Origin of the sequence: Marinobacterium marinum, from assembly GCF_013868415.1 — a bacterium.
In the GTDB taxonomy this organism is placed as follows: domain Bacteria; phylum Pseudomonadota; class Gammaproteobacteria; order Pseudomonadales; family Balneatricaceae; genus Marinobacterium; species Marinobacterium marinum.
Genome location: NZ_JACEMT010000031.1, coordinates 1 through 94,736, shown reverse-complemented (window position 1 = coordinate 94,736; position 94,736 = coordinate 1). Strand labels below are relative to the sequence as shown.

Annotated in this window: 89 protein-coding genes and 1 pseudogene; 71 read left to right on the top strand and 19 right to left on the bottom strand. The window is 55.6% G+C overall.

Annotated features, from left to right (window positions below):
- Positions 1 to 43: 43 nt before the first annotated feature.
- Together H1S06_RS01645 and H1S06_RS01640 are read right to left on the bottom strand one after the other, a co-directional pair.
- Positions 44 to 1,587, bottom strand: a protein-coding gene (locus H1S06_RS01645; RefSeq protein WP_407658761.1) for an IS3 family transposase whose coding sequence is annotated in 2 segments (ribosomal slippage) — positions 44 to 1,119 and positions 1,119 to 1,587 — 1,545 coding nt in all. Because the reading frame shifts where the segments join, the coding sequence is not laid out codon by codon here.
- A gap of 29 nt (positions 1,588 to 1,616) precedes the next feature.
- Positions 1,617 to 4,100 (bottom strand): PAS-domain containing protein, encoded by a 2,484-nt coding sequence (locus H1S06_RS01640; protein WP_255482857.1) that lies wholly within the window; start codon positions 4,098 to 4,100, stop codon positions 1,617 to 1,619.
- Between the two features lie 303 nt (positions 4,101 to 4,403).
- On the opposite strand from H1S06_RS01640, the gene H1S06_RS01635 reads away from it, so the two are divergent.
- The 33 genes from H1S06_RS01635 to H1S06_RS01475 all read left to right on the top strand — a co-directional run bounded on the left by H1S06_RS01635 (position 4,404) and on the right by H1S06_RS01475 (position 36,775).
- Positions 4,404 to 4,664, top strand: coding sequence for a DUF4212 domain-containing protein (locus H1S06_RS01635; protein WP_181736541.1), 261 nt, complete (start codon positions 4,404 to 4,406; stop codon positions 4,662 to 4,664).
- Between the two features lie 6 nt (positions 4,665 to 4,670).
- Positions 4,671 to 6,449 (top strand): sodium:solute symporter family protein, encoded by a 1,779-nt coding sequence (locus H1S06_RS01630; protein WP_181736539.1) that lies wholly within the window; start codon positions 4,671 to 4,673, stop codon positions 6,447 to 6,449.
- A gap of 94 nt (positions 6,450 to 6,543) precedes the next feature.
- Positions 6,544 to 7,050, top strand: a complete 507-nt coding sequence (locus tag H1S06_RS01625) for a hypothetical protein (protein ID WP_181736537.1) — start codon at positions 6,544 to 6,546, stop codon at positions 7,048 to 7,050.
- Positions 7,051 to 7,164: 114 nt separating this feature from the next.
- Positions 7,165 to 7,425, top strand: a complete 261-nt coding sequence (locus H1S06_RS01620) for a DUF4212 domain-containing protein (RefSeq protein ID WP_181736535.1) — start codon at positions 7,165 to 7,167, stop codon at positions 7,423 to 7,425.
- 27 nt (positions 7,426 to 7,452) lie between these two features.
- Complete coding sequence (locus H1S06_RS01615; protein ID WP_181736533.1) at positions 7,453 to 9,231, top strand: sodium:solute symporter family protein; 1,779 nt, start codon at positions 7,453 to 7,455, stop codon at positions 9,229 to 9,231.
- Positions 9,232 to 9,323: 92 nt separating this feature from the next.
- Positions 9,324 to 11,150, top strand: coding sequence for a putative nucleotidyltransferase substrate binding domain-containing protein (locus H1S06_RS01610; protein ID WP_181736531.1), 1,827 nt, complete (start codon positions 9,324 to 9,326; stop codon positions 11,148 to 11,150).
- Between the two features lie 5 nt (positions 11,151 to 11,155).
- Positions 11,156 to 11,785, top strand: a complete 630-nt coding sequence (locus H1S06_RS01605; protein ID WP_181736529.1) for a 3'-5' exonuclease — start codon at positions 11,156 to 11,158, stop codon at positions 11,783 to 11,785.
- 190 nt (positions 11,786 to 11,975) lie between these two features.
- Entirely contained in the window at positions 11,976 to 12,326 is a 351-nt protein-coding gene (gene fliE / locus H1S06_RS01600) for a flagellar hook-basal body complex protein FliE (protein ID WP_181736527.1), read from the top strand.
- A gap of 22 nt (positions 12,327 to 12,348) precedes the next feature.
- Complete coding sequence (fliF, locus tag H1S06_RS01595) at positions 12,349 to 14,037, top strand: flagellar basal-body MS-ring/collar protein FliF (protein ID WP_181736525.1); 1,689 nt, start codon at positions 12,349 to 12,351, stop codon at positions 14,035 to 14,037.
- Positions 14,027 to 15,031: a flagellar motor switch protein FliG gene (gene fliG / locus H1S06_RS01590; protein ID WP_181736523.1), complete on the top strand. Its 1,005-nt coding sequence runs from the start codon at positions 14,027 to 14,029 to the stop codon at positions 15,029 to 15,031. The genes fliF and fliG overlap by 11 nt, the downstream gene beginning before the upstream one ends.
- Positions 15,031 to 15,780, top strand: a complete 750-nt coding sequence (locus tag H1S06_RS01585) for a flagellar assembly protein FliH (protein WP_181736521.1) — start codon at positions 15,031 to 15,033, stop codon at positions 15,778 to 15,780. Before fliG ends, H1S06_RS01585 begins: the two co-directional genes overlap by 1 nt.
- Before the next feature lie 23 nt (positions 15,781 to 15,803).
- Positions 15,804 to 17,183: a flagellar protein export ATPase FliI gene (fliI, locus tag H1S06_RS01580; RefSeq protein WP_181736519.1), complete on the top strand. Its 1,380-nt coding sequence runs from the start codon at positions 15,804 to 15,806 to the stop codon at positions 17,181 to 17,183.
- 16 nt (positions 17,184 to 17,199) lie between these two features.
- Positions 17,200 to 17,646 carry a flagellar export protein FliJ gene (gene fliJ / locus H1S06_RS01575; RefSeq protein WP_181736517.1) on the top strand — a complete coding sequence of 149 codons (447 nt, stop codon included), beginning with the start codon at positions 17,200 to 17,202 and terminating at the stop codon, positions 17,644 to 17,646.
- 53 nt (positions 17,647 to 17,699) lie between these two features.
- Positions 17,700 to 19,436 (top strand): flagellar hook-length control protein FliK, encoded by a 1,737-nt coding sequence (locus H1S06_RS01570; protein WP_181736516.1) that lies wholly within the window; start codon positions 17,700 to 17,702, stop codon positions 19,434 to 19,436.
- Positions 19,437 to 19,504: 68 nt separating this feature from the next.
- On the top strand, positions 19,505 to 20,029 hold the full coding sequence (locus tag H1S06_RS01565) for a flagellar basal body-associated FliL family protein (protein ID WP_181736515.1): 525 nt from the start codon (positions 19,505 to 19,507) through the stop codon (positions 20,027 to 20,029).
- Positions 20,030 to 20,039: 10 nt separating this feature from the next.
- Positions 20,040 to 21,026, top strand: a complete 987-nt coding sequence (gene fliM, locus H1S06_RS01560; protein WP_181736514.1) for a flagellar motor switch protein FliM — start codon at positions 20,040 to 20,042, stop codon at positions 21,024 to 21,026.
- 21 nt (positions 21,027 to 21,047) lie between these two features.
- Positions 21,048 to 21,497: a flagellar motor switch protein FliN gene (gene fliN / locus H1S06_RS01555; protein ID WP_181736513.1), complete on the top strand. Its 450-nt coding sequence runs from the start codon at positions 21,048 to 21,050 to the stop codon at positions 21,495 to 21,497.
- The gene (fliO, locus tag H1S06_RS01550; RefSeq protein ID WP_181736512.1) at positions 21,494 to 21,922 is read left to right on the top strand and encodes a flagellar biosynthetic protein FliO; all 429 of its coding nucleotides are present in this window, start codon (positions 21,494 to 21,496) and stop codon (positions 21,920 to 21,922) included. Before fliN ends, fliO begins: the two co-directional genes overlap by 4 nt.
- A 5-nt stretch (positions 21,923 to 21,927) precedes the next feature.
- Complete coding sequence (fliP, locus tag H1S06_RS01545) at positions 21,928 to 22,656, top strand: flagellar type III secretion system pore protein FliP (RefSeq protein WP_328515294.1); 729 nt, start codon at positions 21,928 to 21,930, stop codon at positions 22,654 to 22,656.
- A 9-nt stretch (positions 22,657 to 22,665) separates the two neighbouring features.
- Positions 22,666 to 22,935, top strand: a complete 270-nt coding sequence (gene fliQ, locus H1S06_RS01540; RefSeq protein ID WP_181736511.1) for a flagellar biosynthesis protein FliQ — start codon at positions 22,666 to 22,668, stop codon at positions 22,933 to 22,935.
- A 7-nt stretch (positions 22,936 to 22,942) separates the two neighbouring features.
- Positions 22,943 to 23,722, top strand: a complete 780-nt coding sequence (fliR, locus tag H1S06_RS01535; protein WP_181736510.1) for a flagellar biosynthetic protein FliR — start codon at positions 22,943 to 22,945, stop codon at positions 23,720 to 23,722.
- Positions 23,722 to 24,867: a flagellar biosynthesis protein FlhB gene (flhB, locus tag H1S06_RS01530; protein WP_181736509.1), complete on the top strand. Its 1,146-nt coding sequence runs from the start codon at positions 23,722 to 23,724 to the stop codon at positions 24,865 to 24,867. Before fliR ends, flhB begins: the two co-directional genes overlap by 1 nt.
- A 143-nt stretch (positions 24,868 to 25,010) precedes the next feature.
- Entirely contained in the window at positions 25,011 to 27,110 is a 2,100-nt protein-coding gene (flhA, locus tag H1S06_RS01525; protein ID WP_181736508.1) for a flagellar biosynthesis protein FlhA, read from the top strand.
- 33 nt (positions 27,111 to 27,143) lie between these two features.
- Entirely contained in the window at positions 27,144 to 28,637 is a 1,494-nt protein-coding gene (gene flhF, locus H1S06_RS01520; protein WP_181736507.1) for a flagellar biosynthesis protein FlhF, read from the top strand.
- 10 nt (positions 28,638 to 28,647) lie between these two features.
- A complete protein-coding gene (locus H1S06_RS01515; RefSeq protein WP_181736506.1) occupies positions 28,648 to 29,472 on the top strand; it encodes a MinD/ParA family protein in 825 nt (274 codons plus the stop codon).
- 11 nt (positions 29,473 to 29,483) lie between these two features.
- Positions 29,484 to 30,194: an RNA polymerase sigma factor FliA gene (locus H1S06_RS01510; protein ID WP_181736505.1), complete on the top strand. Its 711-nt coding sequence runs from the start codon at positions 29,484 to 29,486 to the stop codon at positions 30,192 to 30,194.
- A gap of 61 nt (positions 30,195 to 30,255) precedes the next feature.
- Positions 30,256 to 30,642, top strand: coding sequence for a chemotaxis response regulator CheY (cheY, locus tag H1S06_RS01505; RefSeq protein WP_181736504.1), 387 nt, complete (start codon positions 30,256 to 30,258; stop codon positions 30,640 to 30,642).
- Between the two features lie 19 nt (positions 30,643 to 30,661).
- Positions 30,662 to 31,507, top strand: a complete 846-nt coding sequence (locus H1S06_RS01500) for a protein phosphatase CheZ (RefSeq protein WP_181736503.1) — start codon at positions 30,662 to 30,664, stop codon at positions 31,505 to 31,507.
- Positions 31,508 to 31,519: 12 nt separating this feature from the next.
- Complete coding sequence (locus H1S06_RS01495; protein WP_181736502.1) at positions 31,520 to 33,601, top strand: chemotaxis protein CheA; 2,082 nt, start codon at positions 31,520 to 31,522, stop codon at positions 33,599 to 33,601.
- Positions 33,602 to 33,628: 27 nt separating this feature from the next.
- Complete coding sequence (locus H1S06_RS01490; RefSeq protein WP_181736501.1) at positions 33,629 to 34,846, top strand: protein-glutamate methylesterase/protein-glutamine glutaminase; 1,218 nt, start codon at positions 33,629 to 33,631, stop codon at positions 34,844 to 34,846.
- A gap of 31 nt (positions 34,847 to 34,877) precedes the next feature.
- A complete protein-coding gene (locus tag H1S06_RS01485) occupies positions 34,878 to 35,654 on the top strand; it encodes a ParA family protein (RefSeq protein ID WP_181736500.1) in 777 nt (258 codons plus the stop codon).
- 3 nt (positions 35,655 to 35,657) lie between these two features.
- Complete coding sequence (locus H1S06_RS01480) at positions 35,658 to 36,272, top strand: chemotaxis protein CheW (RefSeq protein WP_181736499.1); 615 nt, start codon at positions 35,658 to 35,660, stop codon at positions 36,270 to 36,272.
- A gap of 83 nt (positions 36,273 to 36,355) precedes the next feature.
- Positions 36,356 to 36,775, top strand: coding sequence for a DUF2802 domain-containing protein (locus tag H1S06_RS01475; protein ID WP_328515293.1), 420 nt, complete (start codon positions 36,356 to 36,358; stop codon positions 36,773 to 36,775).
- On the opposite strand, the gene H1S06_RS01470 is transcribed toward H1S06_RS01475, so the two are convergent.
- Positions 36,769 to 37,059 carry an EscU/YscU/HrcU family type III secretion system export apparatus switch protein gene (locus H1S06_RS01470; protein WP_181736498.1) on the bottom strand — a complete coding sequence of 97 codons (291 nt, stop codon included), beginning with the start codon at positions 37,057 to 37,059 and terminating at the stop codon, positions 36,769 to 36,771. The genes H1S06_RS01475 and H1S06_RS01470 overlap by 7 nt on opposite strands.
- Positions 37,056 to 38,978 carry a flagellar hook-length control protein FliK gene (locus H1S06_RS15680; RefSeq protein WP_220183718.1) on the bottom strand — a complete coding sequence of 641 codons (1,923 nt, stop codon included), beginning with the start codon at positions 38,976 to 38,978 and terminating at the stop codon, positions 37,056 to 37,058. Before H1S06_RS15680 ends, H1S06_RS01470 begins: the two co-directional genes overlap by 4 nt.
- A 112-nt stretch (positions 38,979 to 39,090) precedes the next feature.
- Between H1S06_RS15680 and ccmA the strand changes: the two genes are divergently transcribed.
- The 13 genes from ccmA to H1S06_RS01395 are packed head-to-tail and all read left to right on the top strand — an operon-like array spanning position 39,091 to position 50,745.
- Positions 39,091 to 39,732 carry a cytochrome c biogenesis heme-transporting ATPase CcmA gene (ccmA, locus tag H1S06_RS01455; RefSeq protein ID WP_328515292.1) on the top strand — a complete coding sequence of 214 codons (642 nt, stop codon included), beginning with the start codon at positions 39,091 to 39,093 and terminating at the stop codon, positions 39,730 to 39,732.
- Positions 39,729 to 40,442, top strand: coding sequence for a heme exporter protein CcmB (gene ccmB, locus H1S06_RS01450; RefSeq protein WP_407658759.1), 714 nt, complete (start codon positions 39,729 to 39,731; stop codon positions 40,440 to 40,442). The genes ccmA and ccmB overlap by 4 nt, the downstream gene beginning before the upstream one ends.
- A 13-nt stretch (positions 40,443 to 40,455) precedes the next feature.
- The gene (locus H1S06_RS01445) at positions 40,456 to 41,211 is read left to right on the top strand and encodes a heme ABC transporter permease (RefSeq protein ID WP_305058169.1); all 756 of its coding nucleotides are present in this window, start codon (positions 40,456 to 40,458) and stop codon (positions 41,209 to 41,211) included.
- A gap of 7 nt (positions 41,212 to 41,218) precedes the next feature.
- Positions 41,219 to 41,398, top strand: coding sequence for a heme exporter protein CcmD (gene ccmD / locus H1S06_RS15460; RefSeq protein ID WP_181736495.1), 180 nt, complete (start codon positions 41,219 to 41,221; stop codon positions 41,396 to 41,398).
- Positions 41,395 to 41,856 (top strand): cytochrome c maturation protein CcmE, encoded by a 462-nt coding sequence (gene ccmE, locus H1S06_RS01435; RefSeq protein ID WP_181736494.1) that lies wholly within the window; start codon positions 41,395 to 41,397, stop codon positions 41,854 to 41,856. Before ccmD ends, ccmE begins: the two co-directional genes overlap by 4 nt.
- Positions 41,856 to 43,805 (top strand): heme lyase CcmF/NrfE family subunit, encoded by a 1,950-nt coding sequence (locus H1S06_RS01430; RefSeq protein ID WP_181736548.1) that lies wholly within the window; start codon positions 41,856 to 41,858, stop codon positions 43,803 to 43,805. Before ccmE ends, H1S06_RS01430 begins: the two co-directional genes overlap by 1 nt.
- Before the next feature lie 15 nt (positions 43,806 to 43,820).
- Positions 43,821 to 44,372, top strand: a complete 552-nt coding sequence (locus H1S06_RS01425; RefSeq protein ID WP_181736493.1) for a DsbE family thiol:disulfide interchange protein — start codon at positions 43,821 to 43,823, stop codon at positions 44,370 to 44,372.
- Complete coding sequence (locus tag H1S06_RS01420; protein ID WP_181736492.1) at positions 44,369 to 44,890, top strand: cytochrome c-type biogenesis protein; 522 nt, start codon at positions 44,369 to 44,371, stop codon at positions 44,888 to 44,890. Before H1S06_RS01425 ends, H1S06_RS01420 begins: the two co-directional genes overlap by 4 nt.
- The gene (ccmI, locus tag H1S06_RS01415; protein ID WP_181736491.1) at positions 44,887 to 46,128 is read left to right on the top strand and encodes a c-type cytochrome biogenesis protein CcmI; all 1,242 of its coding nucleotides are present in this window, start codon (positions 44,887 to 44,889) and stop codon (positions 46,126 to 46,128) included. Before H1S06_RS01420 ends, ccmI begins: the two co-directional genes overlap by 4 nt.
- Before the next feature lie 35 nt (positions 46,129 to 46,163).
- Positions 46,164 to 47,429, top strand: coding sequence for a cell division protein ZipA (zipA, locus tag H1S06_RS01410; RefSeq protein ID WP_181736490.1), 1,266 nt, complete (start codon positions 46,164 to 46,166; stop codon positions 47,427 to 47,429).
- Between the two features lie 37 nt (positions 47,430 to 47,466).
- Entirely contained in the window at positions 47,467 to 49,830 is a 2,364-nt protein-coding gene (ligA, locus tag H1S06_RS01405) for an NAD-dependent DNA ligase LigA (RefSeq protein ID WP_181736489.1), read from the top strand.
- Positions 49,827 to 50,054, top strand: a complete 228-nt coding sequence (locus H1S06_RS01400; RefSeq protein WP_181736488.1) for a YheU family protein — start codon at positions 49,827 to 49,829, stop codon at positions 50,052 to 50,054. The genes ligA and H1S06_RS01400 overlap by 4 nt, the downstream gene beginning before the upstream one ends.
- A gap of 10 nt (positions 50,055 to 50,064) precedes the next feature.
- On the top strand, positions 50,065 to 50,745 hold the full coding sequence (locus tag H1S06_RS01395) for a DUF4126 domain-containing protein (RefSeq protein WP_181736487.1): 681 nt from the start codon (positions 50,065 to 50,067) through the stop codon (positions 50,743 to 50,745).
- A gap of 15 nt (positions 50,746 to 50,760) precedes the next feature.
- Here H1S06_RS01395 and H1S06_RS01390 read toward each other — a convergent pair whose 3' ends face one another.
- The 8 genes from H1S06_RS01390 to H1S06_RS01355 are packed head-to-tail and all read right to left on the bottom strand — an operon-like array spanning position 50,761 to position 59,206.
- A complete protein-coding gene (locus H1S06_RS01390) occupies positions 50,761 to 51,411 on the bottom strand; it encodes a CBS domain-containing protein (protein WP_181736486.1) in 651 nt (216 codons plus the stop codon).
- 35 nt (positions 51,412 to 51,446) lie between these two features.
- The gene (gene mnmC / locus H1S06_RS01385; protein WP_181736485.1) at positions 51,447 to 53,408 is read right to left on the bottom strand and encodes a bifunctional tRNA (5-methylaminomethyl-2-thiouridine)(34)-methyltransferase MnmD/FAD-dependent 5-carboxymethylaminomethyl-2-thiouridine(34) oxidoreductase MnmC; all 1,962 of its coding nucleotides are present in this window, start codon (positions 53,406 to 53,408) and stop codon (positions 51,447 to 51,449) included.
- Positions 53,401 to 53,775, bottom strand: coding sequence for a Na+/H+ antiporter subunit G (locus tag H1S06_RS01380; protein WP_181736484.1), 375 nt, complete (start codon positions 53,773 to 53,775; stop codon positions 53,401 to 53,403). Before H1S06_RS01380 ends, mnmC begins: the two co-directional genes overlap by 8 nt.
- Positions 53,776 to 53,783: 8 nt before the next feature.
- Positions 53,784 to 54,053, bottom strand: coding sequence for a K+/H+ antiporter subunit F (locus H1S06_RS01375; RefSeq protein WP_181736483.1), 270 nt, complete (start codon positions 54,051 to 54,053; stop codon positions 53,784 to 53,786).
- On the bottom strand, positions 54,047 to 54,541 hold the full coding sequence (locus H1S06_RS01370) for a Na+/H+ antiporter subunit E (protein ID WP_181736482.1): 495 nt from the start codon (positions 54,539 to 54,541) through the stop codon (positions 54,047 to 54,049). The genes H1S06_RS01375 and H1S06_RS01370 overlap by 7 nt, the downstream gene beginning before the upstream one ends.
- A complete protein-coding gene (locus tag H1S06_RS01365; RefSeq protein ID WP_181736481.1) occupies positions 54,538 to 56,049 on the bottom strand; it encodes a monovalent cation/H+ antiporter subunit D in 1,512 nt (503 codons plus the stop codon). Before H1S06_RS01365 ends, H1S06_RS01370 begins: the two co-directional genes overlap by 4 nt.
- Complete coding sequence (locus tag H1S06_RS01360; RefSeq protein WP_181736480.1) at positions 56,046 to 56,411, bottom strand: Na+/H+ antiporter subunit C; 366 nt, start codon at positions 56,409 to 56,411, stop codon at positions 56,046 to 56,048. The genes H1S06_RS01365 and H1S06_RS01360 overlap by 4 nt, the downstream gene beginning before the upstream one ends.
- Complete coding sequence (locus H1S06_RS01355; protein ID WP_181736479.1) at positions 56,411 to 59,206, bottom strand: monovalent cation/H+ antiporter subunit A; 2,796 nt, start codon at positions 59,204 to 59,206, stop codon at positions 56,411 to 56,413. Before H1S06_RS01355 ends, H1S06_RS01360 begins: the two co-directional genes overlap by 1 nt.
- Positions 59,207 to 59,477: 271 nt before the next feature.
- Here H1S06_RS01355 and H1S06_RS01350 point away from each other — a divergent pair, with 271 nt between their 5' ends.
- The 21 genes from H1S06_RS01350 to H1S06_RS01250 all read left to right on the top strand — a co-directional run bounded on the left by H1S06_RS01350 (position 59,478) and on the right by H1S06_RS01250 (position 81,812).
- A complete protein-coding gene (locus H1S06_RS01350; protein ID WP_181736478.1) occupies positions 59,478 to 60,620 on the top strand; it encodes an acyltransferase family protein in 1,143 nt (380 codons plus the stop codon).
- Complete coding sequence (locus H1S06_RS01345) at positions 60,617 to 62,299, top strand: GspE/PulE family protein (RefSeq protein ID WP_220183714.1); 1,683 nt, start codon at positions 60,617 to 60,619, stop codon at positions 62,297 to 62,299. Before H1S06_RS01350 ends, H1S06_RS01345 begins: the two co-directional genes overlap by 4 nt.
- A gap of 234 nt (positions 62,300 to 62,533) precedes the next feature.
- Complete coding sequence (locus H1S06_RS01340; protein WP_220183713.1) at positions 62,534 to 63,565, top strand: type II secretion system F family protein; 1,032 nt, start codon at positions 62,534 to 62,536, stop codon at positions 63,563 to 63,565.
- 24 nt (positions 63,566 to 63,589) lie between these two features.
- On the top strand, positions 63,590 to 64,018 hold the full coding sequence (gspG, locus tag H1S06_RS01335) for a type II secretion system major pseudopilin GspG (protein ID WP_181736476.1): 429 nt from the start codon (positions 63,590 to 63,592) through the stop codon (positions 64,016 to 64,018).
- A complete protein-coding gene (locus H1S06_RS01330) occupies positions 63,999 to 64,532 on the top strand; it encodes a pilus assembly FimT family protein (protein ID WP_181736475.1) in 534 nt (177 codons plus the stop codon). The genes gspG and H1S06_RS01330 overlap by 20 nt, the downstream gene beginning before the upstream one ends.
- Entirely contained in the window at positions 64,529 to 64,939 is a 411-nt protein-coding gene (locus H1S06_RS01325; RefSeq protein WP_181736474.1) for a type IV pilus modification PilV family protein, read from the top strand. The genes H1S06_RS01330 and H1S06_RS01325 overlap by 4 nt, the downstream gene beginning before the upstream one ends.
- The gene (locus tag H1S06_RS01320; protein WP_181736473.1) at positions 64,936 to 65,532 is read left to right on the top strand and encodes a prepilin-type N-terminal cleavage/methylation domain-containing protein; all 597 of its coding nucleotides are present in this window, start codon (positions 64,936 to 64,938) and stop codon (positions 65,530 to 65,532) included. Before H1S06_RS01325 ends, H1S06_RS01320 begins: the two co-directional genes overlap by 4 nt.
- Entirely contained in the window at positions 65,532 to 66,431 is a 900-nt protein-coding gene (locus H1S06_RS01315; protein WP_181736472.1) for a type II secretion system protein GspK, read from the top strand. The genes H1S06_RS01320 and H1S06_RS01315 overlap by 1 nt, the downstream gene beginning before the upstream one ends.
- A gap of 11 nt (positions 66,432 to 66,442) precedes the next feature.
- Entirely contained in the window at positions 66,443 to 67,495 is a 1,053-nt protein-coding gene (locus H1S06_RS01310; RefSeq protein WP_181736471.1) for a PilN domain-containing protein, read from the top strand.
- Positions 67,495 to 68,052 (top strand): type II secretion system protein GspM, encoded by a 558-nt coding sequence (gspM, locus tag H1S06_RS01305; protein WP_181736470.1) that lies wholly within the window; start codon positions 67,495 to 67,497, stop codon positions 68,050 to 68,052. Before H1S06_RS01310 ends, gspM begins: the two co-directional genes overlap by 1 nt.
- Positions 68,049 to 68,639, top strand: a complete 591-nt coding sequence (locus H1S06_RS01300) for a hypothetical protein (protein ID WP_181736469.1) — start codon at positions 68,049 to 68,051, stop codon at positions 68,637 to 68,639. The genes gspM and H1S06_RS01300 overlap by 4 nt, the downstream gene beginning before the upstream one ends.
- 4 nt (positions 68,640 to 68,643) lie before the next feature.
- Positions 68,644 to 70,839, top strand: coding sequence for a type II secretion system secretin GspD (gspD, locus tag H1S06_RS01295; protein WP_181736468.1), 2,196 nt, complete (start codon positions 68,644 to 68,646; stop codon positions 70,837 to 70,839).
- A gap of 8 nt (positions 70,840 to 70,847) precedes the next feature.
- Positions 70,848 to 71,291 (top strand): hypothetical protein, encoded by a 444-nt coding sequence (locus tag H1S06_RS01290; RefSeq protein WP_181736467.1) that lies wholly within the window; start codon positions 70,848 to 70,850, stop codon positions 71,289 to 71,291.
- 242 nt (positions 71,292 to 71,533) lie between these two features.
- The gene (locus H1S06_RS01285; protein ID WP_181736466.1) at positions 71,534 to 73,117 is read left to right on the top strand and encodes a hypothetical protein; all 1,584 of its coding nucleotides are present in this window, start codon (positions 71,534 to 71,536) and stop codon (positions 73,115 to 73,117) included.
- Positions 73,118 to 73,225: 108 nt separating this feature from the next.
- A complete protein-coding gene (locus tag H1S06_RS15800) occupies positions 73,226 to 73,957 on the top strand; it encodes a hypothetical protein (protein ID WP_181736465.1) in 732 nt (243 codons plus the stop codon).
- A 144-nt stretch (positions 73,958 to 74,101) separates the two neighbouring features.
- Positions 74,102 to 75,004, top strand: a complete 903-nt coding sequence (locus tag H1S06_RS01275; protein WP_181736464.1) for a peptidylprolyl isomerase — start codon at positions 74,102 to 74,104, stop codon at positions 75,002 to 75,004.
- 62 nt (positions 75,005 to 75,066) lie between these two features.
- Positions 75,067 to 76,437: an ABC transporter ATP-binding protein gene (locus H1S06_RS01270; RefSeq protein WP_181736463.1), complete on the top strand. Its 1,371-nt coding sequence runs from the start codon at positions 75,067 to 75,069 to the stop codon at positions 76,435 to 76,437.
- On the top strand, positions 76,424 to 77,218 hold the full coding sequence (locus H1S06_RS01265) for an ABC transporter permease (RefSeq protein WP_181736462.1): 795 nt from the start codon (positions 76,424 to 76,426) through the stop codon (positions 77,216 to 77,218). The genes H1S06_RS01270 and H1S06_RS01265 overlap by 14 nt, the downstream gene beginning before the upstream one ends.
- Positions 77,215 to 78,426, top strand: a complete 1,212-nt coding sequence (locus H1S06_RS01260; protein ID WP_181736461.1) for a glycosyltransferase — start codon at positions 77,215 to 77,217, stop codon at positions 78,424 to 78,426. The genes H1S06_RS01265 and H1S06_RS01260 overlap by 4 nt, the downstream gene beginning before the upstream one ends.
- Positions 78,427 to 78,505: 79 nt before the next feature.
- The gene (locus H1S06_RS01255; protein WP_181736460.1) at positions 78,506 to 79,630 is read left to right on the top strand and encodes a glycosyl transferase; all 1,125 of its coding nucleotides are present in this window, start codon (positions 78,506 to 78,508) and stop codon (positions 79,628 to 79,630) included.
- A gap of 4 nt (positions 79,631 to 79,634) precedes the next feature.
- Entirely contained in the window at positions 79,635 to 81,812 is a 2,178-nt protein-coding gene (locus H1S06_RS01250; RefSeq protein ID WP_181736459.1) for a glycosyltransferase family 4 protein, read from the top strand.
- A 128-nt stretch (positions 81,813 to 81,940) separates the two neighbouring features.
- Here the strand turns inward: H1S06_RS01250 and H1S06_RS01245 are convergent, their stop codons facing one another.
- On the bottom strand, positions 81,941 to 82,888 hold the full coding sequence (locus H1S06_RS01245) for an IS30 family transposase (protein WP_181736458.1): 948 nt from the start codon (positions 82,886 to 82,888) through the stop codon (positions 81,941 to 81,943).
- A gap of 104 nt (positions 82,889 to 82,992) precedes the next feature.
- Between H1S06_RS01245 and H1S06_RS15770 the strand changes: the two are divergent.
- Positions 82,993 to 83,100 (top strand): annotated as a pseudogene (locus tag H1S06_RS15770) (IS30 family transposase); the annotation flags it as partial.
- 78 nt (positions 83,101 to 83,178) lie between these two features.
- Here the strand turns inward: H1S06_RS15770 and H1S06_RS01240 are convergent.
- From H1S06_RS01240 to H1S06_RS01215, 6 genes are all read right to left on the bottom strand, one after another.
- Positions 83,179 to 84,192, bottom strand: coding sequence for an acyltransferase (locus tag H1S06_RS01240; RefSeq protein ID WP_181736457.1), 1,014 nt, complete (start codon positions 84,190 to 84,192; stop codon positions 83,179 to 83,181).
- Positions 84,193 to 84,307: 115 nt separating this feature from the next.
- Positions 84,308 to 88,189, bottom strand: coding sequence for a hybrid sensor histidine kinase/response regulator (locus tag H1S06_RS15675; protein WP_328515291.1), 3,882 nt, complete (start codon positions 88,187 to 88,189; stop codon positions 84,308 to 84,310).
- Positions 88,190 to 88,192: 3 nt separating this feature from the next.
- Positions 88,193 to 90,001 (bottom strand): methyl-accepting chemotaxis protein, encoded by a 1,809-nt coding sequence (locus H1S06_RS01230; RefSeq protein ID WP_181736456.1) that lies wholly within the window; start codon positions 89,999 to 90,001, stop codon positions 88,193 to 88,195.
- A 37-nt stretch (positions 90,002 to 90,038) separates the two neighbouring features.
- On the bottom strand, positions 90,039 to 90,575 hold the full coding sequence (locus tag H1S06_RS01225; RefSeq protein ID WP_181736455.1) for a chemotaxis protein CheW: 537 nt from the start codon (positions 90,573 to 90,575) through the stop codon (positions 90,039 to 90,041).
- A gap of 14 nt (positions 90,576 to 90,589) precedes the next feature.
- Positions 90,590 to 90,955 carry a response regulator gene (locus H1S06_RS01220; RefSeq protein ID WP_181736454.1) on the bottom strand — a complete coding sequence of 122 codons (366 nt, stop codon included), beginning with the start codon at positions 90,953 to 90,955 and terminating at the stop codon, positions 90,590 to 90,592.
- Between the two features lie 37 nt (positions 90,956 to 90,992).
- A complete protein-coding gene (locus tag H1S06_RS01215) occupies positions 90,993 to 91,940 on the bottom strand; it encodes a response regulator (protein ID WP_255482855.1) in 948 nt (315 codons plus the stop codon).
- A gap of 348 nt (positions 91,941 to 92,288) precedes the next feature.
- Here H1S06_RS01215 and tnpA point away from each other — a divergent pair, with 348 nt between their 5' ends.
- The 3 genes from tnpA to tnpC are packed head-to-tail and all read left to right on the top strand — an operon-like array spanning position 92,289 to position 94,706.
- Positions 92,289 to 92,606 carry an IS66 family insertion sequence element accessory protein TnpA gene (gene tnpA, locus H1S06_RS01210; protein WP_181736330.1) on the top strand — a complete coding sequence of 106 codons (318 nt, stop codon included), beginning with the start codon at positions 92,289 to 92,291 and terminating at the stop codon, positions 92,604 to 92,606.
- A complete protein-coding gene (gene tnpB / locus H1S06_RS01205; protein ID WP_181736331.1) occupies positions 92,606 to 92,974 on the top strand; it encodes an IS66 family insertion sequence element accessory protein TnpB in 369 nt (122 codons plus the stop codon). The genes tnpA and tnpB overlap by 1 nt, the downstream gene beginning before the upstream one ends.
- Positions 92,975 to 93,020: 46 nt before the next feature.
- On the top strand, positions 93,021 to 94,706 hold the full coding sequence (gene tnpC, locus H1S06_RS01200; protein ID WP_181736332.1) for an IS66 family transposase: 1,686 nt from the start codon (positions 93,021 to 93,023) through the stop codon (positions 94,704 to 94,706).
- Positions 94,707 to 94,736: the final 30 nt, after the last annotated feature.

Sequence of the window (94,736 nt, the reverse complement as noted above, 5' to 3'; positions counted from 1 at the left end):
CGGTAACTGTCAACGTAGTTGTCGCGTATAAGTTATCAGCTCTTTAAAAACTCGCCGCCTTTTCCGGGTTCAGTGTGACTGACTCCGGCAAGCTGAAGTCACGGATATCACCTGACCAGCGTTGGGGGTTCTTGGCCTTCTCGACTTCGAGAACCCGTTTGCGTTGCGCCAGGATATACTCGGCCTCGCCGTTATGACGCTGCTCAGGTGTCACGTATTTCAGAGCACTGTGCCGATGCTCGGTGTTGTACCAGCGCACGAACTTCAACACCCAATGCCGTGCCTCTTCGAGCGTCTTGAAGCCATTCACCGGGAACGCCGGTCGGAACTTCAGGGTTTTGAACAGTGACTCCGAGTAGGCGTTGTCGTTGCTGACGCGAGGTCGGCTGTTCGAGGGGGTAATGCCCAGGTCGTACAGCTTTTCCAGGAACGTCGCGGCCTTCATGGGGCTGCCGTTATCAGAGTGCAGCACCAGCGGCTTGGATCGGGCGGCCAGATGTTCCCGCCAGTAGGCCTTTTCGACGAACTCGCTGGCCAGTTCTCCGGTTTCACGCGCGTAGACTTCGTGGCCCACGATCTTACGGCTGTAGACATCCATCATCAGGTACAGGTAAAACCAGGTGCCACGGGCAGGTCCAGGCAACCAGGAGATGTCCCAGCACCAGAGCTGATTAGGCTCGCTGGCTTCATGTGTGGTTGCCTGGCGTTTGCGCTCAGGCGGTTTCTGCCGGCCTCTGGCATGCAGCTGATCGTATTCGTGCAACACCCGGTAGAACGTAGATTCCGACGCCAGATAACGCCCTTGATCCAGCTGATCCGCCACAATAAACGCCGGCGGGGCACTGCGATATCGCGGTTGATTACAGAGCGATACCACGGCTTCACGCTCCTGCTCTGACAGCTTGTTATGCGGTGCAGGTCTGGGCGCGATCGGTCGTTGATCCGCATGGACCAACTGATTCGCCGTCCAGCGCTGGTAGGTGCGCACACTCAGGTTTAGCAAGGCACAGGCCTTGACCAGCGGAGCACCGTTGCTCTGAGCCTCCTGGATCAGACTAACGGCATGCTGGCGATCCGGGAGGCTGGTCATTCGTCCTCGTCTTTGGGGCCCCAGATCGCCTCTGCTTTTTTTGACAGTATTAGCAGCGCGGCCGTCTCCGCGAGCGCCTTCTCCTTGCGGCGTAGATCAGCTTCTAGCTGCTTGATCCGTTTGCGCTCGGCCTTGGTCGCTTGGCGATGCTGTTTGGCTTGCTCATCTGCTTGCGCATTGGCGCCCATACAGGCCGCCTTCCAGGCTTCGATCTGCTCCGGGTACACACCGCGCTGGCGGCAATATTCGCCGATCTCCGCTTCGCTCATCGGAGCGGTCTCCAGCACCATGCGGAATTTTTCTTCGCTGCTCCACTTGTCCGGGGCGGCTGAGTTGGATGGCAAAACGGCACCTCGTTCTCTGGCGGCTTTACGCCAATTGTACAGGGTCGCGGTACTGATGCCTTCCTGACGAGCCAGCTCGGCTACTGTCATGCTGTGAGGCGGCGCCATTTTTTGGAGGATGGCTTCCTTACGTTCCGGTGAATAGTGGGGCATGGTTGTCCTCTGAAATTTTCAGGCGACAACTACGCTGACACATAGGGCAGGGCTTCGCGTGCCGAAACACCGGCAATAGTGTGTCGGTCGAGTTTGAAGGCATCGGCGTAGGCCTTGTTGATGAACAGGAAGCGGCGTTCAGGGTCCAGATAGCCAATCAGAACCGGCACATTGTCAGTGTAGATGCGGATATTCTGTTCGCTTTCGCGCAGGGCTTCCTCGATCCGCTTGTGATCGGTGATGTCCATGTAGGTATTGACGTAGCCGCCATTGGGCATGGGGTTGCCACGTACTTCCAGCACGGTTCCGTTGGGACGGTGACGTTCGTAGGAGTGCGGTGCGCCTGAACTGATCGAATCCAGCCGCATGCGGACCTGATATTCCACATCGCCCAGTCCGTATTCGCCCTTGATGGCGTTGTAGCGGAAAACCTCCTCAATGGGGCGTCCCACGCAGATCAGGCCTTCAGGGTAGTTGAACATTTCAATATAGCGGCGGTTCCAGGCGACCAGTCGCATCTGTTGGTCAACCACGCTGATGCCCAGGCTGATATTCTCGATGGTGGACTGCAGTAATGAGCGGTTGAAACGCAGCGCCTGCGACGCTTCATCGACAATGGTGACGACATCGCCGATCTCCATTTCCTTGCCGCGCAGCGTCGAGTCCATCACGATGCGTGCGGATGAGGCGCCAATGGCACCCGCCAGCAGGCGTTCGGTGTACTGGATCAGGTCCGGGCTGGCCTTTTCGGCAGCCATGGGCGGGCCGTCACCCTGTTTTTGATCAAAGCTGCTGAAGGCCTGACGTGTCCGGTTCATGCCCAGAAAGCGTTCGCTCAGCATCTGCAGATCACCCACGGTGACCTGCCCGAAATGGCGAGAAGGGTCGGCGATGCCCTTGGCTGAGATGTTGACGAAGGCACTGGCCTGAATGCGGTCGACCAGACGCTGGGAGGCAAAGCGGGAGACCAGCACGAACAGCAGCGCGTTGACCCCCAGGCTCCAGATCACCCCGTGAGTCAGCGGATCGAGTCCGGTCAGTCCGAACAGGCTGGTCGGGCTGAACCAGCTGTCGTTGCCGGCCAACTGGGGCAGCCACTGGTAGGGAATCAGCCGAGCCGAATTCAGCGTCGGAAGTACCAGGGTATAGATCCAGAGCAGAAAGCCGGCCGACAGGCCTGCGAGCACTCCGTGTCGGGTGCCGCCCTTCCAGTAAATGCCGCCAACGATGGCGGGCAGGAACTGGATAGCGGCGACAAACGCCAGCAGGCCGAAGGAGGCGAGAGGGCCCTGATCGCCGAGAATGCGGTAGTAGAAGTAGCCCATCAGCAGCAAGCAGAAGATGGTAATGCGGCGTACCCGCAGCAACAGGGCCCCCATGTCTTTTGAACGTGACAGGTGCAGCCAGGAGATGCGGAACAGAAGCGGCATGACAATATCGTTGCAGACCATGGTTGCCAGCGTGATGCTGGCGACGATCACCATACTGGTGGCGGCAGAGAGTCCGCCGATAAAAGCCAGTGTTGCCAGCTTTTCCGAGCCGCCCTCCAATGGCAGCATCAGGACGAAGGTATCGGCATCCACCTGGCCGTCTGTAAAGGTGACCAGTCCGCCGGTGGCGATGGGCAGCACGAACAACGCCATCAGAATCAGATAAAGCGGGAACAGCCAGCGTGCGGTGAACAGGTTGCGGCGGCGGGTGTTTTCCACAATGCTGACGTGGAATTGACGCGGCAGGCAGATGGCAGCGGCACAGGCGAGTACTATTTCAGTGATAAAGCCGGTATTGAGAGTGGTATCGAAATTGGCGTTATAGCGTAGCTGAGCCTGAATCTGGAAGGCCAGATCATCCATGCCCTCGAACAGTCCGAATACCACAAACAGCCCGACCGCTACGAAGGCGGCCAGCTTGACCAGCGATTCAAAGGCTACTGCCAGTACCAGGCCCTCATGGTGCTCGGTGGCGTCGATATGGCGGGTGCCGAACAGGATGGCGAAAACGGCCATTAACAGGGCAACAAACAGCGCGGTATCGCTGCCCTTGCTCAGAGCCTCGGTGGCGCCGGGTGCCAAGGCGTTATAGCTGATCGCGACGGCCTTCAGCTGCAGCGCGATATACGGAATCGTGCCCAGCACAGCAATCAGCGTGACCAGCACTGCCAGGCTTTGGCTTTTGCCGTAGCGGGAGGAGATGAAATCCGAAATTGTGGTGATGTTCTGCTGCTTGCTGACCAGGAAAATCTTTTCAATCACCCGCATGGCGAGCAGGAACACGATGACAGGTCCCAGGTAGGTCGCCAGAAATTCCCAACCGGTGGAGGCAGCACGACCGACAGCGCCGTAAAAGGTCCAGCTGGAACAGTAGACCGCCAGCGACAGGGAGTAGACCACGGGGTTGCTGGCCCACTGCTTGCCGGCACTGCTTTTATCGCCAAAGTAGGCGATGGCAAACAGCAGGCCGAGGTAGGCAAGGGAAATCAGAATGATAGACCAGCCGGACAACATGGAGGGCATCTCTCGTTTCAGGTTTTACCGGTGATTCTAACCCGTGGTTGCGGCGCTGTAATGAAGGAATGGAGCGAGACGGGCTGGCGAGGATAAAACGAGGGCGTTTCGATACTTGACTATTGTCGTATATGGCGGGAAAGATGCCTGTGAGTTTTATCAACAACCCATTGTTTTATATGGGAAAGATTAAAATGTTCCAGTTTTGCAATAAACAGTTCTACTAAAGTCGGGGTTTTTATTGCGCCCCTGTTTTATGCAAGATCAGAGTGTATTTTCTCGGCTCCAATAACAAGAAATCGGAGAAACACCATGGCAGACGATAAATCCAAAGCTGCTCAATACTGGTCGACGAACCTGCGTTTGATTCTGGGAAGCCTGGTCGTGTGGACTTTCGTGTCCTACGGCTGCGGTATCCTGCTCCGCCCCATGCTTTCGGGCATTCCGGTCGGTGGTGCGGACTTGGGCTTTTGGTTCGCCCAGCAGGGTTCAATCCTGAGCTTTATCGGCATCATTTTCTTCTACGCCTGGAGAATGAACAAGCTCGATAAAGAGATGGGTCTTGAGGAGTAAGCCGGTATGAGTCAATTTGCAATCAACATTATCTTTGTCGGTGCGTCCTTTGTGCTCTACTTCGGTATTGCCATTTGGGCGCGTGCCGGCTCGACCAAAGAATTCTACGTTGCCGGCGGGGGGGTTCACCCGGTTGCCAACGGTATGGCCACTGCGGCTGACTGGATGTCGGCGGCATCCTTTATTTCCATGGCGGGGCTGCTGTCGGCCGGTTATATCAACTCCTCCTTCCTGATGGGGTGGACCGGCGGCTACGTGCTGTTGGCCATGCTGCTGGCACCTTATCTGCGCAAGTTCGGCAAGTTCACGGTGCCCGACTTTATCGGCGACCGTTTCTACAGCCGAGGTGCTCGCCTGGTGGCGGTTATCTGCCTGATTGTGGCGTCTGTGACCTACGTTATCGGTCAGATGACCGGAGCCGGTGTTGCCTTCTCGCGTTTCCTTGAAGTAAGCAGCACCGCCGGTATCTGGATTGCGGCGGCGGTAGTGTTTTTCTATGCGGTATTCGGTGGCATGAAAGGGATCACCTATACCCAGGTAGCCCAATACGTAGTACTGATCATTGCCTACACTATTCCGGCGGTATTCATTTCTCTGCAGCTTACCGGTAATCCGATTCCGATGTTCGGCATGTTCGGAGACTACACCGTAGAAGGCGCTGCCAACGCGGTACCGTTGCTGGAAAAACTGGATATGGTGGTACGTGATCTGGGCTTCCGTGACTACACCGCGGATGTGGATAACAAGTTGAACATGGTGCTGTTCACCCTGTCACTGATGATCGGTACGGCGGGTTTGCCGCACGTTATCATCCGCTTCTTCACCGTGCCGAAAGTGGCTGACGCACGCTGGTCTGCCGGCTGGGCACTGGTCTTCATTGCATTGCTGTACCTGACGGCTCCGGCGGTTGGTTCCATGGCGCGCCTGAACCTGATTTCGACTGTTTATCCACAGGGTACGGAACAGCCTGCACTGGCATACTCCGAGCGCCCCGAGTGGGTTAAAACCTGGGAGGAAACCGGACTGGTTCAGTTCGAAGACAAAAACGGCGATGGCCGTATCCAGATGTATAACGATAAAAACGAGACCTTCGCGGCCACGGCTGCAGAGCGCGGCTGGAACGGCAGCGAGCTTAAGGTCAACAACGACATTCTGGTACTGGCAAACCCGGAGATCGCACGTTTGCCCAGCTGGGTTATCGGCCTGATCGCGGCGGGTGGTATCGCGGCTGCACTGTCGACTGCTGCGGGTCTGTTGCTGGCGATTTCATCGGCGGTATCACATGATTTGATCAAAAACATGATCAACCCGAATATCAGCGAGAAAGGTGAGCTGACCGTGGCGCGTATCTCCATGGCGGTTGCGATTCTGGTGGCGACCTGGCTCGGGCTTAACCCACCGGGCTTTGCGGCCCAGACAGTAGCGCTGGCATTCGGTATTGCAGGGGCTTCCATCTTCCCTGCGCTGATGATGGGGATTTTCTCCAAGCGGGTTAACAACCGTGGTGCGGTTGCGGGCATGCTGGCAGGTCTGGTCTCTACACTGGTGTATATTTTCACCTTCCTGGGCTGGTTCTTCATTCCGGAAACCAATACTCTCGCCAATACACCGGACAACTGGATCATGGGGATTTCCCCGCTGTCCTTCGGTGCGATCGGTGCGATGATCAACTTTGTGGTGGCTTTCGCCGTGTCTTACATGACCGCAGAGCCGCCGGTTGAAATCCAGGAACTGGTTGAAAGCGTGCGTTACCCGAAAGGGGCTGGCGCCGCTGTTGACCACTAAGCGGAATGCCTCGGCAGGCATGTGATGTCTGACAAGGCGTGATCCTAATCGGGCTTCCAGACGGAAGCCCGACGTTTTTCAGGACAGAGACACTATGATCTGGAATCTGGTAGCAACGGTATTTGCCGGTTTGGGCGCGGCGGGAATCGCCTTGATTCTGCGACTGCTCAGCCGAAAAAAACTTCCCAAATGGATTATTCCGGCCTGTGCCGGGATCGGTATGTTGTCATACCAGATCTACATTGAGTACACCTGGTTTGATTTCAAGCGCTCACAGCTTCCGGAAACGGCGGAAGTGGTTGCCAGTGAGAGCAGCAGCATGGTCTGGCGGCCCTGGACGTATCTGAAGCCAATGACGGTGAGTTTTTCGGTGGTGGATCGTAACAGTATTCACCAGCGTCTGATTGCCGGTGATTCGGTGGTGGAGTTTGTCCATTACCGTTTTGAAAAAAGTTATGTTGATCAGGTTGAACACCAGCTGCGCCTGTTGAACTGCAACAGCGGCGAAATGCTGGTCCTGAACGAGAGCGGCCAGCCTCTGGCCGGAAGCCTGCAGCTATTGGAACGGGGGGCCCCTTTGCGGCGCTATCTGTGTCGCTGATGCTCGTGTGAATAGGCTCCGACTAAAGTCGGGGCACCTTTAGTTTCCCGGGTTTGCTAGATTCAAGCTTACCCACAGGGCGGTGACCTCAAATAACAACAACAGGATGGTGTCATGTCTGAGCAAAGCGAAAGCGCCCGTTCATACTGGCGTGAAAATATACGGATCATTTCGACCTATATGGTCATCTGGTTCGCAGTCTCCTATGGCTGCGGCATTCTCTTCGTCGATGAGCTGGACCAGATTCAGTTTTTCGGCTTTCCCCTTGGCTTCTGGTTTGCACAACAGGGAGCGATCTATGTGTTCATCGGCCTGATTTGGGCCTATGTGTTCAGCATGAACAAGCTGGATGAAAAGTACGACGTGCACGAATAACAATAATAAGTTAAGGACGGCTTTATTATGAGTCTCGACTTGCTCACCTATATTTTTATTGGTGGCTCCTTTGCACTGTACATCGGCATCGCGATCTGGGCCCGTGCAGGATCAACCAAGGAATTTTACGTGGCTGGAGGCGGGGTTCCGCCAGTGGCCAACGGCATGGCAACGGCTGCAGACTGGATGTCGGCAGCTTCTTTCATATCCCTGGCGGGGATTGTGTCCTTTATCGGTCGTGACGGGGCCGCTTACCTGATGGGCTGGACCGGCGGCTATGTGTTGCTGGCACTGCTGCTGGCACCTTACCTGCGCAAATTCGGCAAATTTACGGTGCCCGATTTCGTGGGGGACCGCTATTATTCGAGCACGGCACGTACCATTGCCGTGATCTGTACCATCGTTATTTCGTTCACCTACGTAGCCGGGCAGATGCGCGGGGTAGGCATCGTGTTCTCGCGCTATTTGCACGTGGATATTGAGACCGGCGTGGTCGTCGGCATGATTATCGTGTTTTTCTATGCGGTTCTGGGGGGCATGAAGGGGATCACCTACACCCAGGTGGCACAATACTGTGTGTTGATTCTGGCTTTCATGGTGCCGGCCATTTTTCTGTCCATGCAGGTTACCGGCCATCTGCTGCCACAAAGTGGTCTGGGTGCGACGCTGGATAGCGGCAAGTCGGTGCTGACCACATTGAACGACCTGTCGATTGAGCTGGGCTTCTCTGAATATACGCAGGGCAACAAGACAACCATCGACATGTTCTTCATGACGGCGGCGTTGATGTGTGGTACTGCCGGCTTGCCGCACGTGATTGTGCGTTTCTTCACGGTACCGCGGGTGAAGGATGCGCGCATTTCTGCTGGTTGGGCACTGATCTTTATCGCCATTCTGTACACCACCGTACCGGCGGTAGCGGGTTTTGGGCGCGTGAATCTGATCGAAACACTGAACGGCAAGGACAATGCCGGCGTCGAGTATGCGCAGATGCCGAGCTGGTTCAAAAACTGGGAAGAGTCGGGGCTGATTGCCTGGGTCGACAAAAACGGCGACGGCAAGGTGCACTATTCGGCGGGTGACGCCTTTGAAGGCGGCAAGCCGCTCTATAATGAAGTGGACGAGCGTGGTGCTCATGGTGAACGACTGACGATCAATCCGTCGGACAACGCCAGTGAAGTTTACGTGGACCGGGACATCATGGTGCTGGCCAACCCGGAAGTGGCCAACCTGCCGGACTGGGTAATAGCGCTGGTTGCGGCCGGTGCGGTGGCTGCGGCGTTGTCAACGGCAGCAGGGTTGCTGTTGGTGATTTCGACATCGATATCACATGACTTGATGAAGAAAACCATTAACCCGAACATTTCCGACAAACAGGAACTGATGTATGCCCGTATGGCTGCGATTGTGGCCATCATCATCGCCGGGTATTTCGGCATCAACCCGCCTGGCTTCGTGGCACAGGTTGTGGCGCTGGCGTTCGGGCTCGCGGCCTCGTCCGTATTCCCGGTCATTATCATGGGTATTTTCAGCACTCGCATGAATACTCAGGGTGCCGTGGCGGGCATGCTGGTGGGTCTGATCAGCACCATCGGCTATATCGTCTATTTCAAGTTCATGGGCGGAACGGCGGATCAGTGGTGGTTCGGTATTTCTCCGGAAGGCTTTGGTACCGTCGGCATGGTGCTGAACTTTGTCGTCGCCATGGTGGTTGCCAGCATGACGCCTGAGCCGCCGCAGGAAATCAGACATATCGTTGAAGATATCCGAATTCCCCGTGGCGCTGAAGGTGCTCAAGTACATTAATCCGGTCCCGCAGTGAATGCGCATGGGGGCATGTCCGTATGGCGGGACATGCCCCCTGTTGGGTCAGGGAGCGGGGAAAGGAGGACAGCTGCATGCCGAATACCTTCAAGATGGATAACATTCCGTTCAGCCTGTTGAACGAGGGTGAAAAGCGCCTGTTGAGCACTCATCTGGATATTGCCTATTACCAGCAGGGAGAGACGGTCATTGCCGCCGGTGATGTACCCGAGGGTGTGTATATCATTCTCAAGGGGCGTGTCAGTGAAAGCGAGGCATCCAGCGAGAATGAAGCCGCGCAGCATATCTTTGTTCATTATGAAAACGAAGACTATTTTGGTGGCTGGTCGGCACTGAGAGGTACGGCGATCCATAACTTCGTGGCGGAAGAAGAGAGCATTTGTCACATACTGCCAACACGTACCCTGTTGGAACTGATGGCATCCAATGCTCAGTTTGCGGATTACTTTCAACAAAACCTGGCGGTCAAGCGCGAAATTGTTGCCCAGCATGGCGGCAATCAGGATATGGCCGAATTCATGCTGGCTAAAATCACGGATGCGGCGGTACGTGACCCTTTGGTGGTGGAGCAGGGAGTCAGCATCAGAGAAGCGACTGAGCTGATGCGGCACAAGAAGGCGGATTGTGTGCTGGCACGCAAGGGCGGGCGGTTGGGAATGGTCACAGGGACCGACCTGCTGGATGCGGTGGTGCTTGAGCAGCGTCCGCTGGAAACGGATGTGTCCGAGATTGCCAGCTACCGCCTGGTGACCATCGACCATGAAGATTATCTTTTCAACGCACTGGTCATGATGACCCAGCAGCAAATTGAGCGCGTGGTCGTGTTGTCCGGGCAGGAGATGGTCGGGGTTGTCGAGCTGACCGATGTACTCAGTTATTTCTCCAGTCACTCTCATGTGATCGGCTTGCGCATTGAGCGGGCTGCCAGTATTGATCAGCTGCGCGAGGCTGCATTGGGGCTGAATGAGCTGATCAAGGCCTTGATCTCCACCGGGGTCAAGATTCGCTTCACCATGGATCTGTTGGCCGCCATGAATGGTCGCATCATTGCCAAACTGTTTGATTTGACCGTGCCGGCCGATATGCAGCCGCATGTATGCCTGATCGTAATGGGGTCGGAAGGGCGAGCGGAACAGATTATGAAAACGGATCAGGATAACGCGCTGCTGTTCCGCGATAATCTGGCCTGGGCCGACAAGCAGGCAACCATGGAGCGCTTCAGTGCCACTTTGATTTCGTTCGGCTTTCCGCCCTGCCCGGGCAATATCATGGTTTCCAATCCCGAGTGGGTCAACTCGGTAGGAGACTGGACCCAAAAAATGAGTGACTGGGCTGACACCTGTGAGGGCAATGCCTTGATGAAGCTGGCGATAGCCGTGGATGCCAAGCCGGTGGCCGGGAACGAAGCCCTGTTCAAGGTGGCACGGAACTGGTTTCTGCGGCACTTGCGTAACAACGACGTGTTTTTCTCCCACTTTGCTCGTGCGGCGGTGGAGTTTGATACTCCGCTGACTTTTTTCGGTAACCTCAAGGATCGTGATCGCCTGGATATCAAGAAGGGAGGGATTTTCCCGATAGTGCACGGGGTTCGTACACTGGCGCTGGAACAGCGCATTATCAAGACCAATACGTTCCAGCGTATCGAGCAGTTAATAGAGCAGGGGGTGGTGCGCGAGCAGCATGGGCGAGACCTGTCCGAAGCCCTGGCACTGTTCATCCAGCTGCGTTTGCGTCAGCAAATCAAGCGTACGGAAGAAGCGGACGATGGTGTTGACCCGACCCCCAACCAGATAGACCTTCAGCAGCTGAACAAGCTGGAGCGTGATTTGCTGCGCGATGCCTTGCATGTGGTGAAGGGATTCAAGAAACACTTGGCACAGCGCTACCATTTGGGAGGCTAGGCAACATGATCATCCCGCGCTCCATTCGGCGGTTGACCGAAAAGCGTCAACACCGGGAAGGCCCCTGGTCCGAGTTGTTCGAGACCTATAAGGGCGACGAAGTTGTTTCGCTGGATTGTGAGACGACCAGTCTGGATGTGAAACAGGCCGAGATTCTGTCGATTGGTGCCGTGCGCATCAAGGGGCGCAAGGTTATCACCAGCGAGCGTCTGGATCTCAAACTGAAGCCGCCGAAAAGTCTGAGTGGCGATTCGATCAAGATCCACAAGATTCGCGCCAGTGATTTGGCGGATGGCATTGAGCTGGATGACGCTCTGGAGCAGTTGCTGGCCTTTATCGGCAACCGTCCGATTCTGGGGTATTACGTCAACTTCGATATTCGTGTACTGGACAAGTTTATCCGCCCTCGTTACGGTTTCGGTTTGCCCAACAAGGCGATAGAGCTGTCTCATGTGTACCATGACATCATCAAGTGGAAGCATGTGGGAGGGGATGTCGATCTGCGCTTTGACACCATCTCCAGCAAGCTGGATATTCCCATGCTGGAACGGCACACTGCACTGGGGGATGCGATTACGGTTGCGTTGATGTATGTGCGTCTGAAATATGGCGTTATCCCCAACACCAGTTATTGAGTGTTTCAACTCGGGCAGGATATAGAAAGCGGGCACTTGGCCCGCTTTTTGCTGCTTTTCTTTCGAAAGGCCTGAATGACGTGGATAAACGTCATATTGCGTCAGTATATTGTCGACTTCATGGCCGCCTTGCTTGATGCACAAGTAACAGTCTCTATAATGTCAAAATATTGCCACAGGGAGTCAGAACATGGTTGAGCGTGCGGATATCAACAGTCTGCTGTCACAGATGCGTTCGATCAGAGCCGAGATGCAGCAGGGCGTGGCCCCGATGGCCCGGCCGGAGCTTGAGACGCCGGCGATCAGTCGTGTCGACAGCAGTGGTTTTGCTGAATTATTGAAAGGGGCCGTGGACAAGGTCAACGAACATCAGCAGGAAGCTTCGCGGCTGCGCAATGCCTATGAAGCGGGAGATCCCTCTGTCGATCTGCCTCAGGTCATGATTCAGGCACAGAAGGCATCGGTCTCTTTTCAGGCGATGACTCAGGTACGGAACCGTCTGGTGACGGCGTATGAAGATGTTATGAAAATGCCGATCTAAGGCAGCCAACGGTTAGGATTGAATGGAAAATTCGGCAACACAGGCGGGCAACAAGGGCAGTTTAATGTCCGGCTTCAACAGTTTGGGCATTTTGCGACAACTGGGTTTGATGGTCGGGCTGGCGGCCAGCATTGCCATCGGTTTCGCGGTAGTGCTCTGGTCGCAAAAGCCGGATTATCGCGTTCTGTTCTCCAACCTCAATTTTGCCGACGCCAACGAGGTGATCGAGCAGCTGAAGCTGTTCAGTGTTCCGTACAAGTTTGATGCTGATGGACGTGCCATCCTGGTGCCTGAAGAGCATGTGCATCAGGCGCGCCTTAAGCTGGCTTCCGAAGGTTTTACTGCCGACAAAACCGTCGGTTTTGAGTTGTTGGACCAGGATCAGGGGCTGGGGACCAGCCAGTTCATGGAAAATGCGCGTTACCGGCGTGGTCTGGAAGGTGAGTTGGCCCGGACGATCAGCAGCATGCTGTCGGTGCGGGCGGCACGAGTGCATCTGGCCTTGCCAAAAGAGTCGGTGTTTGTGCGAGATCAGCGCAAGCCCCGTGCTTCCGTTTTTATCGAGATGTTTTCCGGTCGTACGTTGGCGCGGGACCAGGTGGTGGCCATAGCCAGTCTGGTGGCTTCCAGCATACCCGAGCTGGCGGTCGAGGATGTCACGGTGGTGGACCAGAAGGGCCGTCTGCTCAATACCCGTGATCAGGACGAAGACGTGGTTCTGGCGGCCAAGCAGCTGGAGTACACGCGCAAAATCGAACAAACTCTGGTCAATCGAATCAACAGCATACTGCAGCCGGTGCTGGGACTGGGCAATTTCAGAGCCGAGGTGTCAACCGAGATCGATTTCACTGAAGTCGAGCAGGCCGATGAAATCTACAACCCCGATCTGCCGGCGCTGCGCAGTGAACGCACCCTGGATGAGCGCCGGGCATCCGGTGATCCGGCTCAGGGGGTGCCCGGAGCCCTGTCCAATCAGCCGCCGGGGCCGAATGCCGTTCCGGAAGAAATGGTGGGCGGAGCGGAAGGCGCGGTTGCCTTACAGGCCGCGAAGGGATCCAGCCGTGAACAGGCAGTACGCAATTACGAGCTGGATCGTACGTTGAGTTATACCCGCCACCAGACTGGTGTCGTCAAGCGCATCAGTGTTGCCGTGGTGGTGGATGATCTGCTGGGAATTGACGCTGAAACCGGTGAAAGCCAGCGCCAGCCCTGGTCCGAAAATGAATTGCAGCGCTTGCAGGCGCTGGTGCGCAATGCGGTCGGCTATTCAGCGGTCCGTGGTGACAGCGTGACGGTTATCAACTCGCCGTTCGTGCCGGCAGAACCGATTAATATGGAAGAACCTGCCATTTGGGAGCAGGACTGGTTCTGGGACTTGGCCAAGCAAGTGTTGGCCGGTTTGTTTGTCCTGCTGCTGATTCTGGGCGTGCTGCGACCGATCCTGAGAAGCCTGGCGGATGCCGGCAAGCAGAAGGAGCCGCTGAGCCTGGGGCCGGCCGGTGAAATTTCGGCTGATTTGGAAGGCCTGGAAGGGGGCGGTGTGGCGGACGACAAGGTCACGCTGGGCGGTAGCAGTGGTGGCCGAGGTGTACTGCCGACCCCGAATGAAAGTTTTGATTATCAATTGAATGCCATTCGCAGCATGGTGGCGGAGGATCCGGAAAAAGTGGCACAAGCGGTACGTCAGTGGGTGATCGATCATGACCGATGAAACCGAACTCACGGATATCCAGAAGGCGGCCATTTTGCTGATCAGTTTGGGCGAATCGGATGCGGCCGAAATCCTCAAGCACCTGGGGCCCAAGGAAGTGCAACGCATCGGTGAAGCGATGACGCAGCTGGATAATGTCCCCCAGTCGCGGGTGGAAGCGGTGGTGTCGGACTTCATGAATGTCGTCAGTGATCAAACGGGGATAGGGATCAACAACGATCGCTACATCCGAGCGATGCTGAATCAGGCTCTGGGCGAGGAAAAGGCAAAGACGCTGATCGACCGCATTCTGTTCAGTACCAACACTTCCGGGCTGGATACCATGCGCTGGATGGATCCGCGACAGGTGGCCGAAGCGCTGCGCTATGAGCATCCGCAGATTCAGGCCGTGGTGATTGCGTACCTGGATGCCGATCAGGCGGCAGCGGTGTTGTCCTTCTTTGACGAAAAGGCCCGGCTGGAGGTCCTGATGCGTATCGCTGCGCTGGATCGGATTCAGCCGCAGGCGCTGCAGGAACTGAACGATATGCTCGAAAGTCAGTTCACCGGCAGCAAGGCCAGCCAGTCCCGTACCCTGGGCGGGATTCGTTCAGCCGCCAATATCATGAACTTCATGGAATCTTCGCTGGAAGCGGAGTTGATGGAGGGTATTCGTGACAACGATGAAAGCCTGGCCGGTGAAATTGCTGATCTGATGTTCGTGTTCGAGAACCTGGCGGATGTCGATGATCGAGGCATTCAGGTCATTCTGCGTGAGATCTCCACGGACAGTCTGGTGTTGGCGCTCAAGGGAGCGGATACCTCTTTGCAGGAAAAAATCTTCAAGAACATGTCCAAGCGTGCCGCCGAGTTGCTGCGTGATGATCTGGATGCGAAGGGGCCGGTACGCGTATCCGAAGTGGAAGAGGCACAAAAGGAGATTCTGACAGTCGCACGTCGCCTGGCCGATGAGGGCGAGATCTTGCTGGGCGGCTCCGGTGAGGAAATGATCTGATGAAGGGGGACCCTCCGGCTCGTATACGAGCCGCTGACGCAGGCCCTGTGGAGCGCTGGTTGCCTCCGGATGTGGGGGGGACGGCACCGGTGGTTCAGGCTCTGGCCCGCAAACCGTCACTGCCGCTGGATGAGCTGGACATTGCCGTTGTCGAAGAAGAGGTTTTTGCCGAAAAGCTGACACTCTCGCAATGGGAGGAGTTGTGTGAAACGGCACGGCAGGAGGGCTATGCCGAAGGCTTGAAGCAGGGGCAGGAAGAAGGGCAGCGGCAAGGGCACGAGCAAGGGCTGCAGCAGGGCCTGGAGGCGGGTCAGGCCGAGATCGATGCGCGTACCCGACGGCTGGAAGAGTTGCTGACGCAATTGCAGCAGCCGCTGGAGCTGCAGCGTGAATCGCTTGAATCGACCCTGATCCAGCTGGTGATCGCACTGGCGGAAGCGGCCGTTAAGGCCGAGCTTAGCCTGAATATAGAACATCTGCATGCCAGCGTGCATGAAGCGCTGGCACAGTTGCCGGATGGGTGTGGCGAAATTGTTCTCAGCGTGCACCCGGATCAGCAGCAGGCGCTGGCACCGCTGGTGGATGATCTCAACCTGTCTTTGGTCGCTGATGAGACCCTGTCGATGGGCAGCTGCCGGGTTGACAGTGGCAGCTGTAGTGTCGACTATCAGACGGAGCAGCGTTTTCGCCAGGTAGCGGAGCAGTTGCTGGCTCGTTTAATTCAGACCCCGGACGCCTCGGCATCCTGAACCCGCTTCGTTGGACCCTGCCTGTGCCCGATCTCGACCAGCGTCTCAAACGCTATCTGCAATGTGAATATGAGCTTCCGCGCCCGGACGTGGAGGGACGTGTTACGCGTCTGATCGGCCTGACGCTCGAAGCGGTTGGGCTCAAGGTTGCGTTGGGAGATTACTGTCTGGTGTCGCTGCAGGGGCACAACAGCGTTGAAGCCGAAGTAGTGGGTTTTGCCGGTGATCGTATTTACCTGATGCCGCTGGACAGTGTTGATGGTCTGGCGCCTGGCGCCGCCGTACGCCCTAGAGTTGGTGCCAGTCTGGTACCGGTAGGGTTCGGGTTGTTAGGGCGCGTGATTGACGGCATTGGGCGGCCCCTGGATGGCAAGGGCGCTTTGCGACCGGATGATATGGTGACGCTGCAGGGAGAAAGCATCAATCCGCTGCATCGTCACCCCATCGAGCAGACACTGGATGTCGGGGTCCGGGCGATCAACGGCTTGCTCAGTGTCGGGCGCGGTCAGCGACTGGGACTGTTTGCCGGCAGTGGTGTGGGCAAGTCGGTGCTGCTGGGCATGATGACTCGGTTTACCGAAGCGGAAATCACGGTTGTCGGGCTGATCGGCGAGCGTGGGCGAGAAGTGCGTGAGTTCATCGACCACAGCCTGGGGGCGGAGGGTATGGCCCGGTCGGTCGTCGTCGCGGCCCCTGCCGATGATTCGCCGCTGATGCGCCTGCGCGCGGCGCAACTGACGACCCGTATCGCGGAATACTTCCGTGCTCAGGGCAAGAATGTGTTGCTGTTGATGGATTCTCTGACACGTTATGCACAGGCGCAACGTGAAATCGCGCTGGCGGTAGGAGAGCCCCCGGCAACCAAGGGGTACCCGCCTTCGGTTTTCGCGAAACTTCCGAAACTGGTCGAGCGGGCCGGTAACGGCGCGACGGGAGGCGGTTCCATCACCGCTTTCTATACCGTGCTGACCGAAGGGGATGATCAGCAGGACCCGGTGGCGGATTCGGCTCGAGCGATTCTGGATGGGCATATTGTGCTGTCACGGGGGTTGGCCGAGCAGGGGCATTATCCGGCGATCGATATTGAAGCGTCGATCAGTCGTGCAATGCCGCAGGTGGTGGATGCCAATCAGCTGAATCTGGCGCTGCAGTTCAAACGCCTGTACTCGCGCTATCAGCAGAATGCGGACTTGATTGCCGTTGGTGCCTATTCTCGCGGCAGCGACCCGGAAACCGATCGTGCGATGGATATGCTGCCGGCGATTCGGGCGTACCTGCAGCAGGGCATGAACGAGCCCATGCCGATGCAGCGGTGCATACAGGAGTTGGCGATGGTCATGTCGCCACCGCCTCAGGCGCCGATCGGTGCGCCACAGGGGCCAGCATTGCGGCGTACACCGTAAACGGGGGAGGTAAGGCATGAGCAGACAGCGTTCACAGCGGTTGGAAGTGGTACTGGCGGTTGCCGAGCGTAAGCGGCGTGAGGCCGAGCGTTTTCTGGCCGAAGCGCGGCAGCGGGTCAGTCAGGGCGAGCAGGGCATTGTGCAACTGGAGAACTATCTGGGTGAGTACCAGCAGCAGTTCACGGCTACCGGGCGTCAGGGTGTTGATATCGGAGCGCTGCAGGCGCGCCAGGCCTTTATGCAGAAAATAAGCGACACCATGCAGCAGCAGGAGCAGGCCCTGTTGCAGGCGCGGGAGCAAGTGCAGCAGGTGCAGGCGTACTGGCAGCAGACGTATGCGCGGGAAAAGGGAATCGAGCGCCTGGTCGAAAAGGCACGGATGGACGAAACTCGCGTCAAGGAGCGTAAGCTGCAGCAGGAACTGGATGAGCGTTCCCAGCATGTAAGACCCTCCTATATTTAATCTTTGGCATTCAATTTGCTTGTTCCTGAGTTCCCTCTTTACAGGAATGCGTCATGGCCATTATGAAAACCGGTTCAACGGTATCCCTGCCGCTGGATTTGGGGCTTCCCCAGACCTCGCCTCTGCTGGCTTCGGAGGGAGTTGTCGGTGGCTTTAACCAGTTACTGCAGGGCTCTTTGCAGGCTCGATCCGCAGCGGCGTCGGTCGCGCCAGACGGTAACTCCTTGCCTCCCGCAGGCGAGCCTTTGCCGGACGAGGTATCTGATGGGCTGGTGGCAACTGAGGACAGTGCGTCGATGCCGTCTGTATCCGCTGAACAGGAGACGGACGAACAGGTTCGGCCGCCGGTCGAGCCGGAGGGTGAAGTGCAGGTCAGCGGGACCGAGGTTGATGCGAATCCTGCCGTTGTACCGGCTCCAGCGTCGACCGCGCCTGTAGCGGCAAGCGCTGTGCCTGGTCAGCAGCCGGCAGCGACAGCCGAGCAGGCTGAAGCCTGGATCAGGACGGAAGTGAAGGAGTCAACGCCGGGGCGGCAGGTGTCAATGCCGACAGAAGAGGATGGCAAGAGGCCGTTCGGAGTGCGTCCGTTGACCCCGGGGGCTGTCTCGAATCAAGCGGCGGTGGATGTGAATCAGCCGGCGACGCCGGTTGTGCTGGCGGCGAATGCGACAGGTGGCGCGGTCACGGCGTCACCTTCACCACAGGTTGCACCGACACCGCCAGTCGTGCCCGTGCAGTCACCCTTAGCGCCAGTACAGACTGAGGGCGCTGTTGCCCAAGTGAGTCGAGTCGAGATCGCAGCCATACCGCAGACAGCGGGTGTCATGGGTGGAGCGGAGAGTGACGGTCCGGTTGCGGCGGTTACGCCGCGTGCGGTCAGTGCCGCTCAGATTGAGCCGGAGACGTCAGTCAGTTTGGAGGTGACCCGAGGACAGGTGCTGGCGGCAGAGGGCGGGGGGACGACCGGCGCCAACGCAGCGGTTGCGACTCGTGCCGTCTCTGATGTGGGCATGAGTGCGGGGGAAGAGGTGGTGAACCCGTCACGGCAGCAAAGTGTTCTGGCCGCCACCCTGCCGGTGGCCGAGGGCGGCGACCAGGTCGGCAAGGAGGCTGCGGTGGTATTGACGCCGGGGTCTCGAATTGAAAATACGCGTCCCGTGGGAGAGCTCTTGGCAACGCGCCAGGATATTGCCGCTCAGTCCGCCCAGATGAATGTTGCAGCGGGCAGTGAGGGCGGCGATGCCGGCACCTCGGGACAATCGTCACGGCAGGATGGTCAGGCTGCCGCAACGGCCTCGTTGATGCGTGCGGGCGATACGGCTCCGGCTTCGAGTACCCGGCCGGAATCGACTTTTGAGCAGCGCTTGCAACAGCAGTTGGCGGAACCCCGTTGGGGGCGCCAGATAGGCGAGCGGGCGATCATGATGGCGCAGCACGGGCCAAAGGTTGCACATATTCAGCTGGACCCGCCCGAGCTGGGAGCGATGCAGATTCGGGTTCATTTACAGGGGCAGGATCAGGTCAGTGTCAGCTTCACCAGTGCCAGCCCGGCGGTACGAGATGCGTTGGAGCAGCAGTTGCCGCGCTTGCGGGAGATGTTTGCGGATCAGGGGCTGAACCTGCAGGATTCCTCTGTATCTGATGATGCGCGTCGCCAGCACTCGGATCAGCGTGAACAGGCCGAGGCCTCGGGGCAACAGGCCGGGGGGTACGGAGGGCAGGAAGGAGACGAGCTGGAGGTACAGCCGTTGCACATGCTGGCAGCGGGGCTGGTCGATTATTACGCCTGAGGTTGGCGCTGACAGTATGTTATATTAGACGCCTGATCAGGAGGATGGCCAAACCGGTGGAGGCGTGAATGGCGACCAAAGAAACAGCAGAGAACGGATCGGTCGATAGCGGCCAGGGCTCCAGAAAAAAACTGATTATATTGTTGGTGTTGGGAGCGATTCTGCTGCTGGGTGGTGGTGCCGGGGCCGCTTATGTTTTACTGTCGGACAAGGGTGGAGCCGAGGCGGCAGATACGGCTGTTGAACCGGTTCGTAGCGAGGCCATTTATACCAAGATACGGATGCTGGAAGGGAAACCCTTCTTTGTTGTCATGCTGCAGTCGGTCGACAAAAGGCAGCATTATCTGCAGACATTCATTGAAGCCAAAAGCCGTAACCCGGCAGTGGATGAGGCCTTGAAGCAGCATATGCCTCTGGTGGTGGCGCGGCTGGACGAACTGCTCCGGTCGCAGGCGTTTGAAGATCTGCAAAGTATCGAAGGAAAACGCGCCCTGCGCAGTGAAGCGACGGCGCTGGTGCAATCGATCATGCAGGAAAAGCTCGGCAACCCTGGAGTCGAAACCATTCTTTTTACCAACTTTGTCATGCAGTAGGATGAACTAGATGTCGGTCAAGGATCTGCTCTCCCAGGACGAGATCGATGCGCTGCTTCATGGTGTGGATGATGGTGATGTCGATACCGACGAAGACGCCGATTCGGCATCGGAAGATGGCATCCAGCCCTATGATCTGGCGAGTCACGAGCGCATCGTGCGTGGGCGCATGCCCACGCTGGAGATGATCAACGAGCGCTTTGCCCGCCATACCCGCATTAGCCTGTTCAATCTGCTGCGCCGTACGGCCGATGTGACTGTCGGCGGTATTCAGGTGATGAAGTACGGCGACTATATCCATACCCTTTACGTCCCCACCAGCATGAGTCTGGTCAAGGCACATCCGTTGCGCGGTACGGCACTGTTCATTATGGACGCTCGGCTGGTATTCCGCCTGGTTGACCAGTTTTTCGGGGGAGATGGGCGTCATGCCAAGATTGAAGGGCGCGAGTTTACGCCAACCGAAACCCGTATTGTGCATAAAACGTTGCAGCAGCTGTTCGCGGATCTTGAGGATGCCTGGCGGTCCGTGATGCAGTTGAACTTCGAGCATGTGGGGCATGAGGTCAACCCCGCCATGGCGAATGCGGTGAATCCGACAGAGGTGGTGGTGGTCAGTACCTTTCAGATCGATCTGGAAGGCGGTACCGGCGAGCTGCACATTACCATGCCCTACGCGATGCTGGAGCCGGTGCGTGATCAACTGTTATCCGGCGTCCAGAATACCGAAGAACAGAAGGACGAGCGCTGGCTGAAAGCCCTGCGTCGCGACATCATGATGGCAACGCTGGAGCTGGATCTGAAAGTGGCCGAGCGGGAATTGACCCTGCGTGATGTCATGGAATTTGAGGCCGGTGACATCATACCGGTGGAAATGCCCGACAGCCTGAAGCTGAATGCGAATGGCATTCCGCTGTTCAACTGTCAATTGGGTGTTTCGCGCGGCAACTTGGCTGTCAAAATAAAGGACCCCATCAAGCGGCCGGGCTCTGACTGAGTCGGCCAGCGGAGAAAAATCGTGAGCGACGAGAACAACAATCAGGATCAACAGGCGCTGGCTGACGAGTGGGCTGCCGCGCTGGAAGAGCAAACGGGGCAGGCGGGCGTTGATGCCGATGCGCTGCTGGATGATGTTCAGTCACAGGCGGCGCCCTCGGCGCAGGGTGTCGAGCTGGATGAGTTGCAGGATGACTCGGTGCCGGTAACGGACCCCAAGCTTGATGTTATTCTGGATATTCCGGTCACGCTGACGATGGAAGTCGGTGGAACGGAAATTGCCATCCGCAACCTGCTGCAGCTGAGTCAGGGCTCGGTCATCGAGCTGGATCGGGTGGCCGGGGAGCCGCTGGACGTCAAGGTGAATGGTACGTTGATCGCGCATGGTGAAGTCGTCGTGGTCAATGACCGTTACGGTATTCGGCTGACGGATGTGATCAGCCCTCAGGAACGTATTCGGCGGTTGAAATGAGACCACTGCTCTGTCTGCTGCTGATCGGATTTTCGGTTGGCATCCACGCCGCCGAGCAGAAGGTGCCCAAGGCGCCCGGAGCCGATCTGCCTGACCCCTTGTCCTGGGGCAGTCTGCTGCAGCTTGGCCTGGGGCTGTTGCTGGTGGTGGGTTTGATCATGCTGCTGGGCTGGCTGGTTAAACGGGTCAACGGTGCCGCCGCCAGTGGACAGGGCATGAAGGTACTGGCTGCGTTGCCGATGGGCCCCCGTGAACGGGCGGTGCTGGTACAGGTGGGGCAGGAACAGCTGCTGCTGGGAGTGGCGCCGGGTCGGGTCAGCCTGCTGAAGCATTTCGACGCTCCCGTGGTGGATTCGGAAGCGGTGCGTGGCGCCGCATTTGCGGATCGTCTGCAGCAGGTACTGGGGCGCGGAGGTTCGCAGTGAGTCGGATATGGGTAGCGCTACTGCTGTTGCTGGTACCGACCGGACTGGTGCTGGCGGATACCGGGATACCGGCCGTGACGCTGGTAACCGACGAGGGCGGGACGCGCTACAGCGTGACCATCCAGATCCTGGCTTTGATGACGCTGTTGACCTTCCTGCCGGCGATGTTGATGATGATGACGTCGTTTGCCCGCATCATCATTGTATTCGCGATCTTGCGTCAGGCACTGGGTTTGCAGCAAACGCCCTCCAATCAGATTATTATCGGCCTGTCGCTGTTCCTGACACTGTTTATCATGTCGCCGGTGTTGGAAGAGGTGAATACACGGGCAGTGCAGCCTTACATGGCCGAGGAAATGGCGCCGCTGGAGGCCTTTCAGGCTGCGGGAGTACCCTTTCACGAGTTCATGCTGCGCCAGACACGGGAGAGCGATCTGGGGCTGTTCATGCGCATTTCCGAAACGGCTCCGGTTGCCCGAGCCGAAGACATTCCGTTTACGGTCCTGATCCCGGCTTTTATCATCAGCGAACTGAAAACCGCCTTTCAAATCGGTTTCATGCTGTTTATCCCCTTTCTGGTGATTGATTTGGTCGTTGCCAGTGTTTTGATGGCGATGGGCATGATGATGCTGTCGCCGGTGATCATCTCCCTGCCGTTCAAGATCATGCTGTTTGTGCTGGTGGATGGGTGGGCTATGGTGGTCGGGACGCTGGCGGCCAGTTTCGGCGTATAGGAGGCAGTCATGGATCCGGGAATGACGCTCGATCTGTTTGGCCAGGCGCTCTGGCTGATCGTGGTAATTGTCGCGGTCATCGTCGGCCCTTCTTTGGCCGTGGGACTGGTCATCTCGGTCTTTCAGGCGGCGACCCAGATCAATGAGCAGACCCTGAGCTTTTTGCCGCGCCTGATCGTGACGTTGCTGGCGGTGATGTGGGCAGGCCCGTGGATCGTCAGCCGGATTACGGATCTGTTCAACTACCTGTTCTTCAATATTCCCCATTTGATCTCGTAGGCCGACAATGGAAATTGGCCTGCTGCAGATCGAACACTGGGTAAACGCCTTTCTCTGGCCCCTGTTTCGGGTGATGTCCTTTTTCATGGCGATGCCGATTATCGGCACGCAAATGCTACCCATGCGTTTGCGTCTGGGGCTGGCGCTGGCTGTGACCGTGCTGCTGGTGCCGGTGTTGCCGGCCATGCCGCTGTTTGACGGGTTATCGCTGCACAGCTGGATTCTGGTGGCGCAGCAGGTTCTGATCGGCAGTCTACTGGGGTTTTCCGCCAATATCCTGCTGCAAAGCTTCGTGGCCGGTGGTCAGATGATGGCGATGCAGATGGGGCTTGGCTTTGCCTCGATGACAGACCCGGCCAATGGCGTCAGCGTGGTAATCGTGGCACAGATTTACCTGATGCTGGTGATGATGCTGTTTCTGGGCATGGATGGTCATCTGGTGCTGATCGAAATACTGGCGCAGAGCTTTTATGTGTTGCCGGTTGGGGCGGGTGGGCTCAGCCAGGCGACTTTGTGGCAGATGGCGCTGTCTGGTGGCTGGCTGTTCATGGCCGCGCTGCTGATGGCTTTGCCGGCGGTGACAGCGTTGCTGATCGTCAACTTCGCTTTTGGCATCATGACCAAGGCCGCTCCCCAGTTGAATATATTTGCCATTGGTTTCCCGTTTACCATGTTGATGGGTATTTTCATTATCTGGGCCAGCCTGTCCGGCTTTTTCAGTCATTATCAGGTCTTTGCCATCGAGTGGCTTGAGACCGTATCCGGCTTGCTGGCGGTGGAGGGGTAATGGCAGAAGAGACCGGGCAGGAAAAAAGCGAAGAACCGACGGAAAAAAGGCTGCGAGAAGCGCGCGAGAAAGGCGATATACCGCGCTCGCGAGAACTATCGGCGACGGTGTTGCTGTTGGCTGCCGCTGCATCGGCGCTGCTGTTTGGCGGGCAGGTCGCTGGCAGCATGATCAACATCATGGTGGAAAGCTTCAGTCTGGATCGCCAGGATATTTTCGACCCGGCCCGCATGTTTACGCATCTGGGCGAGGCGCTGTTCGAGGGGTTTCTGAGTCTTTGGGGCTTTTACCTGTTGACTCTGCTGGCGGCGTTGCTGAGCCCCATTGCACTGGGGGGCTGGAACTTCAGCGGTCAGGCCTTGTTGCCCAAGGGGAGCCGGATCAATCCGCTCAGTGGTCTCAAGCGGATGTTCTCGTTGAAAGCGCTGATCGAGCTGCTCAAGGGGCTGGCCAAGTTTTTGCTGGTTGGTGCCTTTGCCGTGATGGTGCTGTGGCTGGATCGGCCTGATCTGGTCGCGCTGGCGAAAGAGGCCGTTGAGCCGGCGATTGCGCATGCGCTACAGATCCTGGGATGGTCCTTCCTGGTAATGAGCCTATCCCTGATTATCATCTCGCTTATTGATGTGCCCTTTCAGCTGTACGACTACAACAAAAAGCTGAAGATGACTCTGCAAGAGGTCAAGGATGAAATGAAAAATACGGAGGGTAAGCCCGAGGTGAAGGGGCGTATCCGCCAGTTGCAGCGTGAAATTGCCCAGCGCAAGATGATGACCGAAGTGCCCGAAGCGGATGTGGTGATTACCAACCCGACCCACTATGCGGTTGCCCTGAAGTATGATCAGCAGGGCGGTGGTGCCCCTCGGGTGGTAGCCAAGGGGGCTGATTTTGTCGCCTTGAAAATCCGCGAAGTTGCGGAGGATCACGATGTGCCGCTGCTGTCGGCGCCGCCACTGGCCCGGGCCCTGTTCCATGCCGCTGAAATCGGTGACGAGATTCCGGCAGGACTGTATCAGTCCGTTGCGCAGGTGTTGGCCTACGTGTTCCAGCTCAAGCGGCACAAGCAGCATCTGGAAGATGCCCCCGAGCCCTTGCGTGACGGAGATTTGGAAATTCCTGAAGAGTATCGTCGCGAGGCCGAGGAATAATTGGCGGATTTCTTGCATGTCTTTTCATATATGCAGGCAGGATGTCAAAAAAACATCATTTGCGCGCTGGAAAATGGCTCTTTAGCTCGCGTTGAGTGGGGTTTATTGGAGTCTGTTGTTTTTTTGACGTTTTTGGAGGACGTGTGGAGCGGGATGCCATCCTGAATAATGTTCGCGGCTTGACTCAGGGCAATCTGGGGATTCCGTTGCTGCTGCTGGTTATTCTGGGCATGGTGACGCTGCCGATGCCGCCGTTCCTGCTGGACGTTTTCTTTACCTTCAATATTGCCCTGTCGATCGTGGTCCTGCTGGTCAGTATCTACGCACTTCGGCCGCTGGATTTTGCCGTTTTTCCCACCATTCTGCTGGCGGCTACGCTGCTTCGTCTGGCCTTGAACGTGGCGTCGACCCGAGTGGTGCTACTGTTCGGGCATGAAGGCGGTGATGCGGCAGGGAAGGTCATTCAGGCTTTTGGGGATGTCGTGGTCGGCGGCAACTATGTGGTGGGCATCGTCGTGTTCCTGATTCTGGTCATCATCAATTTCGTGGTGGTCACCAAGGGGGCGGGGCGTATTTCGGAAGTCAGTGCCCGCTTTACCCTGGATGCGATGCCGGGCAAGCAGATGGCGATTGATGCTGATTTGAATGCCGGCCTGATTAACCAGGATGAGGCCCGTGACCGTCGCCGGGAAGTGACTCAGGAAGCCGATTTTTACGGTGCCATGGACGGTGCGTCCAAATTTGTCCGTGGTGATGCGGTAGCGGGCATTCTGATCCTGGTGATCAACCTCCTCGGCGGGCTGGGAATCGGCATGGTGCAGCATGGCTTGCCGTTTGATATGGCGCTGCAGTATTACTCTCTGTTGACCATCGGCGATGGCCTGGTTGCGCAGATACCCTCCCTGTTGCTGTCGACAGCAGCTGCGGTGATGGTGACGCGAGCCAACTCGTCAGAGGCAATGGGAACACAGGTTTTTCGGCAGATGTTTTCGTCCCCGCGTGCGCTGAGCGTGGCGGCTGCCATACTGTTTATCATGGGTATTGTGCCGGGTATGCCGCACTTTGCGTTTATCGGCCTGGCAGTGGCGGCTGCCGGGGCTGCCTGGTGGATCAATCGGGAGTCGGAGCGCCGTGCTCAGGCTGCGGCAGAAGTGATCGAGACAGCCGAGCCCGAGTCTCAACCTGGTGAGGAGCCAAAAGAGCTGGGCTGGGAAGATGTGATGCCGGTGGATATGATCGGCCTGGAAGTGGGCTATCGGCTGATCCCCATGGTAGACAAAATGCAGGGGGGGCAGTTGTTGGGACGCATCAAGGGGGTGCGCAAAAAACTGTCACAGGATCTGGGTTTTCTGGTGCCTTCGGTGCATATTCGTGACAATCTGGATCTGCTGCCTGGTGCTTATCGTATCACCCTGATGGGCGTGATTGCCGGAGAAGCCGAGATTTATCCGGATCGTGAGCTGGCGATCAACCCGGGGCAGGTATTCGGTGAGCTGAACGGGATAAGCGTCAAGGACCCGGCATTCGGGCTGGATGCGGTGTGGGTCGAGAAAAGCCATAAGGAACATGCGCAGACGCTGGGCTACACGGTCGTGGATGCCAGCACCGTGGTTGCGACCCATATCAACCAGATTCTGCAGAGCCACTCTTACGAACTGCTGGGGCATGAGGAGGTGCAGCAGTTGCTGGATCTGCTGAGCAAGTCTTCACCCAAGCTGGTTGAGGAGCTGGTGCCCAAAAAGCTGTCGATCAGCGCACTGCTCAAGGTGTTGCAGAACCTGCTGATGGAGCAGGTGCCGCTGAAGGATTTTCGTTCCATTGCCGAGGCGTTGGCAGAAGCTGTGCAGCGAACTCAGGATCCGCTGGCCCTGACGGCAGCCGTTCGGGTTGCGTTGTCCCGTCTGATCGTGCAGACCATTAATGGCTCAGAGCCGGAGTTGGCGGTTATTACGCTGGAACCCCAACTGGAGCAAATGCTGTTGGGCTCCATGCAGCAGGGCAACGATGGACTGGTGCTGGAACCGGGGATGGCGGAGCGGCTGCAGCGTTCTCTGGCGGAAACGGCGCAGCGCCAGGAGATGGCGGGCAAGCCGTCGGTTTTACTGGTGGCGGCGCCGGTACGTCCACTCATGGCGAAATTTGTTCGTTATGGGGAACATCAGATTCATGTACTCTCCTATCAGGAGGTTCCTGAAAACAAGAAGGTCACCATCGTAGCTACCGTGGGTGGACAAAATGGCTAGGATTGGGTGGCAGGCGGCCGATAAGGGAAGGATATGAAAGTCAAACGTATCTTTGCACCGGATATGCGTCAAGCCATGCGTCGGGTTCGAGAAGAGATCGGTCCCGATGCGGTCATTATTTCCAACCATCGCGTCGCGGGTGGCGTAGAGGTCGTGGCGGCCCGCGAAGATGAGTATGAGGCGGCGCAGGCCGAACTCAAGCGTAATCGTGCGACGCCCCCGGTGGCCGACCGCCGTGAAGAACAGATCCGTATTCTGACGGGGGCGCACTCGCGCCAGTCAGAGCAGGCCAGCCGGAACGCGCGTCTGGAAGAAGAGCTGAACAAAACCCGCGCCCGGATTGCCGAGGCCGGCAGACGTATTGCCGAGCCGGATGTGCGTGCAGATCGTAATATCAATCGTCAGATTGATGATGAAGAAGATGATGAGGATCTGCGCTCCATTCTGGCATCACTGAAGGCGCGCAATCGTGGTCGTACATCTGTATCCGCACCGGTTGAACCGCCTCGATCCTCCCGGCCGGCACCGAGGCCGGAGCCCGTGGCAGAGCCGCCCGCCGCCGTCCGTCGAGAACCGGTGTTTGAGCCGGAGCCGGTCATGCCGGAAGACGATGGTGTCCTGCGCACCATGCAGCAGGAAATTCAGGAACTGCGCCAAATGCTGCAGCAGCGTTCCGAGCCGACGGTCAGGTCACCGGCGCGGGATGTTTCGCATTCGGAAGTTACTCGGCGCCTGCAGAATCTGGGACTTGGGACCACATTGGTGCGCCAGTTGATGAGTGGGGTGGAAGCGGAGTTGAGCGTGGGCGAAGCCTGGCGCAACGTGCTGGCACGGCTGGCGGATGCCTTGCCGGTGCAGGGTGAAGAGTTGATCGAGCGGGGCGGAATGATTGTGTTTGTCGGACCGACCGGAGTGGGAAAAACAACCACCATTGGCAAGTTGGCCGCACGTCATGTGCTGCAGCACGGCAGCTCGAGCGTGGCGCTGGTTACGACGGACTGCTTTCGTATCGCTGCCCATGAGCAGTTGAAAACCTTTGGTCGTATTCTGGACGTGCCGGTTCGGGTGGTGGATGAAAATCACAGTCTGGAAGAGGTGCTGCAAAGCCTTCGCAACAAGCGTCTGGTATTGATTGATACGGCAGGTATGAGCGCTTCCGATCCCCAGGGCCAGTTACAGATGCAGATGTTGTCCGGTGTCACCCTGCGATTGAAGAAGCTGCTGGTATTATCCTGCTCCAGTCAGCATCAGCTCATGCGCAGTGCTTATGACAATTATGCCGGGCTGGGGCTGAACGGCTGTGTACTGAGCAAGGCCGACGAGTCCGGCAGCCTGGGAGAAGCGCTGAGTCTGGTAGTCGAAAAGCAGCTTCCCATTGCCTATGTGACCGACGGGCAGAAAATTCCGGATGATATCGGCATTGCCCAGCGCAATGATCTGGTGAGCCGGACCGTCGTGATTGCACAGGGCAATGCGCGGATTGAGCAGCGGGCGGCGGATGATGATGCGCTGTTCGGGGTCGGGTAGGGAGTCATTGATGAAGCAGACTCATCCCGTCAAGGTAATAGCAGTCACCGGTGGCAAGGGCGGCGTCGGCAAGACCAGTGTATCGGTCAACCTGTCGGTTGGGCTCAGTGAGATGGGGCGTCGAGTGGTGTTGATGGATGCCGACCTGGGGTTGGCCAATGTTGATGTCATGCTGGGGTTGCGACCGCAGCAAAACATTGCCGACGTTTTGTCGGGGCGCTGTTCCCTGCGTGAGGTGCTGGTACCGGCCGGTGAGGGGCTTTGGATCGTACCGGCGGCATCGGGTACGCAGGCGATGACGACATTAAATGCGCATGAGCATGCCGAGCTGATCCATGCCTTTAATGATATCGCGGATGATCTGGATATCCTGATCATTGATACGGCGGCCGGTATTTCCGATTCTGTCGTCAGTTTTGTCAAGGCAGCTCAGGAGGTGATCGTGGTGGTGTGTGATGAGCCGACATCCATCACTGATGCCTATGCCCTGATCAAGTTGCTCAATCGTGACTATCAGATGACGCGTTTCAGGGTTCTGGCCAACATGGTTCGAAGCGATGGTGAAGGGCGCAGCATGTTCAATAAACTGTTGACAGTTACCGACAGATTTCTGGATGTGACGCTTCAATACGTTGGCTCAATCCCTTATGATGAATCGGTTCGCAAGGCCGTACAAAAACAAAGGGCTGTACTCAAGACCGCGCCCAATGACAAGGCGGCTCTGGCTTATCGGCAGCTGGCCAACAAGGTGGATGGCTGGCCGGTCAGTAGCAGTCCCAGAGGGCATCTGGAATTCTTTGTCGAGCGGCTCGTGCAGGGCGCGCGCCTCCCCTGAAAGAAGCATATATGTACAACGTAGTGGAGTTTAAATCGGGTCAGGAGCTGATCCACGAATACACCCCGCTGGTGCGGCGGATTGCACATCACTTGATGGCGCGCTTGCCGAGCCATGTTGTGCTGGATGATCTGATGCAGGCCGGCATGATGGGGCTGTTGGAAGCGGCCAGGCGCTATGATGCGGGCAAGGGCGCCAGTTTCGAAACCTATGCCGGCATCCGAATCCGGGGTGCCATCATAGATGAGGTGCGCCGGGGAGACTGGACACCGCGTTCGGTACACCGCAACGGGCGTCGCATCAGTGAAGCGATTGCCCTGGTGGAAAACCGAACGGGGCGGGAAGCGAGCGATAGTGAAGTAGCGGCGGAACTGGGCGTCGGGCTGGCGGAATATCAGTCACTGCTGCAGGACTCGGTGGACAGCCGACTGTTCAGCTATGATCAGCTGACGGATGCGACCGAGGACGCGCCCGTCGAGCAGTTTACATCAGCTGAGCCGGATCCGCGGCAAAGGCTCGAGAGCGGGGCCTTCCGGCAGGCTCTGGCGGATGCAATTGGAGGGCTCCCCGAGCGGGAGCGACTGGTTTTATCGTTGTATTATGACGAAGAACTGAATCTCAAGGAGATTGGCCGAGTGCTGGGTGTCAGTGAATCACGGGTCAGTCAGATCCACAGCCAGGCGGCGCTGCGCCTTAGAGGGCGGTTGCGGGAGTGGTGTTGAGGTCGATCAGCGGTTGGCCGGAGTGTCGTTTGGAGATGTTTTCTGAATTGGGAGAAGTGTCTTGAAAAAAGACATCAAAATACTTGTTGTAGATGATTTTTCTACGATGAGGCGCATCATCAAGAACCTGTTGCGTGATCTCGGATTTACCAATGTAGATGAAGCCGATGACGGCAAAACTGCTCTGCCCATCCTCAAGCAGGGGGGCGTGGATTTTCTGATCACCGACTGGAATATGCCGGAAATGACCGGCATTGACCTGCTCAAAGAAGTCAGGGCCGACGCGTCGCTGGCTCATATTCCGGTCTTGATGGTGACGGCGGAAGCCAAGCGCGAACAGATCATTGCGGCGGCTCAGGCCGGCGTCAACGGCTATGTAGTGAAGCCCTTTACCGCTGCTGTGCTGAAAGAAAAGATCGACAAGATCTTTGAGCGTATCGAAGGCTAACGGCATTGGCAGGTGGGTGATGACAGCGCAAACGCAAACAGCCAGTAAAGTGGACTTTAATGGTTTCGATGAATTTCTGCGTGATCGTGCCAGGATGCTGGTTGCGGAGCTGGAGGCCGGTAACCTGCCGGCCGCCATGGGGCTGATTAACGAACTGCAGTTTGCCCGTCATCAGGTGTTTTACAACGAAGTTGGTCATTTGACACGGGGTCTGCACGAGGCGATCAAGGCGTTTTCCAGCGATGTGGGGGATCAAATGCCCCGGCAGGGGGAAGAAAGCCTGCCGGCCATCGGTGATGCGTCGGATCGGCTGAGCTACGTGATCGAGCTGACGGAAAAAAATGCGCATGACACCATGGATCGTGTGGATCGCTCCCTGAGTCTGGTGGACAAGCTGGACCTGCAGAGCGAGCGTTTCAAGGAGCTGTTGCTGCTGGTCGGTCAGCTGGAAGGGGAGTTTTCGGCCCTGAACGGCACCTATGACCGAACCTGTGAACTGAAAAACCAGTCGGAAGCAACCATCGCCGAGCTGCGTGCCACATTAACCGATATTCTGGTGTCCCAGAGCGTGCAGGACATTACCGGTCAATTGATCCGGCGTGTCATCACCCTGGTCACTCAGGTCGAAGGTCAACTGGTCAAATTGATGGATATGGCGGCCAAGGTTGAGCAGTTGAGCAGTCTGGAAACGGCTCCCTTGTCGGCGGACGAGGCGGGAGGCAATCCCGCAGCGGCCGAGCAGACCGCCAGCGCACAGGACCGAGACAGGGTGCAGGCGGAAGGACCGCAGCTGCCAAAGGCCAATCGAGATACGGTGTGTAACCAGGATGATGTTGATGACCTGCTGTCCAGCCTGGGATTTTGATAGGAGCTCGCTATGAGTTTGGGTGTCGATCAGGAAATTCTGGAAGATTTTCTCGTAGAAGCAGGGGAAATCCTGGAGCAACTCTCAGGGCAGCTGGTGGATCTGGAGCAGCGCCCTGATGACAAGGATTTGTTGAACGCCATCTTTCGCGGTTTTCATACCGTCAAGGGTGGTGCCGGCTTTTTGCAGCTGGACGCCATGGTGGAGTGCTGCCACAAGGCCGAAAACCTGTTTGACCTGCTGCGCAATGGCGAGTTGAGCATCAACCCGGCGTTGATGGACGTGGTGTTACAGGCGCTGGATACCATTAATGCCATGTTTGAATCCGTGCGTGCCGGATTCGAGCCGGAGCCGGCACCTGCCGAACTGCTGCAGACGCTGGTGCAGCTTGCCGAGGGTGGCATTGCCTCTGTTGAACCGCCTCCGCCTGCGGCACCCTCGCCGGAACCGGTCGAAAACGGTACGCCGGTAAACCCGAATACACCATTGGACGACTTCGAAATGCTGCTGGGCGACCTGGCGGACAGCCATGCTCAGAGCCCGGTCGTGGCTGATGGCGGCGACGATGACGAAGAGGACCTGATCACTGAAGATGAATTCGAGGCGTTGCTGGATGAATTGCACGGGGCCGGCAAGGGACCTGGCGCAGCGGCAGCTACCGAAACGTCGGCACCCGATGGTGACCTGATTACGGATGATGAGTTCGAGGCCCTGCTGGATGAACTGCAGTCGGCGGGTGAAGGGGCATTTGCCCATCTGCAGGAAGACGACAGTACAAGCGCTCCGGTGATGCCGGCTGCGCCAGCGGTATCGGCACCGACGCCCGTTCCTGCCCCGTCTCCCGTCCCGGCGTCTGCACCAGCTGTTGAGCGGGAGCCGGTGGCACGGGACGCTAAGGCCAAGACGGCGGCAGCCAGCAAGCCTGCCGCCGAGACCAATGTACGCGTGGATACGCGCCTGCTGGACAAGATCATGAACATGGTTGGCGAGCTGGTGCTGGTGCGCAATCGTTTGGTGCGTCTGGGCGGCTCCCGTGAAGACGAAGAGATGGCCAAGGCGCTGGGCACACTGGATATGGTGACAGCGGATCTGCAGACTTCGGTAATGAAGACTCGAATGCAGCCGGTTAAAAAGGTGTTTGGACGCTTCCCGCGCCTGATTCGAGACTTGTCGCGAAACCTGCAGAAGGAAGTGCGCCTGGAACTGCGCGGCGAAGATACCGATCTGGACAAAAATCTGGTGGAAGCGCTGGCTGATCCATTGATCCACCTGGTGCGCAACGCCATTGATCACGGTATTGAAGCACCCGACAAGCGCGAAGCGCTTGGCAAGCCGCGGGAAGGTCATGTGCTGCTGTCGGCTGAGCAGGAAGGTGATCATATCCTGTTGATTATTCAGGACGACGGTGCGGGCATGGACCCGGAAATCCTGAGAAGTCTGGCCGTCAAGCGTGGCATGATGGATATGGAAGCGGCGCGCAGGCTGACCGATCAGGAGTGTTTCAACCTGATCTTTCAGGCGGGCTTTTCAACCAAAACCGAAGTATCGGACGTGTCCGGGCGTGGTGTCGGCATGGACGTGGTCAAAACCAAGATCACCCAGCTCAACGGCACGCTGAGCATTGACTCGCTGCTGGGGCAAGGTACCCGGATTGCGATTCAGGTACCGTTGACGCTGGCAATCATGCCGACTCTGATGGTCATGTTGGAAGGACAAGCCTTTGCCCTGCCGTTGGTGAACGTGAACGAAATATTCAACCTGGACCTGACCAGGACCAATGTGGTTGATGGGCAGCAGGTCATTATCGTTCGAGACCAGGCATTGCCGCTGTTCCACCTCAAGCGTTGGCTGGTACAGGGACAGGCGGATGCCGATCTGCCGGATCAGGGACATGTCGTGATTGTCAGCGTGGGAACAAGCCGAGTGGGCTTTGTTGTGGACCAGCTGGTTGGGCAGGAAGAAGTGGTTATCAAACCGCTGGGAAGCATTCTGCACGGTACGCCGGGCCTGTCCGGAGCAACCATTACCGGTGACGGGCGCATTGCCCTGATTATTGATATACCGAACTTGTTGAAACATTACGCATCGACCTGAAGCGACAGGCGTAAATGAGGGACCTTGATGCCGGTTAATGTGCTGATTGTCGATGACTCGGGTTTTTTCCGTCATCGTATCGAAGAGATGTTGCAGTCGGATGCCAGATTGCGAGTGGTCGGTACGGCGGTCAACGGGAAGGAGGCCGTTGACCTGGTCAAGCGGCTGAAGCCGGACGTCGTGACCATGGATGTGGAAATGCCGCAGATGAACGGTATTGAAGCGGTTCGTATCATCATGCGAGAGGCACCGACCAATGTACTGATGCTGTCCTCGCTCACGCATGAAGGGGCGCGGGTCACGTTGCAGGCACTGGAGGCGGGGGCGGCCGATTACCTGCCCAAGGATATTCGTGCCTGGATGGACAAGAACAGCGGGGTGCGTTCTCAGTTGATCGACCGACTGGTTGCGTTGGGACGCTCCCGGCGCTTCCGGCCGAGCCGTGCCCTGGAGCGCAGCGTTCCCGGACGTGACCGGCAGCCGGGTACGACGATGGTTTTTCGTCCCGAGACTGCGCGTACGCCCCGGCGCTCCGTCGGCGCGCCCTCGGCGGCTGTGCCTACGGCTGCCACGCCATCGGCTACGGCGGTTCGGGAGCGTCAGTCCGCGCTGGCTCCGGTGCGACCGGCCGCGAGCGATCCGGTGACAACGCTGGCCTCTCGCGTTCAGTTCCCCGACTGTAAGTTGGTAGTGATCGGCGCATCGACTGGTGGTCCTGCCGCGCTGCAAAAGGTGCTGATGCAGTTGCCGGCCGATTACCCCTATCCGATTTTGCTGGTGCAGCACATGCCGAAAACCTTTACTCAGGTGTTTGCCGAGCGGTTGAACCAGCAGTGTCGCATCCGGGTCAAGGAGGCGGAAGATGGTGATCTGCTGTCACCGGGGCAGGCCCTGTTGGCTCCGGGTGGCTTGCAGATGATGCTGGACCCGCGACAGAAGGATCGTGTCAGGATTTTGGCGGGTGACGAGCGTTTAACGTACAAGCCCAGTGTGGATGTGACCTATGCCTCTGCGGCCAAGCTTTATGGCAACAAGGTGCTGGGCGTTATCTTGACCGGCATGGGAGCCGACGGGTGTGATGGCGCACGTCTGCTGAAACAGGCAGGCTCGACCATGTGGGCGCAGAATAGGGACAGTTGCACCATTTATGGCATGCCGCAGGCCGTAGTGAATGAGGGGCTGGCGGATGCCGTGCTTGAGCTGGATGATATTGGCCCCTTGCTGGCTCAGCGAGGCGTGCGCTAGATTCTCCCGGCCGTAAAACAGGATCTTACAGATGCAGGTATGGGCAGTCGCCAACCAGAAGGGGGGCGTAGGCAAAACAACGACGGCGATCTCTCTGGCCGGTCTTCTTGCGGAGGTCGGCTATCGGGTATTGCTGGTCGACCTGGACCCGCATGGATCCATGACCAGCTATTTTCGCTACGACCCGGATGAGCTTGGCAATAGTGTCTATGACCTGTTCATGCCTGCGGGCGTCACGGCCGAGCGAGTGCAGGAGCTGATCCTGGAAACCAGTCACGAAAGTATCAGGCTGATGCCGGCAGCGACGGCGTTGGCAACACTGGAGCGCAAGGCGGTTACGCAGGAAGGCATGGGTCTGCAAGTGGCCAGGGCACTGCGCCACCTGCAGGCTGAATATGATTACGTGCTCATTGATAGTCCGCCCGTATTGGGAGTGCTGATGGTCAATGCGTTGGCGGCTTGCCATCACCTGGTGGTGCCGGTGCAGACCGAGTTTCTGGCGCTCAAGGGGCTGGAGCGCATGGTGCGGACCATCCACATGATCAACCGGGCACGCAAGCACAAGTTGCCATTCACGGTGGTGCCAACTTTTTATGATCGTCGCACCCAGGCATCGGTTAACAGCTTGCGCGAGTTGCATAAACTGTACCCCGAATATCTGTCCAAGGCGGTTGTACCGGTTGATACCAAGTTCAGGAATGCCAGTCTCAAGGGTATGGTGCCTTCGTCACTGGATGCAGGCAGTCGCGGGGTCCATGCGTATGCACGCCTGTTGCGTAATCTGCTGGAACCGCAAGAACAGGAGTGACTGATGGCCGACCAGAAGCAAGTCGTATACGAATACCTGGAAGCGCTGCTGCAAGATCCCCTGTTGGAAGGCGTCGTGGCGGATGAGCCTGTTGTGGCTGATACGGCGTCTGCGGTGGAGCCCGTGTCAGAGGAGGTCGCCGGCGTGGCCGAACCCTCCCCGGTTGAGGTGCCAGCGGTTGAAGCTTCAACCGGTGAAGAACTGAACTGCATTCTGGTGGACATGCACGGCCTCAAGCTGGCGATACCTTTTGACCATGTCGAAGGCTCGATGCATTTGACCGATCTGGCGCTGAGCCTTGAGGGCCCTGACTGGATGATTGGCCGCTTCGGGCAGGCACCGGCCTGGACGCGTATTGTCGATACGGCACGCTGGCTCATTCCCGAACGTTACAAGCCCGAATACTCCCGCTATCTGGAAGTCGTGATTCTTAAAGGCCGGCGCTGGGCGTTGGCCTGTGACGGACTGGTGCAGTCGGTGCGTATTCCGGTTGCTGCCATCAATCGGCATCAGGATGCGCGCCAGCGCACCTGGCTATTGGGAACCTACATGCCGGAGCGTTGTGCGATTCTTGATATCGAGCAGCTTCTGCTGGAACTGGAAGCGGCCTGTGCATGAATTCGCTGAAGCCCACAGTTCTATCGGTTACACTGCCGTTTTGCCCTGCTGTGGGGTAGATTTAACCGGATCTGGATGCGCGCGTGGCTGAGTATTCATTGTTTTTCATGCTGTTGCTGACCGTGGTTGCCTGTTTGGCAGCTGCTGTTTGCCTGTACCTGCTGGTACGGCTCAAGCATCAGGAGCGGCAGCACCAGGCACTGATCAACGTGCTGCGCAATGAAATACGCTCAATGACCAACGGCTCGATCGGGATGGGCAAGCGGCTGATGGCCATTGAACGCCGGCTCGATATTACGGTTGAAAAGCAGCAGGAACTGGAGAATCGTGATCCAGGGGTGCTGGCCTACAATCAGGCGGCCAAATTGATGGAAATGGGAGCTTCCGTGGACGACCTGGTGCGCAACTGCGGTATTGGCCGCCCGGAAGCTGAGTTGATGGCCCTGTTGCACCGAGAGCTACACAGTCATGAGCTGTTGCCGGAGCAGCACCAGCGTCATTGAGGCGGCTTTGCATCCGCCTCATCCTTGAGGCTGTAGGCAAAGGCGATGACTTCGGCAATGGCCCGATACAGGGCCTCGGGAATCTCCTCTCCCAACTCCAGTCGTACCAGCACGTCGAGCAGTTCGGGGCTTTGATGAATGTGGATGCCATGTTCTTCGGCCAGCGCCAGAATCTGTTCGGCAATCAACCCCTGTCCCTTGGCAACCAGGCGGGGTGCGCCGGGGGTATCGGGATCATACTTGAGTGCGGCCGCACGGCGGTCAGGTGTTTCCGATGTGCTCATGTGTGTATATCCACCAGGCGATGCTGAATATCGTTCAGCTGGGGTTGATGCGGTCGACCCTGACGTGCCTGAATGTGGTCGACGATAAACCCTTTCCGGTGCAGGTCCTGGGCAAGGGGTTCCAGCTGCTGTTCAATCCGGCTTAGCGTGGTTTCAGTTTCGGTCCAGAATTGCAATTGCAGGCGCCAGCCTTCATGCAGACTCAGGCGCACATCCATACTGCCCTGCTGTTGCAGATCGAAACTCAGAGCGACACTCCAGAACGAGGTTGGTCCCTGCTGCGCGCTGTTACGCTTGTGTTCGCTGATAACCAGTTCCGCCGTGTCTTGCCGTTCCTCCTGTCGAATCGGCAGATCCATGCGGAACACGCGTTCCTGGCTGCCATCCGGCAGTTCCTTCCAGGCTCCCAGACTGCTGATCTGCTGGCTGGTACTACGGGCCTGCAGGGCTTCAACCAGGCGCTGCATCTGTTGACGTGGTTCCGGCGGCAGTTGCTCGGCCAGCTTCAATAGCTGGCCCAGGTGCTGTTTCAGGTCGGCAGGCGGCTTGTCTCCCCCTTGGCTGTGTGCCAGCCGGGATTCGGTGAACAGGCCGCCCTGCTGCAGGTTGCGTTGTATTGCCTGATCGGCATCGGCGCTGCCGGGGGTCACGCTGAACAGGCTCAGCATTGATTGAACCAGCTGGCCGATGGCGCTTTGGCCGCGAACGGCCGGGGCCTGGCTCAACTGGAGCAGCTGGTTCAAGGCATCGCCCAGCGGAATTTGCTGTGGCAGGGCTTCGCGCAGGGCGTGTTGCATCGCGGCCTGACTGGCAGGCGGTGGCTCGGGGGGGCGAGCGGGTGTCATTGGCTGCAAGTGTATCTGCTGATCACTCACGCGGGTCAGGGTAACCTGTTGTCCCGCCTGCAGGGGGCGAGGACTGAGCAGCTGCAGTGACAGGTTAGCCAGCTGGAGTTGTACCTGATGCTGGACCGGCGTGCGGGGCTGCTGCTGGCCCAGCGCCTGCAGCAGGTGATTGCCTGCCTGACTGATGCGTGCCGGTGCGTTGTCTGTGTGAGCCGGGCCAGGAGTGCCAGATGTCGTGACGGGAGAGGCGGGTGGGCGCGGTGCGGGTGTGACGTTTCCCGGAACGGGGGAGGCCGGGTTTGCCGCAGGGGCGTTTGCCGGTATGGCTGTGCTCGGCGTGGCAGCGGGTGCAGGCGCCGGGGAGCGGCCGGCGTTCAGTACAGCCCCCAGTTGGCTGATCTGCTGCAGCTGAGCTGAATAGGTCTGGCCTTGTATGCCGGCGGGAGGTGTGGCCAAGCGAGTGGGTGTTGGGGCTGTGGCTGAAGAGCCGCTGGTTGCGCTGCTTTCGGGTGGCCGTGATGTCCCGTGCTGTGGTGTGGGCGGAGCGGAGGTGTGCCGGAGAGATGTATCGGGGGCGTTGGGCGAAGTACCTGGCGGCGCTGCTACTGAGTGTGGCGCGGTCCCTTGGCCGGGTCCCAGGGAGGCTGAGGGGAGTGGAGTTGAGCTGTGTACCTGAGCCGTCTGTGGACTGTTCAGCGGCAGACTTTGTCGTATCTGTGGGAGTTGAGAGGCGGCTGCCTGCAGTATCAGGACGGCAGGCTGTTGCTGCGGCGCGCCTGGCGCAGGGGGCGGTGGTGGCAGGCTCAGTTGCAGTTCACCACCGGGTGTGCGGCTGATCTGCACCCGGTCGCCCGGATTCAAGGGAGCTCGCGTCGCCAGCTCCAGCAAGCGATTGTCGGCTTCAACCTGTATTCGAAAAACCTGGTCGCCCAGGGTTCCTGCAGCAACCTGTTTGACGATGGCCATGAGCGCCTGCCCGCCGGGCAGCAGTGGGGCGACCTGAGGCTTGTCGGCTGTTGCGCCCGTGCCGCTACCGGTATTACCAGAATTATTGATAATGGTCGTGGGTAACACCCGTTTACTCCATAGTGGTGGCAAGTTGAGCCTGACGGTGGTTGGCCAATCTGTATATAATGGCGTCTTAATTCATTATCGACCAGTTGCATGTTTTTTGAAGGGTTTGCGCGTGTCTGAGCCGCTGTTGGAAGTACAGAAGCTGTTTAGCGAGCGGGATGACCGCGTGTTGTTCAGCCAGTTGAGCTTTACGCTGAATGCCGGCGAGATCGTACAGATTGAAGGCCAGAACGGCAGTGGCAAGACAACGCTGCTGCGTATCCTCAGCGGTCTGTCGCGCAACTACGAGGGCGCGATCTACTGGCGTGGCGAGCCTGTGGCGGAAGTGCGTGAACAGTATTGCCGTGAACTTCTGTACTTTGGTCATCAGGCCGGGGTCAAGGCGGTCCTGACGCCGGAAGAAAATCTGCGCTGGTACGCGGCACTCAGTCCGTTGATGGATGCTGCAGGCATTATGGAAGCACTGCAGCAGGTCGGTCTGCGGGGATTTGAAGATGTGCCTTGCCATTCCCTGTCGGCGGGACAGAACCGCCGAGTCAGCTTGGCGCGTCTGTACTTGAGTCGCGCCCCTCTGTGGATTCTGGATGAACCTTTCACTGCCATCGATAAGCGTGGTGTGGCTGCCAAGGAGCGGTTACTGCTGGAGCATGCGCGCCGGGGAGGCAGCGTACTGCTGACGACCCATCATGAACTGGGAATCCAGGGGCCGGTGCGCAAAATCAATCTGGACCAGCTGGCGGGAACTTCGGTATGAATATGCACACTAATCCTCGGCAACAGGCCTCTGAAGGCATGGCTGGACTGTTTATGGCGACTTGTCGCCGCGAATTTCTGTTGTCGTTCCGGCGTAAGAGTGATCTGGTTAATCCGCTGATTTTCTTTTTGATGGTTGCCACGCTGTTTCCGCTGGGAGTCAGTCCCGAATCCGGCTTTCTGGCGCAGTTGGCACCAGGCGTCGTCTGGGTAGCGGCTTTGCTGGCGACACTGCTGTCGATGGATGCCTTGTTTCGATCGGATTACGAAGACGGCTCGCTGGAGCAGTTGCTGCTCAGCCCTCAGCCGTTGTTTGTTGTCGCGTTGGCCAAGGTCATTGCGCACTGGATGATGACCGGTCTGGCGCTGACGCTGATGGCGCCCCTGTTGGGCGTGATGCTGTTTCTGCCCGCCGAGGGGATGCCGGGACTGATGTTGAGCCTGCTGTTGGGAACACCGACGCTGAGCCTGATCGGTGCGATCGGTGCGGCTCTGACGGTGGGTTTGAAAAAGGGCGGGGTGTTGATCTCCCTGCTGGTACTGCCACTGTATATCCCGGTGCTGATTTTTGGTTCCAGTGCGGTGCAGGCGACAGTGACCGGATTACCGTTGGGAGGGTATCTGGCGCTGTTGGGCGCACTGCTGGCTCTGGCGCTTGCCTTGGCGCCACTGGCAATCAGTGCAGCACTGCGGATATCGATCAGTAGTTAAAAGAAGAGAGCTTATGGCCGATAAAAAATGGATGCCACGCTGGTTCTATCAACTGGCATCGCCCCGCTGGTGTTATCAGATCACTGGCAAGCTGCTACCCTGGTTTGCCGTTGCGGCACTGGTTCTGTTGGTCGGCGGGTCGGTCTGGGCCCTGGCCTTTGCGCCGGCAGACTACCAGCAAGGCAACAGCTTTCGCATTATCTATCTTCACGTACCTTCCGCGATTCTGGCGCAGTCGGCCTATATGCTGATGGCGGTGGCCGGTGCCATCGGCCTGATCTGGAAAATGAAAGTGGCGGATATGGTACTCAAGTCCGCAGCACCGATTGGTGCGTCCATGGCCGTGTTGGCACTGGCAACCGGTGCCATCTGGGGCAAGCCGACCTGGGGCTCCTGGTGGGTATGGGATGCGCGCCTGACCTCTATGCTGATCCTGTTTTTCCTTTACCTTGGCGTCATGGCGTTGAACTCTGCGATTGAAAACGAGTCCACTGCTGCGCAGGCATCGGCAGTGCTGGCGCTGGTCGGCCTGGTGAATATCCCGATTATCAAGTATTCGGTGGAGTGGTGGAACACTCTGCACCAGCCCGCTACGTTCAAACTGACCGAAAAACCGGCCATGCCGGTGGAAATGTGGCTTCCGCTGCTGGTAATGGTAATAGGCTTCTACTGCTTCTTTGCCGTTAGCCTGATGCAGCGGCTGCGAAATGAAATTATCTGGCGTGAACGTCGCACCGGTTGGGTGCGAGAGCTTCTGGACAAACAGTGAGGTTGGGGTGAGTTTTAACAGTTTTTCTGAATTTCTCGCCATGGGGGGGCATGGCCTCTATGTCTGGCTCAGCTACGGTCTCGGAGTTGCCGTCCTGGCGGCTAATCTGATCGTGCCAAAACTGGGTCGCAACCGCTTGCTGGCCGAACAGAAGCGCCGCTTGCGTCGTGAGGAGGGGGTACGATGACACCGAAACGGAAACAACGGCTGATGGTGGTTTTGTTCATAGTAGTCGGCGTCAGTGTCGCCGTAGGACTGACACTGTTTGCCTTGAATCAGAACATCAACCTGTTTTATTCGCCGACGCAGATTGCGGCCGGTGAGGCACCTCTGAGCACCCGCATTCGTGCCGGTGGCATGGTCGTGGACGGCAGCGTCCAGCGTGATCCCGACTCCCTGTTTGTCAGCTTTGATATTACCGATTACGACAAGACCGTGACTGTCGAGTACAGGGGCATTCTGCCTGACCTGTTCCGTGAAGGTCAGGGCATTGTGGCGCAGGGCGCCATGAATGAGCGTGGCGTGCTGGAAGCCGTTGAAGTACTGGCCAAGCACGACGAAAACTACATGCCGCCGGAAGTGGCAGAAGCGCTGGCAAAGGCAGGCAAAATGCCGATGCCCGAGGGGCAGGAGTTCAATAAATGATCATACCGGAGTTGGGCGAATACGCTCTCATTCTGGCACTGTGTTTCGCGATCTTGCTGGCGTCCGTTCCATTGATCGGAGCGAGCCGCGGCAATACCCTGTGGATGGATTTCGCACGCCCGCTGAGCAAGGGCATGTTTCTGTTTACCCTGTTCAGTTTTTTGTGTCTGAGCTGGGCGTTTCTTGATAACGACTTCTCCGTGGTCTACGTGGCCAACAACTCCAATACGGCACTGCCCTGGTATTTCCGCCTGAGCGCCGTATGGGGAGGGCATGAGGGCTCCCTGTTGTTATGGGTGCTGATTCTGGCCGGGTGGACGCTGGCAGTGGCGATCAAAAGCCGCAACCTGCCACAGGATATCATTGCTCGAGTACTGGCCGTGATGGGCTGGGTCTCTATCGGTTTCTACCTGTTTATTCTACTGACCTCCAGTCCGTTTGAACGTTATCTGCCGGGTTATCCACAGCAGGGTGCGGACTTGAACCCGCTGCTGCAGGACTTCGGTTTGATCGTGCATCCGCCGATGCTGTACATGGGCTATGTCGGTTTTGCGGTAGCCTTTGCATTTGCCATTGCAGCCTTGCTCAGTGGTCGTCTGGATGCGGCCTGGGCTCGCTGGTCTCGCCCGTGGACATCGGTTGCCTGGGCGTTTCTGACTCTGGGTATCGCGCTGGGCAGCTGGTGGGCTTACTACGAACTCGGCTGGGGTGGCTGGTGGTTCTGGGATCCGGTCGAAAACGCGTCACTGATGCCCTGGCTGGTGGGGACCGCGCTGGTGCACAGCCTGGCCGTGACCGAAAAGCGTGGTGTCTTCAAAAGCTGGACGGTGCTGCTGGCCATCTTCGCCTTTTCTCTCAGTCTGCTGGGCACCTTTCTGGTCCGTTCGGGGGTTTTGACCTCGGTTCATGCCTTTGCGTCCGACCCGGATCGTGGTCTGTTTATCCTGATCATGCTGGCGGTCGTGATCGGTGGTTCTCTGGTGCTGTACGCGCTGCGTGCAGGTCAGATGCGCAGCGAGTCCAGTTTTGGTCTGCTGTCACGTGAAAGCCTGCTGCTGGTCAACAACGTGCTGTTGGTCGTGTCCTGCGCCATGGTTCTGCTTGGCACCATCTACCCGCTGATCGTCGATGCGTTGGGCATGGGTAAACTGTCAGTAGGGCCGCCGTACTTCAACGCGCTCTTTGTACCGCTGATGTCGATCATGCTGGTCTTCATGGGGGCCGGGGTTGTCAGCCGCTGGAAACAGACGTCGCTGACGATGCTGGGACAGCAGCTGTGGTTGCCGGGACTGGTAGCGATTCTGCTGGGCGCCGTGTGCACCTGGCTGTACGCCGGTGAGCTGAAGCCCTGGGTGACACTGGGTATCGTGTTGGCCTGGTGGGTTGTGCTGGCCGGACTGCGTGATCTCTATAACCGTTTGCGTCATCGTCGTGAAAAGCTGGCGGGGCTGCTCAAGCAGAGTCGCAGCTACTATGGCATGGTGCTGGCGCATCTCGGGGTTGCCGTGCTGGTTGTGGGCGTGGCACTGGTCTCCATTTACAGTGAGCAGCGTGACCTGCGCATGCAGCCGGGTGATACGCTGACCTTCCGTGATTACACCTTTGTCTTTGACGGCAACAAGCATGTGGAAGGTCCCAACTACAGTTCGGATCAGGGGCAGATCCGGGTGCTGTACCGTGGCAAGCCCTACACCGAAATGCGCCCCGAAAAGCGTCTGTACACGGCACGTGGCAGCGTGATGACCGAAGCGGCCATCGATCCGGGCTTTACACGTGACCTCTATGTTGCGCTGGGCGAACCGCGTGAAAACGGAGCCTGGGCAGTGCGTATTCAGTACAAGCCGTATGTGCGCTGGCTCTGGCTGGGTGGTCTGCTGATGACCCTGGGTGGTCTGCTGGCGGCATCTGATCCGCGTTACCGCAAGCGTATGAGTTCGGCTGCGGCCTGACCCCGGGAGGTTGAGATGCAAAGTCGCAAGTTGTTGGCCTTTATCCCTCTGCTGATCTTCATCGGGTTGGGTGTCTTTCTGTGGGTCGGCCTGTCGCTTGATCCTCGCGAGCTGCCGTCCAGGCTGGCGGAAGAGCGGCGGCCGGTGCCGGCTTTTGAGCTGCCGTCGCTGACCGAGCTGGACAAAATGCTGACCCCGGATGACCTGAAGGGTGAAGTGGCGTTGTTGAATGTGTGGGCGACCTGGTGCCCGACCTGTAAGGAAGAGCATGGTTTTCTTAACCGCCTGCAGCGGGAAGAGGGCGTCACCATTTACGGGATCAACTACAAGGATGAGCCCGCCAAGGCGCAGGAATGGCTGCGCCGTTATTACAACCCCTACCAGAAAGTGGTGCTGGATATCGATGGCTCTCTGGGGCTGGACATGGGGGTATACGGTGCACCGGAAACCTATGTGCTGGATAAAACCGGTGCGGTGCGTTACCGCCATGTCGGTGCGGTTGATGCGGAAGTCTGGAAAACCCTGAAACAGGTAATGCAGCAGGTTGAACAGGAGGGGGCGCAATGAGATTTTGGCTATTGCTGGCTCTGGTGTGGCTGCCGTTGACGGCTCAGGCCACGATTGATGCTTATGAGTTTTCCAGTGAGGAAAACGAGCAGCGTTTTCATGAGCTGACCAACGTGCTGCGCTGTCCCAAGTGTCAGAACCAGAATATTTCCGACTCGGATGCGCCCCTGGCGGCAGACCTGCGCCGTGAGGTATACCGCATGCTGGAAGAGGGAGAGGCCAATGACGGCATCATCGACTTCATGGTGACCCGCTACGGAGAGTTCGTACTCTACCGACCCAAGGTTAATGCCACGACCTGGCTGCTGTGGTACGGCCCCTTCGTATTGCTGGCAATCGGTCTGATAGTAGTGGTGTTAATCAGCCGTAACCGGCGCCGTCAGCAGACGGCAGCTCCCGCATCCGGAGCCGAGGTGAATAGCGCCGAATCGTCAGGCCGGTACCAGGCCAGCGCGGAGCTGAGCGCAGACGAGTCCGCGCGTCTCAACAAGTTACTGCAACAGGATTCTGATCAATGACCAACCTGTGGATAGGCATAGGGTTACTGACCCTGGTTGCCATCGCCATTATCTTTTGGCCGCTGCTGGGCTATCGTCGTCAAGCGAAGGCCGAGGCCGCCGGTCGTCGCCAGCAGAACATCGATATTTTCCGTGAACGCCTGAGTGAGCTGGAGAACGAGCGTGATCAGGGGACTTTGGCCGAGGCCGAGTTCGCCACGCTGAAGCTGGAACTGGAACGTAACCTGCTGATCGATGCGGAAGACAAGCCGGAACAGCCGGTTCAGCGTACCCCGGTGGGTCAGCCCCAGCTGGTGACAATTACCCTGCTGGCACTGATGATCCCGGCTGCTGCACTGGGGTTGTACAACCATCTCGGACGTGCCGATGATCTGGCCGTTGCCCTGCAAATGCCGGCGCCGGGTGAAGGTGAGCCCTCGCTGGAGCAGGCACTGGCCGCGCTGAAAATGCAGCTTGAGAATGACCCGGAAAACCCGGAAGGCTGGTACCTGCTGGCCAATACACACATGAACACCGGCGATTATGCCGCCGGCGAGAAAGCGTTTGAGCAGGTGCTCAAGTATCTGCCGGAAGATGCGCCTCAGTACCCTGGTGTCATGGGACAGCTGGCGCAGGCAATGTATTTTGCCAACAATGGTCAGATGGATGAGCGGATTCGCGCGCGCATTGACCGGACGCTGGTGTTGGACCCTTATGAAATGGCGGCTCTGGGCCTGCTGGGGATCGATGCCTATGAACAGCAGGATTACGCGGCCGCGATCGAGCATTGGCGCAAGGCGCTGGTAAACGCCGAGGGTGCGGCGGTAGAGCCTTTGAAGGCGGGTATCAGCCGTGCACGGGATGAACTGATTGCAGCCGGGCAGCCGGTGCCGGACCTGCCTGAGCTGGCCGAAGCTCGTATCCTTTTGCAGGTGTCGCTGGCGCCGGAACTGGCGGAAGGGCTTGACCCCGAGCACACAGTCTTTATCTTTGCGCGTCCGGTGGGTGGTCGCATGCCACTGGCAGCGGTCAAGCGTCAGGTCAAAGACCTGCCGCTGGAAATCGAGCTGAACGATTCACTGGCGATGACGCCTCAGGCGCGTCTGTCGTCTCAGGCAGAAGTCGAGGTCAGCGCACGAGTCAGTTTGTCAGGGCAGCCGATGCCTCAGACCGGCGATCTGCAGGGCTTGTTGAGCCCAATTGCTACAACTGGCGGCGATGAGCCTGTTACACTGGTCATTGATCAGGTGGTACAGTAATCTTCGGCGACACAACAACAGGGTAAGGCGACAACATGGATATCAGTCTGCGCGAGTGGCTCATCATCGGCGGTATACTGATTGTAATACTGATACTGGTGGACGGATGGCGCAGGGTAAGCGCCAACCGGGGCCGCTTGCGGCTTGATATCGACAGTACCCTGTCCGACCTGCCCGACGAAGACAGTTCCCATAATCCGGAGCTGCCCAACGGTGGCGCGCGTTTGCGTGATCATGAGGGACGACCTCTAGAGGATCGGCCACGAGTGGAACCCGGTTTTGCCGAGGACACCTACGCTGACCGAGGAGAGTCACAGAACTTGCAGGAGATGGATCCCCTGTTTGACGATATCCCGCCGACCGTAGGCACGGCCCCGCGGCGTGCCGCTTTTGAAGTGACGTCAGGTCATGCGGCGGCGCCCGAGTCGGCAGCAGTCGTAACGGATAGTCGGGATGTGCCGGTCGAAACCGAACCGGAGCAGCCCATCCCGGTGCTGAAAGACGAAGTGGTGCCGTCCGATGCCCGTGAAGAGAGAGCGGACAGCTGTCAGCAGCCTGTTGTCGGGGGCGAAACGCAACACTGGGCCGAGCAGGCCGAAGTCGCGGTCGATCACCATGGCCGCTTTGACGATCTGGCTGAAGCGGCGGATATGAGACCAGCCCCGGAAGACAGTGCTCATGGTCATCAACCGGAGGTTGAGTTGCCTGAGCCGGAATACAGGGAGCCTGAACCGGAGGCCGTGAAGCCGGTCGAGGAGCTGAGGCCCGAACGCGATGATGATTGGCATCCGGCTCTGCAGGAGACGGCGGTGGTGACTGATGCCATGGAGCCCGCTGCGGTACGGGGCCCAAGAAGCCTGCCGGACCCCGAGAATGTCCTGATTATTACAGTGGTCGGGCATAATGGAGAACAGCTGTCGGGCCCTGTACTGGGCAGGATTGTCACGGCCTGTGGTATGGAATGGGGTGAAATGGCCATCTATCACCGTCCGGAAGATAATACGCCGGACTCACCCATACAGTTCAGTATGGCGAATGCCGTGGCACCGGGCACCTTTGACCCGCATAATCTGGAAGCACTGGAAACGCCAGCGGTGACTTTTTTCATGTCGATGGACGAGCCATCGGATGCAATGACCGCGTACGAATGCATGCTGGCAACTGCTGAAACGCTGGCCAAGCACCTGAAGGGTGATTTGCTGGATGAAGACCGGTCGGTCATGCGGCCGCAAACCAAGGAACACTATCGCGAACGCATTCGTGATTATGAGATGCACAAACGTCAACGGCGGGCCAATTAAGGCCCGCTTTCGTTTCAACCCGACCAAGCCGAATTGAATGAGCCTGCCTGAATCCGTAGCTACCCGCGCCGAACAGTTGCGCGCCGAAATTGAACAGCACAACTATCGCTATTATGTACTGGATCAGCCCAGTGTGCCGGACAGCGAATATGACCGCCTGTTTCAGGCCCTGCAGCAGCTTGAGAGCGAGTATCCGGCGCTGATCGGTCCCGATTCACCGACCCAGCGGGTGGGCCGCAAGCCGGATACCGGTTTTGCCGAAGTGACCCATGAGCAGCCCATGTTGTCACTGGACAATGCTTTCAGCGATGACGAAATGCAGGCATTTGTACGCCGTGTGCAGGAGCGCCTCGGGTTGGCTGACGTGGATAGACTCGCGTTTGCCTGTGAGCCGAAACTGGATGGTTTGGCGGTGAGTCTGATGTATGAGCAGGGCCGTCTGGTACGTGCAGCGACCCGTGGTGACGGTTATACCGGCGAAGACATCACCCTGAACGTCCGCACCTTGAAGTCGGTGCCGCTGCGTTTGCTGGGCACGGGCTGGCCGGAACGTCTGGAAGTGCGTGGCGAGATCTATATGCCTCGAGCCGGGTTTGAGTTCCTCAATGAACAGGCGCGGGCTGCTGATGAGAAAACCTTCGTTAATCCACGCAACGCCGCCGCCGGCAGCCTGCGGCAGCTGGACCCGTCCGTAACGGCTCGGCGTCCCCTGGAGTTCTGCTGCTATAGCACTGGAGTAGTGGAAGGTGGCGAGTTGCCGGCTGAACATGCGGCCCGGTTACAGCGCCTGAACGAGTGGGGATTGAAAATCAATGCCGAGATGCGTGTTGTACAGGGGTTGGTGGGCTGCCGTGAATATTATGCCGAGCTGTCGACCCGGCGTGACCAGCTGGCCTATGACATAGACGGCATTGTGTTCAAGGTGGACCGGCTTGACCTGCAGGAACAGCTCGGTTTTGTGTCGCGAGCGCCTCGCTGGGCTATTGCACACAAGTTTCCGGCACAGGAAGAGGTTACCCGTCTGAAGGCGGTGGAGTTCCAGGTGGGGCGCACCGGAGCCATCACGCCGGTTGCTCGCCTGGAACCGGTGTTTGTGGGCGGTGTGACCGTCAGCAACGCAACCCTGCATAACATGGACGAAATCGCCCGCCTGGGGGTCCGTGCCGGTGATGAAGTTATTGTGCGTCGTGCGGGGGATGTCATTCCGCAGATTGTGCAGGTAGTGGAAGCGCGCCGCAGCGGCAATGAAGTCGAAATCCACATTCCAGAGCACTGCCCGGTGTGCGGTTCCGATGTGGAGCGGAGTCAGCTGGTCAAGCGTGGCAAGGGGCGGGAAACGGTCAGTGCCGGGGCCATCTACCGTTGTGTGGGGCGCCTGTCATGCCGTGCTCAGCTGACACAGGCCCTGATTCATTTTGTGTCGCGCAAGGCGATGGATATTGATGGTCTGGGTGAAAAAAGCATTGAGCAGTTGGTTGAGCGTGACATGGTCAAGTCGCCGGCCGACCTCTATCGCCTGCAAATCGAGGACTTCCTGACCCTGGACGGGTTCGCTCAGCTGTCATCCGAAAACCTGTATAACGCCATTGCCGCCAGTCGTCAGGTGGAGCTGGCGCGATTCGTGTATGCGCTGGGCATTCCCGAAGTGGGCGAGGGCACGGCACGGGCACTGGCATCCAGGCTGGGCAGCCTGCAGCGGCTGCGAGAAGCCGAACCACTGTTGTTGACCTGGTTGCCGGATATCGGTCTGGAAGTGGCGCACGAAATCCATAACTTCATGGCTGATACGCACAACCGGCAGGTCATGGATGATCTCCTTGCACAGGGCATTCAGTTGCAAAACGAAGCCGGTATTGCCGTGGAGTTGCAGGGCAGCATCAGTCTGGACAGGTTGCTGCTGCGCCTGGATATTCCCGGAGTGGCCCGGACGGGGGCTCAGGCATTGGCCCGATTTTTCGGGGCACTGGAGCCTATCCTGTCAGCCGATGAGTCATTGCTGGCCGAGGTGCCCAAGTTCAGTAAAAAGGCCCGCGAAGGGCTGATGCGCTGTCTGCAGACGCCTGAGTGGGTTGCGACCGCTCAAACCCTGGAAGCGCAGCTGCTGGCCTTTGGCATGCACTGGACCTTTGAACCGGAAGCCCCCACTGGCGGCGGGTCTCAGCCTTTGCTGGGGCAAACCTGGGTGCTGACCGGTACGCTGGAGCAACTGACGCGGGATCAGGCCAAGGAGCGCCTGCTGGCATTGGGTGCCAAGGTGAGTGGAAGTGTTTCCGGCAAGACGCATGCGGTTGTGGCCGGTCCGGGGGCCGGTTCCAAACTGAGCAAGGCTGAACAGCTCGGGGTCGAAGTGTTGGATGAAGCGACGTTCATGGTCCGTTTGGCTGATTGGGAGTCATCATGATTGTTCCCTGGCAGGCGCTGGACCCCGAGACGCTTGATAATCTGATTGAAGAGTTTGTCAGCCGGGATGGCACGGACTATGGTGAACAGGAATACAGCCTGTCACGCAAGGCCGAACAGGTGCGGGCCGCGTTATCGGCAGGGGAGGCCGTGCTGATCTTCAGCGAGTGTTCGGGCCAGTGCAATATAGTTCCGGCCGAGCAGGCACGGGACTGGAAACAGTGAGGTAGCGTGGATGGGCCAACTGGACCAGATCAGTTCAATGATTGCTCTGTCCATGGGGGTGGCCTGGGCCAGCGGCATCAACTTGTATGCCACGATTCTGATGCTGGGCGTGTTGTCCAACATGGGGCACCTGGCCTTGCCGCCGGGACTTGAAATCGTGTCGGATCCTCTGGTCCTGCTGGTGGCCGGCTTCATGTACTGCGTCGAATTCTTTGCCGACAAGACGCCCGGTGTCGACACCGGTTGGGACGGGCTGCATACCTTTATTCGGATACCGGCCGGTGCGGCTCTGGCGGCAGGAGCCGTGGGAGATCTGAATCCGGCGGTCGAGCTGGCAGCCGCGTTGGCTGGAGCTTCAATGGCTGCAGGCAGCCACGCTCTCAAATCCGGCACACGGGTGCTGATCAACACCTCGCCGGAGCCGCTGACCAATTGGACCGCGTCCTTCAGCGAGGATTTGCTGGTCATCGGGGGGCTTTGGGCTGCTCTGAATCATCCGCTCTGGTTTCTGGGCTGCCTGATCGCTTTCATTGTGTTGCTGATCTGGCTATTGCCTCGGCTCTGGCGCGCCATCCGGCGCGTATTTACGGCGGTTGCCCGCTTTTTCAGGGGGCGCTCGGGGAGTCGTGAGCAGGATGATCTGGCAAAGACGGCGGCACGGGCTTCTGGGCGCCAGCTGCCGCCGCGCTGAGTCGGGACCGCCGGGTCAGGCCCAGCGATCCAGCCCTTCTTCATTGATCAACATGCGGATCAGGTCTGTTCTGCAGACGATACCGGTCAGTCTGTCATCATTGCTGATGACAGGGATGGCCGTAATGGCATAGCGCACAAAACTGGCAGCCAAGCTGGTGACGGCGGTATCGGGCGAGGCCACGATTATCTGCCGCTGGTAGGCCTGGCTGATGCTGATCGGGGAATCGGTACCGCGTCGAACGATATCTTCCCGTGACAGCAGTCCCAGCGCGCGCTGGTCTTCATCAACGACCACCAGGTGCGATACTTCCTGATTCAGCATCATCTCCCAAGCCTGGCGCAGGCTGGTTTTCAACGGGATGGTCAACACCGGGCTGGACATGATCTGCCCGGCCTTAAGAGATGGATGTCGGGATGTTTCCGGGGCGGAACCGCTTTTCTGATAGGTTTTATAATCACTGTCCTGCCGAGACGGGAGCTGAAAGCGCTCATGCGACAGCTCCAAGCGCTTTTCCAGTGCCTGTTGCTGGCGTATGGGCTCATCTCCACCCGGGACACTCGCGCTGGCCTGGCCGGCACTGAGGGCTTCGACGCCACGCTGACGAAATAGCGAATCCACCGGCGTCTGGATACGATACCCCTGGTCATATACCACAAGTGCCATAACCTGCTACCTCCGCAATTGCACCGGTATTCTGATTATAGCGTCTGTCGGATCAGATGCCTGATCGTAAATCGTGCCGGGTGAATGATTCGGATCAGTTCATCTTCCAGGGGCAGAGGTGCTCCACTGATCTGTCCGGCCAGCAGCTGTGCGCTGATAGGGCAGCTGATCAGGCCTTTGGAACCGTGTCCGGTGTTGACAAAGAGTCCGGGCAGCAGAGGGGGGGGTGTATCGAATTGCCAGCGTGCGTCATCCCGCAGCTTGGCGTAGGTCGTCACAAAGCGCTGCTGATCGGCTACCGGGCCGACCAGGGGCAAGTAGTCGGCGCTACTGCAGCGCAGGGCGGCACGGCCCTGCCGGGGCTGGCAGGCCAAAGCATCGGCCAGTTGCGGCAGGGCCCGGTGCAAAATGTCCAGATTGTGCTGGTGTTCGGTGTCACGGATATCCAGCCGAGTATCCTTGAGCTTGAACGAGGCGCCAAAGCAGTAATGCCCCTGCAGTGGTGGCGATATATAGCCCTCGCCGCAAACCACGGTATTCAGTGGCGGCATTCCGGATGGTTGTTCCGTTTGCGTGGTTTGGCCGCGGATCGGCTTGAGGGGCAGGTGCGCCAGCTGTTCGAATCTCAGGGCTTCATTGGCGCAGCAGATGACAACCCGGGCGGCACTGAAATCCGTGCCGGCCAACTGCCAGCCGGTATCGGTCGGCTGCAGTGCTTCAACCTGCATGTTGTAGTGGCACTGGATCAATGGGTGGTCCAGCAGGTAACGGCAAAGAGCCGGTGGTGATACCCAGCCTGCTGCAGGGAAAAACAGCGCGGAAGAGGGGCAGGGCTGCGCGGCCAGCTCAGAGGCCTCGGTTGCTGAAACGAGACGCACCAGAGTGTCCGGGTAGGCTCCCGTTTCGATCAGCTGCTGTTGTCGTTGCCGTTCCTTGTCGTTTGTTGCCAGTTGCAGAACGCCACACAACTGGCCAAGTGTTGGGTACAAGCCCTGGAGGTGCCGGATCAGTGCACGAGTGTAGTTGAGTCCGGCCAGGTGGAAGCGACCGGGAGGCGTAGGTTTTGCCGGCAGCTTGGCATAAAGCGCCCCCTGCGGATTGCCGGACCCTTCAGCAGCGGGGGCAGAATGACGTTCAACCACAAGTACGGGCAGGCCTTGCTCGGCCAGTGCACGTGCAGTTGTGGCTCCGGCCAGCCCCGCGCCAATCACGATGACAGGGCGGTCGTCTCGGATGGGGGGCGGGCGTTGAAACCAGACGGGCTGCCCGGCAGGAGGCCTGTAGCCCGACGGGCCTGTAAAGGTGCCGCAGATCATCTCCCGCTTACGGCCAAAGCCCGGGATTTTTTGAATTTCAAAACCGGCGGCCTCAAGTCCCCGCCGTACCAGGCCGGCAGCGGTGAAGGTCGCGCAACTGGTACCGGGGCCGCTCAAACGGGCGATCTGTTCAAACAGTTGCTCGTTCCACAGTTCCGGATTTTTAGACGGGGCAAATCCGTCCAGAAACCAGGCATCTACGCGAGCATCCAGTCGGGGCAGGCTGTCCAGTGCATCACCGAGCAGCAGAGTCAGCAGGACACGGCCTTCATCGAAACGCAGAGTGAAAAAACCGGGTACCGGGGCCGGATAGGCGTTCAGCAACTGCGCCGCCCCATCAGCGAACTGAGGAAAGGCTGCCAAGGCACGGGCCAGATCATCAGCTGTCAGTGGGTACTTTTCACAGGAAATGAAGTGCAGTTGTCCTTGCGCGGGTGCCTGTTGCAGCCAGAGAGCCCGGGCACAGAGAAAATTGAGACCGGTACCAAAACCGGTTTCGGCAATGACGAAATGGCCGCCCTTATGAGCAGAGAAGCGCTCACCGAGGCGGTTGGCGTTGAGAAACACATGCTCGGTTTCCGCGACACCGCCCGCCCGGTTGAAATAGATATCCCCGAACTGTTCTGATTCAGGGATTGATTCCTGCCAGTTCAGGCGAGCGGTACTGAGACGTTCATTCATGGTCGGCAGGCGCCGGTGGCTGTTGCTCGCGAGCCGATGCGATCAGGTGCTGTGCCCTTGTCCGTTGCAGGGCCGGGTTTTCATGGTGCAAGGCCGTCTTGGCCAGCATGTGCGCGGTAATGGGCGCGGTGATCAGCAGGAACAGCGTAATCAGAAGCTCATGCAGACTCAGGTAGCCCTGATTGACCGACATCATCAGCATGGATGCAATCAAAATGCCGCCCATGCCGACAGTGGTGGCCTTGGTGGGTGCGTGCAGGCGGGTATAAAAGTCCGGCAGGCGGCTTAAGCCAATCGAGCCGATCAGTACGAACACGCCGCCAATCAGGAGCAGAATGGTGATGAGTAGTTCAACCCAGAAATTCATATCAGGACCTATTCGATGATGTCGCCGCGCAGCAGGTATTTACACAGCGCCACGGTGCTGACGAAACCAAGCATTGCAATCAACAAGGCGGCTTCGAAATAAAGGTTGGTGCCCATATGCATGCCGTACAACAGAATCAGGGCGATGCTGTTGATGTACATGGTGTCCAGCGCCAGGATGCGGTCCGACAGGTCGGGGCCGTGCAGCAGGCGCCAGAGATTGAGGATTAGCGCTACGCAGAGCATGCCGCTGACAATCAGAATAGCGGTGTTCAGCATGCGAAGATCTCCTTCAAAGGGGCTTCGTAACGGGTTTTGATGGTCTCGATCAGTGCCTGTTCGTCGGTCAGATGGAGTGCGTGAACATAGAGCCAGCGCTGGTCATCGGACAGTTCGGCGCTGACGGTTCCCGGTGTCAGCGAAACGGTACTGGCCAGCACGGTCAGCGGCAGATCAGAGGTGATATCCAGCGGGACGGCGACGAAGGACGGCCGGAGTTTGCGCATCGGCCCCATAACCAGCAGTGCCACTTCAATATTGGCGACCACGATATCACCCAGTACACGGAAGGCATAGCGAATCGCCAGCAGCGGTCGGTGTACGATCGGCTGGGGTGTTTGCAGTGGTGCGCAGAGCAGCGGGATGGCGAGGGCCAAAAAAGCGCCCAGTACCAGGTGTCCCGGTGCGAGTGTGTTGTTCAGCAGCAGCCAGACGACAAACAGCAGAACGCTGTGGACCGGCATGGGCAGCCAGCGAAAACGTTTCATGATTCACCTCCCGGCAGCAGCAGATGGAGCGAGTCCGGTACCTGGTGCAACTGTTGGGCGGCAGCAGCCGTGTACTCGGTGATCGGGCCTCCCAGCACGACCAGGAGCGGTGCACCAAGCAACAACAGTACTATCGCGGCGACCTGCCAGCGAGAAGCGGGATCGGCCTGAGACTTGTCGTTGCTGCGGCGCCAGAACAGCGTGGTGCCACTGCGAGAAAGCGCGATGATGGTTACCAGGCTGCTGAGCAGAATTCCGGGCCAGGCCCAGAACATTTCGGCGGCGTTCTGAGCTGCCTGCAACAGCAGAACCTTGCCGACAAAGCCTGAAAACGGGGGAATCCCTGCAACGGCCAGTGCCGCGATCAGGAACATACTGCCCAGCAGTATGGGCTGACGCACCTTGCGTGACATGACAAAACGGTCACCCGCCTTGCCGCGCTGATGACTGATCAGATCGGCCACCATGAACAATGCCGCGCAGACCAGTGTGCTGTGTACCAGATAGAAGAGCCCGGCAGAGGTTGCTTCTTCATTTTGCAGTGCGACCGAAATCAGCAGGGTGCCAACGGATACGATTACCAGATTGGCGGTCAGTTCACGCAGGTTGGGGCTGGCCAGGGCTCCGATGCTGCCGGCCAACAGTGTCAACAGTGCCAATGGCCAGATCCAGGGCTGGGCGATAAAGGCCAGATCACCGGCATTGGCGCCGAAAATCACCGTATGCACACGGTAGATGCTGTAAATGCCCACCTTGGTCATGATGGCGAACAGTGCCGCGACGGGGGCGCTGGCGGAGGCATAGGTACGTGTCAGCCAGAAGTGCAAAGGCAGCATGGCAGCCTTCAGGCCAAAAACGGCCAGCAGCAGCAGCCCGCCGGCCTTGGCCAGTACCTTCTCGCCCTCGGACAGGGCGGCGACTTTGGTGGACATGTCCGCGATATTCAGGGTGCCGAGAGTACCGTAGAGGATGCCCAGAGCAAACAGAAACAGGCTTGAGCCGACCAGGTTCAGGGCCACGTAATGGAACCCGGCCTGGGTTTTCTGCTTGCCGCCGCCATGAATCAGCAGGGCATAGGACGCGATCAGCAGTACTTCGAAAAAAACGAACAGGTTAAAAATATCACCGGTCAGAAAGGCACCGTTGATGCCCATGACCTGTAGCAGAACCAGCGGATAGAAATAGGCGCCGGTACGGTCGTCGCCGGCACAGGCATACAGCAGAGATGCAAGTCCCAGCAGAGAAGTCAGCGTAATCAGCAGCGTGGAGAGGCGGTCGGCTACCAGTACGATACCGTAAGGAGGTTGCCAGTCGCCCAGCACGTACAACTGAATGCCCTCGGCTGCGCTTTGCTGCAGCAACAGAATACTGCTGAGCAAGGTCAGGGTGGCAATGCTCAGGGCACCGAAACGTTGCCGCTCCAGCGTGCTGGCCAGTGGCGGCAACAGCAGCAGCAAACCGCCGATCAAGGGCAGCAGAATGGGCAGAAGAGGAAGGTGTTCGCTCATGCGTGCTCCTTCTTGCGACGCGGTTTCACGGCAGGCTGAGGCGGCAGACGGCCATCCACATGATCGTTGCCCAGGTCGGCTCGGGCACGCATGGCCAGAATGACAATGAACGCGGTCATGGCGAAGCCGATTACGATAGCGGTCAGGACCAGCGCCTGGGGCAGCGGGTCCGTGTAGCTGAATGAGGTGCCCAGAATGGCCGCGCCTTCAAGCTTTAGACGGCCGCTGGAAAACAGGAACAGGTTGACTGCGTAAGACAGCAGCGTCAGTCCCAGTACGACTGGAAAGGTGCGTCCCCGCAGGCAGAGGAATATGCCCGAGAAGGTGAGCAGACCGACACAGGCGGCGTAAACAGCTTCCATTATTCAGACTCCGGCTGAGTAGCACGATGGTTGGTAGTGAGTTTGCCCAGGTTGGCAAGAATCAGCAGGGTCGCCCCGACCACGGTCAGATAGACACCCAGGTCGAACAGCATGGCGCTGGCCAGTTCGAATTCGCCAATCCAGGGCAGATGGAAATGATCGAACCATGAGGTCAGGAAGGGGCGGCCGAATGCCCAGCTGCCGAGCCCGGTCAGGGAGGCGATCAGCACCCCGCTGGCAATCAGCCATTGGTAATCGATCTTCAGACGCGTCTTGATCCAGTCCACCCCGTGCGCTACATACTGCTGGACCAGCGCCACAGATGTCACCAGACCAGCGATGAAGCCACCGCCGGGCAGGTTGTGGCCGCGCAGGAAAATGTAGACGGAGACCAGTAACGCCAGTGGCAACAGGCTTTGTGAAATCACCGCCAGCATGACCGGGTGGCGATCGCGTGCCCAGGGGCGGCCATTCTCGTCTCCGGCCGGCATGAACAGGCGCATTCGGGCAATCAGCTTGTAAATGCCCAGGGCCGCAATGCCCAGCACGGTGATTTCGCCCAGGGTATCGAAGCCACGGAAGTCGACCAGAATCACGTTGACCACGTTGGTACCGCCGCCACCGGTCTTGCTGTTGGCCAGGAAAAAGTCGGAGATGCTCTCCAGCGGACGGGTCATCAGGGCATAGTTGATGGTGCCGATGATGCCGCCGATGATGGCAGCAATACCCAGGTCACGTACCACACGGCGTGGGGAGGATTCCTTGGGCGTTTTTTGCGGCAGGAAGAACAGTGCCAGCATCAGCAGGATGACGGTCACGACCTCGACCGACAACTGGGTCAGTGCCAGGTCGGGGGCCGAGAAACGGGCAAAGGCGATCGAAACGATCAGTCCCACTACCGACAGAGTCAGCAAGGCAACCATTCGCTTGCGATGCCATATCATGGTTGCCAGTGCGCTGAGGCAGAGCAACAGGGCGGCAGTCATTTCCACAGCATCAATGGGCAGGTGCGGGCGGAGCCCGGCCGTGGTGTTCAAGTCCATCAAGGGACCGGCAGTCAGTACAAGTGCGAACAGCAGCAACAGCAGCATATAGCGCTGCAGCGAACCGTTTTCGAAGAACTTGTGCATGCGGGTCGCACCGGCTACCAGTGACTGGATCAGGCGCTCGAAGACCAGTTTGGCGTCCGTTTCAGGGAACTGGGCCTGGAAGTGGTACAGATGGCGACGGTTGTAGTACACCATCAGGCCGCCGAGCATGGCGATCAGACTCATCAGCAGGGGCAGGTTGAAACCGTGCCAGATCGACAGGCTGTATTCCGGCAGGCTTCCGGCCAGTACGGCTGAAGATGCGGATGCCAGCAGGCCGCCAACGATAAAGCTCGGGAAAATACCGACCAGCAAACAGAGCGTGACCAGTATTTCGACCGGGATACGCATGTAACGCGGCGCTTCGTGCGGTGTTTTGGGCAGGTCGATCGGCTCACCGTTGAAAAACACGTCGTGAATAAAGCGGGTGGAATAGGCCACGGAAAACACACTGCCCAGTGTCGCCAGTACAGGCACCATCCATGACAGGGACCCCAGTGCGACCTGGTGCAGGGTTTCGGCAAAGAACATTTCCTTGGACAGGAAGCCGTTCAGCAGCGGCACACCTGCCATGGAGGCTGCAGCTACCATCGCCAGCGTTGCGGTATGAGGCATGTACTTCCAAAGGCCATTCAATTTGCGCATATCACGGGAGCCGGATTCGTGGTCGATAATCCCGGCTGCCATGAACAGGGAAGCCTTGAAGGTTGCGTGGTTGATGATATGGAAGATCGCGGCAACGGCCGCCAACTGGGTATCCATGCCCAGAAGCAGGGTGATCAGCCCCAGGTGGCTGACGGTGGAATAGGCCAGCAGCCCCTTGAGGTCATGCTTGAACAGGGCGATATAGGCCCCCAGCAGCAGGGTGGCAAGGCCGGTCAGGCTGACGATCAGGAACCAGAGTTCGGTGCCGGACAGGACCGGATAAAAGCGGGCCAGCAGGAAAATACCGGCCTTGACCATGGTGGCCGAGTGCAGATAGGCACTAACCGGCGTCGGGGCTGCCATGGCATGAGGCAGCCAGAAATGAAATGGAAACTGGGCGGATTTGGTAAAGGCACCCAGCAGTACAAGGATCAGTGCAACCGGGTAGGCGGCATGTTCACGCAGGGTATCTCCGCTGGCCAATACCGTACCGAGGTCGTAGCTGCCGACAATATGCGCGATCAGCAACAGTCCTGCCAGCAGCGCAAGGCCACCGGCACCGGTAACGGTCAGTGCCATGCGTGCGCCCTTGCGGGCATCGCTTTTGTGGTTCCAGAAACTGATCAGCAGAAAGGAGCTGATACTGGTCAACTCCCAGAACAGCCACAGCTGGATCAGGTTGTTGGCGGTGACGATACCAACCATGGCTGTCATGAACAGGATCAGGTAGGCATAGAAGCGGGGCATGGAATCCTGTTCGGACAGGTAATAGCGTGCGTACAGAATAACCAGCAGGCCAATACCGAGAATCAGGATGCAGAACAGCAGCGCCAGACCATCCATTCGGAACGACAGATCCAGCCCCATGGCCGGTATCCAGCTATAGCTCTGTTGCAGGGTGGCACCATCGAGAATCTGGGGTGCCAGGCCAAACACGATCGCCAGCGCGATAGCGGGGAGTACCCCGGTGAACAGGGCGCAGGCACTACGTCCGAAGCGTCCACTGAGCAGCGGAATCAGGGTGCCGATCAATGGCAGTAACGGAATCCAGAATAAGCTCATCCTACAGTCTGACCCATGTTAAAAATGAGAGTAACGTGGCATATTAACAGATTGGAAATGAGAGCCAAACCGGTAGTGTCTATTGATGTGGACAACGGGTTCTGGCAGGAGCTGTTGTGTATTCGGCTCGAGAGTGCTTTTCATGTAAGAGGCCTCAGAGTTAGCACTCTGGTTTTTTAAGCCTTATTGTGACGGTGCTCTCAGGCTTATATTGAATTTTATTTAGTTTTTTTATAAAGCGTATGTTTGATCTTTAGGGCTGGGGTTTTGGGTGGTTAATAGTTCTGATAATGATGTTTTTAAGCCTGCTTTACATGGGTGGAGAGGGTTTGCCGCTATAGCCGTTTTGTTATTCCATTGGTCTCAATTCTTTCCAGATATGGCGAACGTCATGTCTGATTTTGATTTTTTTGGAAGGCAGTGGGATCTCGCGATGCAAATCAGTTTTGGTTGGTTGGGGGTGCCGATCTTTTTTGTTCTTTCCGGATACCTTTTAGGGGGGAAACTGGAAGCTGTTAAAATGGACAGGCTCGAGCTTTTATATTTTTTCAGGAATCGCTTTGCCCGCATATATCCGGCTGTATGGGTGCAGATTTCAATATTGGTTTTGGTGTCGCTGTATGTAAATGGACTTGTTTACGATTATGATTACTATCAATTGCTGATGAATGCACTTCTTTTGATTAATTTGCCACCTGATTTTATCAAGCCAATGAATGGCGTTTGGTGGACACTTCCTATCGAATTGGCTTTTTATATGGTGCTGCCGTTTATTGTCTTTTTTAAAAGAAAAATGGGTGGTTTTTTTGTTTTTTTTGTTGCGCTTTTAGTGACCGTCTTGTGGAGGATTTATATTTTTAATAAATATTCAGGTGATAACTACCTTGTTCATTTGCCAATTTTAGATGCGTTGCCTGGAAATATTTTTGCTTTTGTTTCGGGTTATTATATGTCGACATGGCGGGTGAGGTTTTCTGATATTAATAAGGCGGTTATTCTGTGCTGTACTATTTTTAGTATTTTTGCCATGCAGTATTGGCTTGATGTGGTGGGCGATTTTTATTGGAATGGGAGTTTTTTGCTTGTTTTCTGGAATTCTTTTGTTGCATTCCTTTTGACTGTCATGCTGTACCTGACGCTTGATCCACCCAGAGGGTTTTGCTGGGTTAAATCGAAACTTTTTGTATATTTTGGAGACATAAGTTTTGGTATTTATCTGTGGCATTTGCCGATATTGATGTGCATGGGGTTGCTGTGGCCGGATGTTTGGCGAGGGGTATACGGGAGTCTGTTGGCGTTGGTGGTGGTAATGCTGTCATCTGTACTTGCAGGGCATTTGAGTTACAGGCTGGTTGAAAGACCATGTATTCGATACGTTAAAGATTTGAACCTCCAGTTGAGTAAGGTCGGATGAAAATAGGTGAAATGCTTGTCGCCAAAGGCAAGGTGAGTGCTCGCGATATCGAGCGGGCGCTGGTTGCCCAGGAGGAAATGGGCGGCTTGATTGGTCAGGTGCTGCTGAAGCTCGGGCTGGTGTCGGAAAAGGACCTGCTGGAAGCGCTCAGTGAACAATTGGATGTGCCTGTCGTCAGCGCGGAAGAATATCCCGAAGAGCCCGTCAGGCTGAATGGGCTGTCGTCTGATTTTTTGGCCAGCAATAATGTTGTCCTGTTGAAAAATGCAGGTGGAGTGCTGGTTTGTTCCGCCGCAATGCCGCATAGCGACTATATCCGCAAGGGGCTTGAGCTGGCGACAGGGCTGTCGGTAGAGCTGCGTCTTGGAGCTGAATCGGATATTCAGGCTGCGTTGGAAAAGGCGCTGGCATCAGATACGGCAGAAGCCGAGGATGAAGTCGCTCAGGATATTGACGGCGGTGCTTTTATTGAGCACTTGAAGGACCTGGCCAGTGAGGCGCCGGTTATACGGGCAGTTAACAAAATTATCCATCAAGCGCTTGATTACGGGGCATCGGATATTCATTTGGAACCGTTTGATGACGGCTTGCACCTGAGGTACCGAGTTGACGGTGTCATTGAACAGTATGAGGCACCAGCGTCCGCACTGGCTGCGGCTATTGTTTCCAGAATCAAGATACTGGCGCAAATGGATATTGCCGAACGCCGACTGCCTCAAGATGGGCGTATCATGACGCGCGTTAAGGGGCGAGAGATTGATTTGCGTGTATCATCGATACCGACTGTTCATGGCGAGGGATTGGTGCTGCGTGTTCTGGATCGGCAAAGCATCAACTTGAGCCTAAGTAAGATGGGGTTCAGTGCTGATACGTTAAAACGATACACTCAGTTGTTGCACAAGCCTCATGGCGTTCTATTGCTGACGGGGCCTACAGGTTCGGGTAAGACCACAACCTTATATGCGTCACTTGCGTCTTTGGATGCTGATAAGCTGAAAATTATCACGGTTGAAGACCCTGTTGAGTATCAACTGCATGGCATTAATCAGATACAGGTCCAATCTCAGATTGACTTGAGCTTTGCTCGTTCTCTGCGCTCAATTCTTCGTCAGGACCCGGATATCATCATGATCGGCGAAATGAGGGATACCGAGACGGCGCAAATTGCGGTGCAGTCAGCCTTGACTGGGCATTTGGTGTTATCAACCTTGCATACCAATACGGCTGCGGGCGCCATTACGCGATTGGAAGATATGGGGGTGGAGCGCTATCTGGTGACCGCTGCCGTCAATGGCGTCCTGGCGCAAAGGTTGTTGCGACGCTTGTGCAGTCATTGCAAAACCGAAGTCGAAGTTGAAGCGGGTGTTGCACGGGATACAGGGCTGGAGCGGTGGCTTGGCGATGGGGCGGCGCAGATTTTCAACGCCAACGGCTGTGAAGCCTGCAAATATACAGGATATTCGGGACGTACGGCGATTCATGAACTCTTCGTGCTGGATTCGGATGTGCAGAAAGCCATACAATCGGGCGCGGGTGTCAGTGAGTTGCATGAATTGGCCTGTCGCAAGGGTATGCATACATTGTATGAGGACGGTTTGAGAAAAGTGGCGGCAGGTGAGACTTCGCTGGAGGAATTGTTGCGTATTACTCAGGATCAAGACGGTGATGATGGTGTATAAATTCAATTTATTTTGTGCGTTTGGCTTAAGCTGACAATGCCACAATTTCAGTACTCTGCAGCCGGAAAGAGCGGGTCAGTCGTGTCGGGTGTTATCACTGCGGCCAGTCAAGATGCTGCCATGCGACAGTTGCGAGGGCAGGGACTTATACCCATAGAGGTGTCGGCAGAGCCGGCAGCGGGGATTGCTTCGTCCAGTGTGGCTTCCTCTCCTGTCAAGGCCAGAAAGGGAGCGATGAACAGAAATGACCTGTTGTCGTTTACCAGTGAATTGGCCGTGTTGCTGAAAGCCGGGCTGCCGGTTGATCGGGCGTTGAAGGTACAGGCTGAAATGGCCAGCAAGCAGGCATGTGCCGAGCTTTACACCCGGTTACTGGAAATGGTCAAGTCCGGGAAACGCCTGAGTCACGGGTTCGAGTCGGAAGGAGACATGTTTGATGACTTTTACATCAATATGGTGCGAGCCGGAGAGGCAAGCGGAGATCTGGCCGGCATTATGCGAGCTCTGGGTGAGCACCTGCAGCGTGGTAGGGAAGTCAGGTCAACGATCATTTCCGCACTGATTTATCCGGCTATTCTACTGGTTGTGGCTGTACTGGCGATTGCCGTTATGCTGGGTTTCGTTGTGCCTCAGTTCGAATCTCTTTTTTCGGATATGGGGGATGCACTGCCGGTAATGACCAGTTTTGTTATAGCGCTAGGGGATGTGGTCAAGGCCTGGTGGTGGCTGATGGTACTGCTTTGTGTGGCTGTATATCACTGGGTGCGAAGGTCTGTTGCTACGCCTGCGGGGAAGCTGAAGCTGGATAAGTTTATGCTCGGAGCACCTGTGCTGGGAGCGATCCAATTGAAATATGAAATAGGGCGTTTCTCACGGACGCTGGGAACTTTGCTCAATAATGGGGTGTCTTTGGTGGATGCATTGAAAATTGCGGTTGCAACCATTGGAAACTCCCAGATAAAACAGGAATTTTCTTCTTTGGAGTCAGCCGTGAAGTCGGGGACTCGTGTTTCCAAAAGCTTGCAGGAAAGCCGTTTTGCAACACCGATGATTATTCAGATGGTGCGAGTGGGAGAAGAATCGGGCCAGCTTGGGGAGATGCTCTCTGAAGTGGCGGATGTCTATGATCAAGAGGTTCAGACTCAGGTGAAGCGTGGACTGACCCTGCTCGAACCCGTGTTGATTTTGATCATGGGCGGAGTTATTGCATTGATTATTCTGTCCATCTTGATGGGCATTTTGTCTGTGAACAGTTTGGCGGGATAAACATAATTGAACAGGTGTAGATACATGTTATTGAAGCAGAAACGCTCGGAGCGAGGCTTTACTCTGGTAGAACTTTTGGTGGTGTTGGCGATTCTGGCGCTTTTGGCCGGTATTGTGGGGCCCAGGGTTCTGAATCAGTTGGGAGGCGCCAAGAGTGATACGGCGAAAGTTCAGATTGGCGATTTTGAGCAGGCGCTCGAGATGTACAAGCTGGATGTTGGTCGTTTTCCAACAACCGAGCAAGGACTTCAGGCCTTGATTCAACAGCCGACGGGTGCGACTGGCTGGAATGGCCCTTATCTGAAAAAGCGTAAAGTGCCGGTTGATCCTTGGAATCAGGGGTATGAATATCGTTTTCCGGGACAGCATGGTGATTATGACCTGATGTCTTTGGGCAGTGATGGCGCGCCTGGGGGCGATGGCGAAGCGCGTGATGTCGTCAATTGGGAGTGAAGATCGCATTCTGAAACCGGGTCAGAAAGGGCGAAGCTCGGGCTTTACCCTGCTGGAGTTGATGGTCGCTTTCTCGATTGCTGCGTTGCTGGTTGGAGTGACAACGCCGGCGGCGATCAAAATGTATGACTCGATGCAGTACAGGGATACGGTTAGAGGCGTAGTCGGTGCTGCGCAAAAGGCCCGCCTGATGGCCCTTTCCGAGGGTGTTTCTGTAGATATGGTAATTGATACACATGCCCGTTCGCTCCAGACGGTAAAGGTTTCTCGGCAGCTTCCTCGAGATGAGTCGTTACCGTTTGGGCGTGTTCTGGTGTTCCCGGATACGCTTGGCATGGAAGCTGTGACGGCTTCGGATCTTGCGCGGGAAGGGCGGAATATCATTCGTTTTTATCCCGGTGGAGGTTCGTCAGGGGGGAGTATCAGTATTCTTCGAGCCGAAAATATTGGTATTCGTGTGCGTGTTGATTGGCTGACAGGGTTGGCGTCTCAGGAAAGGCTGGACGTTTTGTGACCGCACCCAAGTGTAATACTGGTCGGCAGCAGGGTTTTTCCCTGTTGGAAATGTTGGTTGCCATGGTGATTCTGGCCATGTCGTTGGGTGTGTTGTATCAGGCTGCGGCGGGAGCGACACGTAATGCTCGTGTGGCCAGCGGTTATACAGAGGCGTTGGTGATTGGGCGCTCCCTGTTTGAGCAGAACAGGGTTGTGACCGTGCTGGGTGAACAGAGTGGGTCTGCCGGTAGCAACGGAAAATATGAATGGCTGTTGTCCGCAGATGAAGTAGCTACCGATGTTGAGACTGCCCCAGATACGGCCAAGCTCGCGCAGTTGGAAATTCTGGTGAAATGGCAGGATGGGGATGTGCAGCGGCAGATTCTGTTGAATAGCAGAGTTCCCCTCAAGTTGGAACAGCCATGATGAAACGACCGTATGCCAAGGGCTTCACTCTGGTTGAGGTGATTGTATCCCTTGCGGTTCTTTCCATGATCCTGCTTGCCTTGGTGGCGTCCATGCGAATGTTGGCAGACACTCAAGAGCGCCTGAATGAAAGAGTGGAAGCGACGCAGAGGTTCCAGGCGGTGTCGGGTTTTTTGACTGACGTGGTCAGGCATGCGCTTCCCCTTGCAAGTCACGCGGAAGACAATAGCGACATGCTGCTGTTTGAAGGGGCAGAGGAGCAGTTGACGTTAGTGGCTCCAGTACGCTCGGCAGGCCAGGTATCGGGTCTGCAGGTTGTGCGCTTTCAGCTTGATGGAACAGGGCGATTGCTGGTTTTGTTTTCGGTATTTCCTGATGTGGAAGAGGTGCGTTGGGATGAACTGGAGCAGCATGTGTTATTGGATGGAGTAGAAGCACGTTTTGCCTACCGGGCAGAGGCCGGGGGCGAGTGGCTGGATATTTGGGATAGTGATGAGTTACCCGAGCTTGTACGGTTGAGGGTTAAGCTGGATCGATCACAGTGGCCCGACCTGCTTATTCGCCCCTTGCACTTTTCCAAGGGAGGTTCGTGATGCGGTCGGGTGCTGCCTTGTCGCAGCGGGGGGTCGTGTTGCCGATGCTCCTGTGGATGGTAGCGGCTTTGACTTTGCTGGTCGCGGGACTTGTGTCGCAGGCGAAAACTGATGTGCGCATGGTGGATCATTACCGCAGTCAAATTGAAACTGAAGCTTTAGCTTATGGCGCACTCAATCAGGCTATGTGGGACTTGGCAGTTCAAGGGATGAGTTTGGAAAGCCAAGAGGATGTTGGCCCAATTATGGAGCGGCATTATCGCATGAATGGGGCTCGGATGAGGGTAAGCTGGCTGCCTGCATCGGGGCTCATAAGTCTGAACCACGCCAGTGCAGAACTGTTGCATAAAATGATCGGCTCTGTTTTGAGTAGTGAGGATCAGACTGCGGAAATTGTCCGCGGTATCATGGCGTACAGGCAGAACGATACTGGCAAAACCTCGGAATCGGGATGGGCGTTACCCTCTTCCGGGGAGGCTAGGCAGCAGTTCAGAGTGATTGAAGACTTGCTGAAAATTTCTGGTGTTACACGTGATATATATGACCGGCTCCAACCTGTTGTGCATGCTTTTGTAGACGGTGAGGCAACGGTCAATATGCAGTTTGCTCCGCCGGATGTGCTGTTGCTGGTGCTGGATCAGGATAGAGAAGCGGTTGACCTCATAATGTCCGACAGGCAGGATGGCGCTCTTGAAATGGCGGCGGATGTTTCGAATAGTCGCCGGTTGGCAGGTGTTCAGGCCGAACTTGGTAATCTCAGAGTTGATGTGGATGTCACCTTGCCATCATCAGTGGTGATGTCTCAGCGTTTTTGGGTACGGTTTACTGAGGCGGGCGATCTTCCCTGGCAGATAGAGCGGGTCGAGCCTGTGGTAGCGGCATCCGGGACAGGGTATTGAGATAGGATTTTATGGCAATCAATAGAAATCAGTTCAACCTGTTCGGGCTTAATCTGGTCACTGGTTATGAATATGTCCGTGATGGTTTGCGTGAACTGTTTCATGACGACGATGCCTGGTTGAAGCAGCGCCTTGATCCGGCTGTGATGTTGCTCAGGCCAGGAGGGCGCAATCAGGTTTTCAAAGCGGGGGTGCTGCAGCGCACTGAAAATATGGGCAAGGCCGAGACGGACTTGTGTGCCATCGCCTTACCGTCAGAGAAAGTTTTGTTGAAGACAATTTCCTTGCCCTTGTCCATCAGATCCGACGTCAATCGGATAGTGGCGAGTGAGGTGTTGGCCCAGAGTCCCTTTCCTGCTGATGATACTTGTTACAGCTGGCGTGCTCTGGAGTCGGGCGAGAGCGGTTTGCAAGTTCGAATAGCAATCTGTGCAAATAGTACCGTGCAGGGATTGCTGAAGGAGCATCAGGGATTGTTCAGTGCGTTTCAGGGTGCTCCAGAAGTGTGGTTTTTGCCCGCAGATAGTGAGCGACCTTTGGTGTTTGAAGGGTTTGGTGAACATCAACGGCGCGGGCGCTATCGACGCAAATTGGCCCATGTTGCTGCTTTGTGTGGGTATTCTGTCCTGGTGGTCGGGTTTTTACTGGCACTCCCGATGGTTGTTAAAAGTTTTGAACTGCGTTCATTGGAGAAGCAGCTGTCTGAATATGAAAACATGGCTCAGCCGGCTATGAATGCCAGGCAAGCACTGATGGGCTATAACGAGCGAGCAGCTGAGTTGCAGAACTATGTGAACAAACAGCCGGAATATCCGGATGTTCTGGCCTATATAGCCCAAATGACACCGGATGAGGTTTATTTACACAGTCTGGAAATTGAAAGCTCGGGGGGGGTGAAGGTGTCGGGTAGCGCTATTGATGCGTCTGTCTACCTGCAAGCTCTTATTAAGGATGAAATGTTTACTGATGTTAAGGCATTGCAGGCATTTCGCAGAAACGAGCGTACAGGAACCGAGCGTTTCGTTATTGAAATGACGTTGTCGCAAGCCGAGGATGTGGAATAGTGCTGTTCGGTAGAGGCAAAAAACGGTCCGAGGTCATACTTACTGCTGCCTTGCTGATGGTGGCTGTTCTGGTGCTGATGATCGGTGCTGCTGCAGTGGGTAGCTATCAGAGTTATGTGGCGAAAATTGACAGGCTGGAGCCTCGACTTGCCCGGTTGAAAGGTTTGGAAAGTGTACAGGCACGTGTGCTGAGTGCGGAAGAGCAAATGGCACGGCACCTTGACAGTCTGGTGTACCCGGCACAACAGGAATTGTCGGTTGTTCAGGCCAACTTGCAGCAGACTGTTCGGTCCTTGGCTGACAGGGCTGAAGTGAGCATATCAGGGACGCAGATATTGAATGAGGCGGCACGCGGGAAGCAAGGCCGTGCATCGGTCAAGCTCACGGCGACAGCTGCGGCAGAAGGTGTGCAGCGACTGCTGGATGGCATACTGTCAGCGAGGCCGATATTGTTGATTGAGCGGCTAGAGATAACGCCGGCTCGGGTGCGACGAGGCGACCTGACTCAGAATGTTCAGTTGGAACTCACTGTCAGTACGTTCAAGGCAGCTTCATGAAAGATCGTCTTATTCAACGTTTTCAGTATTTGGCTATAGGGTGTACCGCTCTGCTGTTATTGGCAGTTGCTTATGCGGCTTTCGCGGTTAGCCAGTATCAAGCGCCAGGGCCGGAATTACCGGCAGCAGCGACATTAAGTGCACAGAAAATACGCTTCAAGCCAGTCAGTCAGGTCAAGGGAAATGCCTTTGTTGAGCGTCCGCTTTTTTGGGAAAGCCGGCGGCCTTATGTTCCGGAGGCTGTTGTCGATGTCGAAAAGCCTGTACGCAAGGGGCCGGACCCCTTTGAAGACTACGAACTTAGCGGGGTTTTTTCAGGTGATGCGGGGGTAGCTGGCGTTATTTTATTGAATGGTCAGGAGCGTGAGCGCCTGATGCTTGGGGAGCAGTTGCATGAATGGGAGCTGACCTCCTTGACGCCGGAGCGTGCAATCTTTTTCCGTATATCCAGCCAGGGCTACGAAGAAAAAACATTGGAGCTGGTGCGAGCGGTATCGGTCGCTGCGCCAACTCAGCCATCAAGAGTAGTGGAAAAGGTCGAGGCAGAGTCAGAGCCTTCTATATCATCGCCACAAGAAGATAAATGAGTTTATGTTGAGCAAACGCCGTTACTCCCGATACACAGTCAGTTTATGTCTGGGTGCAGCCCTGATGGTAACGGGCTGTAGTGAACAACTGACAAAGCCGACTGCCACGCCTGAGGTGTTGCCTAATCCGGAAGTCGGGTCGTTGTCCCCGGCAGCAGAAAATCCAGTGACGCCGCTTGGTACAGCCCAAGAAACCGGTTCGGGTGCGGAACAGGCCGAGATCGGGCAGCAGTCGCCTATTCTGTTCCCCGGTAATGATCGTGTCGTGCGTTTGCCGAAGGCGCGTGCTCCGGTCAAGCTGGAAGGCGAAGCCGTGAGCCTGAATTTTGAAGAGGCGCCGGTAACTGAAGTAGTGCACGTCATACTGGGGGAAATACTCCAGTTGGATTACGTGATTGATCATCCATTGTCTGGCGAAATAACGTTGCGTACACGCACGCCCATGCCGCGTGATCAGTTGCTGCCGACACTGGAAAGTTTGTTGTTGGCCAATAACGCTCTGATGGTACGTGATGCTAATGATCGTTATTTTGTAAGTGCATCCAAAAGCGTCAGCAGTGTACTGCCCAATTATACCAGCGCCGATACCAAGGGGGCTGGCTATGCTCATGTTGTTGTGCCTTTACAGTACATTGGCGCGACGGAGATGGCTGAAATATTGAAGCCGGTCGCCACGGATGATGCCTTTATCAAGATCGACACGCGCCGCAACCTGTTGATTTTGGCAGGTACGCGGAACCAGTTGGATGGTTGGAATGACATTATTGCAACCTTTGACATCGACCAGCTACAGGGTATGTCGGTGGGTATTTTCCCGCTGAATAACAGTACGGTTGCGGATATTCAATCGGCGCTTGGGCATTTGCTTGGCAGTGGTGGAGAAGGGGAGGCTGTGCCGGGGTTGTCGTCCCTGATCCGAGTCTTGCCGATTGAAAGCCTGAACAGTGTGTTGGTAGTGACTCCCAGGGCTCATTACCTGGAGCAGATCCGTTCATGGATCGATAAACTGGACTTCTCACAGGCGGCTGCGGATGAGCCCAAGTTACATGTTTATGAAGTTCAGAATGGTAATGCGGGGCATTTGGCGTCCTTGTTGAGCCAGATTTACGCAGGCAGTGGTGCGCAAGCAGCATCGTCTGCACCGGCTGATTCGGGGGTGGCGCCTGGGTTGACTGAATCTGCTGCCGAGGGGACAGGTACTGGCACAACCGCGGGAGCGGCTGGCAAGAAAAGTAAAAGCAGCGGTTTTGCTTTGGGGGATAATGTCAGGGTTGTTGCTGATGAAACCAACAACTCGCTGCTTATTTTTGCGCCGCCTAAAGAGTACGCAAAGATTGAACCTGCACTGAAAAAGCTGGATATCATTCCGACGCAGGTGCTGATAGAGGCCAGTATCATTGAGGTCACGCTCAAGGATGAGCTGCAATATGGCCTCGAGTGGCACCTGAATAATGGTTTTGGCAGTGGGCATGATGGCGAAGCGATTCTGAGTCTGGGCGAAAATACAGCGATAGGTCCGAAAGCTCCGGGCTTCTCATACAGCATTACCAACTCAGCAGGTGTCATGCGTGCCGTGATCAATACCTTGGCTGACAAGTCCCTGGTCAATGTTATCTCAACCCCATCCATATTGGTGCAGGATAGCCATACGGCTTCTATTCATGTCGGGGATCAGCAGCCGATCCGCTCATCTCAGACGATTACAGATGGTGGTAATACGTCAACATCGATTCAATACAAGGACACCGGCGTCAAGCTGGAAGTGACGCCGCAAGTGAATGCGGGTGGTCTTGTCAGTATGGCGATTTCACAGTCGGTAACTGATGTGGGAAATGTGGATGCCGCCACTGAACAGCGGGCATTTCTGGAACGAAATGTCAGCAGTCAGGTCGCAGTGCGCACGGGAGAGTCCGTTGTGCTGGGTGGATTGATTCGTGACAACAGCAGCAATGGTAAGCTGGGTGTGCCGATTCTTCAGGATATACCAGTGTTTGGGAATTTGTTCAGTAAAACGACTCGCAATGAGCGCCGTACTGAGTTGTTGATCTTCATTACACCCAGAGTGATGCGTGATGAGCAGGATCTACGCGATATCAGTCGTGAAATGCGCTCTAGAATGAAAGGGCTGACCCACTTCGAGGATTTGCCGAATGTGGCGCCCGAGCTGGAGATGTCGCAGAGTGAGCCGTCGAAAAGGTGACTTTAATCATGAAATTGAAACATTTGTGCATTCATAATGCGTCTGTTAATTCAGCGCTAATGCGCCGTGCGGCAGTATGCTTCATGGTAAGTGCTTTTATGGGGGGGTGTGCTTCTGTCGGAATGAACACCAGCCCGGAAGAAGTGGTGCATAAACGTGCACAGCAAAAGCTGGATGCGCTTCTGGAGTGGGATATTGATACGGCCTACGCACTGACTTCACCGGGGTACCGGGAAATCAAAGGCAAGCATCAATTTACGTCTCGCTACCTGGGAGCATCCGGTTGGCAGGCTGCGAAAGTTCAATCGGTGACGTGTGATGATGAGTACACGCGGTGCAAGGTGTCTTATCTTGTTACTTATACCGACAGGAAGCTTCCTGCGCCTGTTAAAACAAGCCTGAATGAAACCTGGATTTATGTGCAAGATCAGTGGTATTTGTATCTTCGGTAAACGGGTGTATGAAAAATATACAGACGGTTTGGTGTGAGCGAAAATGTCATTTCGGCATCCGCGATGTGCTTGCCTGCTGTAGGTTTTATATGTTAATTTGGCTCGCGCCATACGTGTTTAAAAGCTGGCATGCACAGATAAACTTGAGTAGCATAATCTCTCAAGCTGGTGGAAAAAAAATGTTTGCAAACATTTGCCTGCTTTGTTCAACAATTGGACTGTTGTCAACCTAGGAGCAACACATGAAAAAGAAAATCTTGTCCCTCGCAGTAGCTGCCGGCCTTGCCGGTGCAGTGGCGGGTACCGCCCAGGCTGGGATGCATATCAACGATAAAGGTCTTGGTGAAGCACTGATCTTCCCGTTCTACTCTGCTGAGAACGGCAACATGACCAACATCCACATCGTTAACACGACTAACCTGACCAAGGCTGTTAAAGTTCGCTTCATCGAAGGCATGAACTCTGAAGAGGTTCTTGACTTTAACCTGTACCTGTCTCCGGAAGACCACTGGTCCGGTAGTATCTACCTGGATCAGACTGGCGCGCGTGAAGGTTCTGAAAACGCTGTACTGGTAACTACCGATAACAGCTGTACAGTTCCGATGCTGGGTAAGGCACGTGGCCTGACCTCTGCCCAGAAAACCAACTATGGCGTGAGCGATGCGGACGTTGATGGCTGGACTGTTCCTGCAGTTGCCAACTACGCCGAGTCTGAAGCTGTTGTGAATGGCGGTGGGGCTATCGTGCGTCGTCAGCCGTTCACCAACTTCCAGTACGTGAATAACGGTGACAGCACTCGCATGGATCGTACGCGCGAAGGCTACATTGAAATCATCGAAATGGGTACTTTGGATCCCGATTTTGGCTTCGGTGATGACGCTGAGCACAACGCAAACGGCATGCCGAATGACTGTGGCGCGCTGGTTTCTGCGTGGGCTACTGCCCCGGCAGGTGCTTGGGCTCAGAACGCTCTGGAAGAAGTAAGCGGTAACACCGGTGGTCTGTATGGTTACGCCAGCGTAATCAACGTTGAAGATGGTACTTCATTCGGTGTGGATGCTGTTGCCATCGACTCAATGACTGATGGTCTGACTGTTCTGCATGCGGCTCCGGGTACTATTCTGCCGAGCTTGGCACAGGCGGAAGTGACTTCTACTGTGTTCGACGGTTCTGTAGCAACTGATACCACGTTCTCTGCCGGTATCGATGCAGTCAGCTCCCTGTTCATGGTTAACACCCTGTCTCACGACTTCGTTGTTGATCCGTCTCTGAACGCTTCTACGGACTGGGTTATCACCATGCCGACCAAGCGCTTCTATGTTGAGAACGGCGACAACCCGTTCACTGCAACTTGGTCTGAAGCTTCCAAGGCATGTGAGCCGGTTTCCATGACTCACTGGGACCGTGAAGAAGCGTTTATCGCTGCGCCGAATATCGACGCTGGTTTCTCTCCGATGCCGGATGTTGATACTACTTCTCCGGATGCCAACCTGTGTACTGAAGTCAGCATCATCGACTTCGCGGGTCAGAATGGTCTGAAGAGCTCCGACCGTATCACTTACGGTTTCACTCCGGACTACGAAACAGGTTGGGCGCGTCTGTCTTTCCGCGGTGCTGATCTGAATGATCCGACCCAGGTTGGAGCTGATGCTAGCAACCCGTACGGTAACCGTACCCTGTCCGGCGTTGGTCTGACCTTCCAGGGTCTGCCGGCAGTAGGCTTTGCTGTACAGAAAGTTACCAACGATGGTGTACGTGAAGGCGTTGTGATGAACTACGGTTCAGCTTCTGTCCTGAAGAGCACTACTGATAACATCGCTCAGTAAGAACTATTGCGTGTGATTGTAGTCAAAAAGGCACCTTAGGGTGCCTTTTTTTGTTTTAGTAAAAAGCATAGAATGAATGTGACGGAAACTAATATCAGCAGGTGTTAAATGAAACAGCGACTTCTACTGACTGCCAGTGTGGCAGCCGCATTGGGTTTATCTGCCGCGACAGCATCAGCAGCAATCCCTGTTAAAATCAATGGAACGAATTTGGGAAGCTTTACTGGTGTTGAAGTCCAGTACAGTGCTACCAATGGCGTCAGCTTGACTGTGCCGGGACAGAATATCGGAATTATTACGGGCCCGACCGATCCGACCGATCCGACCGATCCGACCGATCCGACCGATCCGACCGATCCGACCGATCCGACCGATCCGACCGATCCGACTCCTGGCGAAGACTGCGTGGACAGTGCAACTGTTCAGTGTGCTGAAATCACGGACTTTGGCTACAATGGCCGAGTGACGGTCACGATTCCCAAGGCTAAAACGCTCGCGACCCGTTTCTCGAGTTTCCCGTCGAACAATGTGATTTCAGGCAAGATTTCCTTTGCTGCAGCAAGCAGTGGCCCTGTGACGAATGCATGGTTATCGGAAACCCCAGGAGGGACGTCTCTCGGGGAGTTGAATCGTGAAGGACGTACGTATGATCATATGTTCTGCAGCCAGAAGAGAAGCTACGTGTATTCTTTGAACTGGACTCAGGATATGGGCGACCTGGCCAAGTGCTATTTGGCACCAGGAAAAACCTACTATTTGAACTTGCAGCACGTCGATCCTGAGCAGTCTGCTACACGTGTGTACCGCTCTATTTCCAATAGTGGTGCTGGCCTGAAGTAATTCGTTTTCAGTAAAACGGATATAGGTTTTATATCTTCCTCGGTTTATAAAACATGACCCAAACACATTTAATTACTATGTGTTCGGGTCTGTTTTTATATGGAAGATATTATTCTGAATATAGTATTAACGTAGTGAGTACCCATGTTTTCATTTAAAAAGAAAATTGCAGCGTACATTTTTTTGCCGACACTTGGTTTTACTTCTTTTGTACAGGCATCCGATAATATTCTTGAAGCAGATGGTTTTAACGTATCCGTCGAAGATTTTGAACAGTACTCAAAAGCTCAACTGCCAGAGAGCGGTCGTGAAGCTATTCTTGCTCAGGAGCAGAAAGTAAGACAGTTGGTACAGAATTTGTATGTTATCAGGGCACTGGCGACAGAAGCAAAAGAAGACAAAACGGTTGATATGGAAAAAGTCGACTGGGCTGTTGATTTTTATCGTGAACGACTGTTGATGGAAGAGCACCTGAACTCCTTGGTTGACGCTGAAATTGAGAAGATTAACTTTGAAACTTCAGCTAAAGAATATTATCAGGCCAATACGGATGAGTTTAAAATTCAGGAAAGAGTTCGTGCCCAGCACATTCTTATTTCAACTTCTGAGCGTAGTGAAGAAGATGCATTGGCTATTGCCAACGCTGCCCACAAAAAACTTAAGGATGGTGTTGAATTCGTAAAAGTTGTGGCTGAGTATTCGGATGATCCTTCAGCTGCTAAAAATCTGGGAACCCTTGGATTCTTTGGTCGTGGGCAAATGGTCAAACCATTTGAAGAAAAAGCTTTTTCGATGGATCTAAACGAAATTTCAGAGCCTGTTAAGACTCGATTTGGCTATCATATCATCATGGTTTTGGCCAAAGAGGAAGCAGGTCAGAAAAAATTCGATGATGTGAAAAGCTTTATTGTGAATAAGCTGAAGACTGAAAAAATGCGCGAAATTCGTCAGAGCATTATTAGCGATGTGAGTACAGGCGATAAAGATTTTGGTCTTAAGCTGAATGAAAAACTGCTGAAAGAACTTGAAGAAAAATATAGCAAATAACATTGAATGATTGCAGCCGCTACTTGTACTAGGTGGTGCGGCTGCATTTTATGAGTTTTCTGATGCAAAATTCTAACCATGTTGTCCTTGATGTTAAGGATCTGGGCAAGGTATTCTCGCCATCTTCAAATCACTTCTCAGGTCTTTTGGAACAACTGTTGCCAAATTGTTTCAAAAAAAGTGATGAAGGATTCGTCGCACTTGATACGATAAGTTTTGAAGTTAGAAGGGGGGAGACGGTTGGTATTATTGGGCGGAATGGTTCAGGAAAATCAACACTCCTTCAAATAATATGTGGGACGATAACTCCAACATCTGGATCTATATATAAGGAAGGTCGTATTGCCGCTTTGCTTGAGTTAGGAGCTGGTTTTAATCCCGAATATACAGGTCGCGAGAATGTAAAAATTAATGCATCTATTTACGGGCTTACAAAGCGTGAAATAGATTCAAAGATGCAGTCCATCATTGATTTTTCAGAAATCGGTGATTTTATAGATCAACCGGTTAAACACTATTCAAGTGGTATGTTTGTACGACTGGCTTTTTCGGTTATCGTCCATGTTGATGCAGATGTATTAATCATAGATGAAGCCCTTGCTGTAGGGGATATCCTTTTTTCACAAAAATGTATCCGATTTTTAAAAGAATTCAGGCAGCGCGGCTCAATTTTATTTGTGAGCCATGACTCAGGTGCCATCAGTCAGTTGTGTGACCGAGTTCTCTGGATTGATTCTGGTATTCAAAAAGGGCTGGGCGATACTGCGACAGTTTTGGATCAATATCTGGAATTTCTCTATTCGACGCAGCAGGAAACGCAGCCTGTTCAGCTAGGGCCTTTGGATGAATCCAAACGGGAAATGCCAGCCTTATTCAACCACGAGCCTTGGTATGATGCCCGGAAAGATGTTATAGAAACAAGCAACTTATCTAACCATATTGAAATTTGTAAGTTTGAGGCGCAGGGACAGAACTTCGGTGATGGGGCTGTCAGTATATTTGATGCTTTTATACGTGATGCCAATGGCCGGAAATTAATAGGTGTCACTGGTGGGAGCCAGGTTGCTATTTGCTTTTCGTTTTTCGCTCATCAGGATATCGAATCTGTTATTGTCGGATTTTTGATAAAAGATCGCTGTGGACAGGTTATTATTGGAGATAATAACTGCATTATCCACCATGAAAACCCACCCAGTGTTGAGAAAGGTAAGCGATATGAGGCTCGCTTTGGTATAACCTTGCCTTATTTGGCAGTCAGTGAGTATACGATTTCTATTTCGGTTGCTTCAGGTAATCAGGCCGATCATGTGCAACACTGCTGGAATCATAATGCAATCATTTTTTATGTTGAGAAAGGTCCTGTAGCGCACGGTATTTTTGGTGTTCCTCTCGAATTTTGTAGCCTTGAGTTGATTGAAGATGAATCAGTTTAATATAAAGCAACATTTTGACTTGTTAAAGATATTGACTGTTCGAGAGGTTTCGGCTCGTTATCAGGGGTCAGTCCTGGGGCTTATATGGGTCATAATTAATCCTGTTTTATTGATGCTTGTTTACTATTTTTTCTTCAAGCTTGTATTTCAAGTGAAATTTGAAAACCGTTATGGTGCTGAACCATTGGACTTTGTGGCCTTTGTTTTTACAGGTTTGATTGTTTATTTTGCTTTTTCTGAAATATTATCCAAAGCACCTTCGTTGATTCATGAAAATGTTAATTTGGTTAAAAAGGTTGTTTTTCCACTTGATGTAATCCCATTGGTTTCTGTTTTTTCTGCCTGTTTTAATTTTATGGTTTCTTTTTCAATATTGATTATCTATCAGGTTTGTTTTGGAACGGGAATTGGCTGGAATATTGTTTTTGTTTTTTGTTTATTGCCCGCATTTATTTTGTTTATGTCAGGCTGCTCTTTTTTTGTAAGTGCCGTTTCGGTTTATGTTCGTGACGTTTCCTATATTGTTGGATTTTTGGTAACAGCCATGATGTTCCTGAGTCCTGTTTTCTACTCTATGGATACACTGCCTTCAGACTTTCAGGTGATCGTTGCTTTAAACCCCTTAACACATTTTATTGAGTTCATGCGTTTCATTGTTAACAGCCGATCGGTTCCTCCCGGTGAGCTTTTTGCCATGATGTATGGGGCAGGGATAGTGTCGTTCCTGGCAGGAGGCTGGGTTTTCAAGCGCTTGAGGAACGGGTTTGCTGATATCTTATGAGCATGCAGAGAGTTGATATTGTACTTCCGGTCTACAAAGAAGCTGTCCTGACGAAAGCCTGTATTGATTCGGTGCTATCCCATCTGGATGTTGAACGCGTCAATCGGTTAATCATCGTGGATGATGCCTCTCCCGAACCGGGGCTGTCCGCCATGTTGTCCGACTATGCCGAGCAGCATACATGTATCCAGCTGTTGGTGAATGAGACGAACTTGGGTTTTGTCCAGTCAGTCAACAGGGGAATGGCTGTTGGCAGCGGGGATGTCGTGTTGTTGAACAGCGATACTCGGGTCCCTCCAGGTTGGCTGGAACGTTTGCAGCGTGCGGCTTATACGGATGCGAATGTTGCGACGGTGACGCCTTTCTCCAATAATGCCTCGATTTGCTCCTATCCGTATTTCTGCGAAAGTGCAGAGTTGCCCGAGGGGTTGGATCTGGAGCAGATGGATGGTTTCTTTGCCTCGGTCAATCAGGGCCTTGTGGTCGATCTTCCGACCGGAGTCGGGTTCTGCATGTATATCCGGCGGGACTGCCTCGATACGATCGGTCTGTTCGATGCGGAACGCTATGGCAAGGGGTACGGCGAAGAGAACGATTTTTCTCGTCGTGCCGCCGCCGCGGGGTACCGTAATCTGCTATGTGGCGAGCTCTTCGTGTACCATCAGGGCGGAGCCAGTTTCGGCGACCAACGTCGTGCGCTGATGGCGCGTGCAGAGACATTGCTTGCCGAACGTTATCCTGAATATCCTCGGGTGGTGGCTGACTTTATCCGGCAGGACCCATTGAAAGCCTTGCGCAGATCCGTTTCAGTTGCCCGCCTGGGTAGCTCTGACCAACATTCTGTTGTTCTGGCCGAGTATGATCGGCAATTGGAGTATCAGGAAGTTGCGCTGGAGCAAGCGCGGCATCAAGTGCTTGATACCGAGCGTATTTATACAGCCGAACTCAATGAGCATAAGAATGCGCTTTCAATGTATGAAAAGCGATGCGCCGAGTATGATAGTCGATGCGCCGAGTATGACCGGCTATTGGATGAGGTGCGGCACAGTTTTACCCGTACGGATGAGGCACTGCAACAGGCGCAGCGGAACTCGTTACAATTACAGAGCGACCTGGTGGCTTGTCATCAGCAACTTGAGCAGCTTCAAAGCAGTTGGCCCTTCAAGTTACAACGTTTCATAAGAAAATTTTGGAAATTCCATGACTGACAATTTGCATGTTTACACGAGTATAACGTCGAACTACCTGCCGAAAGCGCGTGTACTTGCACACTCGGTTAAGGCCGTAATGCCTGAAGCCACCTTCGATCTGTTATTGTCCGATGACTTGCCGGCAGGCTTTTCGCTGGATGATGAGCCTTTTGATAATGTGATTTATGCCGACTCCCTGCCTGTGGATAATATGACGGGCTGGCTGTTCGGGCATACGGTCGTTGAGTTGTGCACAGCCGTAAAGGGCTTTGGTGCCGAAGCCATTTTTGAGCGCTTCAATGCGGATAAAGTCATTTATTTTGACCCCGATATGGCGGTTTTTTCGCGTTTGGACGAGTTGTGCCGGGAGCTGGATTCGGCCAGTGTCATTTTGACACCGCACCAGACCGAACCTGAAACCAGCATTGAAGCGATCATGGATAATGAGATGGCCAGCCTGATTTATGGTGTCTTTAACCTTGGTTTCGTTGGCATCCGCAACAGCGAGGAAGGCCGTCGATTCAGCCGTTGGTGGACCAGTCGTCTGCATACCTTCTGCCATGATGATCTGGTGCGAGGTCTGTTTACGGATCAGCGCTGGGTGAATCTGGCCCCTTGTTTTTTTGATGACCTTAAAGTACTGCGTTCACCAGCCTTCAACGTGGCGACCTGGAATATCTCAACCCGTCAGGTGGACGGCACGTTTGAGGACGGTTTTACGGTCAATGGCGAGCCTCTTGGATTTTATCATTTCTCGGGTTTCGACAGTGGTGACCAGGAAAAAATGCTCAACAAATATGCCAGCGGCAACAAGGCGCTCTTTGCGCTGAGAAACTGGTATATAGAGCAATGTCAGGGATATGGACAGGAGCAACTGGGCAAGTTGCCGTACAAGTATGCGCACTATGATGACGGTACGCCGATCAGCAAGAATGCACGTCTCCTGTACCGCTCCCGGATTGACCTGCAACAGGCCTTTCCTGATCCCTTTTCTACTCAGGATAAGGGAGGGTACAAGCAGTGGTATGAGGCAAACTGTCCGGACAACCCGCTTGAATTTACCTCAATTCAGATAAGCCCCAGTGCGCCAGTCAGCAAGGTGATAGGTGATATGGGCGCTTATTTTGATTACCTTTCGTGTAGTCCCAAGGCGGGGGCAGCCTGGCGCCGAATGGCGCTGAAGGGCGTTGCAACGGTCTTTCGTTTTGTCGCACGGCGGTGATTGAGTGCTGGCTGTTGTTGTTATTGCGGACGTTGCCGGACGCCTGAGCGAGTGCCTGACCGCGCTGGGATTGGAGCGGTTTCAGAATGTTGAACTGCATCTCTTGCTGGCCTCCGAACTTTCGGCTGCTGATGAGGCCGGGGTACAGGCTTGTGAGGCGGTAACGCTGCACCGACTGGGCAGCGCACCGGACGTTGCTCTGGCGGCGTTGCGGGATAACTATTGGTCATGCTTGCTGGAATATGTGAATCAGCATGTTCCGAATCGGCAGGAGTATCTATTTGTACCTGCCAGTGCCGGATTACCGCCGCATTTTATGCGGCGGTTGTTGAGTATCAAGCGAGAATCGGCAGCGAATATTCTACTGCCTCTTTCCGTCCGGCACCCGTTTACCAGTGCGTTTTTGTCGTCCGATCATCAACCGGGGCTGGATGTGCAGGCGATGGACCAGTGGCTCAGCAGCTATGCCAGTGGACAGCTGATGGATGTACCGGTGCTGGCGGGCCATGTCGCGGTGATGGATGCTGAGGTGGTCAGCGCATATCGAGAAGCGAATTCGGTTGCTGTGGATCAGGTACTGCAGGACAAGGGTGTGGGCATGGTCCTGACGGACCGTCTCTATGTGGATGATGCGGACTGGCCGCCGCAGCGGGCTCCTGCCGGGCTGCCTGCAACCTGGGAACAGCTGCTCGTGCGGCGCCATCCATTTACCGGGTTGCGCCATGCCTTGACCGATTTAAGCCGTCGCTGTCAGCAACCCGAGGCCACTTCTGTCGTTAACCAGCCGGTGCGTTTACATATCAGCCATAATTGGGGAGGGGGGCTGGGCCGCTGGGTCGAGGATTTTGCCGCTGCCGATACGGGGGTGCGTAATCTGGTCTTGCGTCCTATTGGCGACTGGGATGCCTTTGGCTACAAGCTGGCGTTGTTCGAGTCACCTACCAGTGATGTGCCGATTCGTGAATGGTCCTTGAACCTGCCCATACTGTCTACTCTGGTGACGCATGTTCAGTACCGTTCGATCATGGACGAGATTATTCAGCACTGGTGTCCCGATACCGTTATCGTCTCATCAGTCATTGGGCATTCGCTGGATTGTTTACGAACGGCGGTGCCGACATTGTATGTTTGGCATGATTTCTATCCGGTGTGTCCATTTATCACGGCGACCTTCGAGCACCCCTGTACGAGCTGCAACAGCACCCGGTTAAAGCAGTGTTGGAAGGAAAATCCGTCTGAGCGTTTTTTCCTGCATGAAGGGGTTGAGCACTGGGCTCGTCTTCGTCATCACTTCGCCGCTTTGTTGAACGAAGGCGAAATTATCCAGATTGCGCCCAGTGTATCGGTTGTAGACAGGGTTCATTCGCTCTTTCCCCGCATGCACGAGCCCATTCATGTGATCGAGCATGGTCTTGGCCAAGACTTGCTGGCCTCACTGGCTCCGATTGCCCAAATAGACGATGTGCGGCCTGCCGGTGAAAAGTTGACCATCGTTATTCTGGGCAGCCTGGAAGCCCATAAGGGAGGGGGGCTGCTGAAAGTCGTTTGGCGAGAGCTGATCGAACATTATCATGTGGTGTTGCTGGGTTGCGGCACCAGCGGTGCGTCTTTTCAGTCTTCGCCTTCCGTGACGGTCGTGGAGCGCTATGAACGCGCGCAGCTGGGAGAGCTGCTGCGCCAGTTCAGTCCTGATCTGGGTTTGTTGCTGTCACAGGTTCCCGAGACTTTCAGCTATACACTAAGCGAACTCTGGGCCGCCGGTTTGCCTGTTGTAGCCACCGATGTTGGCGCTTTCGCCGATCGGATCAAAGAGGGTGAAAACGGTTGGCTGATTGCCAAGGATGGGGCCGACATGCTGGCTACTTTAGCCAGTATTGATGCTGACCGACAGACTTTACTCAAGATAAGAGAAGACGTCTCAAGATCACTCCGAAAAAATAGTGTAAGTATGCTGTTAGAATACAGGGCTTTTTTCCCTGATATTAATTTGTCAGAAATTTACTTTCCACTATCTAGAGAAAATGAAGATGCTGATGGCCTTTCTTTTCAAGGATCTCTCATTGTGAGAAGTGGAAGTTCATACTTGGATGTTTTAAAAGATTTTTGTAAGTTTACAAATAATAAACTAAGAGCTAGTAAAAAGGTTCCTAGAATAATCAGAAGCTTTTTTAAAAATATATGAACCATAAAATGGTACACTGCGGATAGTGTTCATTTTTATGTGTCAATCCCTCTGGGAGCATGGGCTGAGCGAGAGCTTTAGCGGCCTGCTACGCCAGCGCGAATTCAACTCCGAAGTGCGACACCCGCCTATGCAGCCTGAAGGTATTCTTGGAACACCATTTCGGGCTGCCTGAATCCGAGGCATTTACGCGGCCTCAGGTTTAACCTCTTCTCTGCCCACCGCACATCTTCATCCGTAATCAGCCTCAGATCCGTACCCTTCGGGATGAACTGCCGCAGCAGCCCATTGAAGTTCTCGTTCAGTCCGCGTTCCCATGAGGAGTACGGGTGAGCAAAGTAGAACTCCGCCCCCAGCGCTTCCGCTATGGCCTTGTGTTCGACGAACTCGCTGCCGTTGTCCGCCGTGATTGTATGCACATGGTCGGCATAGGGCATGAGCATATCGATGATCGCATCCCGCACATCCGTAGCCCGCTTGGCGTCGACCCTGCGGACCAGATACAGGCGACTCTTGCGCTCCGCCAACGTGACCAACGCACCGCTACCATGCCTGCCCAGAACGGTATCGACCTCCCAGTCACCAAAGCGCCCCCGCGTGTCCACGATGGCCGGACGATCGTCGATCGAAATCGGCTCCGGGATGACCGCACGCTTGCTGTTGCTGCCCTTGCGGTACCGTTTGTGTCCTTGGCGCAATGTCTTGTAGAGCTTGCCGCCACGGGCCTTCTCGGCAGCGACATGACGGTATATCCACTCATGGCTCACCGGCAGACCAATGAGCTTGCCGATACCGCTGACCTGTTCCGGACTCCAGTGCCAGGACAACGCCAGCTCCACATACATGACGGTTTGCTCCGGCACTCTGTATTTGCGTGCCATGACTCGACGTGAGCGGCTTCTGGCATGCGCCTCCTCAGGCTCATACACCCCGTCATGACTGTTACGCTTCATCTCCCGGTAGACTGTGGAGCGATGAACTTCAACTACAGTAGCGATCGCTGCCGGCGAATATCCCTGCGTAAGGAGAGCCGATATCTGGTATCGTTTCCCCTCGGTCAACTGCTGATAACTCATGGTGATACTTACTTTGACTTTGGCGAGCTGAAGCGTACCACCTTCGGCAGTTGGCCACCTCTCGCCGTTCAACCATGAGTGTCGCACTTATTATCTGAATTCCCGAGTACCTTCCGAAAGCTACGGATCTGCGGAAAATCACTGACGAGGGTGTCCGCAAGGCAGAAAAAAAGTTAAATATCAGGCTTCGGAAATGCCTCGGGTTCAGTTAGCCTGAAATTGTATTTTCATGAATACCTTCAGGATGTCGCAATTCGGAGTTGAATTCGCGACATCCTTAGTATCTACAGCTAACTTATAATTTTTCTCATTGGTTTTATTAAGCTTATTAGAATAACGGTAAATAATGAAATTATTAGAACTAAAATAAAAGTTTCCAATAATGAAAATATATGTCCGTTATTCTCCATAGATGAAATTTTGAAACCAAATTTCCCGGTGTAAAGTAAATGGATAACGAAAACATGGATACCATATATTCCTAATGAATATCGACTTATAATTATTATAGGGTATTTTATCCATTTTGTATCAATTTTGATACGGCTCATTATAAAAAAAGCACATATTGACATGATTATAATGTTTGGTGATGTATAAGAATAGTAGTCTTGTACTAGAGTTCCTGCTTCGAATGAAAGTTGATATGTTCTTACGAATGTAACAAAAAATAAAATAAAAAATATGAAAGCTGATGCTTTATATGTCCATTTTTTGATTTTATTAAGATTTCCAATGTAATGACCTGCAAGCATGTATCCTGCAAACGTAGAAACAGGAGAAAACTCGAAGTAATTATCTACAGGTAAAAATAAAAATAATTCTTTTAAAAAACAAAGAAAGATGAAATATATGGTTAATTTTCTTTCTATAATAGCGCGCATGAATGGTATAGTTATATACAATATCAACATATCATAAAAAAACCAAAGGTGATATTGGGCAGGAGTTTTTAATAGCCCCATATAATTATAATTTAAATAATATTCGATACCGTATTCATATGCTGAATAACTGATGTAGAAGAAAGACCAAAATATCATAGGGAGCAGTATTCGATTATTGGCTCGCTTTATGGATTTTATTATGTCTATATCTTTATTGAGAAGTAAAAATCCTGATATCATGAAAAATAAAGGAACAGAAATTCTTGCAATTGAGTCCAAAGCATTAGCCCATAACCAGCTACTGGTTTCAACTTCTTTTAAGCTAACTACAACAGGGGCACTTATGTGAATAATAATTACAAGTAGTATGGCTACTGCTCGAGTAAAATCGGGCCAAAATATTCTGTTTTTATCCATGGGGGCTTATTATCGTTCCTTTTGGAATATTAAAATTAATAAACAATTTTTCTATATAAAAAGCCTGTGCGACACTCACTATCGCACAGGCTTTTTTTATCCAGAGATGGTATGCCTATAGCAGGAGAGGTCCGAGATCCAGTTCCAGTTCATCGGGTATGTCCTCTGGTTCGTCGGCCAGGGTAATCTCTTTAAACATCAGTGACTGAACGGTTTCCAGTACAGCGCTTTCCGTCCAGGGTTTGGTGAGGTAAGCCGAGACGCCAGCGGCCTTGGCTTCGCCACGGTGCTTGTGGGTCGATCGTGAAGTGATCATCAATACCGGGATGTCGCTGAACTGGGGGCTGTTGCTGATAATGGCAGCCAGTTCCATACCGGTCATGCGCGGCATTTCCAGGTCGGTCAGTATCAATTCGGGAGGATCCGCTCGAACCTTGTCCAGTGCATCCAGACCGTCAATAGCGGTTGACACCTGATAGCCACTGTCGCGGAGCAATGTCGCCAGAGTCTTGCGGGCGCTGAGCGAGTCATCTACCACCAGCAGATGTGGCAGGCGTCGCTCAAGCGTCGGTTCCAGGACTTCGTAGGCCGAGGCCAGCAGGGAGGCGCGGTCAAGGATACGTGTCTGGAGGTCGATGATCGGGGCGACGTCACCATTGGACAGGATGGTGACGCCGGGCACCCCGGCAATATCGGGCAGGTGTTCACTCAGGGACTTGAAGACCAGTTCACGATGCGCGATAACGTCCTGCACCAGAACGGCCGCTTTACGGTCGTGGTCAAGGGTCACGATCAGTACAGGATGAATACGGTTGCGATGGTGGTATTCCTTGACGGGGTCGCCGATCAGGCTTTCCAGCATATAGGCGGGGTATTCACCTTCGGACGTAGTAAAAGTCAGGCCGTTTTCGGTTTGATGTAATTCACCATCAAGCGAAAGCAGGCTTTGCTCAATGGTGTGGCTGGACAGGGCAAAAATGCGTTGGCTGCTGGAGCGTACCAGCAGGGTGTGGACCAGCAGTGAGGAGGCAGGCATCGACAGTTCGAAGCGGGTGCCGTGTCCCGGTGTCGAGTCGATGTTTAACGACCCTTGCATACGGGCAACCTGTTGGTAGACCACATCCATGCCGATGCCACGGCCCGAGAGTTGACTGATTTCATCACGGGTCGAGAAACCGGGTACCAGAATCAAACGCTGGATATCACGTTCGTTCAGTTCGGCGTCGGAGTTGATCAGCCCCTTGCGCTCGGCAATTTCGCGTACGCGCTTCAGGTTGATGCCGGCACCGTCATCTTCGCAGCTGACATGCACCTTGCCATTGTGTTGAGCAAAACGAATGGTCAGTACACCGGTTTCATCCTTGCCGGCTTCGAAGCGGAGGTGCGGCGTTTCCAAACCGTGATCGACGGCATTACGGATAATATGCATCAAGGGATCGGCCAGCTGATTCAGGATCTGGCTATCCATCATGACGTCTTCACCTTCAATGACCAAGCGCGCGGACTTGCCGGCAGCACTGCTGGCCTGACGCATGATACGCTGCATGCGGGAGCTGAGAGTCTTGACCGCAACCTGACGCGTATGCAGAACGTTCTCCAGCGATTCCTTCTGCAGGTTGCTCTGGCGCACATGAAGCTCGGCCAGCTGGCGCATCTGGTGCTCTGCTTCGTAATCCACTTCACGCACGTCGGCTACGGCTTCCTGCAGCTGAGACAGGGTGGTATGCATGCTGTTATAGCGGTCCATTTCCAGAGGATCAAAGCCGCTATCGCCTTCCTGCAAGGGGTTGGTCAGGGTGAAATGGTCCTGCAGCTGCTGTTCCAACTCGAACAGGACCTTCTGCAAGGAGCGCTGTCGTTCACGGTTGGAGCGGCTGAGGCTTCGCAGCTGGGTCAACGTATCATCCAGCTGCGCATTCAGCGTGCTGGATTCGCCGGCAATGCGGAACAGGTTGTCCAGAATGCCTACTGATACGCGCAGGTGGGCGTGTTCCTTGTCTCCCTCCTGTCCGGTTCCCGTTGTTGACCTGTTGACCGCAGGCTTGTTCTCGACGGCCGGTACTGCCGTTGGTGGCGGTGCGGTTCGTTCGTTTTCCGTCAGTGTTTCGGCGGCACATTCCACGCCTTCCGTGCGCAGACGGTAAAACCAGGTCATCATCTGCTGCAGTCGGTATTGAGCGTTGTCCGGTGCTCCACCCGCTTCGGTGATGCTTTCGCTCATTTGAGCCAGGCAGTCCGAGGCGCCGGTCAGATCATGGGTCAGCTTGCTACCGGGAAAGGTTTTGGCATCGGTCAGTACCTCGAGAATGTCCTCAAGGTGGTGGGTCAGGTTCGCCAGCCCCTTGATACCGGCCATGTTGGCCAGGCCCTTGATTGTGTGGGCCGAGCGCTGCGCACTGAGCAGAGCGTCTGCTTCATGATCGACAACGACAGCCTGCAGGTGCTGCTGGAATTCTTCGACGAGAATGGGCAGTTCGTCATACAGCATTTCCATCAGCTGGGGGTCGATTTCATCGCTGACAGTGAGGTCGATATCATCCGGTGTTGCCGTTTCGCACTCGATGTCATCAGGCGACTGGATGCTGGCCAGTGCCAGCAGTCCCGAGATGAAGGCTCCTTGCTGTGAATCGGCCCGGATCGGCAGCAGGTCATCACTGATCATATCGATCAGGTCTTCACGAATGCCCTTGTCGGCCAGTGCTTCAAGGTGTTGATGTACGGCCTGCAGGCAGCCGGCAAAATGCAGGCACTGATCATCATGGAAACATTCGGGATGTTGCTGGAACCAGGCCAGGTTACGGGTAAGCCCGGTGAGCAATAGATGCAGCCCGTGTAAATTGATGGTTGTACAGGCTCGAGACAGAGGTGTCAGGGCGTCCTGGCTGGCGTCCAGCAGGGCATCTGCCCGGCTGGCATCAACATGTTCCCACTGTTCTTGCAGGGCCTGCAGAGAATCGATCAGCATGGTGACAATGCCGGGGTCCACGGAAGGGCCGGGGGTTTCGAGCAAGGCCATGTCGATATCACAGAAGGAGGGCTTTGCCTCGGCTTCCGGGAGTGATGAGGGTTCGAGTACGACTGAGCTTTCTGGTGTATCCGTGTGATTATCTGCGTCGAACAGCTCATTCAGCAGTTCACGCTGATCCGCAATGTCCGCGGCGTCGAGAGGTTCAGGCCAGCTGTCCATGCCGAGCAGATCGATTACCGCTGCGGCGGTTTCGCGTGAAGGCTGCTTGATCAGGTCGAGAATCAGAGCTTCGGCCTGCCCGATTACGGGTAGACTGAGGTCGTCACAGGTGTCGATCAGCTCCGTGACGAGCATGACCAGGTCGGCCGGGAGCGGGTTATCCGATTCGAACAGGGGAGCAGCCAGGGCCTGCAGGTGTTCGGCCAGTGCTGCAGGTGTGTCCGGAGTTTCCGTGTGGATATCATCGCTATCGGCGGGTTCCGACTCGATAATCAGATCGTCCAGATCCAGCAGGGGAGCTTCATCCGGGAGGCTTGTATCCTGCACGGTCTCATCGATGGAGCGATGGGGAGTCCCCTCAGACTCTGACAGGGTAATGAACATCGTGTCGTCAGTCAGCGCCGGCTGCTGTTGCCAGTCTGCCAGCAGTAACTCAGGAAGGGATTCCAGGTCTTCGTATTCGAGAGGCGACTGCCAATGAGCGCTGCTCAGAGCGGCCAGTACGCTGGCTACCCGCTCTTCAGAAGGCGGTTGCTGTGCCGGATTCGGTAACAGGGCTACAAGCGCCAGCAGCTGTTGCTGCTGGTCGTCAGTCAAAGGCTGCTCCGGCGCTTCCGCCTCCAGTACCTCTCCAATCAGAGTCAGGAGGTCCGAGCTGCCTGAGCAGTCCGCTTCAAAGCAGGCGTCAGCCAATGATGGCAGCTGTTCCAGCAGTTGTACGGGCTGAATATCGTCGCTGCCCGTCAGTAAGCTTTCCAGTGTGGAAAGCAGGACAGCCATCCCTGAGCATTGCGCCATATCGGTCGTCACGCCTTACTCCGCATGTTGCAGTTTAAATACGCTGATGGAGCGCTGAAGCTCATCGGCAGCGCCCACCAGGCGTTCGGACAACTGCTTCTGCTGCAGCATCTCGGTGTTGGTTGCCTGGGTAAACTCATTGATACTGCCAGCGCGCTGACGCAGGTTCTGGGCCAATTTGGCCTGACCGGTAGCGCTCTGGGCGATACGGATAACGGACTCAACCAGCGACTGTGTTGTATTCCGTGTCTCTTCCATACGCTCACCGGCCTGCTCGGCCAGGCGCGTGCCGACGACTACGTCTTCGATTACCGTGTTGATAACGTGGATGGTATCGGCGGTTTCAAGCTGGATGTTGTTGACCAGGCTTTCAATCTCGGAGGTTGCTTCACGCGAGTTTTCTGCCAAGCGCTGTACTTCGTCTACCACCACCATCAGACCACGTCCGGCTTCACCGGCGGATGCCGCGTGCATACTGGCGTTCAGTGACAGGATATGAGTACGTTCTGAAATGTTGTTGATCAGGTTGATGATTCCGCCGATTTCCTGCGAACGTTCACCCAAACGCTTGATACGCTTTTCCGCTTCGTGGATGGTCTGGCGTATCTTGTTGATACTGTCGATGGTTGCCGATACCGATTCCTTGGCGTTCTCGGAGGTGTTGATCGCCTTCTGAGAAGCACTGTTGGTGACGGCAGCCAGCTTGGCAATCAACTGCATGGCATGGATAGCCGAGTCCAGACCTTCCAGCGTTTCGGTGATTTCTTCCTGCTCTTTGGTTGCCTGCAGCAGTACGGCTTCGGACTGGGTCTTAACCTGGATGGATGTGCTGTTGACCTCGTTACTGACCGCACTTACTTCACGCAGTACGTTTTCAATCGAGTTAGTCAACTGGTTGATGGAGTCGGCAACTGCACCGGTGATGTCTTCAGCAACAGGCACGCGAACGGTCAGATCTCGCTGACTGATTTTGAAAACGCTTTGGATCAGTTCGATGATGGAGGCGTTGAGTTTCTTGTTCTCGGCTGCCTGCTTGGCCAGGGCTTCCTCTTTTTCATCCAGCAGGGTATCGAGTACCGTTGCCATCTGCCCCAACTCATCCTTGGTTTCCAGGCGGGTGCGGGCTTCGGTGTCACCGGCACGAACTGCATCAACAGTGTCCTGAATACGCTGGACGGGGTCCAGTACGCCGTACTTGGTGATCGCCAGTGCAATTGCCAGCGCCAAGCCCAGAATCACCAGAGAGGCGAAAAAGAGCTTGATCATCTGGGTCATGGCGGCCGTACGTGCCTGACTGTCCTGGTCCGCATAGACATTGACCAGTAGCTGCAAGTTGGTGTTGACCTCACGTAAGTCGGTCAGCAGGGTGTTGAATGTTTGCTGTATCAGTGCCGCCTGGAGTGTCGGGGCTGCGCCTTGAGTGCGAATATCGTTCAGTCGTGCGATCTTATCAGCCAGACCCAGTGCATCCAGGCGTTGCTGGATATTATGGCGGTCTTCGTCACTGCGCAGGCGCTGCAGCAGCGACTTCAGACCGCTATTGAAGCTGTCAGTGGCTTGAACAAATGTGGCCAGATTTGCATCATTGGGCGACAGGCGAGCCTCGGTCAGAGCCTGTTGGGCATCAACCAGCAGAAAATCGAGGCGAGAGGTGTCCTCGGCCAGTAGTCGGGTCTGGCGGCTGACCGCCTGAGACTGCTCATCGATTACGATGGTTTGATAGTAGGCGATGGCGATTGCGATGATGCCTGCGATCAGAAGCACACCGGAGATCGCGAACTTGATCCCCATTCGTATGTTCTGCAGTTCCCAGAAAAGAGGCATGTCTAATTCCTTTCAGCAAATATGGACGACTAAGGTGTTATTCGAACAGCGCAGCCGGTTGATAAAAAGTTGTCTTTAGTTTGCTCAGCAAGGCCCGGTGATCCAGTTCGATCCAGCTCTTGTCCTGGGCATGATATGCCGTGCCCAGGAATGGCTGTAGTGGCCGCGGGTGGGCATCGTAGTTGAGGTCATTCTGTTCGATCTGTTCGGGGTCGGTGACAACGCTCGGTATCTGGGTGAGCAGAAACCCGGCCGTATGTGGCTGTCGATCCAGTAATAAAACCCAATACAGCCCTTTCTGGTCGGTGCGCTGCTGGTGTGCCATGTAGGGCAAATCGTACACAGGTACCGTATGGCCGCGATGATTGATAAAGCCGGCAAACCAGGGCGGACTGTCCGGTAACTGGCAGATTTGGCTCTTTGACGCCAGCTCGGAGAAGATCCCGGAGGTCAGCAGGTAGTACTGACCGTCGAGCTCAAAGCCGTGTCTGATTTCATCGAAGCGCGGCCCTTCTTCTTCCATAGGGCTGGAAGCAGGCAGGTCAGAGCTGTCGGGCTGGATCAGGTCATCCATTCGTGCATTGCTCCCTAGCTGAATGCCTGAACCTGGTCCAGAATTTCCTGGTCCGTATAGGGCTTGGCAACAATGGCACTGGCACCTTGCAGTTGTGCCCATACCCGGTCGGCATCTTCATGCTTACTGGAAACGATAACAACGGGTATACCCTTGGTATTGGCGCCGCTGGTAATCTGACGGCAGGCTGAAAAGCCATCGACTTCCGGCATCACAATATCCATGAAAATCAGATCGGGCTTCTCTTGTTCGGCCAGATTGATACCCTGTTGACCGTTGGAGCCGACGATGATTTCTGCTCCGGTCTGCTGAAGAACCTCACGCAGGCGCTGCTGCTGTACCGGATCATCCTCTACGATCAAAATTTTGTTGACTGCCATGTGTATATATCCAGTATTTTCTTTTGGTTGATCCAGTTTATTTCTTGAATTCACTGACCCAGCGGGACACGCGTTTAATGACTTTCTGGAATTCGACGTGATCGATGGGTTTGGTCAGATAAGTGGATGATCCTGCCATTATCCCCTTTACTTCGTCCAGAGGCGATGTTTTCGACGAAAGCATGATAATGGGGGTTTTTTTCAATCCCGGCATTTGACGCAGGCGCGTGCAGGTTTCAAATCCGTCGATGCCCGGCATCATGATATCGAGGAAAATAAAGTCGTATTGGTGACGCTCGGCCTTTTCCAATGCGGTTTCGCCGTCATCAGCAAAGTCGATTTCAACGGGCTGGTCCATCTGCTGAAGCTCTTTGGCCAGCATCTGCTGCATGGGATGGCTGTCATCTACCACCAGAACCGAGTAACAGGCCTGGTTTGGCTGTTCAGCCTGCTCGGCCTGTTGTTGGCGCACCGCCTCGATTTGAGCATCATACTTGCTGAACGGATTGTCCTGTTCAGCTGTTGCCGTGGCGACTTCTGTTGCGAATGCCAGCTCCAGAGTCTCTTCCGCAGGCTCCTGCAGTGCTTCTACTACAGCTGATTCAACCGTTTCCATATCAGCCGGTTGCTCGAGCAGATCGGTGCCGGCCTCATCTGCCGGAGGCATTTCCTCTGCTATTGACAGGGGCTCATAGGCTTCCAGCGTTCGCAACACGCGTGATGAGATGAAAGGGAGTTTGATATGTGCCTGTTCGTTAGTCTCTGGCTTCCTCTTGTTGACCAGCACCAACCGTTCCCGGTGTGACTCGGGGAGTGTGGTGATCTCGGTCTGGTCTGTTAAGGCGTCACCAAAAACCAACAGGACATCAGGCAAGGCCTCGGCATCAAAATCGACGAGCGACAGTGTCTTACTTTTGGAAAGTGTCAGAATTTTTTCCAGCTTCTTGAGCTGATCTTCCGGGAAACCGAGAGTCCCAATCTTCATGCGTCTTCCCTGTTCAGTAGGTCCAAACGGCTAGCTCCGTGGACGAGGGTAGGAATGGATGCATATTCAAGCACGTAAATAATGCAATTCGGTTACGGTTTTAGACCATTCGTCTTATTATGACAATAGCATGACGTTATAAAAAACCACTCTAACACTAAGTGTATGGTTTTGGGTACGGATTTGGTGTGTTCTCTGAAACGGATGTTCTTAAAAAGATGGTGTGCGAGCGGGTAGATCAGGCTGAGCGCTGATGCTCTGCATGTAAGCGCCCTTAAATCAGCACCTTTTTTCCAGCCACTGACCGCCGCACACTGATTCCATCGTCACCTACGCGAGGAATCCAGCATGAACTCAGCCGAGCGCACACACTACTGGCAACAGCACATTGAACACTGGCGTGATACCGGGCTATCCGGTGCTGCTTTCTGCAAACAGCAGTCACTGTCCTATCACCAGTTTGTCTATTGGCGCCGCAAGCTCGAAGGTACAGATGATGCGACCGATACCGAGCGTACACCAACATCCGGCTTTGCTCGCGTCACCCAGGTGGCCGCTTCACCGCTATCGGATGATCTGACCCTGAAGCTTCCCGGCGGCATGGCCATTACAGGGCTGCATGCCGGTAATGTCGACCTGCTCGGCGCGATCCTGAGGCAGCTCTGATGAAACCGCGGTATCTTCGTCCCTCTCGGTCCATGCCCGAGATCTATCTGTACCGTGAGCCCATTGATTTTCGCAAGCAGGCCAATGGTCTGGCGGTGCTGATTGAACAGGAGTTGGGACAGAACCCCTTCACCGGTGCGCTGTATGCCTTCACCAACCGACAGCGTAACAAGATCAAGTGCCTGATGTGGGAGGACAACGGCTTTATCCTCTATTACAAGGCGCTGGCCGAAGAGAAATTCAAGTGGCCGAGCCCGGCTGATGAGCTCATGCCGTTGACCGGCGAGCAGATCAACTGGCTGCTCGATGGCTATGATATCAGCCTGCTGCAAGGCCATAAAACCTTGCAGTATGAGGCCGTTGGATAGCCGGTTTTGGGTGCTTCAACTGGCTGTTTTTGATATAATTTTGCCCATGAAAACACAGCCCGAAACCACCTCAAAGACGCCTGATATCAGCAGTTTATCGACCGCTGACTTGCTGTCGATGGTGGCCGGGCTGCAGCAGCAACTGGCCTCGAAAGAGGATGAGCTTGAACGGCAAAACCAAGTGCTTGAGCAGCGGGATCAGGCCGTCAAAGCGCGTGACCGGCAACTCCAGCAGCGCGAGCAATACATCCTGTTGCTGGAAGAGATGCTGCGCTTGCAACGCATCCAGCGGTTCGCGGCCAGCAGTGAGAAAACGGCCCACCAGATCCACCTCTTCGATGAGTCCGAACTGGAAGCCGAGATCGATCAGCTGCGGGATCAGCTCCCGGACGATATTGAAGCCGCTGAAGGTGATACCCCTGCTGTCACGCCTGCACCCAAGCGCCGTCAGCGCGGCTTCTCCGATCACCTGCTGCGTGAGCGTATCGAGCTGCAGCTGAGTGATGAAGAGAAGGCCGGGGCGGTCAAAACCTTCTTCACCAAGGTCAAGGAAGAGCTGGACTATATCCCCGCCCAGCTCAAAGTACTGGAATACTGGCAGGAAAAAGCGGTGTTCGAGGAGAACGGCGACGAGCGTATCCTGGCCGCGGCTCGCCCGACACACCCGCTGGGCAAATGCATCGCCACCCCGGCCCTGCTGGCCTACCTGATCACCTCCAAATATGCCGATGGTCTGCCGTTGTATCGGCAAGAGCAGATGTTCAAGCGTCTGGGCCATGAGCTGTGCCGCACCCGCATGGCGCACTGGATCATCCGTCTGGATGAGGTGTTCAAACCCCTGATCAACCTGATGCGGGAAGCGCAGAACAGTGCGGCCTACCTGCAGGCTGACGAAACCCGGATCCAGGTACTCAAAGAGGATGGCAAAGCCGCCCAATCCGATAAATGGATGTGGGTGACCCGTGGCGGACCACCGGGCCAACCTTCCGTCCTGTTCGCCTATGATCCCTCTCGAAGTGGAGCGGTGCCCGTGCGCCTGCTTGATGACTTCAAGGGTGTGCTGCAGGCGGATGGTTACTCCGGTTATGCGCCGATCTGTTCAGCCAATGAGCTGACCCGTATCGGCTGCTGGGATCACGCCCGCCGTAAGTTTATCGAAGCGACCAAAGGGGCCAAGCCGGCGGGTAAAGGCAAACAGACCAAGCTGTCCAAAGCGGATGTGGCACTTGGCCACATCAACAAGCTGTATGCCATCGAGCGTCAGATCAAGGACCTGAACCCTAACGAACGCTACCGGATCCGTCAGGAGCTGAGCCTCCCCAAACTGGAAGTGTTCAAGTCTTGGCTGGATGCGAACGTGGGGCGTGTGATGAAAGGCGGGCTAACTCGCAAAGCGATGGAATACACCCTGAACCAGTGGCCCACCCTGATCGGCTACTGTAAGCGGGGTGACCTGCATATCAGCAACGTACTGGCCGAGAATGCCATCCGCCCGTTCGCCGTGGGGCGCAAGGCCTGGTTGTTCGCGGATACTCCGCAGGGCGCTCACGCCAGTGCCACCTGTTACTCCCTGATCGAAACGGCCAAAGCCAACGACCTGGAACCCTCGGCGTACATCCGGCATGTGCTGGAGCGCATCGCCGATGCTGACACCCTGGAAAAGCTGGAGCGACTGCTGCCCTGGAATGTTGAGCTGGAACGTACTTCAAAAAAAGTGGCGCAGTACAGTTAAGGGCAAGTGGGTCGTTTTAACGGCGGATAC

Excerpts from the sequence above, each read along its gene's own strand:
- H1S06_RS01640 (WP_255482857.1), bottom strand. The coding sequence starts at position 4,100 with ATGCCCTCCATGTTGTCCGGCTGGTCTATCATTCTGATTTCCCTTGCC.
- H1S06_RS01635 (WP_181736541.1), top strand. The coding sequence starts at position 4,404 with ATGGCAGACGATAAATCCAAAGCTGCTCAATACTGGTCGACGAACCTG.
- H1S06_RS01630 (WP_181736539.1), top strand. The coding sequence starts at position 4,671 with ATGAGTCAATTTGCAATCAACATTATCTTTGTCGGTGCGTCCTTTGTG.
- H1S06_RS01625 (WP_181736537.1), top strand. The coding sequence starts at position 6,544 with ATGATCTGGAATCTGGTAGCAACGGTATTTGCCGGTTTGGGCGCGGCG.
- H1S06_RS01620 (WP_181736535.1), top strand. The coding sequence starts at position 7,165 with ATGTCTGAGCAAAGCGAAAGCGCCCGTTCATACTGGCGTGAAAATATA.
- H1S06_RS01615 (WP_181736533.1), top strand. The coding sequence starts at position 7,453 with ATGAGTCTCGACTTGCTCACCTATATTTTTATTGGTGGCTCCTTTGCA.
- H1S06_RS01610 (WP_181736531.1), top strand. The coding sequence starts at position 9,324 with ATGCCGAATACCTTCAAGATGGATAACATTCCGTTCAGCCTGTTGAAC.
- H1S06_RS01605 (WP_181736529.1), top strand. The coding sequence starts at position 11,156 with ATGATCATCCCGCGCTCCATTCGGCGGTTGACCGAAAAGCGTCAACAC.
- fliE (WP_181736527.1), top strand. The coding sequence starts at position 11,976 with ATGGTTGAGCGTGCGGATATCAACAGTCTGCTGTCACAGATGCGTTCG.
- fliF (WP_181736525.1), top strand. The coding sequence starts at position 12,349 with ATGGAAAATTCGGCAACACAGGCGGGCAACAAGGGCAGTTTAATGTCC.
- fliG (WP_181736523.1), top strand. The coding sequence starts at position 14,027 with ATGACCGATGAAACCGAACTCACGGATATCCAGAAGGCGGCCATTTTG.
- H1S06_RS01585 (WP_181736521.1), top strand. The coding sequence starts at position 15,031 with ATGAAGGGGGACCCTCCGGCTCGTATACGAGCCGCTGACGCAGGCCCT.
- fliJ (WP_181736517.1), top strand. The coding sequence starts at position 17,200 with ATGAGCAGACAGCGTTCACAGCGGTTGGAAGTGGTACTGGCGGTTGCC.
- H1S06_RS01570 (WP_181736516.1), top strand. The coding sequence starts at position 17,700 with ATGGCCATTATGAAAACCGGTTCAACGGTATCCCTGCCGCTGGATTTG.
- H1S06_RS01565 (WP_181736515.1), top strand. The coding sequence starts at position 19,505 with ATGGCGACCAAAGAAACAGCAGAGAACGGATCGGTCGATAGCGGCCAG.
- fliM (WP_181736514.1), top strand. The coding sequence starts at position 20,040 with ATGTCGGTCAAGGATCTGCTCTCCCAGGACGAGATCGATGCGCTGCTT.
- fliO (WP_181736512.1), top strand. The coding sequence starts at position 21,494 with ATGAGACCACTGCTCTGTCTGCTGCTGATCGGATTTTCGGTTGGCATC.
- fliQ (WP_181736511.1), top strand. The coding sequence starts at position 22,666 with ATGGATCCGGGAATGACGCTCGATCTGTTTGGCCAGGCGCTCTGGCTG.
- fliR (WP_181736510.1), top strand. The coding sequence starts at position 22,943 with ATGGAAATTGGCCTGCTGCAGATCGAACACTGGGTAAACGCCTTTCTC.
- flhB (WP_181736509.1), top strand. The coding sequence starts at position 23,722 with ATGGCAGAAGAGACCGGGCAGGAAAAAAGCGAAGAACCGACGGAAAAA.
- flhF (WP_181736507.1), top strand. The coding sequence starts at position 27,144 with ATGAAAGTCAAACGTATCTTTGCACCGGATATGCGTCAAGCCATGCGT.
- H1S06_RS01515 (WP_181736506.1), top strand. The coding sequence starts at position 28,648 with ATGAAGCAGACTCATCCCGTCAAGGTAATAGCAGTCACCGGTGGCAAG.
- H1S06_RS01510 (WP_181736505.1), top strand. The coding sequence starts at position 29,484 with ATGTACAACGTAGTGGAGTTTAAATCGGGTCAGGAGCTGATCCACGAA.
- H1S06_RS01500 (WP_181736503.1), top strand. The coding sequence starts at position 30,662 with ATGACAGCGCAAACGCAAACAGCCAGTAAAGTGGACTTTAATGGTTTC.
- H1S06_RS01495 (WP_181736502.1), top strand. The coding sequence starts at position 31,520 with ATGAGTTTGGGTGTCGATCAGGAAATTCTGGAAGATTTTCTCGTAGAA.
- H1S06_RS01490 (WP_181736501.1), top strand. The coding sequence starts at position 33,629 with ATGCCGGTTAATGTGCTGATTGTCGATGACTCGGGTTTTTTCCGTCAT.
- H1S06_RS01485 (WP_181736500.1), top strand. The coding sequence starts at position 34,878 with ATGCAGGTATGGGCAGTCGCCAACCAGAAGGGGGGCGTAGGCAAAACA.
- H1S06_RS01480 (WP_181736499.1), top strand. The coding sequence starts at position 35,658 with ATGGCCGACCAGAAGCAAGTCGTATACGAATACCTGGAAGCGCTGCTG.
- H1S06_RS01470 (WP_181736498.1), bottom strand. The coding sequence starts at position 37,059 with ATGAGCACATCGGAAACACCTGACCGCCGTGCGGCCGCACTCAAGTAT.
- ccmB (WP_407658759.1), top strand. The coding sequence starts at position 39,729 with ATGAATATGCACACTAATCCTCGGCAACAGGCCTCTGAAGGCATGGCT.
- H1S06_RS01445 (WP_305058169.1), top strand. The coding sequence starts at position 40,456 with ATGGCCGATAAAAAATGGATGCCACGCTGGTTCTATCAACTGGCATCG.
- ccmE (WP_181736494.1), top strand. The coding sequence starts at position 41,395 with ATGACACCGAAACGGAAACAACGGCTGATGGTGGTTTTGTTCATAGTA.
- H1S06_RS01425 (WP_181736493.1), top strand. The coding sequence starts at position 43,821 with ATGCAAAGTCGCAAGTTGTTGGCCTTTATCCCTCTGCTGATCTTCATC.
- H1S06_RS01420 (WP_181736492.1), top strand. The coding sequence starts at position 44,369 with ATGAGATTTTGGCTATTGCTGGCTCTGGTGTGGCTGCCGTTGACGGCT.
- ccmI (WP_181736491.1), top strand. The coding sequence starts at position 44,887 with ATGACCAACCTGTGGATAGGCATAGGGTTACTGACCCTGGTTGCCATC.
- zipA (WP_181736490.1), top strand. The coding sequence starts at position 46,164 with ATGGATATCAGTCTGCGCGAGTGGCTCATCATCGGCGGTATACTGATT.
- ligA (WP_181736489.1), top strand. The coding sequence starts at position 47,467 with ATGAGCCTGCCTGAATCCGTAGCTACCCGCGCCGAACAGTTGCGCGCC.
- H1S06_RS01400 (WP_181736488.1), top strand. The coding sequence starts at position 49,827 with ATGATTGTTCCCTGGCAGGCGCTGGACCCCGAGACGCTTGATAATCTG.
- H1S06_RS01395 (WP_181736487.1), top strand. The coding sequence starts at position 50,065 with ATGGGCCAACTGGACCAGATCAGTTCAATGATTGCTCTGTCCATGGGG.
- H1S06_RS01390 (WP_181736486.1), bottom strand. The coding sequence starts at position 51,411 with ATGGCACTTGTGGTATATGACCAGGGGTATCGTATCCAGACGCCGGTG.
- mnmC (WP_181736485.1), bottom strand. The coding sequence starts at position 53,408 with ATGAATGAACGTCTCAGTACCGCTCGCCTGAACTGGCAGGAATCAATC.
- H1S06_RS01380 (WP_181736484.1), bottom strand. The coding sequence starts at position 53,775 with ATGAATTTCTGGGTTGAACTACTCATCACCATTCTGCTCCTGATTGGC.
- H1S06_RS01375 (WP_181736483.1), bottom strand. The coding sequence starts at position 54,053 with ATGCTGAACACCGCTATTCTGATTGTCAGCGGCATGCTCTGCGTAGCG.
- H1S06_RS01370 (WP_181736482.1), bottom strand. The coding sequence starts at position 54,541 with ATGAAACGTTTTCGCTGGCTGCCCATGCCGGTCCACAGCGTTCTGCTG.
- H1S06_RS01365 (WP_181736481.1), bottom strand. The coding sequence starts at position 56,049 with ATGAGCGAACACCTTCCTCTTCTGCCCATTCTGCTGCCCTTGATCGGC.
- H1S06_RS01360 (WP_181736480.1), bottom strand. The coding sequence starts at position 56,411 with ATGGAAGCTGTTTACGCCGCCTGTGTCGGTCTGCTCACCTTCTCGGGC.
- H1S06_RS01355 (WP_181736479.1), bottom strand. The coding sequence starts at position 59,206 with ATGAGCTTATTCTGGATTCCGTTACTGCCATTGATCGGCACCCTGATT.
- H1S06_RS01345 (WP_220183714.1), top strand. The coding sequence starts at position 60,617 with ATGAAAATAGGTGAAATGCTTGTCGCCAAAGGCAAGGTGAGTGCTCGC.
- H1S06_RS01340 (WP_220183713.1), top strand. The coding sequence starts at position 62,534 with ATGAACAGAAATGACCTGTTGTCGTTTACCAGTGAATTGGCCGTGTTG.
- gspG (WP_181736476.1), top strand. The coding sequence starts at position 63,590 with ATGTTATTGAAGCAGAAACGCTCGGAGCGAGGCTTTACTCTGGTAGAA.
- H1S06_RS01330 (WP_181736475.1), top strand. The coding sequence starts at position 63,999 with ATGTCGTCAATTGGGAGTGAAGATCGCATTCTGAAACCGGGTCAGAAA.
- H1S06_RS01320 (WP_181736473.1), top strand. The coding sequence starts at position 64,936 with ATGATGAAACGACCGTATGCCAAGGGCTTCACTCTGGTTGAGGTGATT.
- H1S06_RS01315 (WP_181736472.1), top strand. The coding sequence starts at position 65,532 with ATGCGGTCGGGTGCTGCCTTGTCGCAGCGGGGGGTCGTGTTGCCGATG.
- H1S06_RS01310 (WP_181736471.1), top strand. The coding sequence starts at position 66,443 with ATGGCAATCAATAGAAATCAGTTCAACCTGTTCGGGCTTAATCTGGTC.
- H1S06_RS01300 (WP_181736469.1), top strand. The coding sequence starts at position 68,049 with ATGAAAGATCGTCTTATTCAACGTTTTCAGTATTTGGCTATAGGGTGT.
- gspD (WP_181736468.1), top strand. The coding sequence starts at position 68,644 with ATGTTGAGCAAACGCCGTTACTCCCGATACACAGTCAGTTTATGTCTG.
- H1S06_RS01290 (WP_181736467.1), top strand. The coding sequence starts at position 70,848 with ATGAAATTGAAACATTTGTGCATTCATAATGCGTCTGTTAATTCAGCG.
- H1S06_RS01285 (WP_181736466.1), top strand. The coding sequence starts at position 71,534 with ATGAAAAAGAAAATCTTGTCCCTCGCAGTAGCTGCCGGCCTTGCCGGT.
- H1S06_RS15800 (WP_181736465.1), top strand. The coding sequence starts at position 73,226 with ATGAAACAGCGACTTCTACTGACTGCCAGTGTGGCAGCCGCATTGGGT.
- H1S06_RS01275 (WP_181736464.1), top strand. The coding sequence starts at position 74,102 with ATGTTTTCATTTAAAAAGAAAATTGCAGCGTACATTTTTTTGCCGACA.
- H1S06_RS01270 (WP_181736463.1), top strand. The coding sequence starts at position 75,067 with ATGCAAAATTCTAACCATGTTGTCCTTGATGTTAAGGATCTGGGCAAG.
- H1S06_RS01265 (WP_181736462.1), top strand. The coding sequence starts at position 76,424 with ATGAATCAGTTTAATATAAAGCAACATTTTGACTTGTTAAAGATATTG.
- H1S06_RS01260 (WP_181736461.1), top strand. The coding sequence starts at position 77,215 with ATGAGCATGCAGAGAGTTGATATTGTACTTCCGGTCTACAAAGAAGCT.
- H1S06_RS01255 (WP_181736460.1), top strand. The coding sequence starts at position 78,506 with ATGCCTGAAGCCACCTTCGATCTGTTATTGTCCGATGACTTGCCGGCA.
- H1S06_RS01245 (WP_181736458.1), bottom strand. The coding sequence starts at position 82,888 with ATGAGTTATCAGCAGTTGACCGAGGGGAAACGATACCAGATATCGGCT.
- H1S06_RS01240 (WP_181736457.1), bottom strand. The coding sequence starts at position 84,192 with ATGGATAAAAACAGAATATTTTGGCCCGATTTTACTCGAGCAGTAGCC.
- H1S06_RS01230 (WP_181736456.1), bottom strand. The coding sequence starts at position 90,001 with ATGCCTCTTTTCTGGGAACTGCAGAACATACGAATGGGGATCAAGTTC.
- H1S06_RS01225 (WP_181736455.1), bottom strand. The coding sequence starts at position 90,575 with ATGGATGACCTGATCCAGCCCGACAGCTCTGACCTGCCTGCTTCCAGC.
- H1S06_RS01220 (WP_181736454.1), bottom strand. The coding sequence starts at position 90,955 with ATGGCAGTCAACAAAATTTTGATCGTAGAGGATGATCCGGTACAGCAG.
- H1S06_RS01215 (WP_255482855.1), bottom strand. The coding sequence starts at position 91,940 with ATGAAGATTGGGACTCTCGGTTTCCCGGAAGATCAGCTCAAGAAGCTG.
- tnpA (WP_181736330.1), top strand. The coding sequence starts at position 92,289 with ATGAACTCAGCCGAGCGCACACACTACTGGCAACAGCACATTGAACAC.
- tnpB (WP_181736331.1), top strand. The coding sequence starts at position 92,606 with ATGAAACCGCGGTATCTTCGTCCCTCTCGGTCCATGCCCGAGATCTAT.
- tnpC (WP_181736332.1), top strand. The coding sequence starts at position 93,021 with ATGAAAACACAGCCCGAAACCACCTCAAAGACGCCTGATATCAGCAGT.